General features: G+C 34.8%; 110 protein-coding genes and 1 pseudogene (1 of these 111 only partly in view). 96 read left to right on the forward strand and 15 right to left on the reverse strand.

Translation table 11 applies throughout. The features are described 5' to 3' along the window. Nucleotides 1-526: the 3' portion of a DsbA family oxidoreductase gene (locus tag HNQ94_RS04560; protein WP_174494863.1), read on the forward strand. The gene continues 197 nt to the left of window position 1, outside the view; the window shows 526 of its 723 coding nt (coding positions 198-723); its start codon lies beyond the left edge, outside the window; the stop codon is at nucleotides 524-526. Nucleotides 527-585: 59 nt separating this feature from the next. On the opposite strand, the gene HNQ94_RS04565 is transcribed toward HNQ94_RS04560, so the two are convergent. Continuing rightward, entirely contained in the window at nucleotides 586-1,494 is a 909-nt protein-coding gene (locus tag HNQ94_RS04565; protein ID WP_246199928.1) for a DMT family transporter, read from the reverse strand. 192 nt (nucleotides 1,495-1,686) lie between these two features. On the opposite strand from HNQ94_RS04565, the gene HNQ94_RS04570 reads away from it, so the two are divergent. From HNQ94_RS04570 to HNQ94_RS04580, 3 genes are all read left to right on the forward strand, one after another. Then, nucleotides 1,687-2,094 carry a VOC family protein gene (locus HNQ94_RS04570; protein WP_174494861.1) on the forward strand — a complete coding sequence of 136 codons (408 nt, stop codon included), beginning with the start codon at nucleotides 1,687-1,689 and terminating at the stop codon, nucleotides 2,092-2,094. Between the two features lie 166 nt (nucleotides 2,095-2,260). Beyond that, nucleotides 2,261-3,304, forward strand: coding sequence for an ArsR/SmtB family transcription factor (locus tag HNQ94_RS04575; RefSeq protein WP_174494860.1), 1,044 nt, complete (start codon nucleotides 2,261-2,263; stop codon nucleotides 3,302-3,304). A gap of 21 nt (nucleotides 3,305-3,325) precedes the next feature. Further along, nucleotides 3,326-4,549, forward strand: coding sequence for an MFS transporter (locus HNQ94_RS04580; RefSeq protein WP_174494859.1), 1,224 nt, complete (start codon nucleotides 3,326-3,328; stop codon nucleotides 4,547-4,549). 128 nt (nucleotides 4,550-4,677) lie between these two features. Here HNQ94_RS04580 and HNQ94_RS04585 read toward each other — a convergent pair whose 3' ends face one another. Beyond that, nucleotides 4,678-5,610, reverse strand: coding sequence for a GNAT family N-acetyltransferase (locus tag HNQ94_RS04585; protein WP_174494858.1), 933 nt, complete (start codon nucleotides 5,608-5,610; stop codon nucleotides 4,678-4,680). Between the two features lie 413 nt (nucleotides 5,611-6,023). On the opposite strand from HNQ94_RS04585, the gene HNQ94_RS04590 reads away from it, so the two are divergent. The 15 genes from HNQ94_RS04590 (at nucleotide 6,024) to HNQ94_RS04660 (ending at nucleotide 18,169) form a co-directional block, all read left to right on the forward strand. Continuing rightward, the gene (locus HNQ94_RS04590; RefSeq protein ID WP_174494857.1) at nucleotides 6,024-6,365 is read left to right on the forward strand and encodes a hypothetical protein; all 342 of its coding nucleotides are present in this window, start codon (nucleotides 6,024-6,026) and stop codon (nucleotides 6,363-6,365) included. 300 nt (nucleotides 6,366-6,665) lie between these two features. Beyond that, the gene (locus HNQ94_RS04595) at nucleotides 6,666-7,517 is read left to right on the forward strand and encodes an alpha/beta fold hydrolase (protein ID WP_174494856.1); all 852 of its coding nucleotides are present in this window, start codon (nucleotides 6,666-6,668) and stop codon (nucleotides 7,515-7,517) included. A gap of 116 nt (nucleotides 7,518-7,633) precedes the next feature. Then, nucleotides 7,634-8,206: a GNAT family N-acetyltransferase gene (locus HNQ94_RS04600; RefSeq protein ID WP_174494855.1), complete on the forward strand. Its 573-nt coding sequence runs from the start codon at nucleotides 7,634-7,636 to the stop codon at nucleotides 8,204-8,206. A 217-nt stretch (nucleotides 8,207-8,423) separates the two neighbouring features. Then, nucleotides 8,424-9,341 carry a vanadium-dependent haloperoxidase gene (locus tag HNQ94_RS04605; RefSeq protein ID WP_174494854.1) on the forward strand — a complete coding sequence of 306 codons (918 nt, stop codon included), beginning with the start codon at nucleotides 8,424-8,426 and terminating at the stop codon, nucleotides 9,339-9,341. Nucleotides 9,342-9,493: 152 nt separating this feature from the next. Next, the gene (locus HNQ94_RS04610) at nucleotides 9,494-10,282 is read left to right on the forward strand and encodes a PhzF family protein (protein WP_174494853.1); all 789 of its coding nucleotides are present in this window, start codon (nucleotides 9,494-9,496) and stop codon (nucleotides 10,280-10,282) included. A gap of 159 nt (nucleotides 10,283-10,441) precedes the next feature. Further along, the gene (locus HNQ94_RS04615; RefSeq protein ID WP_174494852.1) at nucleotides 10,442-11,950 is read left to right on the forward strand and encodes an HD domain-containing phosphohydrolase; all 1,509 of its coding nucleotides are present in this window, start codon (nucleotides 10,442-10,444) and stop codon (nucleotides 11,948-11,950) included. Nucleotides 11,951-12,209: 259 nt separating this feature from the next. Next, nucleotides 12,210-12,884, forward strand: coding sequence for a hypothetical protein (locus HNQ94_RS04620; protein ID WP_174494851.1), 675 nt, complete (start codon nucleotides 12,210-12,212; stop codon nucleotides 12,882-12,884). A gap of 101 nt (nucleotides 12,885-12,985) precedes the next feature. Further along, nucleotides 12,986-13,405, forward strand: coding sequence for a hypothetical protein (locus tag HNQ94_RS04625; RefSeq protein WP_174494850.1), 420 nt, complete (start codon nucleotides 12,986-12,988; stop codon nucleotides 13,403-13,405). Between the two features lie 255 nt (nucleotides 13,406-13,660). Beyond that, a complete protein-coding gene (locus HNQ94_RS04630) occupies nucleotides 13,661-13,822 on the forward strand; it encodes a hypothetical protein (RefSeq protein ID WP_174494849.1) in 162 nt (53 codons plus the stop codon). A gap of 151 nt (nucleotides 13,823-13,973) precedes the next feature. Beyond that, complete coding sequence (locus HNQ94_RS04635; protein ID WP_174494848.1) at nucleotides 13,974-14,390, forward strand: hypothetical protein; 417 nt, start codon at nucleotides 13,974-13,976, stop codon at nucleotides 14,388-14,390. A gap of 844 nt (nucleotides 14,391-15,234) precedes the next feature. Continuing rightward, nucleotides 15,235-15,582, forward strand: a complete 348-nt coding sequence (locus HNQ94_RS04640; RefSeq protein ID WP_174494847.1) for a hypothetical protein — start codon at nucleotides 15,235-15,237, stop codon at nucleotides 15,580-15,582. Between the two features lie 57 nt (nucleotides 15,583-15,639). After that, on the forward strand, nucleotides 15,640-16,332 hold the full coding sequence (locus HNQ94_RS04645; protein ID WP_221452485.1) for an HAD family hydrolase: 693 nt from the start codon (nucleotides 15,640-15,642) through the stop codon (nucleotides 16,330-16,332). Nucleotides 16,333-16,415: 83 nt separating this feature from the next. Next, the gene (locus HNQ94_RS04650) at nucleotides 16,416-16,814 is read left to right on the forward strand and encodes a VOC family protein (protein ID WP_174494846.1); all 399 of its coding nucleotides are present in this window, start codon (nucleotides 16,416-16,418) and stop codon (nucleotides 16,812-16,814) included. Between the two features lie 61 nt (nucleotides 16,815-16,875). Beyond that, on the forward strand, nucleotides 16,876-17,436 hold the full coding sequence (locus HNQ94_RS04655) for a hypothetical protein (protein WP_174494845.1): 561 nt from the start codon (nucleotides 16,876-16,878) through the stop codon (nucleotides 17,434-17,436). A 157-nt stretch (nucleotides 17,437-17,593) separates the two neighbouring features. Further along, entirely contained in the window at nucleotides 17,594-18,169 is a 576-nt protein-coding gene (locus HNQ94_RS04660; protein WP_174494844.1) for a hypothetical protein, read from the forward strand. A gap of 163 nt (nucleotides 18,170-18,332) precedes the next feature. Here HNQ94_RS04660 and HNQ94_RS04665 read toward each other — a convergent pair whose 3' ends face one another. Then, a complete protein-coding gene (locus HNQ94_RS04665) occupies nucleotides 18,333-18,491 on the reverse strand; it encodes a hypothetical protein (protein WP_174494843.1) in 159 nt (52 codons plus the stop codon). A 484-nt stretch (nucleotides 18,492-18,975) separates the two neighbouring features. Here HNQ94_RS04665 and HNQ94_RS04670 point away from each other — a divergent pair, with 484 nt between their 5' ends. The 4 genes from HNQ94_RS04670 to HNQ94_RS04685 all read left to right on the forward strand — a co-directional run bounded on the left by HNQ94_RS04670 (nucleotide 18,976) and on the right by HNQ94_RS04685 (nucleotide 20,967). Beyond that, nucleotides 18,976-19,146, forward strand: a complete 171-nt coding sequence (locus tag HNQ94_RS04670; RefSeq protein ID WP_174494842.1) for a hypothetical protein — start codon at nucleotides 18,976-18,978, stop codon at nucleotides 19,144-19,146. Nucleotides 19,147-19,548: 402 nt separating this feature from the next. Then, entirely contained in the window at nucleotides 19,549-20,019 is a 471-nt protein-coding gene (locus tag HNQ94_RS04675; RefSeq protein WP_174494840.1) for a hypothetical protein, read from the forward strand. Nucleotide 20,020: 1 nt separating this feature from the next. Further along, nucleotides 20,021-20,617 carry a DUF5044 domain-containing protein gene (locus HNQ94_RS04680; RefSeq protein ID WP_174494839.1) on the forward strand — a complete coding sequence of 199 codons (597 nt, stop codon included), beginning with the start codon at nucleotides 20,021-20,023 and terminating at the stop codon, nucleotides 20,615-20,617. A 38-nt stretch (nucleotides 20,618-20,655) separates the two neighbouring features. Further along, nucleotides 20,656-20,967 carry a DUF3784 domain-containing protein gene (locus HNQ94_RS04685; protein WP_174494838.1) on the forward strand — a complete coding sequence of 104 codons (312 nt, stop codon included), beginning with the start codon at nucleotides 20,656-20,658 and terminating at the stop codon, nucleotides 20,965-20,967. A gap of 138 nt (nucleotides 20,968-21,105) precedes the next feature. Here the strand turns inward: HNQ94_RS04685 and HNQ94_RS04690 are convergent, their stop codons facing one another. Beyond that, nucleotides 21,106-21,495, reverse strand: a complete 390-nt coding sequence (locus HNQ94_RS04690) for a VOC family protein (RefSeq protein ID WP_174494837.1) — start codon at nucleotides 21,493-21,495, stop codon at nucleotides 21,106-21,108. Between the two features lie 172 nt (nucleotides 21,496-21,667). Between HNQ94_RS04690 and HNQ94_RS04695 the strand changes: the two genes are divergently transcribed. From HNQ94_RS04695 to HNQ94_RS04715, 5 genes are all read left to right on the forward strand, one after another. Further along, a complete protein-coding gene (locus HNQ94_RS04695) occupies nucleotides 21,668-22,138 on the forward strand; it encodes a DinB family protein (protein WP_174494836.1) in 471 nt (156 codons plus the stop codon). 126 nt (nucleotides 22,139-22,264) lie between these two features. Beyond that, nucleotides 22,265-22,882 (forward strand): hypothetical protein, encoded by a 618-nt coding sequence (locus tag HNQ94_RS04700; protein ID WP_174494835.1) that lies wholly within the window; start codon nucleotides 22,265-22,267, stop codon nucleotides 22,880-22,882. 418 nt (nucleotides 22,883-23,300) lie between these two features. Next, nucleotides 23,301-23,738 (forward strand): hypothetical protein, encoded by a 438-nt coding sequence (locus tag HNQ94_RS04705; RefSeq protein WP_174494834.1) that lies wholly within the window; start codon nucleotides 23,301-23,303, stop codon nucleotides 23,736-23,738. Nucleotides 23,739-23,819: 81 nt separating this feature from the next. Next, nucleotides 23,820-24,137, forward strand: coding sequence for a hypothetical protein (locus HNQ94_RS04710; RefSeq protein ID WP_174494833.1), 318 nt, complete (start codon nucleotides 23,820-23,822; stop codon nucleotides 24,135-24,137). Nucleotides 24,138-24,257: 120 nt separating this feature from the next. Next, nucleotides 24,258-24,563, forward strand: a complete 306-nt coding sequence (locus HNQ94_RS04715) for a hypothetical protein (RefSeq protein WP_174494832.1) — start codon at nucleotides 24,258-24,260, stop codon at nucleotides 24,561-24,563. 107 nt (nucleotides 24,564-24,670) lie between these two features. On the opposite strand, the gene HNQ94_RS04720 is transcribed toward HNQ94_RS04715, so the two are convergent. Beyond that, nucleotides 24,671-24,895 carry a hypothetical protein gene (locus tag HNQ94_RS04720; protein WP_174494831.1) on the reverse strand — a complete coding sequence of 75 codons (225 nt, stop codon included), beginning with the start codon at nucleotides 24,893-24,895 and terminating at the stop codon, nucleotides 24,671-24,673. Nucleotides 24,896-25,056: 161 nt separating this feature from the next. Here HNQ94_RS04720 and HNQ94_RS19465 point away from each other — a divergent pair, with 161 nt between their 5' ends. Then, entirely contained in the window at nucleotides 25,057-25,530 is a 474-nt protein-coding gene (locus HNQ94_RS19465) for an isochorismatase (protein WP_221452486.1), read from the forward strand. A gap of 65 nt (nucleotides 25,531-25,595) precedes the next feature. Next, complete coding sequence (locus tag HNQ94_RS04730) at nucleotides 25,596-25,943, forward strand: DUF4260 domain-containing protein (RefSeq protein WP_174494830.1); 348 nt, start codon at nucleotides 25,596-25,598, stop codon at nucleotides 25,941-25,943. A gap of 56 nt (nucleotides 25,944-25,999) precedes the next feature. Here HNQ94_RS04730 and HNQ94_RS04735 read toward each other — a convergent pair whose 3' ends face one another. Beyond that, complete coding sequence (locus HNQ94_RS04735) at nucleotides 26,000-26,467, reverse strand: DinB family protein (RefSeq protein WP_174494829.1); 468 nt, start codon at nucleotides 26,465-26,467, stop codon at nucleotides 26,000-26,002. 93 nt (nucleotides 26,468-26,560) lie between these two features. Next, nucleotides 26,561-26,908, reverse strand: a complete 348-nt coding sequence (locus HNQ94_RS04740) for a winged helix-turn-helix transcriptional regulator (RefSeq protein ID WP_174494828.1) — start codon at nucleotides 26,906-26,908, stop codon at nucleotides 26,561-26,563. A gap of 132 nt (nucleotides 26,909-27,040) precedes the next feature. On the opposite strand from HNQ94_RS04740, the gene HNQ94_RS04745 reads away from it, so the two are divergent. From HNQ94_RS04745 to HNQ94_RS04760, 4 genes are all read left to right on the forward strand, one after another. Further along, entirely contained in the window at nucleotides 27,041-28,099 is a 1,059-nt protein-coding gene (locus HNQ94_RS04745) for an LLM class flavin-dependent oxidoreductase (protein ID WP_174494827.1), read from the forward strand. 12 nt (nucleotides 28,100-28,111) lie between these two features. Then, nucleotides 28,112-28,678 carry an NADPH-dependent FMN reductase gene (locus tag HNQ94_RS04750; RefSeq protein WP_174494826.1) on the forward strand — a complete coding sequence of 189 codons (567 nt, stop codon included), beginning with the start codon at nucleotides 28,112-28,114 and terminating at the stop codon, nucleotides 28,676-28,678. 157 nt (nucleotides 28,679-28,835) lie between these two features. Next, the gene (locus tag HNQ94_RS04755) at nucleotides 28,836-29,717 is read left to right on the forward strand and encodes a TetR/AcrR family transcriptional regulator (RefSeq protein ID WP_174494825.1); all 882 of its coding nucleotides are present in this window, start codon (nucleotides 28,836-28,838) and stop codon (nucleotides 29,715-29,717) included. Nucleotides 29,718-29,724: 7 nt separating this feature from the next. Continuing rightward, on the forward strand, nucleotides 29,725-31,146 hold the full coding sequence (locus tag HNQ94_RS04760; protein WP_174494824.1) for an MDR family MFS transporter: 1,422 nt from the start codon (nucleotides 29,725-29,727) through the stop codon (nucleotides 31,144-31,146). A 70-nt stretch (nucleotides 31,147-31,216) separates the two neighbouring features. Here HNQ94_RS04760 and HNQ94_RS04765 read toward each other — a convergent pair whose 3' ends face one another. Continuing rightward, a complete protein-coding gene (locus HNQ94_RS04765) occupies nucleotides 31,217-31,423 on the reverse strand; it encodes a thioredoxin domain-containing protein (RefSeq protein ID WP_260400904.1) in 207 nt (68 codons plus the stop codon). Between the two features lie 230 nt (nucleotides 31,424-31,653). Here HNQ94_RS04765 and HNQ94_RS04770 point away from each other — a divergent pair, with 230 nt between their 5' ends. Beyond that, entirely contained in the window at nucleotides 31,654-31,929 is a 276-nt protein-coding gene (locus HNQ94_RS04770; protein WP_174494822.1) for a DUF1292 domain-containing protein, read from the forward strand. Nucleotides 31,930-31,998: 69 nt separating this feature from the next. Here HNQ94_RS04770 and HNQ94_RS04775 read toward each other — a convergent pair whose 3' ends face one another. Further along, nucleotides 31,999-32,589: a cell wall hydrolase gene (locus HNQ94_RS04775; RefSeq protein ID WP_174494821.1), complete on the reverse strand. Its 591-nt coding sequence runs from the start codon at nucleotides 32,587-32,589 to the stop codon at nucleotides 31,999-32,001. A 334-nt stretch (nucleotides 32,590-32,923) separates the two neighbouring features. Here HNQ94_RS04775 and HNQ94_RS04780 point away from each other — a divergent pair, with 334 nt between their 5' ends. The 17 genes from HNQ94_RS04780 (at nucleotide 32,924) to HNQ94_RS04860 (ending at nucleotide 52,390) form a co-directional block, all read left to right on the forward strand. Continuing rightward, nucleotides 32,924-34,054 (forward strand): DUF5667 domain-containing protein, encoded by a 1,131-nt coding sequence (locus HNQ94_RS04780; RefSeq protein ID WP_174494820.1) that lies wholly within the window; start codon nucleotides 32,924-32,926, stop codon nucleotides 34,052-34,054. A 231-nt stretch (nucleotides 34,055-34,285) separates the two neighbouring features. Further along, nucleotides 34,286-35,155: an amidohydrolase family protein gene (locus tag HNQ94_RS04785; RefSeq protein WP_174494819.1), complete on the forward strand. Its 870-nt coding sequence runs from the start codon at nucleotides 34,286-34,288 to the stop codon at nucleotides 35,153-35,155. 44 nt (nucleotides 35,156-35,199) lie between these two features. Beyond that, on the forward strand, nucleotides 35,200-36,264 hold the full coding sequence (locus HNQ94_RS04790) for an NAD(P)H-dependent flavin oxidoreductase (protein WP_174495151.1): 1,065 nt from the start codon (nucleotides 35,200-35,202) through the stop codon (nucleotides 36,262-36,264). A 559-nt stretch (nucleotides 36,265-36,823) separates the two neighbouring features. Further along, a complete protein-coding gene (locus tag HNQ94_RS04795) occupies nucleotides 36,824-37,714 on the forward strand; it encodes a nitrilase-related carbon-nitrogen hydrolase (protein ID WP_174494818.1) in 891 nt (296 codons plus the stop codon). A 112-nt stretch (nucleotides 37,715-37,826) separates the two neighbouring features. Next, on the forward strand, nucleotides 37,827-39,200 hold the full coding sequence (locus tag HNQ94_RS04800; protein WP_246199919.1) for an NAD(P)-dependent oxidoreductase: 1,374 nt from the start codon (nucleotides 37,827-37,829) through the stop codon (nucleotides 39,198-39,200). 41 nt (nucleotides 39,201-39,241) lie between these two features. Next, the gene (gene preA, locus HNQ94_RS04805) at nucleotides 39,242-40,525 is read left to right on the forward strand and encodes an NAD-dependent dihydropyrimidine dehydrogenase subunit PreA (RefSeq protein WP_174494816.1); all 1,284 of its coding nucleotides are present in this window, start codon (nucleotides 39,242-39,244) and stop codon (nucleotides 40,523-40,525) included. A gap of 42 nt (nucleotides 40,526-40,567) precedes the next feature. Continuing rightward, the gene (gene hydA / locus HNQ94_RS04810) at nucleotides 40,568-41,980 is read left to right on the forward strand and encodes a dihydropyrimidinase (RefSeq protein WP_174494815.1); all 1,413 of its coding nucleotides are present in this window, start codon (nucleotides 40,568-40,570) and stop codon (nucleotides 41,978-41,980) included. Between the two features lie 189 nt (nucleotides 41,981-42,169). After that, complete coding sequence (locus HNQ94_RS04815; RefSeq protein ID WP_174494814.1) at nucleotides 42,170-43,645, forward strand: NCS1 family transporter; 1,476 nt, start codon at nucleotides 42,170-42,172, stop codon at nucleotides 43,643-43,645. A gap of 51 nt (nucleotides 43,646-43,696) precedes the next feature. Beyond that, nucleotides 43,697-43,927, forward strand: a complete 231-nt coding sequence (locus tag HNQ94_RS04820) for a hypothetical protein (protein WP_174494813.1) — start codon at nucleotides 43,697-43,699, stop codon at nucleotides 43,925-43,927. Between the two features lie 33 nt (nucleotides 43,928-43,960). After that, nucleotides 43,961-44,197 carry a hypothetical protein gene (locus HNQ94_RS04825; protein ID WP_174494812.1) on the forward strand — a complete coding sequence of 79 codons (237 nt, stop codon included), beginning with the start codon at nucleotides 43,961-43,963 and terminating at the stop codon, nucleotides 44,195-44,197. Nucleotides 44,198-44,321: 124 nt separating this feature from the next. Further along, nucleotides 44,322-45,956 carry a PucR family transcriptional regulator gene (locus HNQ94_RS04830; RefSeq protein ID WP_174494811.1) on the forward strand — a complete coding sequence of 545 codons (1,635 nt, stop codon included), beginning with the start codon at nucleotides 44,322-44,324 and terminating at the stop codon, nucleotides 45,954-45,956. A gap of 176 nt (nucleotides 45,957-46,132) precedes the next feature. Next, the gene (locus tag HNQ94_RS04835; protein ID WP_174494810.1) at nucleotides 46,133-47,593 is read left to right on the forward strand and encodes a CoA-acylating methylmalonate-semialdehyde dehydrogenase; all 1,461 of its coding nucleotides are present in this window, start codon (nucleotides 46,133-46,135) and stop codon (nucleotides 47,591-47,593) included. Nucleotides 47,594-47,621: 28 nt separating this feature from the next. Beyond that, nucleotides 47,622-48,974, forward strand: a complete 1,353-nt coding sequence (locus HNQ94_RS04840) for an aspartate aminotransferase family protein (RefSeq protein WP_174494809.1) — start codon at nucleotides 47,622-47,624, stop codon at nucleotides 48,972-48,974. 31 nt (nucleotides 48,975-49,005) lie between these two features. Then, the gene (ald, locus tag HNQ94_RS04845; protein WP_174494808.1) at nucleotides 49,006-50,109 is read left to right on the forward strand and encodes an alanine dehydrogenase; all 1,104 of its coding nucleotides are present in this window, start codon (nucleotides 49,006-49,008) and stop codon (nucleotides 50,107-50,109) included. A gap of 388 nt (nucleotides 50,110-50,497) precedes the next feature. Then, nucleotides 50,498-51,349 (forward strand): GNAT family N-acetyltransferase, encoded by an 852-nt coding sequence (locus HNQ94_RS04850; protein ID WP_174494807.1) that lies wholly within the window; start codon nucleotides 50,498-50,500, stop codon nucleotides 51,347-51,349. 347 nt (nucleotides 51,350-51,696) lie between these two features. Further along, complete coding sequence (locus tag HNQ94_RS04855; protein WP_174494806.1) at nucleotides 51,697-52,173, forward strand: DUF2975 domain-containing protein; 477 nt, start codon at nucleotides 51,697-51,699, stop codon at nucleotides 52,171-52,173. 10 nt (nucleotides 52,174-52,183) lie between these two features. Beyond that, complete coding sequence (locus HNQ94_RS04860; RefSeq protein ID WP_174494805.1) at nucleotides 52,184-52,390, forward strand: helix-turn-helix domain-containing protein; 207 nt, start codon at nucleotides 52,184-52,186, stop codon at nucleotides 52,388-52,390. An 87-nt stretch (nucleotides 52,391-52,477) separates the two neighbouring features. On the opposite strand, the gene HNQ94_RS04865 is transcribed toward HNQ94_RS04860, so the two are convergent. After that, the gene (locus HNQ94_RS04865) at nucleotides 52,478-52,918 is read right to left on the reverse strand and encodes a cell wall hydrolase (RefSeq protein ID WP_174494804.1); all 441 of its coding nucleotides are present in this window, start codon (nucleotides 52,916-52,918) and stop codon (nucleotides 52,478-52,480) included. 287 nt (nucleotides 52,919-53,205) lie between these two features. Here HNQ94_RS04865 and HNQ94_RS04870 point away from each other — a divergent pair, with 287 nt between their 5' ends. Both HNQ94_RS04870 and HNQ94_RS04875 read left to right on the forward strand, forming a co-directional pair. Continuing rightward, nucleotides 53,206-53,985, forward strand: a complete 780-nt coding sequence (locus tag HNQ94_RS04870) for a nitroreductase family protein (protein WP_174494803.1) — start codon at nucleotides 53,206-53,208, stop codon at nucleotides 53,983-53,985. A gap of 159 nt (nucleotides 53,986-54,144) precedes the next feature. After that, a complete protein-coding gene (locus HNQ94_RS04875) occupies nucleotides 54,145-54,615 on the forward strand; it encodes a hypothetical protein (RefSeq protein WP_174494802.1) in 471 nt (156 codons plus the stop codon). A 97-nt stretch (nucleotides 54,616-54,712) separates the two neighbouring features. Here the strand turns inward: HNQ94_RS04875 and HNQ94_RS04880 are convergent, their stop codons facing one another. Further along, the gene (locus tag HNQ94_RS04880; RefSeq protein WP_174494801.1) at nucleotides 54,713-55,267 is read right to left on the reverse strand and encodes a CBO0543 family protein; all 555 of its coding nucleotides are present in this window, start codon (nucleotides 55,265-55,267) and stop codon (nucleotides 54,713-54,715) included. Nucleotides 55,268-55,571: 304 nt separating this feature from the next. Here HNQ94_RS04880 and HNQ94_RS04885 point away from each other — a divergent pair, with 304 nt between their 5' ends. The 14 genes from HNQ94_RS04885 (at nucleotide 55,572) to HNQ94_RS04950 (ending at nucleotide 71,311) form a co-directional block, all read left to right on the forward strand. After that, nucleotides 55,572-56,576 (forward strand): LLM class flavin-dependent oxidoreductase, encoded by a 1,005-nt coding sequence (locus HNQ94_RS04885; RefSeq protein ID WP_174494800.1) that lies wholly within the window; start codon nucleotides 55,572-55,574, stop codon nucleotides 56,574-56,576. A gap of 168 nt (nucleotides 56,577-56,744) precedes the next feature. Next, the gene (locus HNQ94_RS04890) at nucleotides 56,745-57,230 is read left to right on the forward strand and encodes a nitroreductase family protein (RefSeq protein WP_174494799.1); all 486 of its coding nucleotides are present in this window, start codon (nucleotides 56,745-56,747) and stop codon (nucleotides 57,228-57,230) included. Between the two features lie 23 nt (nucleotides 57,231-57,253). After that, entirely contained in the window at nucleotides 57,254-57,886 is a 633-nt protein-coding gene (locus tag HNQ94_RS04895) for an O-methyltransferase (RefSeq protein ID WP_174494798.1), read from the forward strand. Between the two features lie 178 nt (nucleotides 57,887-58,064). Continuing rightward, complete coding sequence (locus HNQ94_RS04900) at nucleotides 58,065-58,553, forward strand: hypothetical protein (RefSeq protein ID WP_174494797.1); 489 nt, start codon at nucleotides 58,065-58,067, stop codon at nucleotides 58,551-58,553. 101 nt (nucleotides 58,554-58,654) lie between these two features. Continuing rightward, nucleotides 58,655-59,230 (forward strand): DUF7010 family protein, encoded by a 576-nt coding sequence (locus HNQ94_RS04905; RefSeq protein WP_174494796.1) that lies wholly within the window; start codon nucleotides 58,655-58,657, stop codon nucleotides 59,228-59,230. A gap of 425 nt (nucleotides 59,231-59,655) precedes the next feature. Next, entirely contained in the window at nucleotides 59,656-60,570 is a 915-nt protein-coding gene (locus tag HNQ94_RS04910) for a hypothetical protein (protein WP_174494795.1), read from the forward strand. Nucleotides 60,571-60,733: 163 nt separating this feature from the next. Further along, a complete protein-coding gene (locus HNQ94_RS04915; RefSeq protein ID WP_174494794.1) occupies nucleotides 60,734-61,249 on the forward strand; it encodes a cysteine hydrolase family protein in 516 nt (171 codons plus the stop codon). A gap of 63 nt (nucleotides 61,250-61,312) precedes the next feature. Further along, entirely contained in the window at nucleotides 61,313-62,182 is an 870-nt protein-coding gene (locus HNQ94_RS04920; RefSeq protein ID WP_174494793.1) for a GNAT family N-acetyltransferase, read from the forward strand. Between the two features lie 152 nt (nucleotides 62,183-62,334). After that, on the forward strand, nucleotides 62,335-63,273 hold the full coding sequence (locus tag HNQ94_RS04925) for a DMT family transporter (protein WP_174494792.1): 939 nt from the start codon (nucleotides 62,335-62,337) through the stop codon (nucleotides 63,271-63,273). Between the two features lie 149 nt (nucleotides 63,274-63,422). Then, nucleotides 63,423-64,166, forward strand: a complete 744-nt coding sequence (locus HNQ94_RS04930) for a glycerophosphodiester phosphodiesterase (protein ID WP_174494791.1) — start codon at nucleotides 63,423-63,425, stop codon at nucleotides 64,164-64,166. Between the two features lie 20 nt (nucleotides 64,167-64,186). Next, nucleotides 64,187-65,446 carry an MFS transporter gene (locus HNQ94_RS04935; protein ID WP_174494790.1) on the forward strand — a complete coding sequence of 420 codons (1,260 nt, stop codon included), beginning with the start codon at nucleotides 64,187-64,189 and terminating at the stop codon, nucleotides 65,444-65,446. Nucleotides 65,447-65,541: 95 nt separating this feature from the next. Next, nucleotides 65,542-65,826 carry a DUF1292 domain-containing protein gene (locus tag HNQ94_RS04940; protein WP_174494789.1) on the forward strand — a complete coding sequence of 95 codons (285 nt, stop codon included), beginning with the start codon at nucleotides 65,542-65,544 and terminating at the stop codon, nucleotides 65,824-65,826. Between the two features lie 215 nt (nucleotides 65,827-66,041). Beyond that, nucleotides 66,042-68,216: an ATP-dependent helicase gene (locus tag HNQ94_RS04945; protein ID WP_174494788.1), complete on the forward strand. Its 2,175-nt coding sequence runs from the start codon at nucleotides 66,042-66,044 to the stop codon at nucleotides 68,214-68,216. 203 nt (nucleotides 68,217-68,419) lie between these two features. Further along, on the forward strand, nucleotides 68,420-71,311 hold the full coding sequence (locus HNQ94_RS04950) for a DEAD/DEAH box helicase (RefSeq protein ID WP_174494787.1): 2,892 nt from the start codon (nucleotides 68,420-68,422) through the stop codon (nucleotides 71,309-71,311). 28 nt (nucleotides 71,312-71,339) lie between these two features. Here HNQ94_RS04950 and HNQ94_RS04955 read toward each other — a convergent pair whose 3' ends face one another. Further along, entirely contained in the window at nucleotides 71,340-71,735 is a 396-nt protein-coding gene (locus HNQ94_RS04955) for a (deoxy)nucleoside triphosphate pyrophosphohydrolase (protein ID WP_174494786.1), read from the reverse strand. A gap of 274 nt (nucleotides 71,736-72,009) precedes the next feature. On the opposite strand from HNQ94_RS04955, the gene HNQ94_RS04960 reads away from it, so the two are divergent. From HNQ94_RS04960 to HNQ94_RS04980, 5 genes are all read left to right on the forward strand, one after another. Beyond that, nucleotides 72,010-72,330, forward strand: coding sequence for a nucleoside triphosphate pyrophosphohydrolase (locus HNQ94_RS04960; RefSeq protein ID WP_174494785.1), 321 nt, complete (start codon nucleotides 72,010-72,012; stop codon nucleotides 72,328-72,330). A 20-nt stretch (nucleotides 72,331-72,350) separates the two neighbouring features. Continuing rightward, entirely contained in the window at nucleotides 72,351-73,337 is a 987-nt protein-coding gene (locus tag HNQ94_RS04965; RefSeq protein WP_174494784.1) for an HNH endonuclease domain-containing protein, read from the forward strand. A gap of 157 nt (nucleotides 73,338-73,494) precedes the next feature. Then, entirely contained in the window at nucleotides 73,495-74,253 is a 759-nt protein-coding gene (locus tag HNQ94_RS04970) for an NERD domain-containing protein (protein WP_174494783.1), read from the forward strand. Nucleotides 74,254-74,345: 92 nt separating this feature from the next. Beyond that, a complete protein-coding gene (locus HNQ94_RS04975; protein ID WP_174494782.1) occupies nucleotides 74,346-75,305 on the forward strand; it encodes a ParA family protein in 960 nt (319 codons plus the stop codon). Continuing rightward, complete coding sequence (locus tag HNQ94_RS04980) at nucleotides 75,298-75,876, forward strand: hypothetical protein (protein WP_174494781.1); 579 nt, start codon at nucleotides 75,298-75,300, stop codon at nucleotides 75,874-75,876. The genes HNQ94_RS04975 and HNQ94_RS04980 overlap by 8 nt, the downstream gene beginning before the upstream one ends. A 61-nt stretch (nucleotides 75,877-75,937) precedes the next feature. Here the strand turns inward: HNQ94_RS04980 and HNQ94_RS04985 are convergent, their stop codons facing one another. Then, a complete protein-coding gene (locus tag HNQ94_RS04985) occupies nucleotides 75,938-76,720 on the reverse strand; it encodes an SDR family oxidoreductase (RefSeq protein WP_174494780.1) in 783 nt (260 codons plus the stop codon). A 166-nt stretch (nucleotides 76,721-76,886) separates the two neighbouring features. Here HNQ94_RS04985 and HNQ94_RS04990 point away from each other — a divergent pair, with 166 nt between their 5' ends. From HNQ94_RS04990 to HNQ94_RS05080, 19 genes and pseudogenes are all read left to right on the forward strand, one after another. Further along, nucleotides 76,887-77,489, forward strand: a complete 603-nt coding sequence (locus HNQ94_RS04990; RefSeq protein ID WP_174494779.1) for a TetR/AcrR family transcriptional regulator — start codon at nucleotides 76,887-76,889, stop codon at nucleotides 77,487-77,489. A 256-nt stretch (nucleotides 77,490-77,745) separates the two neighbouring features. After that, nucleotides 77,746-78,702, forward strand: coding sequence for a tRNA dihydrouridine synthase (locus HNQ94_RS04995; RefSeq protein WP_174494778.1), 957 nt, complete (start codon nucleotides 77,746-77,748; stop codon nucleotides 78,700-78,702). 340 nt (nucleotides 78,703-79,042) lie between these two features. Beyond that, complete coding sequence (locus tag HNQ94_RS05000) at nucleotides 79,043-79,555, forward strand: DUF1643 domain-containing protein (RefSeq protein WP_174494777.1); 513 nt, start codon at nucleotides 79,043-79,045, stop codon at nucleotides 79,553-79,555. 309 nt (nucleotides 79,556-79,864) lie between these two features. Then, nucleotides 79,865-81,022 carry a hypothetical protein gene (locus HNQ94_RS05005; RefSeq protein ID WP_174494776.1) on the forward strand — a complete coding sequence of 386 codons (1,158 nt, stop codon included), beginning with the start codon at nucleotides 79,865-79,867 and terminating at the stop codon, nucleotides 81,020-81,022. Between the two features lie 175 nt (nucleotides 81,023-81,197). Next, nucleotides 81,198-81,518 carry a hypothetical protein gene (locus HNQ94_RS05010; protein WP_174494775.1) on the forward strand — a complete coding sequence of 107 codons (321 nt, stop codon included), beginning with the start codon at nucleotides 81,198-81,200 and terminating at the stop codon, nucleotides 81,516-81,518. A gap of 280 nt (nucleotides 81,519-81,798) precedes the next feature. Further along, nucleotides 81,799-82,299 carry a hypothetical protein gene (locus HNQ94_RS05015; RefSeq protein WP_184351834.1) on the forward strand — a complete coding sequence of 167 codons (501 nt, stop codon included), beginning with the start codon at nucleotides 81,799-81,801 and terminating at the stop codon, nucleotides 82,297-82,299. A gap of 121 nt (nucleotides 82,300-82,420) precedes the next feature. Continuing rightward, entirely contained in the window at nucleotides 82,421-82,786 is a 366-nt protein-coding gene (locus HNQ94_RS05020; RefSeq protein WP_174494773.1) for a DUF4181 domain-containing protein, read from the forward strand. Between the two features lie 337 nt (nucleotides 82,787-83,123). Then, on the forward strand, nucleotides 83,124-84,461 hold the full coding sequence (locus tag HNQ94_RS05025) for a spore germination protein (protein ID WP_174494772.1): 1,338 nt from the start codon (nucleotides 83,124-83,126) through the stop codon (nucleotides 84,459-84,461). A gap of 18 nt (nucleotides 84,462-84,479) precedes the next feature. Then, a complete protein-coding gene (locus tag HNQ94_RS05030; RefSeq protein WP_174494771.1) occupies nucleotides 84,480-85,574 on the forward strand; it encodes a GerAB/ArcD/ProY family transporter in 1,095 nt (364 codons plus the stop codon). Further along, on the forward strand, nucleotides 85,564-86,652 hold the full coding sequence (locus HNQ94_RS05035) for a Ger(x)C family spore germination protein (protein WP_174494770.1): 1,089 nt from the start codon (nucleotides 85,564-85,566) through the stop codon (nucleotides 86,650-86,652). The genes HNQ94_RS05030 and HNQ94_RS05035 overlap by 11 nt, the downstream gene beginning before the upstream one ends. A 137-nt stretch (nucleotides 86,653-86,789) precedes the next feature. Next, a complete protein-coding gene (locus HNQ94_RS05040) occupies nucleotides 86,790-87,800 on the forward strand; it encodes a peptidoglycan recognition protein family protein (RefSeq protein WP_246199918.1) in 1,011 nt (336 codons plus the stop codon). 130 nt (nucleotides 87,801-87,930) lie between these two features. After that, nucleotides 87,931-88,929 carry a DUF3231 family protein gene (locus HNQ94_RS05045; RefSeq protein WP_174494769.1) on the forward strand — a complete coding sequence of 333 codons (999 nt, stop codon included), beginning with the start codon at nucleotides 87,931-87,933 and terminating at the stop codon, nucleotides 88,927-88,929. A 479-nt stretch (nucleotides 88,930-89,408) separates the two neighbouring features. Beyond that, nucleotides 89,409-90,527, forward strand: coding sequence for a Fe(3+) ABC transporter substrate-binding protein (locus HNQ94_RS05050; RefSeq protein ID WP_174494768.1), 1,119 nt, complete (start codon nucleotides 89,409-89,411; stop codon nucleotides 90,525-90,527). A gap of 99 nt (nucleotides 90,528-90,626) precedes the next feature. Further along, nucleotides 90,627-92,270 (forward strand): ABC transporter permease, encoded by a 1,644-nt coding sequence (locus tag HNQ94_RS05055; protein WP_174494767.1) that lies wholly within the window; start codon nucleotides 90,627-90,629, stop codon nucleotides 92,268-92,270. Continuing rightward, nucleotides 92,270-92,989 (forward strand): ABC transporter ATP-binding protein, encoded by a 720-nt coding sequence (locus HNQ94_RS05060; protein ID WP_174494766.1) that lies wholly within the window; start codon nucleotides 92,270-92,272, stop codon nucleotides 92,987-92,989. The genes HNQ94_RS05055 and HNQ94_RS05060 overlap by 1 nt, the downstream gene beginning before the upstream one ends. A 202-nt stretch (nucleotides 92,990-93,191) precedes the next feature. Beyond that, complete coding sequence (locus HNQ94_RS05065) at nucleotides 93,192-93,434, forward strand: hypothetical protein (RefSeq protein ID WP_174494765.1); 243 nt, start codon at nucleotides 93,192-93,194, stop codon at nucleotides 93,432-93,434. A 51-nt stretch (nucleotides 93,435-93,485) separates the two neighbouring features. Further along, on the forward strand, nucleotides 93,486-94,238 hold the full coding sequence (locus tag HNQ94_RS05070; protein WP_174494764.1) for a prolyl oligopeptidase family serine peptidase: 753 nt from the start codon (nucleotides 93,486-93,488) through the stop codon (nucleotides 94,236-94,238). 84 nt (nucleotides 94,239-94,322) lie between these two features. Then, the gene (locus tag HNQ94_RS05075) at nucleotides 94,323-94,508 is read left to right on the forward strand and encodes a BshB3 potential contributor to bacillithiol synthesis (RefSeq protein WP_174494763.1); all 186 of its coding nucleotides are present in this window, start codon (nucleotides 94,323-94,325) and stop codon (nucleotides 94,506-94,508) included. Nucleotides 94,509-94,746: 238 nt separating this feature from the next. Then, a pseudogene (locus HNQ94_RS05080) lies at nucleotides 94,747-95,263 on the forward strand (GNAT family N-acetyltransferase). A gap of 92 nt (nucleotides 95,264-95,355) precedes the next feature. Here the strand turns inward: HNQ94_RS05080 and HNQ94_RS05085 are convergent. After that, complete coding sequence (locus HNQ94_RS05085; protein WP_174494762.1) at nucleotides 95,356-96,072, reverse strand: 3-ketoacyl-ACP reductase; 717 nt, start codon at nucleotides 96,070-96,072, stop codon at nucleotides 95,356-95,358. 170 nt (nucleotides 96,073-96,242) lie between these two features. Further along, a complete protein-coding gene (locus HNQ94_RS05090; protein WP_174494761.1) occupies nucleotides 96,243-96,656 on the reverse strand; it encodes a hypothetical protein in 414 nt (137 codons plus the stop codon). A gap of 164 nt (nucleotides 96,657-96,820) precedes the next feature. Here HNQ94_RS05090 and HNQ94_RS05095 point away from each other — a divergent pair, with 164 nt between their 5' ends. The 4 genes from HNQ94_RS05095 to HNQ94_RS05110 all read left to right on the forward strand — a co-directional run bounded on the left by HNQ94_RS05095 (nucleotide 96,821) and on the right by HNQ94_RS05110 (nucleotide 100,514). Next, nucleotides 96,821-97,579 (forward strand): MerR family transcriptional regulator, encoded by a 759-nt coding sequence (locus HNQ94_RS05095; RefSeq protein ID WP_174494760.1) that lies wholly within the window; start codon nucleotides 96,821-96,823, stop codon nucleotides 97,577-97,579. A gap of 1 nt (nucleotide 97,580) precedes the next feature. After that, nucleotides 97,581-98,663 (forward strand): serine hydrolase domain-containing protein, encoded by a 1,083-nt coding sequence (locus tag HNQ94_RS05100; protein ID WP_174494759.1) that lies wholly within the window; start codon nucleotides 97,581-97,583, stop codon nucleotides 98,661-98,663. A gap of 220 nt (nucleotides 98,664-98,883) precedes the next feature. Beyond that, nucleotides 98,884-99,717, forward strand: coding sequence for a dihydrodipicolinate synthase family protein (locus HNQ94_RS05105; RefSeq protein ID WP_174494758.1), 834 nt, complete (start codon nucleotides 98,884-98,886; stop codon nucleotides 99,715-99,717). A 227-nt stretch (nucleotides 99,718-99,944) separates the two neighbouring features. Then, nucleotides 99,945-100,514: a hypothetical protein gene (locus HNQ94_RS05110; RefSeq protein WP_174494757.1), complete on the forward strand. Its 570-nt coding sequence runs from the start codon at nucleotides 99,945-99,947 to the stop codon at nucleotides 100,512-100,514. Nucleotides 100,515-100,654 lie beyond the last annotated feature (140 nt).

The following is a 100,654-nucleotide window of genomic DNA, read 5'->3' on the forward strand; positions in this document are numbered from 1 at the left end:
TATTGAGGAAGCAAAACGTGCTAATGATAATGTCGGTCAATCTGCAGCAAATCTTGGTTTAACGTATAACTTTGATGAAATGAAACCAACAAATACATTTGACGCGCATCGTTTAACGAAATACGCAAAAACAGTTGGGAAAGACAAAGAACTAACAGAAAAATTACTACATGCCTATTTTACCGAATCTAAGTTAATTAGTGACCATCAAACACTAGTGGAACTTGCAGCATCTGTTGGAATGGATGAGGCAGAGTCCTTAAAAGTACTACAAGATGCTACACATTTTCAAGACGATGTCCGTCGTGATGAAGGAATGGCCCAACAAATTGGAGTAAATGGCGTACCATTCTTTGTCATTAATCAAAAATATGCTATCTCTGGTGCCCAACCAAAGGAAACATTTCTTAGCGCCCTTCAACAAGTATGGCAAGAGGAATCTGGCCCTAAAATAGTAGACCTATCAGGTGAAGGTGGAGCTGGGGCAGTTTGTACAGATGACAACTGTGACATTCCTGGCAAGTAAAAATATAGAAAACATAAAGTGCATGGTTTTTTCATATAAAACCATGCATTTTTATAGAGTTACTTTTCTTCCATAGCTTTTTTTTTCATGGATAGTATTAAAACCATCCCAATTATACAAGCCGTGCCGATCCACTGATACATTCCAAAAGGTTCTCTCAACCAAAACACGGTCGTTAAAACCGCAGAAAGAGGTTCTAAGCTTCCTAGCACACTCGTTTCTTTTGCGGACAAGTACTGTAAACTTTCTATGTAGAACCAGAAAGCAAGCATTGTCCCAAAAACAACAACAAAAAATAAGTACATAATAGCCTCCACCGATAAATACGCAATGTTCCAAGGTGGATGAATGAAACTTAATGCTAACCCACCAATGATCATAGCCCATCCGACTATGACGAGGGAATCATACTGTTTGAGCAAAGGAATCGCATATAACGTATAAAATGCTAATGCTACTCCTGACAAAACTCCCCAAACAATAGCCGGTGCTGGTACAGATAATTGAGAAAAAGAACCATTAGTTAATAAGAATAAACAACCAACTAACGCAAGTGAAGTTGTGATTACATCTTGTTTTGTTAAAATCGTCTGTTTACGTAAAAGTAAATAAATAATTATCATAACAGGAGCTAAATATTGTAGAAGTGTTGCTACGGCGGCATTGCCTAAGTTAATGGAGGCCATGTATGTATATTGAACCGCGAGCATACCAAATAACCCAAAGACAAGAAGCTGAATAACGACCTTTTTATTTTTTAGGATGTTTATAACTTGAGAGCTAGTTTTCTTCATAGATTGAATGATTAAAAGTAAAACACCTGCTAGCAGCAGACGTGTAGAAACTAACCAATCTACATCAATTCCGTAATCTTGAAAAAGTTTCTGTGCAACTGTGCCTCCAACACCCCATAATGTTGCCCCACATATAACCAAAAATATTCCAATGTTTCTAGTACGCTTATTTATCATATAATCACCAACGTATATTGTAATAGTATTATCATAAGGGAAAGAGTAGGAAGAGGACACTATTTACAATTTAAAAATGAAAAGAGCTTCTTACTTCTAAAATAATGTAGTATTTCTGTAGATAGGAATGTATTCTTAATTTGAACAATAACTAAAGTTCGAGGAAATGAAATAAAAGGAGGTCCTATTTTGAACTATGTTTTAGATCATGTTGGTATTGCCGTTAGAAGTATAGATGATATCCTTCCCTTTTATTTAAACGTATTAAAGGGTGAATTAATAGATCGTTACACTAGTGATGCCCCTGGTGTTGAGGTACATGTTGCTGTTGTTAGAACGGATGACAAAATAATGGAGTTATTGGAACCGACTAACAAGAACTCTCCGATTGCACGTTTCGTAAAACAAAAGGGAAAAGGGGTTCATCACATTGCTTATCGAGTCGATGACTTGGATAAGGCAATTTCTGAGGCGCGTCAAAATGGCGTTCGATTCTTAGACAACACGCTTCGAACAAATTCCCGAGGGAGAAGGCTAATTTATATGAATCCAGCTTCAACAGATGGAACCCTAATAGAGCTTTGTGATTATAAGTAAGATTTCAATTAGTAAGATTTATTCGTATTAGATTAAACCCATTTATGATGATGGGTTATTTTTTATTTTATCATTCAAAAATCATAGAATATAATATTCAATTTATATTGAATAAATACTTTTATAAGTATAAAATATATACAAAGTTTAGAAAGAGGTGTCTACATTGGATGTTTATCATATTACTAGTCGTAAAAGAGAAACCTATGAAATTAGGTTGGAATATTCTCTTTTATGGGAATGTGCATTGGGGATCGCTGCAGTTACAAATAAGAGATTAATTAACACGCTAGAGAAGCCTCAGAAATATTGGGAGAAATTAAGAGGATCTTTTTCTAAAGGACTGCAAAATGAATTGAAAATTGTGGAAGAGAAAAACACTTGGAAATCGTTATTACTGCTGTTGCATCAAAAAGACTTCTCTGACATTACAGAATTTTCATCCTTTATACATAAGCTTTCTGATGAAGAAATTAGATACATTTGTATACCTTATATTGGCTATAAACATAATGATGTAAGAAAAAATGCTGCACAAGGTGATATCTTGGCGATTAGCAAAATGAAAAACTTAACTAAAGATAATCCCTTTTTTCCGGACTACATCGAGTTTGTTAGTCATGTTGAAGTCAATTACTTGAAAGATCATCTCGTCGGTGTCTTAAAAAGCTGGTATGAAGAATTTCTAAAAAAAGACGAATCTACTATTAATTCCTACTTGAAAACTGATTATGATGCAAAGAATAAGATGGTAGTGGGTATGGAACCAGAAGAGTTTATTGAATGGGCGACTGGTGGAGTTGCTTATTTACCAGAACCTACTGTAAACACCGTTTTGCTAATTCCACAGTATGTTTACCGTCCGTGGAATATTGAAGCTGATATAGAGGGAACAAAGGTGTTTTATTATCCGATTGCTAATGAAAGTATTTATCCGAATGATCGATACAGCCCGAGTAACTCATTGATACTAAAATATAAAGCTTTAGGGGATGAAGTAAGACTCCGAATTATAAAGCTATTGGCCGAGAAAGAGCTCTCCTTACAGGAAATTACGAATGAACTGGGGTTAGGAAAAACAACAATCCATCATCACCTAAAAATCTTAAGGTCAGCTAACTTAGTAGAGGTGAAAAAATTGAAGTATCGATTAAAGATAAATGCAATTACTTCCTTGCCAAAGGAATTGGAACAATATTTAAATAATTGAATATATAAGGGGAACATATAGATGGGAGAAAGCGATGTAACATTAACCACTAGTGATATACCTGTGTTTAAAAAGAACTATCCTGTGTTTCGGTTTATTGGGGGAAACGTTATTTCATTTTTTGGTGATCAAATTCATCTTATTGCTATCCCATTAATGGTATTAGCTATTACTGGCTCACCCTTAAGTATGGGATTAGTTGCTGCATTTGAGCGTTTACCTATATTATTTCAGCCTTTTGTTGGTGTACTTGCGGATCGGTTTAATAGAAAATATTTATTATTAATCTGTGATTTAGCTAGATGCATAATAATAGGATTAATTGGGCTTCTGTTCTTATTCGATCGGTTAGATATAGGCTTATTATACAGTGGTGCCTTTCTGACTGGAGTGCTCAGTCAAATTTACAATACTTCTCAATTTGCATCTGTTCCTAAATTAGTTCGACAAAGTGATTTACACCTTGTCAATTCTATAAATACTGGTTTTTTTAATACGGCAGTATTAGTAGCACCTGGACTAGGAGGGTTAATTATTAGCTTTTACAATCCAGGATATGCTCTATTAATTAACAGCTTAAGCTTCTTAATAGCATTTTTTGCCATCCTAAGTCTTAATATGAAGGTTGAATCTCATTCGGGAATTAAACAGAAAACCGTATGGATAGATATAAAAGAAGGCTTTCAATTTGTGTTACAAACAAAACCTATATTGTATACGAATCTAGCAATGATTGCTTCCGTATTTGGTACCACTTTATTCCTTACCATGATGATTTTTCATTTAACGGAAACGATTAAATTATCCACAGAGCAAACAGGATTATTATTATCGATTGGCGGAGTTGGAGCAATATGCGGAGCACTAGTGACAAACGCATTAAAAAGGGTGTGGTCCTACCGGGGTATATTATTTTCGGCTTCGTTTATTGGTGGACTTTCTATTGTATTCTTTGGCATGGCTGATACATATTTTTGGTTGGTTATATGTAATGCGGTAGGTACTTTAGCTGCATCGATGTTGAACCCTTGTATTGTGACTATAAGGCAAACCTTAACTCCTAATAAGTTATTAGGACGTGTTCAGGCAACAAGTAGATTTTTGACATGGGCTCTTATGCCTTTGGCTGCACTCTTGGCTGGTATATTCGCAAGCAAATTTGGTACTGGCTACACAATAGTTTTAGGTGGTACCATTTCAACATTTGCAGCGTTTATCTATTTACACCATTCCCTTGATTTTTAGAAGAGCAGTTTTTACGTTCCATAATGCTAAAGTTTTGAATGTAAATGAAAGAGCCTGTATTTTTTAATTACTACTAAAAAATGCAGGCTCATACTAACTTGTAATTATATAATGCTCATTTTTTTATTTTAAATGTGTTTTTGAAACAATGCCACCTTAAATATGGATTTAAATCCCACTTTTTCGTATAGAAGATTTGCTTTCGTTAAACTATTAGAATCTACTGTAATCAGTACTGTTTGATTACCTCTATTAAAAGACTCCCTGAATACAGTGTTGAGAAGGCAAGAGGCTAACCCGCGTTTTCGCCAATTCTTCTTTGTACCTAGCAAATCAACATATATATCTTTACCATCAAAAATTTTACATATAATAAATCCAACTAGTTCATTTTCTGCATAGGCAACAAACCACAAACTTTGATCGTAATTTGTTGTACTCTTTTGTTGAATCCATTGTTCATAGGGTTGTGGAGAGAAATCCCTAACATCTTTAAAAGAATCTTGGTGAGCTTCGTGTAGTTTTACGGAATCTGTTTCGGCTCTGTATGGACGAATAGTTACACCGCTTGGTACAGAAATTGATTCCGGTATTTCCTCCATTTTCATTTCCATTCTTTGATAGAGCCTATTAAACTGATATCCTTTTGATTCCAAAAGATGAATAGCACTCTCATTATTAGCTGGCACAACATTATCTAGTTTTAGTGACAAGTTCTTAGAAGTTTTTATTTCTAATGCTCGGAAATCAATTAAATCTAATAAATGAGTGCCAATGCCTTCTCCTTTAAAATCAGGATGAACAAATGCACTAGCATATAGACTTTCAGAATCGGTTTCTTCAATAAAACCGTAGCCAATGATCTGATTATTTTTTAATGATTCTATAATCCAAACATTTTTATTAAGAGTTATTTCACTCCATAGGTCAATCACATCTTGAATTTCTATATCGGGGAAACCAAATTCTGAGATATCTACCATTGCAACAAAATCCGTAACAGCAGATGCGTCATCCAGCAATGGCGAACGTACCAAATAATCTTTACATAATGCTTTCACTAAAATGCTCCTCTCAAAATAAAAATGGTCATCCAGCACCACGTATGAAAGAGGAGGGATATTCTAGTAGTCTTATTAAGACGCTTTTTAAAGCGTTTTTTATGAAATACGATTCTGGCTGTTCTATAGGTCCCAAAAAGGCATAGTAATCCCGTTCTCCTCAAATCGTAGAAATGCTTTCTTGATTAAAATAACGAGCAATTTGGGTATTACTATTACTTTATCAATGGGAAACCTCCTAAACTAATGGAAATAGTATTATGATATTTCTTCAATAGATGTAAACTATATCCATTATAAACCAAAAAGTAATTTTTTTGTTTGAAAAATTAATAGTAGGGTTTCTAAGTTGAAAAAACGTTTAATACATAAGATTTAAAAATAGTAAAAATGAAAAAGAGGTGAATGGGAATATGTATTGGGAGACTTTGCCGAATTGGGTTTGGACCATTTATTATTTGGTACTGTTATCAACATTAGGGATTTCTATTTTACATATTTTTCGTAAACAGTTAAAAGGTTTTTCGATTATTTCAATAGTCATTACTATTACTGTTCCGATAGTTAGTTTTCTGAATAGTATTGGAAGAGGAAAGGGAATAAACGAGTTTGGATACTTTATAAATCAGTTGCAACAAGGATCTTTATGGTCAATTTATGTTTCAGTAGGTTTTCTATACTTACTTTTCTACTGGTTGCTTATTCTTGTAAAGAACATGAACAGGGACATTACTATTTTTAATAGAGGAAATTAATATGTGAAATGCCCTAATTTTATTCACGAGCATTTTTACTGCTAGGATGCAGTTATTATATTTTTAAGCTATTTTTATCAACGAGTTTAAATTTAAATCTATGAATTTGGAGAATTAAGTAGCAGCTGCTAAGTGGACAAGAATTAAAAATAGATCACCATAGTGTGATCTATTTTTTACGGAATAATATGTAATATTATGCTAGTATTAGCTTATAGGAACATGACCAACCAAATGATAGAGTTGAGAACGTCTATAAAATAGTAATAAGACATTTATATAATGAAAAGGGGACTTAACTTGGGTGAATTTAGAATCACAGAAAATAATCATACTTACCATGGATGTGAATTTGGAGATAAAAACCTTCCAACTCTAGTATGTTTTCATGGGATGACTTGTGATTTAAATAGTTTTTATTATCTAAAAGATTTTCTCTCCAAAGACTTCCACCTTATTCTTTTAGATGGCCCAGGCCATGGGGAAACGGATCCTTTTAAAAAAGAAGAAGATTATAGATTTACTTCAGTCGCAAAGAGGATGGATAAAGTAATTAGCCAAATGGTTAAAAGACCTTTTTACATATTGGGACATTCATGGGGAGCGGACCTTGCTCTAAACTATACAAAGATATTTCCTGATAAGATAAAAGGAGTCGTGTTAATTGATGGGGGTTATGTTTTTCCTGAACAAGCAGATGGATTAACGGAAGAAAAAGCCCTTCTAGATTGGGACGAGTATATTAATTCAAGTAAGTATAACTCTTGGGAAGAAATAGTGAAAACGTATCAAGAATATACTACGAAGGATTGGGGCGACAGTCTGGATATCCTCATACACTCTAATTTTAAACGGGTCAGTGGGAACTACGTGTTAAAGGCTGATCGTTTTAGCCTTTTAGCAACAATAAAAGCTTTTTATCAAGAGCCTTGTTCAACTACATATGACAGTATTAAATGCCCTGTATTATTATTTCATGCAACAGTTCCTGAGAGAGATCCAGCAAGGTCTAAAGGAATACTAAAAATTCAAAACAGTATAAAGGATATAACGACAATAGGCATAAAAAATACAAAGCACAACATTCACTGGGATACCCCTAATGAGGTTGCTAATGAAATATTATTGTGGAAACAACAAGAGGAGATATGATTTAATCATTTATACAATTATCAACCTGGCCTGAAAACAAATTCCTTAAACCTTAGTTAAAATCTAATAACGTAATCGTAGTTTAGTTGATTAACGTGAAGAGTGGAGAGAAACACATGAACAATTTGTTTACAATAGACTGTGGTGAAATACTATTGAGAGAATTTACCGTTGGTGATGTGGATGCTATATATGAACTTACTTCACAGCCAGAAGTTTATGAATTTTTGCCAGATTGGCGATCCACAAGAGAACAACGGTTGAACTGGGTTACGAACTATGAAATACCATCCAATAAAGAGTTCTTAGCTACATTGCCTAAAATTAATGGTCAGAATTATTTGAAGTTAGGTATTATATTAAAGGAAACTGGTAAGTTTATCGGTTTCTGTAATACTGGAAAGAAAGAAGAATTGCGTGAGCCCAACCAAGAAATTGCTTATGCCATCTCAAAACATTATAGAAATCGAGGATACACAACAACAGCAGCAAAAGGATTGATAAATTATTTATTTCAGAACACAGATGTTGAACAACTAAATACCATTGTATTACCTAACAACATAAGCTCAACGAAAGTGATTCAAAAATGTGGTTTCAGCCATTATGGAGATATAGAAATCGAAGGACAACTATATGATCATTACGTTTTTTACAAAGAAGACTGGAAAAACCTATATAACAAGTAACCTTTTACTGTGTAGTAAATAATTATTACAGGTGCGTTTCTTCAATATGGAAGAAACGTGTTTTCTACTAATTCAAAAAGAAGTTTTAGTAGAAGTAAAATAGGTTCATATAGATCAGACTATCACACATTTTTTCTTATTAGTGACCTATGTACACTCTCCAAAACTAGTTCATGAATATACTATTTTAACTAGTACCTTGGAGGTGATATTGTGTATGACTAATTATCCTCGCTGGTCGCGTCTTCCCTATGCAGGTGAAGAATATCCTCCTAAAAATCCAGAAGAACCTTTAGCTGGCACTTGGCCGCTTATTTTTTTGCAAAGAGATAATAACGGTTGGTTTAAGGGTCCGTTGGGTGATTCTATACCTAAAGTTATCCATCCCTATAAGGTTAATTGGAAAATGGAATTACAAGATGTTCAAGATACACTGGAAAATTTAACGTTAGAGCGAAAACTTCTTGCTGAATATTGGGGTACGGGGCATGTCACCAAACAGTGGACTCCTATTATCGACCGACTAATTGATACCTATACGGTTTTCACAACAAAAATTCCTCCCATGTCCTTAACAACGCCTGAGGCTGCACGTATACTAGCATTAACAGAAGCTGCAATTCAAGATGCAGGGGTTGTGGCTTGGGCTATTAAATACCGTTATGATGTTGCCAGACCTAATCAACAGGATCCGAATCTAGTAACGTATATATGTACTCCTAGACATCCCTCTTATATTTCTGGTCACGCTATTGTAGCTGGTGTGGCTTCAGAAGTGTTAAGTTACTTCTTTCCAGCTGAACGAGAACGTTTAACGATTTTAGCAGAGGAATGTGCTGTTGCACGGGTTTATGGCGGAGTTCATTATCCGATAGATGGAACGGAGGGTCTCCGTTTGGGGAGAGCAATTGCAAAAAGCCTGACAAGTTTTTTTGCCACACAAGTAGATGCATTAGGAAATCCAGTTGATGAACCATTTATAGAGGACAAAAATGCAATCATCCCCCCTGATGGTTATCCTTATCAACAAGCAATACCTTTTGACTTCATTTCTAAATGTCAATCAAGGGTTGTAGAAGAAACGTTATTCAGCAAAATAACGAAAAATTTTCTTGGACTGTTTGGAGCAAAATAAATCATTGCTAAATGGTCAAAAGGCTTACTTAGGTAGGCCTTTCAACTTTTTAGTGAAGGTAATTCAGTAAGTGATAGAGAACTCTATTATTAGCTTTTTAAGGAGCCGTTTTTTCTAATTAAGCCATTCTTCAAAATATAGGGGTGCTTATAATGAGTGAATATTATTTAATAAATGCTTTTACTAAGGAAGCCTTTAAGGGGAACCCTGCAGCAATTGTTTTATTAAAAGAGAAAAAGACAAATAAATGGCTGGAATTACTAGCTAAAGAGCTTAACCAACCAATTACAACATTTGTTTCAAAACAGATGGAAAATGAATATGAGCTTAGATGGTTCACACCTACAAAGGAAATTGATTTATGTGGGCACGGCACATTAGGAGCTGCTCATATTATATGGAGTCAAGGTCTTTCTTCAACATCAACGATTACTTTTCAGACTAAATCAGGTAATCTTGATGCTAAACAATCAAATCAACTAATCACACTTACATTTAATGTAAAACAGTCAAATCAAAGTGTAGTGACAGAGAATATAAAACGTGTTATTGATTTTCCTATCAAAAATGTTGCGTGGGCAGAAGATCGGTATATTATAGAGTTGGAAAATGAGAAGATGGTTCGAGGCTATATACCAAATTTAGACGCAATAAGTAAACTAGAGGGCCCAGGTGTCATTCTTACTAGTCGTGGTTTAGAAAAGTATGATTTTGTATCGAGGTATTTTGCGCCCAAAATAGGAATTAATGAAGACTACGTAACTGGTTCTGCACACTGCGCTTTGGCGTCCTATTGGAGTAAAATATTAAATAAAAGTGAATTTACAGCATATCAGGCTTCAGAACGCGGAGGTGAAATCCGATTAAAACTTAAAGGGGAGAAAGTGGAATTAATTGGATCTTGCGTAACTTTATTACACGGACAGTTAGTTGACCTATAACGATTCCTTATCTATGCTAAACGAAGAAGATTTAGAAAAAATACATACTAATGCAGATTAAAATCATGTCTAAGCCTAGCTTTTTGCAATGGAAAGAAAAATCTAGGTAATTAGTTGTTTTTAGAAATATAGATTTAAATATGCTAGGGAGCGACGAAAATGGATTTTTATGCGTTTCAACGAACGTTATTAAGGAATTATATTATTGGATCTGTCATAGCGGTGTGTATTGTTGGAAGTACATTTGTCTTTTATACATTAGACTTAAGTATCAAGGAAATCTATTATTTAATTGGTGTCCTCATTACATCTTTATGTGTGATGTTTACGTTAGAATATAGAGTATTTAAATCCCATATCCAACCTATAAAACTTGTTATGTTAAAAGACAATTCTACTTTAGAGGAACTAGAAAATGCTTTTATTCGGGCACATCATTTTCCTTCCTTAACTGTTTTTAGAATTATGATACCACATCTTTTAGGACTTTCCATTTCCGCTTCCTTGCTGACCAGCTTCCTAATTTATGTTGACATACTTTCCTTGCCTTATAGTTATGTCGGCTTAGCCTGGATTGGAGCAATACTAATTGCATCTATGCACGCAATGATTGAGTTCTTTTTAACAGCAAAAACTACGCCTTCGATTTTAAATACAATTGAAAGTAAGGCAGTAGATACATATCATTCTAGCTTATCGTTAAACGGTAAGGTGATCGTTTCTATCAGACGAAAATTTTCTGTTAGTGCATTATTTATTGGGATTTTTCCTGTATTACTTTTCGGCCTTGCTACACAAATTCGATTAGTGCAATTAGACGAAAATATCATAAAAGGTTACCTAAGTTGGGCAGGTATTATTATTTTGATTACGATTGTATTTGCGATATACGGTTCTTTCCTTCTAACAAAAGAGGTCCAGACTCCTATTGAAAAAGTATTAAAAGGGATGAATCATGTTCAGGATGGTCATTTAAAAGAACTGGATAACTATTATTCTGATGAATTCTCTGAACTTATATCAGGGTTCAATCATATGGTTCGCTCTATTAAAACTAGAGAAGAAATGAATACACAGTTAGTAGAAAGTTTTTTCACTGTATTTGCAGCAACCCTTGATGCAAGAGATCCTTATACAGCCGGACATTCAATCAGAGTGGCAGACTATGCCGTGGAAATTGGAAAAAGGGACGGGATGTCCTTGGATGAATTGACCAAATTAAAAAAATCAGCTTTATTACATGATATCGGTAAAATAGGAGTACGAGATGACGTTCTCTTGAAGGACGGAAAGTTAACTGCGGAAGAATTTGAGCAAATAAAACAGCACCCTGCTATTGGGGCTACCATTTTAGAAGAAATTAAGCCTTATGACGCCATGAAAGACCTAATACCAGGTGTGAAATATCATCACGAAAGATACGACGGAAAGGGTTATCCAGAAGGTTTATCTGCTACTAACATTCCATTATTCGGTCGTATTTTGGCAGTTGCTGATGCATTTGACGCAATGACTTCTAATAGACCATACCGGGCTGGGATGTCCTTTAATAAAGCAGTATCTATCTTATCGGATGGAAAAAGTACACAGTGGGATTCACATTATGTTGATCTATTTATCGGCTATTTAGAAGATGAAAAATTAATACCCAATAAGGTGACGATTTGAGATCAAGATATAACAGACTTTAATAAGATCCGTCTAATTTTTCGCATCAGTTCCTTTTTTTCTTGATATCTTATAAGGGATGTGAAAAATTCAAGTCAAAGCACAAGGGTAGTTACCTTGAATGTTTATTACTATTACAAATATCTTTCTAATTAAAGGATAGATATAATAAATAATTTGTGAGCTTCTAAAGAAATGAACTTAAGCTATCGAGCATGAATCTTGAATAAATAAGGGGAAAGGTGAGGTAGAAGGTTATATGATTTCTTTAAGAGTACTGGTACCAATAACAGTTAGTTTAATTCTAGTAGGCTGCCAAGAAGATGAAATGTTACTAGAAGAAAATCAAAAGTTAAAAACAGAATTAACGGAACTTGAGACTGAATTACAAAATAAGAAAGCTGAACTAGAAAAAATGTCTAGTAACCTAGATGACTATGCAGAAACAAATCGAAAACTCGAACAGGAACTTGTAGAGGTGGATAACCAACAAGAGAATATTCCATTATTTGATGTTTTTAACGAAAAGTTATTTGTTGCTTCAGACACACTTTCCCATGAGAACTTAACAATAGCTAAGGTCAAGGAATTATTAGGGGAGCCAAATGAGTACGATGAAAAACCAGCAGCACATGGTTCAGGAAAAGATATAACATTGACTTATGATGAAGCTACTTTCCATTTTCGGGGAGAAAATGAACAAGCAGGTATAAGGGCTTTAGTTATTAAAGAATCTTTTCTTACGACATCAGAGGGAATTACAATTGGTTCGACCCAAGAAAAAGTAAGAAGTACATATGGAGAGTATATCTATGAGGAATATTCCCACGATGAATATGATAATGTTATTTCCATAGGGGGTAAAACTGGTATGGCATTTAGGATTATTGATGACCATGTTTCTGAAATCTTTATTTGGTTTTCATATGAATAATTAAGACAAGATAAGCTTATTTTCTTCAACTAAAAGGTACGTTAATATAGTAAGGATTCTTGGAAAAAAATTTAATTAACTTTCCCAAAGGGGGGAGAAGGGTGAAAAAAATAAAAATAGTTTTAACATTGTTTTTAATATCCTTGCTTTTAATTGGTTGCTCTAAAGAGAGAGCAAACCAATTGGAACTAGATAACGTAATAAAGCAATTAACTACTAGTGGGGTAGAGCTTGAAGAAGCTACAATACATAATCCAAGTGTATTTGGTGCAACTTTAAATGGCGTTGTACCTGCTGAATATCGTACAAAAGATAATGGAGAATTATATGTTTATGTATTTGCCTCTAAAAAAGATTTAGATCAAGGAGTAGATGAATTTAAGGAAATGACTGAAACTATGGAATTAATAAGACATAGTAAATATGTTATTGACAATATTTTAATTTTCTATGTTAATTCTGAAGGCGTTTTTGATGAAGAGGTGAATCAAGAAATTATAGAAGGAATGGAAAGCCTGTAATTTGTCTTTATGGAATAAACGGGTGCTCATATAAAATAACCAGTTTGTGGGAATTCATCAAGTAACAGGGGAATTGAATTAACACAACAAGAGGAACGCCAAATTTAGATGGCGTTCCTCTGTTTTTTTGGAAAATAAAAGGAAAAGACGCAATTTTATGATAATATTACATTAAAACTAATCTTTATGAATTGTTCTTTAATGAGGAAAGATTGTGCAAGAAGATTGGTTTGAGGAAATACAAGGAGGAATGTAATGGGTGGTTTAGCATTTATTTGGTTTTTGTTTGTATATATTGGTTTGCCTATTGCAGTAGTTTTAGTGCTGCTATGGATTTACGAAATCAAATCAAACAGTGAAATTCAAGTTAGGCAGAATAAAGAGATAATTCAATTATTAGATAGATTTAATAAGTAGATAAAATTTTGCTTTTCAAGTAAAGTGGGCAAGTTTTGAATAAAAGTCTTCGATGTGCATAGCTCTATCAATTATTCAAGTAAAGAAGCAGGAATGTAAAAAAAAGAATTACGAACAGGTGTCTTAAACAATTAATTCAAGGTGGTGTTATATGAAGAGGAAAGTTATCTTAGTTTTGATTTCAATTTTGCTTGTAATGTTGTTGGGGATTAGGTGGGTTCACTTAGCTAACCTATCAGAGTCAAGCACTATTGCTATGAATCATTTAAAAGATGAAGGGTTATTTATTCTTTACCATGAAGGTGAATATGGACCGTATTCTTTAACTAGGAATGACATAAACGATAAACCATATAGTGACTACATATCAGTACAAAGTTTTAATGCACAGTTCTATATGGATAAAGAACTACATCATGAATTTTTCTATGTAAACAACCATCCATTAAGTAATGTATTTGGATTAGGCGGTATATTTGTCACAGTTATTATGAATAATGAAGAAGTTGTAGGGGCATTCTCTGTGAAAAATGGTATGACATACTCTTTGCTTGGAGAAGAGGAATAGTAGATTGTGAATCCTAATACTCTGAAGATTTTAGTTTGTTCACGAATTAGCCCATTAATGGTTTTGTAGGTGTGTTAAGTAACGACCCATATAATGATGCCTGATTGGATGAAGGTTTTGCCAATTTTCTGCTGATTTATATTGGCCAAGTGCAGATCAAAAGGATCGTCAAAGGGACAGCCTTTTAAATTTTTAAGTTTTTCAAGGATTACTGGGAAAATAGTAATGATACAAGATTTTACAAGGGAAATAAAAGAAGTTTTGAAACTTTTAAATTCCAAAGATGTAACTGAGATTGCAGTTGATAACACCCCATCCAAGAATATTTACTAGCCCCATATCATAATTAGTGTAGGTTAATTACCTACTTCATAGTTCCTTCTAGAGAATTAAAAGGTTTCTCATCTTCAACAAACGGGACTAAAATGAAACAAGGGATCGTCAGGGAGGCGGTCTTTTTATTTAGTTTTTTTACAAGAATAACTGGAATTATATGTTAAAATAAAGTCTGGAAACTTAGTAGTATGTAAGTAATGGTGGATGGTTAGGGTGAATGGAAAATTTTGTGACTTAAGGGAGGAATAGCTCTTATATTAACATCAAGTGGTACTGCAACAGTGTTTGGACTTGGTGTTTCATTTCTTGGATTAGTAATTTCACTTGCTGCTTGTTTTATTAGTGAGGCTAAAAAAGTAAAGGATAGTTCTTATTGAAGCAGTGGGGCTAGAGTGGAACGATGGATTTGGCAATGTTATTTCTCCTATTAAGGTAAAAGGGGCAGTATTATTCAACAGAATTAATGGAAAAATTCTGGCCAAAACAATATGGTGAGGGTGCTATTTATATGAGAAACGTATTTTTATTGTTTTTTCTCTCGTTACTACTAATTTTGACATCATGTTCTAGAACGGAAATACCTGATGAATTCCAAGATTTACGTCCTAGTAACAGTAGTGAGTTTTACATAATTGGATTCCAACAACATCAACATGAAGTGGAAAGAATAAATAGTGAATTAGAAAAATTTGTTGAAGACGACAGCGTAATCGGTGTAACTATGTATTATAAAGTAAGTGAAAAGCCAGATTCTATTTTAGAAAAATTTAATATAAATGATGGAAGCGGCTTTATTGTATTAATAAATGAAGGCATTCCATATTATATTTCAAGTTATAGTGAGTTTAAAAATTAAAAGGTGTATAGGTCTTTAAAGGGATTATACATATATTTGATATAGGATGTGAATTTGTTGAGGGGTTATAAAGCAATACTATTTGATTTAGATGATACCTTACTTAGTAGGGATCAAGCAGTAGAAAAAATGTTTTTAATTGTTTTGGAAAAGTGTTATGAGAATGTTAAACATTCAGCAAAAAGAGAAATGCTACTAAAATTCAAAGAATATGATAATAGATGCTATGGCAATAATGATAAAACAATAGTTTTGGAATCATTTTTTGATGAATTTGCCCCAAATGATAGATTGCCAAGGAATTACATTCAAGATTTTTGGAATACTAATTTCCCCCATTGTTTTTCCATAAACCAAAATACTATAAATATAGTAAATGCTATAAAGATGCATGTGAAAGTTGCCATTGTAACAAATGGCTCAACTCATAGACAAAAAGCTAAAATAATGAACACTAACTTAAACAGTTGTTTTGATGTAATCATTATTTCCGAAGAAGTAGGAATCAGTAAACCTGACAAACGAATCTTTAACTTAGCATTAAATAAACTTAAAGTGCAACCAGAAGACGCCTTATTCGTTGGAGACGACATAGAAAAAGATATTGGTGGTTGTCAAAATGCAAATATTAAGGGAATATGGTTCAATCCTCATAAGAATAAGAATGATACCAAAATTAAACCATATGCCGAAATCGATTCTCTTGATAGATTATTTAATTATTTTATGAATCAAACACAATCATATTAAAAAAGATGGCTAAATCTTGATGGAATAACGGGAGAATTGATTAGGAATAGGAGAACTTAAGGTTCAATGGAAGGGGTGTAAGGATGAAAAAGGGATTACTACATCACATAGAAATATATGTTTCAAATTTAAAGCAAACCGTTGAATTTTGGGAATGGTTTCTTGAAGAACTAGGCTATGCCTCATTTCAGCAATGGGAAAGTGGTCATAGTTGGAAACTTGATGATACTTACATTGTTTTTGTTCAAACGGAGGATAGGTTTTTAGACCCTCCATATCATAGAAGTCGAGTGGGGCTTAATCATTTAGCATTTCACGCAACATCACGACAACACGTAGACGAAATGACGAACAAATTGAAAGAAAGAGAAATTAATATTCTATACTCAGATAAACACCCCTTTGCTGGTGGAACTAACTATTATGCTGTTTTTTTTGAAGACCCAGATAGAATAAAAGTAGAACTTGTAGCACCTGAGTAAACATCGTATCAGTAGTCGTTACTCTTTTGCAATGAAACAGGAAATTTAATTGGAGGTTAGTATGAAGAGACTGTTTAGTTATATCATTCTAATTTGTATATTTTTCATAGTTGGATGCAGTGATAGTAACCTAACAGATTATGATGACACTGATGTTGCAGCAATTGTTAGAGGTGAACAAATAACGGTTGGATATTTACGATTTTTATATCCTGATGACAGAATCCTTGACTATATTGATGGTACTGTAAAAGCAAAACTAGCAGAACAGGAAGTAAAGAGTCTAAATCTTGATGTGTCGAAAAAACTACAAGAAATCGAAGTTGCTAAAAGTGAAAGAGTAAGTAGTGTTTATCCTCCTGAGGAAGATGATACAGAAGTCGCAATTGAAATTCGTGAGTTTGCTGATGCTCAAGCTTCCAAACTTGGAATGGCCCCAGAAGAATATTATGAGAAATATTTCGAAAAAACACAGAAAATGGTTGTTTATGTCACAGCATATACCAAAGAATTATTAGGTGAGCCAAAGGATAATGGAGAAGACTATACCAAAAAAGCAAATAAGTTATTGAATAAATTAGTGGAAGAAAACAAAGATGAAATTCAGATACTGATCAAGTAAACTAAGGAACCTAAATCAACATAAGGCCTGTAAACACATTAAAAATGTTATCTTTTTCCTTTAGAAGTTCATAAAAATAATGGGAATTACATGACAACAAGGTATATAGAATAAACATGAAACGATATCTGTTTTTCATTCGTACATAGATAAAGGAGTGATTAACGTTAAAAAAATTATTATATTGCTATTAATTCCTAGTTTTTTAGTGGCTTGTAAAAATGACACGTTAGATACTAGTAAACTTGTAGTAGAGGAGCAAAAATTGACAGGTGATGCTCCTGAAGGTTTCGAATTCCCTTATATATCGTATATTGCCCCGTCTTTAGAGGCTGCTTTAGAAGCCATTCCATTTGAAGTTACTTTACCGAACAAACTCCCTTTTGATGCTAAACCTTTTAAACCTATGATACTTCGTGATTGGAGTAAGGATGGGAAACAAATTGAAATTGAGCTGTGGACTGTTTCTGACAGTGAAGAAGAGATAGGAAACAATACAGGAACGGGAAAGGGATTCATCATTAATGCCCGTAACTTTGAAATGAATGGACCTGTTCAGCAGGGAAAAGAAGCCGTCACTATAACCAAAAATATAAAAGGTATGTATGACAATTCTTCCGTTCCTTCACTATCCTTTGAAGTTGATGGTATATATTATTTGATATCATTTTCAATGGGTAAAATGGAAAACTCGAAAAAAGAACTCCTGAAAATAGCAAAACAAATGTTTTAATTTATGAGCTATTTTTTTCTTCCTCTATCGGAAAGAGTGCTAAAGTTTTTAATATTCACTTAAACAAATTTAAAAGAAAGGGTTTAAGTTTGAAAGATTAATTACCTTATTGTTCCATATAAGCGCCACTTTCTATTTGTTTACCACCTTAACTCATTACATCTTACATCACAGTAACACCATCTATTTGGCATTCCATTTCGTTCCGAAAATCGATCGAAGGCTGTGATCGTTTTCCCTTTCCTGATTCAAATAGTGGACCAATACTGTTACTTGAACCATCGTAAATACTTTCCGTAAACGTGATGGTTTGTCCCTCCATGCTAACTTTCTTCTCACCAACATCTCCAATTTCTTTTAAATTGGTGCTTAGAAGCAGATATAAAGGAAGAACTTAAAAATTATAGTATTTGATATTAATCAGAATTACAGAGTTTTATACCTTTTGATTTGGTCTGCATAGTAAATTAAGTTTTATAAAATACGTAACTTTTTCACCCCATAATGATCTTTATATAGAAATTAATTTAGGTCTAGTATGAGTAGAATTTACATAATATTTTTTTGTAATAATAATTATCCAAAATTGCACGAACAAATACTGGAAAATTTATGGTAAAGTAATAACGGAGGGAAAAATTGTCATTTTAAATTTTTCTCCAAAAGGTAAATATGCAATATAAATCCTCATTTTCATGGACCGATAAGTCATCTTTTACTGTAAGGAAAAGAGGGGGTATAAAATGATTGAAGTTATAGCCAGCATCCTCGCCACTCTCTCGATAGGAGCTGGAGGATATGCAATCATGCTAAAAGAACGTGTTACTGGATCTATGGCGATATATATAGGGTTATGTATCGGCTTTCTACCATGGGCAGACGAGGCCAAAAAAGCAATGAAAGATGATGTTTTGATGTCACTCGTACTCGTTATAGCTCTTAGTTTTTATCTCGTTCCATTGTGGAAGATAAAGTAATTTTCCATTTACATAGAGGTTGAACTGATAAACGTTTTAAATGAGTTAATCGGCTGGCAAGGAATGATTTACCCTATTATTGTAATCATGATGCCAGCTATTCTTTTATGGATTGGTTTGGAATCTAAGGTAATCATGAAGAGTAAAGGGGACTCAGTTTTCTTATGATTATATTTGTATTTGTCCTTATTCATATAATGACGGGATTGGTATTTCTTTATTTCCGTGGAAAATTACCGAAGCCTTTAACAACCTTTGGAATTATTGTTTTAGTAATGAATTTTCTCTATTTTGGTTCCTTATTTATATCTTTATCTTAATGTAACAAGATTAATATACAAAACGTAAAGGGAATTCATTAAAATAATGTGTTTTTACCATACTGGGTAGGAGTGAATTATAATGGGAAAAATAATACGCCGGACTCTTATAATTGTTTGTCTATTTATTCTTATTCCAGATATCATTTATATGGTCACGGAAGCATTCTCGCGGGACCTTCCAAGAGAAATTAGGGAAAAAATGAATTCAGGAGAAACTTTCATCATTGATGTAGATGAAGAGGTGAAGTTAGACCAGGACATTATAGAATTTGAACAAATCCTAATGTTAGAGGATGAAACGTTGTTACTGTTTGAAGTACATAATAATGAACCTGGTTGGTCTTTTCCCGCAACAGCGCTTTCCATAAAAGATGATAAAGGTAATAACTATACATACAGAAGTGGATCCAGCTCAGGGAAAAAGTGGGGTTCTATTCATTTTAGTAACTATGATGCACTACCGAATGATGTCCAAAATCTAGTGATAGATTTTAGTTGGTTTGATAGGTCATTTCGAATAGAAGTACCGGTAGACCAGGAGGACCGATAGAATGAATACACAAAAAATAAAGACACTGACGGAATGGGGAGCGGCTATCCTATTAATTGTTTGGATTTATTTTCAATCCCCTTATTTTAATTACTATCATCTTTCACCATTAGAAGCTCATCAACAGTCAGAACGTACTTTTTATTACGGACCTTCTGAAGTAGTGGAAGAAGTTGAAATTGGTGATGCCCGAATATACCTTGGTACATATAAAAATTGGTTCTCAGCAAATATGGTTCTAAAACATAAAGGGATTTTTTGGGCTCCTGGGAGTGGTGTAGGTGGGCATGAAATTAATAAAAGTAAAGATCTTTCTTACTCATGGTCAGGTTCAAGTATCGATAAAGATACAATGCTGATGAGATTTTATGGGATTGTAACAAATCCAGAAATTGTTGATGTGGAGCTAGATTTAGTGGAAGCTACTCTAAACAGTGACTCCTATCAAAAAGATCAAATAAACACGTTATCCTTCCATCTAAAAAATCATCGTATGTTTTTGTTTCACTGGAATATGCAAGAGAACAACTATCGACAAGTTGCTATTAGAGGTTTAGATGAAAATGGTGAAGTTGTATATGAAGAAGAGTGGCCATAAGATGTGTAGATAAACAGTTAGCATTTAGGAGGGGGAAAATGATAGGAACAATAATCGTCATTGTGTTATTTATTGTATTTGGTATTTTTCTATCTGTTGGTAAAGGTGCTTTCTTAATTGCAGGATATAACACGATGCCAAAAGAGGAAAAAGAAAAGTATGATACTGTTGCTCTTTGCAAGTTCATGGGTAAAATGATGTTTGTTTTATCTTTTTCCATGGTGTTCTGGGTCCTTAGTGATCTCCTAGAAAAAGTATGGCTGTTTGTACTAGGGATTGTATTATTCATCACCACGGTTATTTTTATTCTTTTTTACACGAATACAGGAAACCGATTCAGAAAAAAATAGATTGAAAAAATCATAATCATTCATATCATTCACATCTTGTCGAATGTAACCACCTAATTAGTACTTTTAATATATAAATACATGTAAAAACTGGTATTACATTTTGCCTAATACCAGTCATATATAGATAATTATTAGTTAATCTCCATACACTTTAGCTCCATGTACCATAATGATGTTTCCGTCCAAATCTTTCAAATGAAAAAGTCCTGTATTACCAAATAGTTGAATGTTATCCACCTCAACATTATTTTCTAGTAAAAACTGGTGAGCTAATTCTATGTTTGTAGTCTCAAATGTAAAAAGAGGATGTGAACTAGGATTTACCTCACCATTCCTAATCACATCATTAAAATTATCACAGTCCAGTGCAACCCTTGTTGGTCCTACTATATTCAAATTATATACCGGACCTCGTACTTTCCCTAAAGGTTGTCCTAATATCTTCGTGTAAAATACTGCTGAACGTTGCAAATTCTTTACTGGTATTAAAACTGTTCCTACTTGGTTTGAAATAGGGCTGCTCATCTGTACCTCCTTAATATTCCTTTATATATTTATTAAGAATATAAGTAAATATTGTTTTTTTGTAAATAAGTTATTTAAAATGGCTTATAAAAAAGAAACTAAGTTAACACCATTGTGAAAGAACGTATGTTCCATTATAATATTAGCTAGATTTAAAATTGGAGGATACGAGATGAACGCGATAGAAATGGCACGATTAAACTTAGAAGAGGTTAGAAGAAGAAGTATAAAGGTGTGGAAGGCTATACCTGAGGAATATCTAGGTTGGAAACCAGATAGTAAAGCATTGACGTGTATAGAAATGGTTCGCCATGTGTTAGATGGGGAACATTATTATCATCTAGCTTTAAAGAAAAAAGGTAGTTTAAGTCATTATCAATCACCATTTGATTCTTTACCTTTAATATCTGTAGAGAAAGAATTAGCTGTAGCGGCTCCACTTAGAAAAGAATTTTTAGAAACAGTAAGTTCGTTTAATGAAGACGTTTTATTCAACATAATGATAGACCGTTCAGATGTGGGGTATGTAAGAAGTTTAGGAGATATGTTGATGAGAATTGCGTATCATGAATCAGTACATACTGGACAATTACTAGATTACTTAAGAACAGCCAAAATTCCAAGACCCGATATTTGGGATTGATGTTATACATAACCTCAACTGGTCGCTTGCATAGGCGACCATTACTCTTATAGTAATGGATTAATTTGAATACTTTGGTAGAATAATAGAATAGAAATCTTACCATTATTTTTCGGAGGGGTTCATTTGAAAAAGAACAAACAAATTAAGTTGAATGTCCTTTTAGCAGCTGCATTTTTAATTTTTTTTACGTTGTGGATTTTATCTGAGAAGGATAAAAAACTGTATGAATCCTATCTTTCAAATGAATTAGTGAAAAAGATCGTTCTCATTTCAGACACGCCCTCCTACAACTTAAGTATTTTACAGAATGTTTTAAAGACAGGGACACTGGAGAAAGTTCAAGCAGAAGAGTTAGAAATGGGATTTCGTGTAATTGCGTTCGAGACCCAGGCCGTGACGGAAATAGGACGTAATGTAGAGAGATTAAAGGACTTTAAAAACGACCAGGTTGTGAGTATAAACGCAGATTATGCTTATTTTTTTATGCGATCAGATACTGATGAAGATGGAAAAAAGTTGACGGAGGAACAAATTAGCGAAATTAGAAAAATGGAGGAATTGATGATAGCGTATAGTAAAGTTGTAAATGATACATTGAAATACACGGGAGAAGCGGAAACGAAAGGGCATTCAGCAAAATTCAGTGAGTTTTATTTAGAGAAAGGAATTACGGATGATTACTGGGTTGATTTGCTAAAAGCATACGAACAGGTTACAACATTAAATCATCGTTTGCGTTAATGAATTTACTGAAATAACATTTTTGGAGAGTCTTATATATTTTTATAAAAAATAACTTTCTACCTAGTGAGAATTTGGTAAATAGTCAACACTGGAGGGAACAATTTGAAGTCGATTATTAATAAAAACAAGAAAATAATTTTAGTTTTTTTCTTGATATTTTTTTTCATTGCCGTTTTTCTTGATCTCAAATATGAGGGATTATTCTTTCAGCTTTTACCTGAATCCTTACAGTCTTATATAGCTAGTTTTTTATCAATAAGTTCTAGCTAAAAATCAACAAGGTAGAATACAAACACTACTCAAAAAGCATAAGAAATAGATGTAGATCATCCAAATCGGGTGATCCTTTTTTTTATACAAATACAATGGAATATTATGTTAATATTAAAGTGAAGGTGTATTGGAGGCAACGCGTATGACATTTGAGGAGTTAGTGAAAGAAAAAGGGTATAGTATTTCGTTTGAAAGTATTATAGAACCAAGAACAAATGATGTAAAACTGAGGATAATAGTAAATAAGAGTGAAAATCCAACTGATTTGCTTATTTTTCCTCATCCTGATAGTAAAGTACAAACTTTACAAATAGACTTTAAAAATTACGTTACCTATTCCGTAATTTATATGGTTTATACGGTTGAAAATAGTACGGAAATAGCTGATGGAGACGCCTTTCAAATTTATGGTAAATCTAATTACTATGACTTTATTCAACGTGAAACGGTCTTAAATACTTTTTTTCCAAACGATAAATTAATACATTACTCATTAGCCTGTATGGAACATAAGGTAGATATAATTTCAAAACATGAACCGATAATTACAGAAATTGATCCTAAAACTATTAAAAAATAAAGTAGTTATAACATACAAGACTTTTTAGTAATTAATTGATTTAGAGAAAAAAAGAAGCGTGTTAGAAAGGAAGGTGAAATATTGGCAGATTGGAAAATGTACACTATTACAACTGTTCAAGTATTAGCACTTTTAATTATTGGTTTATTCATAACTGATAATGTATTACGGGGAATTTATGAAGGTTTCGGTATAAAATTTGAAGGAAATGTATGGGTCAATTGGTTTGGAGTGTCTTATTTATTGTACTTTACTTATACAATAATACGGGGTCTTTTGATAAACAAAAAAAGCAACTATCTTAAAACACGAATGACATCTATTCTTTTCTGGTTACTATTTATTAGCTCAATCTATGCTGTTTTTGTTCCATTTGTTAAAGGTGAGAATCCATTCTAAATTATTTAAATAGTACAAGAAATAAATTATATAAATAATTTCTGAATTGATTCCTTTAATCTTACAATCAACTAAGTCTAAGATATAAAGTTTTGTTTTTTCAAAGAAAGGAGATGGAAGATGTTACTTATATTACTTTTTGTTGTGTTAGCTATTGGTCTTGTTAGTCAGATAAAAGAAATAAAAATAATCCGGGATAATCGGCCGTTTTATCAACATTACAAAAGACTAATTTTTGGTAACTATTTATGTACTATTTCCTATACAGGACTTCTATTTTCTTTTGGCTTAAACATATTGGTTTACTATCAGTTTCTTCATGAAAGTGGCATGGCAAACCTTTTTATCAATTTTGGATTTTTTATTTTTTTTGCCATACTCATTACATCCAAGATCTGGGTTATCCCTAAAGAAATTACTATTTAAAGTCTGAAAATAGGTTTTGGTATGACAAGGCCCTAATCAAAAAAAATACAAAATGAAAGAACGCTTGGGTCATTTCCTAACAAGTCCAAGCGCTTCTCAGTAGTTTCCTACAAATTTTCTGTATTAATTCTTGGAAGCTCTGATTCAAGAGCAGCTGTTGCACGTGCATTTTCATTGTGGCGATCGGTATTGGGATCTTTATCTAGATTATTGTCGTTTTCTATGTCTTCAGAAATGTTAAAGCCAGCCATCTCTGGGTTCGGCGGTAAGCCTTCTTCTTGCTTCATGTAGGATGATTGGTTTTTCATGTTTTTTTCTTCCTTGTCAGCCATCTTTTCACCTCCTACCGATAATATGTCCAACTTAGCTTTATTAATTTATTTTGGGGTAAGTTTTAAGTTGAGCGTGGATGAAATAGGTGATGTAACTTTTCTATAAAAACAATCGTCAAAAATTTATATATATATGATTTCAATTTAAAGGGGGAACTTAGATGATTACATTACAAGAAAAATATAAAAAGCGTCCGATTCGTTTTCTTGAACTTTGGGAAAAGGAAGGCTGGACCATGAAGTTGTATGGCATTTCGTATAAGAGTGAATATCCAAGGAAAGAGTTGATTTCTAAAGCAAAAGAACTTGCGTCAAAGACACTTCCTTCGCCTGCAGTTACTGACAATAGATATGGAGTAGGGTTTATAGGAATACATGATGGTTTAGGGGCTAGTTTTATTTTTATAGATTGGTGGTCGGATGAAAATGAACTTAACCATCACGTGTATGTTGCATCACATGAACATCCGGATGAATACGAATATTTTACCCCAAAGGGATTAATTGCCTGTTGTTGGGATTTAAAGGTTCTCAGCTTTGAAAGAGATAGCTGGGTTAAAACGGTGTTAGATCATCCAAGTGGTATTCCAAACGTAAAGGAATATTTAGAGCTGCAACTAAATGAAAATGTATAGTGTTGAACTAGTGTTTGCTGTTCTTCACGATGCTTTTAGGAAATATCCATAATGGGGGTATATTAGTGAATCGTTTATTTTTACATTTGGAAGGGGCGTTTTTCTTCCTTTTAAGTATTGTTTGGTATGCTTCTTATGACTTTAGCTGGTTAGTCTTTTTTATTTTGTTATTTGTTCCAGATATTTCGATGATAGGTTATGCCATTAATCAGAAAACTGGTGCCTTACTTTATAACGTCTTTCATACATATACCATACCTATAATCATAATCTTGCTATGGTTCCTTTTCTCCAATGATGTTCTCTTAACTGTAAGCTTAATTTGGCTTTCTCATATTGGGATGGATAGAATGCTAGGTTACGGATTAAAATACCCAACACATTTTAAAGACACACATCTAAATCGCGTTTAGGTTGCGGAATAAATATATAAAGGACAAAGATAGCTCAATCTTTGTCCTTTTGTACGTTAATTATTTAAACACTTCTTTAAATCAAGTATGGCTTGCAAATGCATACCCTCATGGAAAATGGTTCGAACTAACACTTGTTCAATGGTAGCCATTCCCATTTCTGTTGGCGGAAATTCTTCTTCTAATCGGTGACCATACTGCTCTTTAATTTGTTCAGGTTGTTTAGCTAATAATGTTTTCAACACTTCTATGGATGGTGTTTCTGAAGTGAAATCAGTAGGAGATGTCCCGTACCCAAACCAAGAACGAAAAGAATCTGGTACATTTCCACTCTTTTCCTTCGTGACAGCTTGAATCCAATCATATTGATCTAAATAAATATGACCTAAATTCCATCGAATATTGTTGTTAAATCCAGGTGGAATAACCTCGGCTTCTGCTTCTGATACACCTTCTAGAACACCTAACATATAGCTTCGATAACTTTCTAATTGATTAAATAAAACTTGATGGCGTTGTTTCATGTTTCTTTCTCCTTTTCCATTACTAAAAAAAGGTATTCTACATCTGTTTTAGAACTCCTGCTTAGAATCAGATTCTTTGAAACATGTTATATTTTACAATAATTTACTTTTTTGTTTCTGTTGTTTATGAAGGGTATGTTTCATTCCCCATTCATGCATTGCTTCCAAAATAGGCTCCAAGCTGCGACCGTATTCCGTGATCGAATATTCAACTTTTGGAGGGACTTGTGGATACACAACTCGTTCGACAATGTCTTCATCTTCTAATTCACGCAATTGTTTCGTCAACATTTTTTGTGTAATTCCGGGTAAACTACGTTTTAGTTCACTAAACCGTTTTGTACCTTCTTGTAGCAGATGCAATAAAATAATTGGCTTCCACTTTCCGACTAAAATACTTAGAGCGTCCTCAACCCGGCAATGTTCCGGTGTTTTTCCCATCATTTATCCCTCCATAGTATCCTTTTGTATACTATACCACTTCTAAGTGTGTACTTATCATTATTATCATTATAACCTATAATGACTTAGGATGAATTGTAAAATGAAAAAGGCATGAAAGGCGTGAAACACATGGAAAAATACCGAATTGATAAAAACAAGGGACTTGAGTTTGGGATCTATACATTAGGGGACCATTTACCAAATCCGTTAACTGGTGAGAGGATATCTGCGGAAGAACGAATTCATGAAATTATCGAATATGCAAAGCTGGCAGAACAAGCTGGTATTGATTTCTTTAGTGTAGGAGAAAGTCATCAAGATTATTTTGCCACTCAGGCACATTCAGTCGTACTATCAGCTATTGCTCAAGCTACTGAAAAAATTAAAATCGCAAGTTCTTCTACGATTATTAGTACATCAGATCCGGTTCGAGTGTATGAGGATTTTGCGACGATTGATTTGATTTCCAAAGGACGTACTGAAATCGTTGCTGGCCGTGCATCTAGAATTGGACTATTTGATTTACTAGGCTACGATGTACGGAATTATGAAGAGTTATTCGAGGAAAAGTTTGATTTGTTGTTAAAACTAAACGAAGAAGAAATAGTTAATTGGAGCGGAGAATTCCGTAAACCATTACGAAATGCAAAAGTACTGCCTCGTCCACAAAGTGGCTCCATGCCGATATGGCGTGCAGTAGGTGGGTCACCTGGAAGTGCGATCAAAGCAGGTTATGCAGGAGTTCCGATGTTTATGGCTCATTTAGGGGGACCAGCATCTGTATTCAAGCGTACTGTTGATTCTTATCGTGAAGCCGCAAGAAGCAAAGGCTTCGACCCAGCAGAACTACCTATTGCAACAGCTGGCTTTTTCTATGCAGCTGAAACATCTCAGCAGGCCCTTAAGGATCTATATCCTCACATTAATGAAGGAATGAAGAGAACAAATGGCCAAGGTTTTCCGAAACAGCACTTTGCTCAAGGGGTAGACAAGCATAATATTATGAATATCGGTAGCCCGCAGCAAATTATTGAGAAGATTCTTTACCAGCATGAAACATTTGGTCATCAACGTTATATTGCCCAAATTGATTTTGGTGGAATGCCGTTTGATAATATTAAGCGAAATGTTGAACTTATTGGGACGGAAATTTTACCAGCTATTAAAAAATATACTGCAAAAAACTAGGAGGGATCAGACATGAAGATTGTTGGAATAGCCGGCTCCATCGTTGGATCCAAAACGAAAACAGCAATGGAGTATACTGTCAAAGCAATGAATGAAAAGTACCCTAATGTTGATGTGACATTAATTGACTTAGCCGAGTATAACGTACAGTTTAGTGATGGACGAAATTATTTGGAATATGAAGGTGATACAGGTTACATTACTAAAACCATTATGGAAGCTGACGCAGTAATTATGGGGACACCAGTATTCCAAGCGTCTATACCAGCAACACTAAAGAACATTTTCGATCTTCTTCCTCAAAATGCTTTTCGGGATAAAGTTGTCAGTTTGCTCGTAACAGCTGGTTCCGCCAAGCATTACTTAATTCCAGAGCAGCAAATAAAACCAATTTTAGCTTACATGAAAGCACAAATCGTTCAAACGTATGTTTTTATAGAGGAAAAGGATTTCAACCGAAAAGAAATTACGAATGAGGATGTCAAATTTCGAATCGAACGCTTAGTTGAGGATACCGTAGTATTAACGGAGACTTACAAGAAAATTCAAGAGGAAAAAGATGCGGAATACGATTTTTAATCGTTACAAAAGTATATGGAGGTGTCAAAGGATAGACTTTGACACCTCTTTTTCATGCATGTCAATTAGTTGACTTTATTTTACATACCCCTTACCATACAATTTGTGACTAATTGGTTACCTTTTATGACCGATGGGTTTATGAAGGAGGTGTTGTATGAGTAAAAGAAAAGAATTAATGACTCAATCTATTCAGTTGTTTTCAAAAAAAGGATTTCATCAAACCTCCGTACAGGAAATTGCCCAACGTGTTGAAATTTCAAAAGGAGCTTTCTATAAGCATTTTGAATCGAAAGAAATGCTATTTATTGAAATTTTAAAACAATATTATGAAGAAATGATGGAGCAAGCACATTCCTTTAGTCATGCAGGTAATTTAACAAGAAAGGAAATTTTCGTTGAAAAACTAAAAATAGAACTAGAACAGTGGATAGCTAATCGGGACTTCTTTACAGTTCTCTTTAAAGATTTTCCGCCAAATGAAAATCAACAAGTTTTTCACACTATGAGGAAGTTGAAATCTTCCATGGCAGGCATACATAGGGATACATTACTGGAGACATATGGAACAAAAATCCAACCTTTTATTTCAGACCTTGTGATTATGATGGAAGGAATGTTAAAGGAATACATGATAACCATCATCGTGAGACAGAGGATCGATATAGCTGTTGACAAATTAGCGAATCTCATTGTCTCTAGTATGGATGGAATCGTTCAAGCTCTTCCTAAAATGGAGCCCGTGGTGACAGATCATATTCCCGCCTTTTCCCTTGCTAATTTAGAAGAAGAGCTACAGAAGAGGTTGCGTTTATTAACAGATAAAATTAGTAATTTGTCTTTACAAGTGTTGGAACAAGAAAAGCTAATGAATGCTGTTCATTTACTTAAAGAAGAATTCTTGAAGAAAAATCCAAAGCAATTTTTAGTTGAGGCAATGCTCACTTATATAAAAGAAGAGAAATTAGTAAAAGAAGATGTCATTTTGATTGAACGTATACATGAAAAAATCCTTTCACAACCGAAAGAAAGAAGGTAAATGTTTTATGGTTGATAATCAAGAGCCAGAACAATCGGGATCAGCCCCTTATAACAAATGGGCAATCATGATTGTTTTAATTTCAGGTGCTTTTGTAGCTATTTTAAACCAGACACTTTTAGCTACAGCTTTACCCCATATAATGGAGGATTTAAATTTACAATATAATGTTGCGCAGTGGGTCCAATCCATTTTTATGCTCGTTAATGGGATTATGATTCCCATTACAGCTTTTTTAATTGGCCGTTTTTCTACAAGGGGATTATTCCTTACCGCCTTAGGTCTTTTTGGATTTGGTACGATAATTTGTGCTTTATCTTTACATTTTCCTATGTTAATGATTGGGAGAATATTTCAAGCCAGTGGTGCAGGTATTATTATGCCACTCATGCAGACTATTCTATTTTTGATATTTCCTAAGGAAGAACGCGGTACAGCAATGGGTATGTTTGGTTTAGTTATTGCCTTTGCTCCTGCTATTGGTCCAACTTTATCAGGTTATATGGTAGATCATTTCCCGTGGAGAAGTTTATTTTATATTATTTTACCAATTATAATCATTGATATGATTGTAGCTTACTTTATCTTGAAAAATGTTACAAAACAAACCTTTCCAAAGCTTGATATCTTATCGATTATCTTATCAACGTTAGGTTTTGGCGGCTTGTTATATGGCTTTAGTATGGCAGGTGGACAGCAAGGATGGTCGAATACACAAGTTATTGTAGCAATGGTAATTGGTACAATTACGTTAACTTGGTTTATATTTAGACAGATGAAGCTAGAGCAACCTATTCTTGAATTCAAAGTATTTAAATATAAAGTTTTCACCTTAACGACCATTCTTGGCATGATTGTCTTTCTCGCCATGATTGGTTCCATGGTAATATTGCCATTATTAATGCAGGATATGTTAGGTTTCACAGCTTTTCAATCTGGTTTAGCGTTACTACCGGGAGCTGTTACAATGGGATTAATGAACCCAATAACCGGGAGATTGTTTGACAAATTTGGTGCGAGATGGCTGTCTATTATTGGGCTATCCATTTTAGTCGTATCCACATTTATGTTTACCATTTTAACGACGGAGACTACATTTACTTATATTGCAGTATTAAATGCGGTTAGAATGTTAGGAATTGCGTTTGTCATGATGCCAGTAACTACAGCTGGATTAAATGAACTGCCGTTGAGCATTATTCCTCATGGAACAGCTATGAATAATACGATGCGTCAAATAGCAGGTGCTGTCGGAACAGCCTTAATGGTTACCGTTATGTCAAATAGCGCCATTCCCTCTGAGGGAATTCAGGGTCTCATTCATGGCGTAAATGTATCCTTTATCTTTGCTGGAATCTTTTCTATATTTGCACTAGCTTTGTCTTTCTTTATAAAAAATGAGGGATCCAATGAAGGAGAGGCAAGTTGAAAATTTGAAAGTCTAACCAAAATAAAAAACCAGGGTTTTCCTTTCCTTTTAAGAAAACCCTGTTTTTTTCCTATTGATTTGCAAAAATTTTTATTTCTTCTTCCTTAGCTAATCCTACGAGTCGATCTATTTCTTTTCCGTTTTTTAGTAATACTAACGTTGGCAAGCCTTGGACTTCAAATTTCTGTGCCATTTCTTCTTGTATTTTAACATCAACATTATAAAAATCAACTTGGCTGCTTAATTCCTCAGACACAGCTTGAACAACTGGAGCCAGTTGTTGACAGGCTGTTCATAAATCTGCTTTAAACTTTAATACGACTGTCTTGTCTTTCACTAAACGATCAAATTCTTCCGCAACTAAATTCTTCAATACAAAACACCCTCCATCGTCAAAGTTCCTTTATATTATAGGAAAGATTGTTATACATAATACAATAAATCTAAGAGACAATAAAGTTACAGAATACAAACAATAACTACATTTCTAAAAGAGGAGGATTTAAAATGAATATTATTGAAGCTGGAGAAATTTTTACAATTAGTGATAAAGGGGAAGAAGAGCAACAGGTTGAAGTACTAGCAAAGATGACGGTAGAAGGAATAGACTATGTAGCGGTTAGCTTTTTGGATGATATAGAAGATGATACAGATGATGACATGGATATCTTTTTTCTGAAAGTTGACGAGGATGGAGATATAGCACCGATTGCAACGGACCAGGAATTTCAAAAGGTCTCTGCTGCTTTTGACGAGGTGATGGAAGCAGAAGAAATGGAATAATATCATGGTTCACTTTTCAATAATCTTATAAAAAAATAGCCATGTCCCTTTAGGGAACATGGCTTATCATTATTTTGCAAACACGTGGTTCCCAATTCTAGTCGTCACTTCACGTGTTTTAATCCAATCACTTTTGGCTGTATTTGGATTATAGAAATAAATAGATCCACTACCTAATCCTCTAAAAGCAAGTGCTTCGTTAACTGCTTTACGAGCTTCTGCGTCAGCAGCTTGGTTAATTGCCCCATTTTTTACAGGGGAGAATGCATAATGTCCGTTTACATTTTCATAGATTACTCCTTTGACAGAGTTCGGAAATTCCTTATGGTCTACACGGTTTAAAATAACAGTCGCAACTGCAACCTTACCAGCGTAAGATTCACCTTTTGCTTCAGCATGAACTAAACGTGCCATTAATTCTTTTTCCTCATTTGATATAGAGGAGGGAATAGCCAATACTTGGTTAGGGTAAATAACACTACCAGAAAAATTATTTACTTGTTGCAAGCTTAATAGAGAAATACCAAAGTTATTTGAAATCTTCCATAATGAATCTCCAGGTTTAACTTTATATGTGGAAGCAGCATCAGTTATTGTTGGGATGGCTGAAATACCAATAGATAATGCAGCTGCTAAAAGAATAGTTTTGAATTTTTTCATTGTCTTTTCCTCCTCTGTTTTGTTTTCTTGCAATCTCTCTAGTAAAAATGGTATCAGTTGTAACATATCTATTCATTGGGAAATTTAACCTTTTTCTACTTTTATCTCACTATCCCATACGTCAGAAGAACTAGAAATGGTAATGGGAAATTATGTATTCCATTAAAATATGGAAAGGTTTAGATAGACTGGTAGAGTAAGGAGGTAAAATAACAAATGTTGCAGTACTGTAACAAAGTAAATCTTTTAAATTAAAACCAAAACAACCGACATAATATAGATTTTATTGACGAAATATGTAGCAACGAAGAAAAAAAGAGGAGGCAATAACGATATGAAAAATAAAAAATTTATCCCATTTTTAGCAAGTACCGTATTAACATCTACGCTTGTATTCACATCAGGCCCGGTATCTGTTTTTGCAAACGAGGATCAATCTGAAACGGTTGAGTTAAATATGGGAGAATTATCGACAGAACAAGAAGAAAATATAGTGACACTTGAAGGTACCTCTGAATCAACAGTGGAAGAAGAAGCGGAAGAAGTTACTGATGATACAATTGAAGAAGTGGAGTTAGATAACGAAGAAGACCCTTCTTTAATACCAGGTGACTTTTTCTATTTTGTAAAAATGATTTCTGAGAACATTCGTCTTGCAATAACAATTGATGATTATAAAGAAGCGCAATTATTAGCAAACTTTGCTGCTGAACGTATTGCAGAAGCAAATGCTTTATTAAAAGCTGGAGAAACAGAAAAAGCAGAAGAGTTATTGAATGATGCAATTGCATTACAAGAAAAAGCTGGAGAACAATTACCAGAACAAGAAGCAGATACATCTGAAGAAGGAACAGAAGGTGAGCCTGCAGAAAATCCTATCGAAGAAACTACGGAAGATTTAGAGGTTGTAGTAGAAGAAATAACAGAAGAGGATGTCGTTGAAGGAAAACTGTTGCACAATGTTGATACGCTTTTAATCGTATTGCAAAAAATAGAAAATCCAACAGCTCAACAAGCAATCATGAAGAATATTCAAAAGTCATTTGAAAAATTAGATAAAAAACTTACAAAACTAGAAGAAAGGAATGCTAAATTTGCTGAAAAAACAGCAAAGGTAGAAGCCAAATTAGCTAGTGGCCAAATTTCAGATGAAGAGGCAGAACTTGAACTAACAACATTAGAAACAGAGCTTCAAAATGAAACAGACAAAATGGAAGCAGAAGAAGAAAGAGACGTTGAAGAAATAAATAATGAAGTAGTAAAAGAAACTTCAAAAGCACTAAAAGAAGAAGAGAAGAAAGAAAAAGAAGCTTTAAAGAAAGAACAAGAGAAAGAACGTGAAGCTGCTAAAAAGGCTGCAGAAAAAGAACGTGAAGAAGCGAAAAAAGCTGCAGAAAAAGAGCGCGAAGAAGCAAAGAAAGCAGCTGAAAAGCAACGTGAGGATGAAAAGCAAGATAACGAATAAACATGTCCAATTACCCGACACTGCTGATTTTGACTAGTGTCGGGTATTTGTCATTTTACAGCCACTTACTAGAGGTCTGTTTTGGCATACAGAATTCCTCAAAATTCAATTTGTTTTATTGAAGCCTGCTTGGAAGATATATTTGTTTAACTAGCCATAATCCATAATAAAGGGATTTTACTTCTGTATGTCGTAGAAAATAAAAGAGTAAAATTAAGGGAGGTTATGTAAATGATTGTTGATTGTCATTTTCATGTTGATGAGACGATGTTGACTTTAGACAAAATGATGGAGAGCATGGAACACCATCATATAGCAAAAACAGTGCTTATTTCTCCTATGAATGAAACAATGTTCGAAGTGGAGAGTACCTTCCAACACAATCTTCAACGGCTTTTCCGCATTCTTATTCTCCATGTGCCAACAGTTGGATTAAAAATCTATGATGGCCTCGTTACAGATGGGAAGTTGAACCTTTATGGGAATGCATACAAAGTCTTAACCGAGCCAAACAATAAAGTAGTGGAAGAAGCTATTACTAGATTTCCAGATAGGTTTCTTGGCTGGGCTACAGTTAACCCCTTACTACATGAATCAATAGAGGAAGTAAAAAGGTATCTGGAAAAGCCAGGTTTTGTCGGTGTAAAAGCTCATCCATTTATGCATCAATATAGTATTCAAACTTTAGATCCTGTTGCAGAAATGTGTGAGAAACTTGGAAAACCAATGATTATTCATTTATCTGCTGAAAAAGATTCCTATAAATACTTACCGGAAAATTACCCCGACCTTAAATTAATATATGCCCATGCGGGACTTCCTTTTTGGAAAAACCTCTGGAAATACATTAGTAATAAACCAAATGTATATGTCGATACATCTAGCGACTATCTTAATCCTTCTATTGTCAAACAAACAGTGAAAGCTCTCGGGTACGAAAAAGTGCTATATGGGTGTGACGGGCCATACGGAATGACCAAGTTTAACGAATATGATTATGCAGAAAAGAAGTCCTGGATTAAACAACTACCAATCACAGATAGCGAAAAAGAATGCATACTAGGAAAAAATTTTTTACAACTAATTGGGGGCACTGAATGAAGCTTTCTTCCTATTTAAAGCTAAAAAATCGAAAGGTGAGTATGATGTTTCCTAACAAACTGACGAAACTCCTGCAAATTAAATACCCGATTATTCAAGCACCAATGGCTGGTGGAGTAACCACAACAGAATTAGTTGCTTCCGTATCCAATAACGGCTGTCTCGGTATGATAGGTGCGGGGTATATGAGCCCTGTTGAATTAAGGAAGCAAATTAAAGAAGTACGGCAGTTAACCTCAAATAACTTTGGGGTAAACATGTTTATTCCGAACAATTTTCTTGTTTCAGGTAGAGAAATTGAAAATGCAAATCTACTGCTAGAGCCTTTTCGTCATTTGTTAGAAATAGAGGGAAACGGGGTAGATCTTCCTACTTTTGAAAACTTACAAGCAACATATACGGAGCAATGGAAAATTGTGTTAGAAGAAAAAGTACCTGTTTGTTCCTTTACTTTTGGTGTACCCTCTGAGCATGTTCTAAAGGAATTGAAACAGCATAATATTGTTTTAGTTGGAACTGCAACAACGGTAAGAGAAGCTATTGAAATCGAAAAAATCGGTATGGATATAGTCGTCGTGCAGGGAAGTGAAGCAGGAGGTCACCGGGGAAATTTCATCAGTGTTCACACAGACAGTTTAATTGGTTTAATGTCACTTATTCCACAAGTCGCTGACAATGTGAAGATTCCTGTTGTCGCCGCAGGAGGAATAATGGATGGAAGAGGATTAATGGCATCCATCTGCTTAGGTGCACAAGGTGTTCAAATGGGAACGGCTTTTTTAACTTGTGAAGAAAGTGGGGCGCATCCAATTCACAAACAAGCTATCCTTCAGTCTAGTGAAGACCAAACAGTACTGACACGTGCCTTTTCCGGAAAATGGGCGAGGGGGATTAGGAATAAATTTGTGGATGAAATGAGGGGACAGGAAAAACTTCTACCAGATTTTCCTATACAGAACAGCTTAACGAAATGGATAAGAAAAGCTTCTTCTACTCAAAATAATCAAGCGTATATGTCGCTTTGGTCTGGCCAGAGTCCTAGACTAGCTAAAAACCAAACCGTTGCAAGTCTCATTACTAGTGTGATAGATGAGTGCAAAAGATTTTAACTCATGTCTGCTCCTTGTTGTATACAAATCGACAAAGAGCAGACATTTTTGTATTAATTACTATCAATCCGCGAAGATACCAGAAAAAAATAACGCTTATAAAGGTGTATCATTTGTTTTTTAAAAAATTTGTACGACCTTACACCTTTCTACAAATTTTTGAAATCTATTATGCTATTGTAGTTTGTACAATATATTAACATAATGTACCACTTCATTTTTTTACCTACTACATCTACATGTTTACTTCTTGAGGAATCCTTTCTTCATATGAAATGAGTATTTTTCGTATCTTACAGTGTGAAACATAATAAAAGCACATCATTTCACAGGGTGTATAATGCAAACGAGCCTGGAAAAAAGTAAAATAAATGTAAACTTCTAACTATTCAGTAAATTCTGCAAAAAATCCTCCATGGAAACTCTACACCCTACCTTAGTCATTCTTTCGTAAAAAAAAATAATGTAAGCGTTTTCTTAAACTGGTTGTTCAAGTAGCTAATATACTCATATTAGTTATTGTACTCAATAAAAATAAATATTTTAGGAGGTCTTTCAGATGTCTGATAACGTGAAAATTGGACTTATTCAAGCTACTAATGATGTGCATGGTGATGAACCAGTACAGGTGCACAAAGAAAAGGCAATTGAGAAGCACATTAAGCTTGTAAGGGAAGCTAAAACGAAGGGTGCTCAGATTATTTGTTTGCAAGAAATCTTTTATGGACCTTATTTTTGCTCCGAACAAAATACGAAGTGGTACGATGCAGCAGAAGAAATTCCAAACGGACCAACGACAAAGCTTTTTCAGGATCTTGCAAAAGAATTGGAAGTCGTCATTGTATTACCTATCTATGAAGTAGAAGGAATTTCTACTTACTATAATACAGCTGCAGTTATTGATGCAGACGGTTCCTATTTAGGAAAGTATCGGAAACAACATATTCCCCACGTAGGAGTAGGCAATGAAGGATGTGGTTTCTGGGAGAAATTCTATTTTAAGCCTGGAAATCTAGGATATCCAGTATTTGATACAGCCTTTGCAAAAATTGGCGTATACATTTGCTATGATCGCCATTTCCCTGAAGGTGCAAGAATACTAGGTTTAAAAGGAGCAGAAATTGTCTTCAATCCTTCCGCAACAGTAGCTGGCCTTTCTGAATACTTATGGAAACTTGAGCAGCCTGCACATGCGGTGGCGAATGGATACTATCTCGGTGCTATTAATCGTGTTGGCGTGGAAGCCCCTTGGAATATGGGTGAGTTTTATGGGCAGTCATACCTTGTTGATCCACGTGGAAACTTTGTTGCAACAGCAAGTAGGGATAAGGATGAAGTGATTATCGGGGAAATGAATAAGAAAATGATTCGTGAAGTACGAGATACATGGCAATTTTATCGCGACCGTAGACCAGAAACCTATGAGGATATGACGGCTTTATTGCCTTAAGGTAGGTCAATATCAATCAGGGCTTTACCTTTCAACACAACAAGTAAAGCCCTTTATATATATGCTCCCTAATAAAAGGAGCTTCTACGTTTGCGAAAAGGAGGTTATTCGTTTGAGTAATACTAGCTACTCAAAAATTTCATTAACTGATTTAAGTAGCAATTTTCAAGAGGTTCATCCTGGTTTAACAGATCAGGAAGCTATGGAAGAATCGAATCGATGTTTATATTGCTACGATGCCCCTTGTATTACTGCCTGTCCAACTGGAATTGATATCCCAACATTCATCAAAAAAATCGCCTCAGGAAATGTAAAAGGTTCAGCAAAAACAATTATGACGGAAAACCCTGTTGGAGCAAGCTGTGCACGTGTTTGCCCAACGGAAGAGTTGTGTGAAGGTGCCTGTGTTTTAAACCATTCGACAAAACCAATTATGATCGGTGATCTCCAACGCTATGCGACAGATTGGGCAATTAAAAATGAACAGGTGCTGTTTAAGGCTGGTAACAAAAATGGAAAATCTGTCGCCATTGTTGGTGGTGGTCCCGCTGGTTTATCAGCTGCCCGAGAGCTTGCCTTATTAGGATACGACGTGACCATTTTTGAAGCGGAGGATAAAGCAGGAGGACTAGATACATATGGAATTGTATCCTTCAGACTGCCGAAAGAAATTTCCTTCTGGGAAGTAAAACAAGTAGAAAGTCTGGATGTAAAAATTCGAACAAATACTCGTGTAGGAGAAGACATTTCTGTAAAGGAAATCATGAACACTTATGATGTTGTTGTTTTGGCAATTGGTATGTCAAGCGTTCCAAACTTAGGCATAGACGGGGAAGATTTAAATGGTGTGTACGATGCGATTGATTTTGTAAAAGAAACGAAGACAAAACCAATTACAAATCAATTTCTTGGAAAACGAGTGGTCGTCATCGGTGCAGGTAACACAGCTATTGATGGGGCAACTTGTTCTGTTAGGCTCGGTGCGGAAAATGTAAAAATTCTCTACCGCCGTACAGTTGAAGAAATGACTGCCTATGATTTTGAATACGAGTTTGCCAAGCAAGATGGAGTTGAATTTAGATGGCTGACGACACCGAAACGAATTATTGGCGATGAAAATGGCAATGTAAAGGCCATTGAATGTATCAAAATGGAGTTAGGTGAACCCGATAGTGATGGACGCCGTAGACCGATTCCAATCGAAGGGTCGGAATTCATACTAGAAGTGGATGCTGTTATTAAAGCAATTGGTCAATCTAGGTATGTAGACATGATTGAGCAATTTGGTTTAGAGCATAATGGTGGGGTAGTCAAAATTGACCGAAATACCAATCAAACATCGAACAAGAAAGTTTATGCATGTGGAGACGTAACGTTTGGTAAAGGATTAGGTGAAGCGATGGTCGTCTCTGCTGCTCAGCAAGGTAAAGAAACGGCTTATGCCATTCACCAGTCATTGTTTGGGTCTGTTACTGAAACAGCATAAAGGACAACGAGTGTAAGTAGAAAACCAAGGGAGGTTAGTTCATGGCGGATTTACGCATTAATTTAGCAGGGATTGAATCACCCAATCCATTTTGGTTAGCTTCTGCTCCTCCAACGAATTCGGGGTACCAGGTGCAACGTGCTTTTGAAGCAGGGTGGGGAGGAGCTGTTTGGAAAACGTTAGGGGATCCAATCCTAAATGTTTCATCTCGATTTGCGGCGGTAAATTTTAATGGCCAGCGAGTAGCAGGTTTTAACAATATTGAGTTGATTACAGACCGTCCATTAGAAGTGAACTTAAAAGAAATTTATGAAACAAAAAAACGGTTTCCAGACCATGCGATCATTGCATCACTTATGGTTGAACCAAATCAAGCGGCTTGGCACGAAATTGTTAAACGGGTAGAAGATGTTGGAGTTGACGGTCTTGAACTCAATTTTGGCTGTCCGCATGGAATGGCAGAAAGAGGAATGGGCTCTGCATCTGGTCAAGTGCCTGAGTTAGTAGAGAAACAAACCTATTGGGTTAAGGAAGTAGCCAAGACACCTGTCATTGTTAAGCTTACGCCTAACATAACGGATATTACCGTAACAGCGGAATCTGCAGTGCAAGGGGGAGCAGACGCTGTTAGTATGATCAATACGATAAATAGTCTTGCTGGTGTTGATTTAGATACGTGGAATACAATTCCACATGTTGCCGGAAAAGGTGCCCATGGTGGCTACTGTGGACCAGCCGTCAAACCAATCGCACTTAATATGGTTGGGGAATGTGCCAGAAATGCCAATATTAATGTTCCGATTTCGGGAATTGGGGGAATTTCGAACTGGAAAGATGCTGTGGAGTATATGTTAATGGGAGCAACAGGTGTCCAAGTATGTACAGCAGCAATGCACCATGGATTTAGAATCGTGGAGGATATGATAGAAGGACTAGACACTTATTTAGATGAAAAAGGATTAGCTTCTGCGATGGACTTAGTCGGAAAATCGGTACCGAGGTATTCTGATTGGGGTGATCTAGATTTAAACTACAATATTGTAGCTAGAATTAATAACGATATTTGCATTAACTGTAACAAGTGTCATATCGCATGTGAGGATACAGCTCACCAATGTATCGATATGTTGAAGGACGGAAACGGGAAGGACATCTTGCAAGTGAGGGAGGAAGACTGTGTAGGATGTAACTTGTGTTCTATCGTATGCCCAGTAGACGGAGCAATTGAAATGGTAGAGGTTCCAAATGAGTTACCTTCCATGACATGGAACGAACGCCAAGCTGTTTTAAGTTCTACTTTAACTAGTCAAGCAATGAAAAAGTAGATTCATAGTTTTTAATAGATAAGTATGTAAAGGAGGAAAAGCATGAAAAAAGTGATCAAAAATGGAATGATTGTAACGGCTACAGATACGTATGAAGCTGACGTTTGTATTGAAAATGGAGTTATTAGTCTAATTGGGGAAAATCTGTCCACACAAGATGCAGAAGTAATCGATGCATCTGGATGTTATGTCTTTCCGGGTGGTGTTGATCCTCATACGCATTTAGAAATGCCTTTTGGTGGAACTGTTTCGAAAGATGATTTTGAAACAGGTACGATTGCAGCCGCTTACGGTGGCACGACGTCGATTATTGACTTCTGTATTACTAAAAAAGGTGAACCATTGCAAAATTCTATTGATGTGTGGCATGCCAAATCAAAGGATAAAGCGGTTATTGATTATGGATTCCACTTAATGATTGGGGAAATGAATGATCGTGTTTTAAATGAACTTCCTTCCGTTATTGAGGAAGAGGGAATTACTTCTTTTAAAGTATTTATGGCTTATAAAAATGTACTGCAGGCGGATGATGAAACGCTTTTCGAAACGTTAATTGCAGCAAAAGAGCTTGGAGCACTTGTAATGGTTCATGCAGAAAATGGAGATGTGATTGACTATTTAGTTAAAAAGGCATTAGCTGATGGAAATACAGACCCCATTTATCATGCCTTAACTAGACCGCAAGAAATAGAAGGGGAAGCAACAGGGAGAGCAGCCACTTTTACAGGTTTAGCAGATTCTCAACTTTATGTTGTGCACGTATCTTGTGCCGATGCAGCTAAGCAAATAGCCGATGCGAGAGACAAAGGAATCGACGTATGGGGTGAAACGTGTCCCCAGTACTTAGTATTAGATCAATCTTATTTAGAAAGACCTAATTTTGAAGGTGCAAAATATGTTTGGTCACCACCATTACGTGAAAAGTGGAATCAAGATTTCTTATGGAATGCCTTAAGAACAGGTCAACTTCAAACAATCGGGTCAGACCAATGTTCCTTTGACTTTAAAGGGCAGAAAGATTTAGGAAAAGGGGATTTCTCCAAAATTCCAAATGGAGGTCCAATGATTGAAGATAGATTTAGTATCTTATTTTCTGAAGGTGTTAAAAAAGGAAGAATTACGTTAAATCAGTTTGTAGATATTATTTCTACTAGAGCTGCGAAATTATTTGGTTTATACCCTAAAAAAGGAACCATAGCTGCTGGTGTTGACGCTGATATCGTCATTTTTGATCCAACAGTGGAACGAACAATTTCTAAAGAAGCACATCACATGGCAGTAGATTATAACGCGTTTGAAGGCATGAAAGTTACAGGAGAACCAGTTTCCGTATTGTCACGCGGGGAGTTTGTCATTCGTGATAAACAATTCGTTGGTAAAGTTGGATCTGGTGAATATTTAAAACGAGCAAAATATGGCTCCACATTTAAACGAGAGAGCCCGTTAACGACTTAAAGTAAGCACCTACACAGATACAATTTACATCGATTGTCTATCAGTTTTAATACATTTACTAAAAAGTGCCTTTTTAAAAGGGAGAGAGTAAAATATGCATTTCTCTCTCCTGTAACAAAATCATGTGTACACGTATTTCTTTAGATTTCAGAATATTTTGAAAATAAACAAGAAAAAGAGGTGTTCGGGATGGAGAAAGGCGGAAATTATTTAAAGTCACCAGATTTATTACCTATTAATCATGGTGATCGGAAAATAAGTGCGTTTGGATTTGCTGTTATATGGGTTGGGATGGCCGTTGTATTAGCGGCGTTTGCTATTGGTGGTGATGGAATACAAAGCTTATCCCTTGGCTGGGTAATTGTTGCGACCATTATCGGATCGGTTCTTATTGGAATTTTTATGACTATTATAGGAGATATAGGCGTGGAGCACGGACTGTCATTTCCGGTTTACATGCGGGCACCATTCGGAACCGTCGGGACACATTTCCCTTCCTTAGTCCGTGGTATTACAGCATCCTGTTGGTTTGGTATTAATACGTATTTCGGTTCTACTGCAATGAATGGAATTTTAAATGCACTTTTTGGCTTTGATAATTGGTTTGTCTGTTTCTTAATCTTTGCTGCAGTTCAATTAATTAATACAGCATTAGGGATTAAGGCTGTAGAGAGATTTGCTGATTTAGCAGCACCGACCATTATCCTTATTTCTTCTTGGATGTACATTTCTCTATCAGACAAAGCATTGGCACAAGGGAGAGATGTTTGGACTTGGATTGAAAACCCTGTTACGGGTGGAGCAGCCTTTACTGCTTTCATGGTAGTAGTAATGGCAAACATGGGATTCTGGGCAACACTTGCTGCAGATATGCCTTCTTTATCACGATTTTTTAAAGCACCAAAAAACGAGCGCAACTGGTTTAAGCGTAACAAGGCACAATTAATGGGGAGTATTGTGGCTATGCCGATTGTAAATACGTTTATGGTCGTGATTGGAGCTGTGTCTTATGTTGCAGTAATGAATTACGACCCTGTTGTTGGGCTTCAAGAGGCAGCGAGTGGATTTATTCTTGGGATTCTACTATTAATGATTGTCCTTGCGCAATGGTCTACGAATACATCAGCTAACGTTATTCCTGCTGCTGTTATTTTCTCCAATGTCGGTGGACCTAAAGTACCGTTTTGGGTTGGGGTTATCATGGCTGGTGTAGTTGGTATGCTTGTTCAGCCTTGGAGTTTATTCGGTATTATCATTCCTGCGTTACTCGTTATTGGTGGAATTTTATCCGCTATTGTAGGGATATTGTTTGTAGATTATTACATCCTTCGAAAGAGACGTGTAAATGTTCATGATCTTTACGAAACACATGGGCAATTTAGATATATGAATGGTGTAAATATGGCTGGGTTACTGGCGTGGGTAGTAGGCGGTTTGGCTTCTTATTTCGTTTCCACCTATTCCTTCTTTGTTGGATTCGGTATAGGCGGACTCGTTTATTACTTCTTGGCAAAGCATTGGTATTTTAAGAAATATAAACAAGCAGAAATCGAAGACCCTAGTGATGAAAAATATCTAGGAATTACAGTAGGACGTGACTGGATAATAGATGTACCACAAGAAGAAACCGTAATTGTCGCTGATCCTGTAGATACAAAAGCATAATTTTAAAGAAATTTCTATTTACAAACAAAAAGTAATCAAGGAGAGAGTAGCATGTCTGAATATCAAGATTTCCTTCATGAAAGGGATCGAATAGATTTTCTATTGCAGAAGGGATATAAAATTACGAATGTAACAGAGAATTTAAGTGGTGCATTTGTAGATTTTGAGAAAAGTGGGGAAAGTAATGGAGAAGCGCCACGAGAAACCCTTCACATCTTAAATGCAGATGCCCGAAAATATTTTTCTGCTATGTTAATGAAACAACAAAAAGAAGAAGTATAAAGGTTTCAAATAAGTGAGGAAATGAGGGATAATTTGGAATTCATATTACAGTCTAAAGATGGGGCATTTCCTTGTGAGATTACCATGGATGAAGATAACGGACGGTACATGATACGAAAAGCAGATACGAGTGGTGAAGTATTCAATACCCCATCTGAATTAGTTGAATGGGTTCAACAAAACTGGGTTTCCTATGATTTTGTGGACCAGGAGCAGTATAAAGATATGCTAAAGGCTTTTCATTCTTACTTATCAGAATCAAGCTATTAAGAAAAGAATATAAACTGGTGGATTCAATTTAGGTCTGCCAGTTTCTGTTCTTCCTTTTGGAAGTGTCAACCTGTAATTACTTTTACGTAATCGTTATAAAATTCAATTTTAAGGAGTTACAAAATTGAAATCTTATCTTACGGTAGAGGACATTTTACAAAGAAAACATTTTGAAGAAAGTGAAGTTGTGGCAGGATATGAGGGATTAAGCCGTTTAGTGAAATGGGTTCATGTTGTAGAAGTAACTAATATTCGAAACTTACTAAATGGAAACGAACTTATCTTATCCACTGGTGTAGCCTGGCAAGGAAAAAAAGAGCATTTCATTTCACTAGTAAAGCAATTAATTGCCTTACAAGCATCTGGTCTTTGTATTGAAATGGGTACATACACGACGATAATACCAGAAGAAGTGATCGAAATCGCTAATCGAGCACAATTCCCAATTATTTTGATACATAAAGAAGTGCCTTTTGTTGATATCACCCAGGATATTCATGGTCTCCTTATCAATCACCAATACAAAATCCTATCCGATTTAGAAAGCTATTCCCTAGAGTTGAGTAAAAAATTATTAACGATCGACCACTACAACGAAGTATTAAAAATGATTCGGAATTATTTACAAGTACAAGTCATGATTGTCTTTCATAAAAAAGAAGAGGTGCAATGCTTCCCAGATGTTATGGAGCAAGAACAAAGGACATTATTACAGGGGGTAAAAAGGGAAGGTGATTCTTTATCACACAAAACTCCATATTCCATTGCTAGATTACCAATCAAATTATTAGGAGAAACATATGCAGAGCTCATCATAGCATCAGATGAAAGGGAATTAACGGAATTTGATCACCTTATTTTAGATCGCACAGCAACGGCTCTAGCGGAGCTATTATTACGTGACCTTTATGTGGAAGAAAAGCGTAGAGTAGAAGAAACGAAATGGGTGATGAGCTGGTTAAGTGGAAAGGAAACAGAAGAGGGCATCTACGAGCATTTAGCTTTTCATTCGAGTACGGTAAAACCAAAAGGTGCCTTCGTTTGTATCGTTAAACTAGATTCTATTCCACAGAATATGTCCGTTCAATTAACGTATTTTAAGTTGGCCTTTCGATCTATTTTTGATCAGCAAGGCTTTTCGATGTTTGCGATAGAAAAGGCGAACAACATCATTTTCATTCTAGTCAATGAGAGAAGTCCTCAAACATGGAAAAAAAGAATGAAAGAAGGACTGACACGATTGAAAGCATCCGACGTTGTACGAAAAGGAATGAACAACAAGAAACCCCTTTTTGGTGTGGGGAAATTTGTTAATAAACTTTCCGATATTCATAAAAGCTACCAAAGTGCAGAGGAGACATTGCGAATAAAGGACCGACTTTCTGAGCAATCAGATAGCTATTTTTACGAGGACCTTCATGTTTTCCGCTTCATATCCTTATTAAGTAGAACAGTAGATTTAAATGAGGTAGTTGATGAGTACTTAGCTCCAGTCATAGAATATGATCGAAAATATAATGGCAAGCTGATGGAAACATTAAAGACATACTTAGTATGTAACGGTTCGAAACAAGAAACAGCAAGACAATTATTCATCGTCAGACAAACACTTTATCATCGCCTACATAAACTAGAAAAATTAATTGGGAAAGATTTTATGAAACATGAAAAGAGATTAGCTCTTGAATTCATGCTTCTTTCCTATGAATTTTTAACGACTTCCAAACCGATAGAGGAAAAGGATCATGATGCACTCTAGCTTTGGCTTGATGTTTTGTAAACAGGCGAGTGAGAGGGGTTTTATAGGGATTCAACCTGTGGAAAAATCCTAAATAGTTATCTTACAGACTGTCTAATGAAAGCCCTTTCAAAATGAAAGATAATTTATGTACAAAGTTATTTGAATATTTTGATATTAATGAGAGGATGAATGGTATGACTATAGTATCAAAAGAAACAACCATTTTACAAAACTATATTAATGGAGCGTGGGTAGATTCTCGAAGCACGAAAACGGAAGAGGTTGTTAACCCAGCAACTGGTGAAACACTAGTTAACGTTCCAATATCCTCACAAGAAGATGTAGATCTGGCAGTAAAGGCTGCTAAGGTAGCGTTCCAATCGTGGAAAAATACGCCTGTTCCAAAACGGGCGCGCATTTTTTATAAGTATCACCATTTATTAACGGAAAATCATGAAGAATTAGCCAGATTGATCGTACAAGAAAATGGTAAAGCGTTCAAGGAAGCGTATGGAGAAGTCCAAAGAGGGATAGAATGCGTGGAATTTGCTGCAGGAGCGCCAACGTTAATGATGGGGGAGACGTTGTCTAATATAGCCGAAAATATTGATTCGGAAATGTTCCGCTATCCACTTGGTGTCGTTGGTGGCATTACACCGTTTAACTTTCCTATGATGGTCCCGTTGTGGATGTTTCCATTAGCGATTGCATGCGGAAATACGTTTGTATTAAAGCCTTCAGAACGAACACCAATTTTAGCGAATAGACTTGCAGAATTATTGACAGAGGCCGGCGCTCCAAAAGGAGTATTAAATATCGTTCACGGTGCCCATGATGTTGTGAACGGACTGCTAGATCATGAGGATGTGAGTGCGATATCATTCGTTGGTTCTCAGCCCGTTGCAAAATATGTGTATGAAAGGGCTGCTGGCCAAGGGAAACGTGTGCAAGCCTTATCTGGAGCCAAAAACCACCATATTGTGATGCCAGATGCAGATATGGAGAAGGCAGTAGCAAATATCATTAGCTCCACTTTCGGAAGTGCAGGCCAGCGCTGCATGGCTTGTAGTGCCGTTGTGGTGGTCGGTGATGGAGAACCATTTATTGCAGCCTTAAAACAGAAGGCGGACGAATTAATTATCGGAAATGGATTAGATGAAGAGGTATTACTCACACCTGTTATTCGAGAAAGCCATCGAGCTAAGGTGTTGGATTATATTACGAAAGGTTTAGAAGAAGGGGCCACATTAATTAGAGATGGGAGAAAAGAGATGGAGGAAATGGCCGTCGGGAATTTTCTAGGAGCTACTATTTTCGATCATGTAACCCCTGATATGACAATAGCAAAGGATGAAATTTTCGCCCCAGTTTTAAGCCTGTTACGAGCAAAGGATTTAGAGGAAGGTCTAGATTACATTCGTAAATCACGTTATGGGAATGGAGCTACGATTTATACCCAGGATGCAAAAGCTGTTCGCCAATTTAGAGAAGAAGCAGATGCAGGTATGCTTGGCATAAATGTAGGAGTTCCGGCAACAATGGCCTTCTTCCCATTCTCTGGCTGGAAGGATTCCTTTTATGGTGATCTTCACGTAAATGGAAAAGATGGTTTAAACTTTTACACGCGTAAAAAAATGATTACTTCAAGATTTTAAAAATGTATGTGGGGGGAGGAAGTGAAATATGAGTAAAGTAAAACAACCCGGAAATTTATTAACGAAGGATACAGATTATGTGTGGCACTCTATGAAACCTTATAATCCAGAAGGAACGATGATTGTGGAAAAATCATCAGGTTCTTGGGTGACGGATCACAACGGGGATCGCTTTTTAGATGGGATGGCAGGTTTATGGTGTGTGAATGTTGGCTACGGCAGAACGGAACTTGCAGAAGCAGCTTATGAACAGCTAAAGGAGCTCGCCTATTTTCCGTTAACACAAAGCCACAAACCAGCAATTCAACTGGCAGAAAAACTAAACGAAATGCTTGGTGATGAATATGTCATTTTCTTTTCCAATAGTGGGTCAGAAGCAAATGAAACTGCCTTTAAAATTGCAAGGCAATATCATCAACAAAATGGGGACAATTCTAGGTATAAATTTATTTCGAGATATCGTGCTTACCACGGGAATTCTATGGGGTCGCTTGCGGCGACCGGTCAAGCACAGCGCAAGTATAAATATGAGCCACTTGCACCTGGGTTCATCCATGTAGCACCACCCGATACGTATCGTTCTCCAGAAATAGAAGGTACGAAGGCTCAAGATTTGAAATCTGTTCAAGATGTAGATCGAGTAATGACTTGGGAGTTAAGTGAAACGATTGCAGGCTTTATTATGGAGCCAATCATTACCGGTGGTGGGGTACTCGTTCCACCAGAAGAATATATGGCTGGTGTACAAGAGGTGTGTAAAAAACATGGAGCTCTGCTTATTTCGGATGAGGTCATCTGTGGGTTTGGCAGAACAGGAAAACCATTTGGCTATATGAATTACGGCGTAAAACCAGATATTATTACGATGGCAAAAGGGATTACGAGCGCTTATTTGCCTTTATCAGCAACAGCTGTAAAGAAGGAAATTTATGAATCGTTTAAAGGGTCAGAGGAATACGACTTTTTCCGTCACGTCAATACGTTTGGTGGTAGCCCAGCAGCCTGTGCGCTTGCATTGAAAAATATTGAAATTATGGAAAAGGAAAAACTATTTGATCGATCCAAACAATTAGGAAATCAGTTAAAACAAGATTTAGCTTCTCTTCTTCTTAATCATCTATATGTCGGTGACGTTAGAGGTAAAGGCTTACTCATTGGAATTGAGTTAGTAAAAGATAAAGCAACAAAGGAACCTCTTGAAACAGAGCTAGTGAATAAAGTAATAGCAGGCTGTAAGAAGAAAGGTCTCATTATCGGAAAAAATGGAGCAACCGTTGCAGGCTTTAACAATGTGTTAACGATTGCCCCTCCTCTTAATATAGAAGAAGAGGACCTTGCCTTTTTAACGAGGACATTAACGGAGGAAATTAATGCTTTATAGTTTTATGAATTGGATAGAAAGGTAGATGGTTATGAGGGTAGGTGTGCCGAAAGAAATAAAAAACAATGAAAATAGAGTAGCCTTAACACCTTCTGGGACTATGCAGTTGGTAAAACAAAATCATCAAGTGTTTATTGAAAAAGGTGCAGGGCTAACATCGGGCTTTTTTGATGAACTTTATATCGAAGCGGGTGCAACCATTGTAGATACTGCTGCTGATGCTTGGGCATGTGACATGGTAATAAAAGTAAAGGAGCCCATATCGGAAGAATACCAATATTTTTTTGATGGGCTAATCTTATTCACGTTTTTACATTTGGCTGCAGACAGGGAATTAACCATCGCTTTAATGGAGAAAAACGTGATTGCGATTTCCTATGAAACGGTGCAGCTATCTGATGGTTCATTGCCGCTTTTAACACCAATGAGTGAAGTAGCAGGAAGAATGGCCACGCAAATAGGCGCATCCTTTTTAGAAAAAACAAGAGGTGGAAAAGGTGTTCTTTTAGGGGGAGTACCTGGTGTTGAACGTGGGAAAGTAACAATTATTGGTGGTGGGGTTGTAGGTACTAATGCGGCCAAAATTGCTGTTGGTCTAGGTGCAAAAGTATCGATTATAGATGTCAATGCAACTAGATTAAGAGAATTGGATGATATTTTCGGAAATGCCATTACTGGTTTAATGTCCAATCCTTATACCATTGCAAAAGCAATCGAAGATTCCGACTTAGTAATCGGTGCAGTCTTAATTCCTGGTGCAAAAGCTCCAAAATTGGTAACGGAAGAAATGGTCTGCTTAATGGAGGAAGGTTCGGTTATAGTTGATGTCGCCATTGATCAAGGGGGAATATTTGAAACGGCTACTCATGTTACGACTCATGCGAATCCAACATATACGAGACAGGGTGTTGTGCATTATGCAGTCGGAAACATGCCAGGCGCTGTACCACGAACATCTACCCTTGCTTTAACTAATGTAACACTTCCTTATGTTTTACAAATAGCGAGTCAAGGATATAAGGGAGCTTTTGAAGAAAATGTTGCCCTTCAAAAAGGACTGAATGTGATAGGCGGGAAAATTGTAGTTGAAGGAGTTGCGATTGCTCATCAATTGCCGTATTCAGCAATGGTATGAGGATGGCAAAGAAAAAAAACCAAATATTAAAATAAGTAGCTCCGTTTGAAGACTCACTTACTTATCCTTAGGGACCAAATCTATGATTTGGCCCCTATTTTTTGTGTAAAATTGCAACTAATTTCTTTCCATATAAGTCTAATGTATAAATAATTATTGATTTAGTAACAAGATAGGAATAAAAAGGAGGATAACGATATAGATAAAAGTCAGAGTCAACAGTTTGCAAGGATTTGAATTTTACAATTGCTCGTTTACTTCAAAAGGAAAAGTATCAAAATCCAAATAGGTAACTGATTGATGATAAATCTTTACAAAATGATGAAAGATATACATTATTAGAGTAGGATTTGCAGTACCTTATATAAACAGATATGGGGGTTTAAAATTGTATAAAATAAAAAATTTAAAACAATGCTCTTTATCCCAAATTACGAATGCATGGAATGAAGGATTCTCTGACTATACGATTAATTTTCAGTTGCCGGAAGAAAAATTATTATTAATGCTCTATCAGAACGAACTCCAACCGTCCAGTTCATTTGTTGTTTTTGACGATGAAAAACCAGTTGGATTTATCTTTAATTCTATAAAAAGAATTGATGGTGTAATAAAAGCATGGAACGGTGGAACAGGAATTGCACCTAGTCATAGAGGACGTGGGATTAGTAAAATTCTAATGGAAGCAGCTGTACAAATTTATAAAGAAAATTCAGTAAAACTTGCAACACTTGAAGTGTTAACAAACAATACTAGTGCAATAAAACTATATGAAAAATATGGTTATACTAGACATAAATTACTTAAAGCATATAAAGCTACTCTGCCTTTATCTACCGAGCAATATGTTTATAACAGTTCACTTACATCGAAATTAAATATTAATGTTGAAAATCTATCATTTTATAATAAAGAAGTTGCTTGGGAGTCGATGAATAGCAATATACATAATAAAGAATCAATGGTAGTTTATAGAAACGAGAATCCAGTAGGATATGCGTTATATAAACGAGTTCAGAGTAAAGAACATACCCAAATTATATTATTGCAATTCGATGTGTGCCAAAAAGAAAGGAATATAGAAGAGATAGTTAATTTTGGTTTGTCTCAAATAACAAAGGGCGCACATTCTATACGAACTGGGGATTTTATATCTTCAAATGAATACATATATGGTGAGTTGGAAAAATTAGGACTTAACATTGTCGCGGAACGATTTTTAATGGAGTTACACTTGTAAACAAGGTAAATTAAACAATAGAATTTAGTAAATCACCGTAGTTTTCATACATAGAAGTATTGATGTTTTCCGCACAAAAAAATATACTTACTATCAAATCTTCAAACGCATTGTGTTTTCGAACGCAGTGCGTTTTTCTATGCTAATTACCTTACCTTTTGATTATTGTTTTCATTTTACTTTCTATATAAGGTAATGTCTTTCTTAAATATAAAAATATTTCATTATCCAAAACTTAAGAGTAATAAAAAACGATAATAACATAACGTTAAATAATATTTATTTATTGACAAACGATAAATAAATTTTTATAATCAAATTGAAATTAAATAAAAGAGGTGTTTTCTATGAAACTTGGATCCACACTGTTTTTAAAAATGACTGTTTTTCTTATGGGACTTCCAGTTATTGCACTATGTGTATATGGTCTATTCTTTTTAGTGAAAAATCCAATAAATCCGGACTTCGCTCATATCCTATATCCTATTTTAATTGGTATGTATGTATCTGTAATTCCGTTTTTCATCGCTTTGTATCAATCTTTTAACCTTTTAAGGTATATTGACAGGAACCAGGCATTCTCTGAGCTATCTGTTAAAGCACTTAAGAATATTAAGATCTGTGCAATATCAATCAGTGGAATTTATTTAGTCATTTTGCCATTTGTTTATATAGTGGCAGAGCTAGATGATGCACCGGGTCTCATTATAATTGGAATGGTTCCTGTTTTTGCATCATTGGTAATTGCAGTATTCGCTGCTGTTCTTCAGAAACTTCTACAAGAAGCGATAAATATAAAATCAGAAAACGATTTAACAGTCTGAGGTGAAATCAATGGCGATTATTATTAATATTGATGTGATGTTAGCGAAACGGAAAATGAGCGTAACAGAACTTTCAGAAAAGGTTGGTATTACAATGGCAAACCTTTCTGTTTTGAAAAATGGAAAAGCTAAAGCAATACGATTTTCCACATTAGAGGGGATTTGTAAGGCATTAGATTGTCAACCTGGTGATATTTTAGAGTACAAAAGTGAATAGGTCACTTCAGAATAATCCATAGTTTTTTAAAAGAGTGTTTCTCCTAAAACGATCAAAAAAAATCCCCACATTTTGTGGGAATTTTTTTTACCATTTATAAGCACCTTCGCATGTATTAGCCACTGGTTCATAATAACAATGTAGTTTGTATTTTCCGGTAAATGGCTGATTGTACCAAGTAGGTGGACATTCACCATATGGATTAAAATACCAAAGAGCATACTGGGAAGGGTGTTGTCTCCAATATTTTAACACTTGTTCAGCTAATCTTTTTTCTATTCCTCTTGCTGGGTTATAAAATAAGTTTCCTTTTTGTACTGCTTCAAAAGAATAATTTCCACCTTGCACCTGGTAAATTACATCGCGTATAGACCGTAAATCTTTAAAGTCTAGACAATCAGCTTTTAGTCGATTTACAATTACATTTCCAACCATTAGCATTCCAAGCCGTCCTTCACCCTCGGCTTCTGCCCTCATCATCCTTGCAATTAAATCAACATCACTTTCGGTATATGCTACTCTTGTCACTTTTCATCACCTCTAAAAGCATTGTATTAAAAGAAGCTTGCCCAAATGTAAGCTTTTTTGAATAGAACATGTACTAATTTCACAAGTAATATTTCTTTATTACATTTATTTTCAATGGATCATTTATGTGCAAAGGATAGGCAAATTCTTTTCTTGTTTAACAGACGAAAAGCTGTAAAAGGATGGAGGGTCTTTTGCTTATTGTTGCTTACATATACTTAATTCTATGGTATAGTTCTCATTAATAATATATTAATATAAGAAGCAATACATAGGAGAGTGATTCTTTGGAATTCAACGATGTTATACACGGGCACCGATCCATACGAGAATATGAAAACAGGGAAATAAGTCAAGAATTGCTTGAGCAAATATTAGACGCAGGTATTCGTGCTTCTTCAAGTGGCAATATGCAATCTTATTCCATTGTCGTGACAAGAGACAAAGAGTTGAGAGAAAAATTATACGGCCCACATATGGAACAATCGATGGTAGTTGATGCTCCTGTACTATTAACCTTTTGTGCTGATTTTAATAGAATGAGAAAATGGCTTGAGCTCAATGAAGCACCGGTACATTTTGATAATTTCATGAGTTTTATGATAGGTGCCATTGATGCGACCTTGGTATCACAAAATTGTGCTTTAGCTGCAGAAAATGCTGGACTAGGTATTTGCTATATGGGTTCCACACTTGCAAACTGTGATCAAATTGGTGAGCTACTAAACTTACCTCCAAATGTCGTACCAGTTGTGGGCTATTCATTAGGTTATCCAGCGGAAAACCCTGCAAAACGCGACCGACTTCCGAAACATGGGCTTGTTCACTATGAACAGTATCGTGATTATTCGGATGAAGAAATACTGGAAATTTATAAGGATAGAAATGAAAAGGGATGGAAACGCTACATGGACAACCCTAAGCTAAAGGAAATGACAGAACGATTAGGGTTAAAGAACCTTGCAGAAATCTATACCATTGCAAAGTACACGAAAGAATCTCATCATGAGTTTTCACAGACTGTTTTGAATTACTTAGAGAAGCAGAATTTTATGAATAACGAGTGAGAAGTGATGTTAATTCATAAGGGGAATATAATAAATTAGGAGATCATCTGTAATGATGATCTTTTTTATTTTGGGTTAATAATTGGTATTATATGTTAATGTTAAATGAGAAGGCAAAAACGAAGTGAGAAAGTGAGTATATAAGGGGAGGGAAATTACTTGAAGCAGATTTTAACCATTTTTATGTCTTTATTTTTTATTTCATTCATAATAAGTGGATGTTCAGAAGAATTTCAGAGTGTAGAAGGTCAGAAAGAAATAGCGTATCAATTTACTCAAAACGGGTCTAATGAAAATTGGGAAATTATTGATGTTGTTTCAGGTACCTATTGGAATATAGAGAAGGTTTATGACACGACACATTCGCTAAAATTAGTGCCCATGAAAACGATCGAAGTGGAGGAAATACCCGTTTCCGTAATGGTAGATGGTGAATTACAATATGATACAAACGAAGGTTCAGAAGAAAAGATTACTGTATTAAAAGCAACAAAAACAGAGGAAGGTTATTACGTAGTTACTAAAAATTTAAACGGTTTTTTTACAGATGACGATGATGAGTTTTGGAATGAAAAAATAACAATTATCATCGGACAAGGTGACGAAAAAGAGGAAATCCAACTTAAGTAGGTGTAATGATAGGGATGTAAATTGGATATTTTCTTAATAACATCTTGGACCCTGCCCCGTCATTTTCAAAATCAGGTAAAATGCTGTAGAAGCTTTTTTAGGTTTTCTTTAATTTTAAGAATAGAAGCGTAAACCAATAAGCAAGTATCGCCATGCCTACATCAAGAAGGAAAATATGAAAGATATTCATTCCTCTATAAAGTTCAAGTAATTCTAATTTAATCCAAATGAATGCAATTAATGATACAACAGTTGCTGTAAAAATGGCTATAAGATAAAAATTTTTATTTTGCTTTACTGCATATTGATAGGCAAACATAAAAGCAACCGGAACAAACGCACCATCGATAGGAATACTAACAGGTACATAAGGAATTAAATGATATGGATGAGACCAAAAGTTGTTACGGGTAAAAAAAACATCTAAGTAAACGACCATTATATGAAAAGAATAACCGTAAAACGCGATTTGGAATATCCTTTTTCTGTCAATAAAAATCACCGTAATAATTAAAGGTACTAGAAGAAATCCAAAGGTAAACCAAAACTGCCAAGTACCTAAATGCCCGAATCGATTCCAATGTTCTAAAACTAAGTCCGTTAATGAAGAGTCTAATACTTCTATTTCTTTTAAAAGTTGGTCACGTGACATTTACAGCATCTCACCTCTGAATATATTTTTACATTACCCAAAGGGTTTTGTTACCCATTTCCATTGGTTAAGCAAAATATTCATTTTACTTTTATAATAATAGTATTACCTACAAAGAATGTTGTATGAAAAATAATTAAAATAAAAGGTCATGTATAGGAAGTAGAAACCCATTCAAGTCTTTTGTATTATTTATGTTGTGCAGTGAAAAATAAACGTAGATTTTCATAAGCTAATCAGTTTGTTTTTCTCGCTTCGATTGTTACTATTAGTAAGTAAGATGTAGCAAGAAAGGATAATGTAAATGACTAAACATATACCGGTTTCCGTTTTGAACTTAGCACCTATTCGCCAAGGTCAAGGACCAAAAGATGCGATTGATGCCATGGTTGACTTGGCTCAAGCTACGGAAAAAATGGGCTATACACGATATTGGATCGCTGAACATCATAATACACCGACACTTGTAAGTTCAGCGACATCCATTTTAATAAAACATACATTGGAAAACACTGACCATATCCGAGTGGGTTCTGGTGGAATTATGCTTCCTAATCACTCCCCATTAGTGATAGCGGAGCAATTCGGTACGATGGCAACTATCTATCCGGGTCGACTAGATTTGGGATTAGGGAGAGCACCAGGTACAGATATGGTGACAGCTGGGGCACTAAGACGTTCCAAAAATGATTCTGTTTATGCATTCCCAAGCGATGTTCAAGATTTATTGAAGTACTTTGGCCCAGAAGAATCACAAACCTATGTAAAATCATACCCGGGAGTAGGGACTAACATTCCAATATATATTCTTGGGTCATCAACAGATTCGGCACATTTAGCAGCTAAATTAGGATTACCTTACGTATTCGCTTCTCATTTCGCACCGAAACACATGGAAGAAGCTATTTCGATTTATCGAAACAAATTCGAACCATCCGAATACTTAGATAAACCATATATGATGGTATGTCTAAATGTTATTGCAGCAGAAACGGACAAAGAAGCCCTAATCGAACAAACTACTATGCAGCAGTTTTTCTTAAATGTCGTACGTGGAACTAGCAAACCGTTAAGTCCTCCAGTAGAAAGTATGGAAGGCATTTGGACTGAGCAAGAAAAAGCAGTTGCACAGTCCATGTCTAGTGTGACGCTATTAGGAAATAAAGACACTGTAAGAAAGAAATTCATGAGTTTTCAAGAGAAGTATGAAGTAGATGAGCTAATGGCCGTTTCATATATTTATGATCCAGATAAGCAGAAGCGGTCTTATGAAATATTTAAGGAAATAGTAGATGAATGCAAAGAATAATGAAAGAACTAGCCCCAGTTTTAAGCTGGGGTTATATTTACTCCTAATTATATTGCCTACCCCAGATAAATGGTACATACATTAGACTAGAACTAACCGAAAGAATGAAAGACACGAGCTTGCTTAAATGAAAATGAAAAATACATACAACTATCGGAGGAAAAAGTCGTGGATATTTTAGAAGTAATTAACGCAAGAAGAAATATAAAGAAGTTTAAATCTGATGAAGTAAGCTTAGGTCGAATTGAGCATTGGCTACAAGCAGGAACGATGGCTCCGAACCATCGAATGACGGAACCGTGGGAAGTTTACTTTATTGGAGAAGAGACAAGAGCACAGTTGAACCACAAATCCAATTTTTGCAATGCCCCTGTTGTACTTGCTGTTTTATCTAAACACGGTGCTACTGATTTTGAAACATTCGAAAATGCATTAGCTTCTGCGTGTTTTGTGCAGAACTTTAATTTGGCTGCTTGGGCAGAAGGTGTAGGGACATTTTGGTCTTCAATCGGAAGTTCTCCAAGAAGCCGTGCCATTTTAGGTGTCCCTGAAGGATATGATGTGATCGGGATTTTTGGTGTCGGTTACCCAGAAGAAATAAAGGAACCGAAAGAGAGAACCTCAATCACAGAAAAAATAAAACATCTTTCCTAATAACATGTTGAGGAGGAACGAAAATGAATGTAGAGGAATATATTCATTCTTTGTTTGTAAAAGAAGATGAAGTGTTAAAAGAAGTGATAGAAAGTATTCGAAATAATGGGATGAGAAATATATCTGTATCGCCTGAAATTGGTAAAATTCTTACTATGTTGGTGAAGATTTCTGGAGCAAAAGAAATACTTGAAATAGGGGCTCTTGGAGGATATAGTGGGATCTGTTTAGCACGTGGTTTTTCAGATGATGGCCATTTAACATCGCTAGAATTAAAAGAAGAATTTGCTCAACTAGCATATAATAATTTAAAAAAAGCAGGTTTTGAAGACCGAGTAACTTATTATACAGGAGAAGCACTAGAAAGTTTAAAACAATTGGAAAAGGAACAAAAAAAGTTCGATTTCATTTTCATTGATGCAGACAAAGAAAACTACCCTAATTATTTGGAATACGCTATTCAATTGTCCAATCCAGGTGCGTTGATTGTCGGTGATAATGTGTTACAGCGCGGACGGGTATATAACACATCAATTGACGATGAGAGGACGGAATCGATTCGATCCTTCAACGAACAGATTGCAAATAATCCCCAACTGGAATCCATTATACTTCCAATTAGAGACGGTATATCTGTTTCACGTGTAATCCAATAATGTATTAGAAAATGCTAAAATGGGCTCATTTTAGCATTTTTTTATTGCTTGTTTACTTATGGCGATTGGATCTCTTTTTCCTTAACTTCAATATAAATTGCTCCGATTTTTATACTTAAGTATAATTTATCAGTTCCAATCTAAATGTTACGTTAGGGGAAAAGAAAGAGGTGGAGTTATGAGAAAGTCTTTCGTGGTTTTTATCTTGTTTTTTGTTTTAAGTATTATGTTAGTGGCATGTGGGGGAGAAACGAATACAAATTCTATGAGCAATGCTAGCAATGAAGAAAATGATGTGAATACCAATGATAATACTGGTAAGGAAGAAAAAGAGGATGCCGAAGAAAGTGAAGGAGAGAGTATGGCGTCGTTACCAGATGGAATTCCTTCCGATTTCCCATTTCCCGACGGAGTCACCTTATCATTTGAAGAATCTGTGATATCTGGAGCTGATATGACGATTGTAAGCTTTTCTTATACAGGAGAAGCGAAGGCGCTTTATAATGATTTGAAAGAGTATATAACAAATAATGGATACACTATCTCTATTGAAAATCCAGATAATTTAACCTTTTCAACTTTAAATGATAAGACAGCGAGTATCGAAGTGAACATTACTGAGGCTTCCGTTAATATTGTGACTATTACCTTTTTGACCCCTAAATAAGTTATTTTAGGAGCAAACATAGAGTAATAAATGGTAAAAATTACTTTTTGTGCTATTATTTATTAGATGTAATTTATATATGGATAAAAGGGAGAATGAAAGTGGATTATCAAAATATGACTTTAAAAGATTTGCAAAAAGATCTTATTGTCGAAGCACGAAAAGGATTTCCGTTCTTTTTAGCTGGAACCGTATATTGGTTAGTAATGGGTATTTTATACTTTTTCATAGGTGATCAACAGGTATTGGCTTTATGCTATTTACTTGGAACAGGAAGCATTTTTCCATTAGCTTTGTTACTAGGAAATCTGTTTAAATTGAATCTTCTTAGTAAAAACCCATTAGGAGTTCTTGGTGGTATTGTTGGCGGTATACAAGCTTTTTATTTGCCTATTTGGATTGTGATTTATTTAGAGAATTATGAATTGCTTCCGATGGTGATTGGCGTACTAGGAGCTTCCCACTTTTTACCTTATCTTTGGATTTATCGGAGTAAAACATATGGAATATTTACAGTAGGAATGGCAGTTGTTTCATTCTTTTTAGGATATGTCATAGAAGGTCATGCATTTTTAACATTACCTTTCATACTTTCCGCTCTTTATCTAGTAACTGCTTGTGCACTAATCAAAGAATCAAAGGCTTTCATAACAGAAAAAGAGAATGTTACAATGTGATAATAATGCTCTACTTTATTTGATAAAGTAGCATTTCTGTTCATATTTTGTATGACTAAGAACGATAGATAAATATTTTAGAATCAAACAAAAGTAAAACATCAAAATGAGAGACCAAAACAGTAATAATTTCGATTAAACCTTCAATTAATATGTTCAAAACGCTAATTACTAACCTTGAACCTTCAATTTTCTCCATTGAATCGATAATTCTTTGGATTAACTAAGCAATTCTAGCAAACTGCCTCCAACAAGTTATGGGTGGGGGCAGTTTATTTTATTTATAATGAAGGGCCGTCCCTCACTTAACAAACACCCCAATATTTTAAATGTGCTAAAATAAACTATATATCCGATACCAAGTGATTCAGGGCATGTTTTCTATTGCAGCCCGACATTCGAATAAGTTCGGGGAGGGGGATTTCATGAATAATGATCAGGCCATAAAAATATTTCGAATATTTGTATCTGTAACCATCGTGATTAGTTTAATTGTGAACTTCACCTTATTAGTCAAAGTAAATCAGCTTGAGGATGAAGTGAATCATGTTTCTTACTATCAACATGACTTGATGAATAACGTGAACAATCAAACAGGTCATATGCAAACTGTTTTGAGTGAATTTAAAGAGGAACAGAGCTGGATAAGTAGGATAAATATGGATGTTAATACAAATAAAATAGAAGATGGGGAAGTGCAAGCAACCTTTAAGTGGCAAGTAAAGGAACTGCAAACTGATTCGGAAGTTGTTTTCCATTACACCTATGGTAATAGTGACGATTACATAGAGGTTCCAGCAAAGAAAATACAGCAGGGACTCTTTGAAGTGAATGTTCCGTTTGAAGTAGGGCTAGAACCCCAATGGGAAATCATGAATATGACGAATTCTAATGCTGAGCAAGAAATGAGCAAGCAAGCAATGGAAGAGAAAATGATAGCCGAAGAGCGTCAGCATACACTAAAATATTTCGTGACGGTATCTCATGGTGACTCTATTAAGAGTGGGGAAATATACACCGATCACTTGGGCCATTTGGGAACTAGTTTTTATGGGATCATCCAAACAGATATTCATATAGATAAAAATCACTTAAGTGTTAATCTAGTAAACCGTGACGTGAATCAATCACCGAAATTGATTGTAGAGGCTTACCTTCTTAAATATGAGAATGAGAAATTCTTAGAGGAAGAAGTAATTAAATTACAAAAAGAGGACAGTCCATCTAATACGGATATTCGTTTCTTTAATTTGGATTCAGTAGAAGTATACGACGACATGCGTTTAATTGTTAAAGTTGTCTATAGTAATGGAGAAGTTTTTGAGAAGGAAGTTTATTAAAATATGAAAACTTCATAAGAAATATTTTAAGACTTCATTGGTTTTGAAGTCTTTTTTTGTTCCTCAACTGTCTAATATATTTACGACAAATGACTTTTTTATTTGATTAATATAAGATATATTAAGAATAAGAACATATGTTTTGCGGAGGGAACCATGATTAATGAAAGCACTAGTTATAATTGACGTTCAAAATGGCATGTTTCAAGAAAGTAATGTCGTTTTTAAAGGACTTGAATTACTTCAACATCTTAACGTCTTCATAAAAAAAGCACGTACATCGAATACATCTATTTTTTATGTGCAACACAATGGTCCGTCCGGAAAACCATTGGAATTTGGTACAGAGGGATGGGAAATCCATTCTAAGGTAATGCCAAAAAAAGAAGATACTATTATTCAAAAAACAACCCCAGATTCATTTTTACATACAACATTAAATGAGGAATTAAAAAAACAAGGCATAGATCATTTAATCTTGACAGGAATACAGACTGAAGCTTGTGTTGATACAACATGTAGAAGGGCTTTTAGTTTGGGATATGAGGTAACGCTAGTATCAGATTTACACAGTACCTGGAGCTCAGAGGACATAACGGCACAACAAATTATTAACCATCATAATCGCGTGTTGAGATGGTTTGCTAACGTTCAGGGTAGTGATGAAATTAGGTTTTAATGCCTCATGGTAGGTGAGGACACAAAGTTGAAATTGGACGTAATATGCTAAGGGAGATTCTGAATGGTTACCAAACATAAAACAGTATTAGATATGGAACAATTTAATAAAAGTGATATAGCAGGATTAATAGAGTTATCTGAATCAGTTGGTTGGGATTACGATGAACAGGAAATCGGAACTGTGTTGTCTTCTGGTAAAGTATTTGGGCATAAAAACACGGAAGGAAAAATTGTCTCAAGTGCCGCGATTGTTCCCTATGACACTAGACTAGCTTCCATTGGAATGGTCATTGTTAATGAAGAATACAGGGGATTAAGTCTAGGTAAGAAGGTCACACAAAAATGTATAGATAGTGTTTCAAAAGACACCACAGTAATGTTAATTGCAACAGAAATAGGAAAACCTCTTTATGAGAATATGGGTTTTATTTCTGTTGACTATGTTCATAAGTTTCTTTGTGATAACTATGTCCCTAGTGACTGTTTAAATATTAAAGATGTAGTTATAGAAGAATACAATGAAAATGATTTATCTGAAATAATAAAGTTAGATAAGGACGCTTTTGGGGATAGTAGAAGTCATTTTCTTCATAATAGGATCAAGCAATCAGAACAATGTCTAGTTGTTAAATGTACACAAGGAAATATTATTGGTTATGGAATGTCTATTTTAGGACCAAGCAATTTAATACTAGGACCTATAGTAGCGAATGACTCTGAAAAAGCAGGTATGATACTGGATAGATTAGCTAAGAAACATAGCGGAAAATTAAGGATTGATACGCCATCTGGTAGGGAAGATTTCATATTATTCTTAGAGTGTGCTGGGTTTATAAAAGTGAATACCCCTCCAATAATGATCTTAAATTCTGATCAAATGCCAAAAAGAAACCACACATTATTCGGAATTGCTGCTCAAATATTTGGATAAGTGATGGTAAATTTCTTTTTAAACTAAAAAAATGTATGGAATCTGAAAGCTATTTTGACATTGGACTAAAATGTCCCCAATCACATTCTTTGCTAATAAATCCCCAATAGATTACTATATATATTTAGTTAAAAGTTCAGGAGATGACATCGGTGAAGGGTATATTTCAAAATAAATGGTCCGTGATTGGGATAGCGGTATTTTGTGCTATATTATGGGGAAGTGCATTTCCGGTATTGAAGGTAAGCTATGAAGAGATGCAAATGATGCCAGACGATATAATAGCGAAAATTGTTTTTGCTGGAATGCGATTTTTACTGGCTGGAATCATTGTACTTGGAATGTTATTAATAATAAGTCCTAACAGATTAAAGGTCACAAAAAAACAGCTATTCGTCTTAATTATTCTAGGCATTGTGCAAACATCCTTACAATACTATTTTTTCTATAATGGGTTAGCAAAAGTGTCGGGTATGCAAGGGGCTATTTTGTCTTCGGCTGGAACTTTTTTTACCGTCATATTGGCGCATTTCTATTATAAAAATGATCGGTTAAGTTGGAAAAAGGTAGTCGGAATCATTGCAGGATTTACCGGTATTGCCGTTGCGAACTGGGGACAGGAATTTCAACTTAGTTTCCAGTGGGACGGAGAAGGATTTATGATTTTTGCAGGAATAACGAATGCAATCGCCATGATTATGGCAAAAGAACTCGCAACAGGCATTCACCCATTTGCGGTGACAGGTTGGCAATTAACATTAGGTGCATTCCTGCTTCTTCTCATTGGTGTACCACAAATGACTGCTGATTCGATTGTGTTTACACCTTTAGGATGGGGACTACTAATTTATTCGGCAATCCTTTCCGCTCTTGCATTTGGGCTTTGGTATTCTCTATTAAAATTTAATCATGCTGGGGAACTAAGCATGTACAAGTTTATCATTCCAGGTGCAGGTGCGATCTTATCCGCCATGTTTATACCTGGTGAAAACTTAAATTTCTTTATTGTTGTCTCCATAGCACTTGTTGCGGCAGGTATTATCGTGGTCAATTATAAGGGAAGAAAAATAAAGGAAACAAGTCAAACTTAAGGTACACCATCTGTGAAAATGACGGAGCTTGGAATTAACAATCCAGCTCCGTTTTCTTTTGTTCACTTATAAGGAAAAAGGAGAATAGTCCATCGTAAGCGAATAAAGTACATTGAAGAAAATAGTTTTTTGTAAGGTGGGGGCATATATTGTCAAACAAAACGTTGATTTTTGCACATAGGGGTTCAGCTGGAACGTATCCAGAAAATACGATGGCAGCATTTTCTGCAGCTTTTAATGAAGGTGTTGATGGGATAGAGTTAGATGTTCAGTTAACGAAAGATGACATACCTGTCATTATTCATGATGAAATGGTGGACCGTACAACAAATGGAAGCGGTTGGGTAAAAGATTTCACCTATCAAGAACTCGAGTCCTTAGATGCGGGGAGTTGGTTTGATCCTTCCTTTGAAGGTGCTTCTATCCCAACGTTAGAACAATTTTTTGATTTCTACTCGCAAACATCTTTAGTCATTAATGTTGAACTGAAAAGTGGAGTCGTTAGATATCCCGGAATTGAAAAAATCGTGCTAGAGCTAATCAATAAATATAAGATAAGGGACAGGGTCATTGTTTCCTCCTTTAACCACTACAGCCTAGTCGAAATGAAGCAGCTCGATCCAGAAATTGAAACGGCCATTTTATTTATGGAAGGTCTATACGAACCATGGAATTACGCAAAAGGCATTGGTGCAGAAGGACTACATTGCTATTTGCCAGTTGCTGTACCAGAGCTTTTAGTAGGAGCGGCAAAAGCAGGTATGCCAGTAAGACCGTTTGTTGTTAATGAAGAGCAGCACATCACCAACTTAATCAAAGCTGGCTGTGATGCGATTATGACGGACTGGCCTGAAAGAGCGATACAAATTCGAGAGTCCTTGTTGATAGAATAAGAAAATATGAGGTGATTCAATTGAGTAATAATAAACCCTTTTCGTACAGTAAAATTTTTGTCATAGGTGGAGGCTTTTTTGCGTTAATGCTCGTATGGACATTCTATAATGCCTATATGCCACTTATTCTAGGGGATTACATTGAAAGTAAGGCGATTCGTGGCTCCATCATGGGACTTGATAACTTACTTGCGGTTTTACTGATTCCTATTATTGGTGCTTGGTCCGATAAAATTGAAACAAGAATCGGTAATCGACTTCCGTTCCTTGTTGTCGGAATGCCAATCGCAGCTATTTTCTTTATCCTTATTCCTTATGGAGCTACCATTTCTTTATGGGCCCTTATCATTGTTGATATTATCTTTTTGTTTGCTATGACCATTTACCGTGCACCAGTTATTTCATTAATGCCAGATCACACGCCAATAAAAAAACGTTCCACTGCTAATGGAATTATAAATTTCATGGGTGGTGTAGGGGCTATCGCAGCCTTGTTCGGTTTATCGAAGTTGTATGGCGTAGACAAGACGTATCCATTTATTGTTGCAGGACTAATTCTTGTGCTAACGTTTATCATTCTTTATTTCACGATCGACCGTAACCCGCCATATTCCAGTAAAACAGGCGATGAATTAGATGAAGCACTTGCTTCCAAGTCCTTTTTTCACAGTCTTGGTAAGTTAAAAGCACCTGATTTTAGAGGGCACTTATTTATTTTAATCGCTATTTTTATTTACTTTATCGGTTATACGGGAATAGAAGCACAATTTACTACGTACGCTGTTGAATATTTAAAAATGGATGAAAGTGCAGCCGGAACAACATTAGGATTCTTTAGTTTAGCCTTCGTTCTCTTTGCTATACCAGCTGGACTACTAGGGAGTAAGCTAAGCAAAGGTGGAGTCATGCTCATTGGACTTATCCTTTTACCGCTCATTTTTATTAGTATTCCATTTTTACCACTTATTCCATTTGAAAATCAGACCTTATTGCTACAAGGTGTGCTATTTTTAGGTGGGATTGCCTGGTCGTTTATTAACGTGCAAGCCTATCCGTTAGTAGCTGACTTAGGTGGTAAAAGTAGAATAGGTTTCTTCACCGGATTATATTATTTGTTTTCCATGGCATCGGCCATTATCGCACCAGGGTTACTAGGACTAGTGATGGATTGGTTCACACACCCTGCACTCTTCTTTGGGGCAGCAGTTAGCTTTTTCATCGCCTTTTATTTTTTAAGAAAAGGAACGATCATGGTGAAGAAAAGTGATTTACCGGCGTAAGAGGTAAGGATCATTCCTTGCTTTTTAACGTACATAATACAGCTTATATAGGGAACAATAAAGATAATCGAATGTAGATAGAGGAGGAGTACATAATGACTGATGAAATTAAAGTAGGCGAAGTTTTCACCATTAGTGATGAAACAGACGTAGAACATGAAGTAGAAGTTTTAGCGACGATTACTTTGCAGGACACCGACTATGTAGCAGTAACCTTTGTCGACAACCTGGAAGAGGATGATGCGGAAGATGCGATTGATATCTTTTTCTTAAAAGTTGACGAAGAAGGGGATTTTGAAGCAATAGAATCCGATGAGGAATTTGATAAAGTATCTGCTGCTTTTGATGAGGTTTTAGACGAAGAAGAAGTAGAGGAATAAATTAGTTAAGTGACACAAAGCACCAAATAACTATAAGAAATTATAGTTGTTTGGTGTTTTTTCTATATGTTTATCTATGACATGTGTTATATAATCTGCACTAATTGATCATCATGAGTTCATCATCCTTTTTTTGTTCAATGATAGAGGGTTGTTTCCTATGATACTATGGAATAAGAAAGAAAATGGTTCGAGTTAAGGAAGGAATTTATAACATGCATCCAAAAGAAGCATTTTTAAATAGAAAAAAACAAGAAATAGGGGTTTCTCTTAATGATGTGCAACAGGAAGCGGTTCTTCATACAGAAGGTCCGTTACTGTTGCTCGCGGCACCAGGTTCAGGGAAAACGACGACGATTATTATGCGAATTGGCTATTTAATAGAAGTGATAGGTGTAGACCCAACAAGAATAAAAGCTGTTACGTTTAGTAATGCATCAGCCATTGATATGAAGGAGCGATTTGCGCGTTTTTTTCCAACATTGCCCGAAGTTGACTTTTCAACGATTCATAGTCTGGCATTTCAAGTGGTGAGAGAGTATTTTTACGGGAAACAAATTACTTACGACATCATAGAAGGTAATAAGAGTCAATGGAATAAGAAAATGATGCTCCGAAATCTTTTTGAAAATGCAAATGGAGAACGCATCACAGAAGATCAATTAGATGAGTTAACGACATATATTAGTTTCATTAAAAACAAACTGATGCCTAAGGATAAATGGTCAAAAGTAAAATGTGATGTGCCAAAAGCTGAAGCGATAGTAAAAGAATATGAAGATTTCAAGCGTAACGGTACTAACACACTTTTAGTAGACTATGATGATATGTTAACCATTGCTAATCACGTCTTAGAAAATAATCCACAAATGCTACGAAAATACCAACAAAAGTATGATTATGTGCTAACAGATGAAAGCCAGGATACTTCACTCGTCCAACATGCCATCATAGAAAAAATTGTACAAAGACATAAAAACTTATGTGTAGTAGCGGACGACGACCAATCTATATATGCATGGAGAGCTGCCGAACCCCAGTATTTACTAGATTTTAAACAGGTATATCCAGATGCAAAAATCTTGATGATGGAACAAAACTATCGTTCATCAAAAGATATCGTAACGGTTGCTAATCAATTTATTAAGCGAAACAAAAACCGCTATAACAAAAACATGTTTACGGAAAACCCGACAGATAAACCGATTAATTTAATCGAACTACCAGATTATAAGTACCAAGCAAATTATATTGTGGAGAAAATACAAAATGTACAGGATTTACGTGAGGTTGCTGTTTTATATCGAAACAACACATCATCCATCCTGCTCATGCATGCATTGGAGAAGGCGGGAATTCCTTTCTATATGAAAGATACGGACAATCGTTTTTTCTCCCATTGGGTAGTAGAGGACATGTTAAACTTCATGCGCTTAGCCTATAACGATACACGGGCAGATATTTTAGAGCGAATCTATACAAAATTTAATGGTTATATTTCCAAAAACCAGATGTACAAGCTCTTGCTCAATCATAACAACGAATCTGTATTCGATAATCTTTTGAAACTAAATGATAGGAAGGAGTATCAAGTAACAAAAATCAGAAGTTGTAAAAGTATTTTTAGGCAGATGAAAAGTAGTACACCTCTCGATATCATCCGTACGATCCGATTGGACTTAGGCTATGAAAAAACGATAGAAAAAATGAGCAAAAACTTAGGGTTCAATAAGGATAATTTACTAACAATCTTAAACACATTAGAAGACATTGCAGACTCCATGAATACGATGGAGGAATTTGCGAAACGACTCAAAGAGCTAGAAGCCTTAATGAAATCTTCAAAATTCAACAAAAACAAAAATGCCGTCACTTTTTCAACTCTTCATAGCGCCAAGGGATTAGAATTCGAAAGTGTGTACATGGTGGATTTAATTGAAGGGATGATTCCATCTAGTTCGGATATTGAGAGTTATAAGGATGGAAAAACAGAGGAGATGGAGGAAGCAGTTCGACTGTTTTATGTAGGCATGACACGGGCCAAATTAAATCTCGAACTCCTGACGTATAAGTGGAAATACGGGAAGCCAGTAAAGGAATCGCAGTTTGTAACGAATGTAAGAGATATCATGTACCCACCAAGTGAGCGACCAAAAAAAGAAACAACTTTAAAAAGAAAAACATTCACAAAACCAATAGTCCCACACAACCCAAATGCCATACAGAACAAAGAGGAAATGGAAGTAGGGATGACAGTAAAACACCGGGTGTTTGGGACAGGGGAAATAATACAGTGTACGGATGAAAGTGTGGAAATTCGGTTTGCTAAAACTACTAAAATGTTGTTGATTGATACTTGTTTGGAGAAGGGGTTATTAGAGCCAGTATAAATTATGGAAATCAAGAAAAGCCATGATTCCACCTTTGGATTGGATCATGGCTTTGACTAAATAGACAATTAAAAGGGGAAAGGTTCAACAGATTACACTTGTTAAATAAAATGTTAAAATATACTTACATAATTATACAAATGCATCTGAAAAATAATTAAATTACCTTTAATTAATAAATTTAACGTGAATAGAGGATCAAAATGGAGAACATTGTAGATAGTTTAAAAGAATCTCTATACAAAGGGTTTATCGATCATTCTCACAACAAGTCAGACGTGTTTAAACCTAAACTGTTAGTAAATAACTTGTTACAAAGCGAAGACGTACTGTCTTCATTATTAGAGGAATTAAATTATTGTCAGGAGTTTTTCTTTTCTGTTGCATTTATTACGGAAAGTGGATTAGCTACCTTAAAATCCTATCTGTGGGATTTAAAGCAGCGAGGGATAAAGGGGAGAATACTAACTTCTACGTTTCTTCAGTTCAATAAGCCTAAAGTATTTCGAGAGTTGCTGAAGATGAGCAATGTAGAGGTAAGGTTAACCGATTTAAAGGGTTTTCATTCAAAAGGATATATCTTCCGTCATAATACACATTATTCTCTAATTGTTGGGAGCTCTAATTTAACTGCACATGCCTTGAAGGTAAATTATGAGTGGAATGTGAAATTGACGTCACATGAAAATGGGGAGATTATCCATCATTTTCTTGAACAATTTGAAGATGTCTGGAATGAATCTTATATGTTAAATCCTTTGTGGATTGATCAATATGAAAAAACATTTGTAGAGAGAGAATATTTACCTGATTTAGAGAAAGTTGTAGAAATTCCGGACGAATACCGAGCCAACCCTTTGAAAGAAGCAATTGAAATCAGCCCAAATAAAATGCAGAAAGCTGCCTTGCAAAATATCCAAATGGTTCGAGAGAATAATAACAATAAAGGGTTAGTGATCTCTGCAACTGGAACAGGTAAAACATATTTATCTGCTTTCGATGTTCGTAATTATGCTCCTAAACGTATGTTATTTATTGTTCATAGAGAGCAAATCCTTCAGAAAGCAAAATCTGATTATCAAAAGATTTTAGGTGGATTAAGCAAGGATTTTGGTATTTTATCTGGCTCATCTAAGCAATCTGACGTTCGGTATCTTTTTGCGACGATCCAAACGATTTCAAAAGAGAATGTGCTGCGTCAATTTGATTCTAAAGAATTTGATTACATTCTTATAGATGAGGTCCATAGAGCTGGTGCTGAATCTTATCTAAGGGTGCTAAATTATTTTGAGCCAAAATTTTTATTAGGTATGACAGCAACTCCAGAGCGTACTGATAATTTCAATATTTATGAGTTATTTGACTACAATATTGCTTATGAAATCCGGCTTCAGGAAGCACTTGAAGAGAATATGCTTTGTCCTTTCCACTACTTTGGTGTAACAGATTTTGAATTAAATGGCGAACTAATCGACGAAACGGCAACATTGTCCAAGCTTGTTACAGAAGAAAGGGTAAATCATATCATTGAAAAGGTTCATTACTATGGACATTCAGGAGATAGTGTAAAAGGCTTAATGTTCTGTAGTGGCAAGGATGAAGCACAAAGACTTTCAGTGGCATTGAACGAAAAAGGACTTCGAACTGTCGCATTAACAGGTGATGATTCACAAGAGGAACGAATCCTGCAGGTAAATAGATTAGAGAATGGACAACTAGATTACGTCATTACTGTTGATATTTTTAATGAAGGTATTGATATCCCGAGTGTAAATCAGGTTGTGATGCTCAGACAAACCCAATCAGCCATCATCTTTATTCAACAATTAGGCCGTGGGTTAAGAAAGCATGGTTCTAAGGATTTTGTTACGATCATTGATTTTATAGGAAACTACCGTAATAACTATCTAATTCCAGTTGCGCTATCTGGAGACAAATCACAAAATAAAGATAATGTTCGTCGTAACATGAAAGACAAAAGTTATATTAAAGGAGTTTCGACTATTAACTTTGAAGAAATAGCTGCGAAACAAGTTTTTAAAGCAATTAATGATAGTAAACTGACATCATTAAAAATATTAAGAGAAGCATACATGGAGTTGAAAAATAGAATAGGTAGAATTCCATATTTGATGGATTTTATAAAACAAAACTCCATTGATCCCGAGGTAATAGTAGGAGAGCATACGAATTATTATCAGTTTTTAATAAAAATGAAAGAGGAGGTTCCAGATCTATCATTATATGAACAACAGGTCCTAACATTTCTATCACTTGAAGTTTTAAATGGAAAACGAAAACATGAAGTATTATTGGTGGAACTATTACTTAACAGAGATGAAGTAGTTAACACTGAATATATTCAACAATTAGCAGCTAATAATTGTTATATAGATGAGGATACATTATATTCTATTGAACGAATCTTTAATCAAGAGTTTTTTACACAAATATCAAGAAAGAAATATGGGGAGATCCCAATTATTACTCGTTTGGATAATACTTATAAATTCAACGATGCTATTAAACAAAGCATTACTTCTAATGCTTATTTTAGGGGTCTAATCAATGACCTTGTAGAAACAGCTAAGATGAAAACGGAAAAATATGATTCTACCCAACCACTTACGCTTTATAAGAAATATTCAAGAAAAGATGCTTGTAAACTATTGAATTGGCATAATGATGAAAGTTCTACCATGTACGGATATAAACCAAAACATGATACATGTCCAATTTTTATTACTTACCATAAAGATGAAGACATTGATGCAAGTGTAAAATATGGAGATGAATTTTTAAATCCAAAATTGATCAAATATTTTACAAAAAGTAACCGAACCTTGCAATCAGAAGAAGTCAAAAAAATTATTTATGCAGACGAAAGAAACTTTGACATTCATATCTTCGTTAAAAAAGATGATGATGAAGGTACTGATTTTTATTATTTAGGGACTGCACATCCGGTTAAGGATACAGCCGAACAAACAGTTATGTTAGACAAGAATGATAAAGAGATCCCAGTCGTTACCCTTGAACTAATGCTAGAGCATTCTATTGAACCGAAGCTTTATCATTACATTACAAACAAATAAACCAAGAAAGCCTTCTCGATTGAGAAGGCTATTTTTCTTTTATTAACTGTTCAACAGCTGGAATGTCCGCAGGAGCCCATTTAAGAGAATCCAGGTTATCACGTTTTAGCCAAATCAGTTTAGAATGTTCTGTTGGGGAAGGGGTACCTCTAATAATTCTACACTTAATCGCAATTAAATTGATGATAAATGTTTCGTATTCATGGAGATTCTCATTAAAAAATTCTTTGGTTTCAATTTGACAGTGTAGTTCCTCTTCAATTTCTCTTTGTAAAGCAGTATAAATATCTTCACCAACTTCTACTTTACCTCCAGGAAACTCCCACATATTTGGTATAGCCATTAGCGGAGAACGTAACGCACATAGAATTTCTTTCTGTTCGTTTTCAATGATTGCTGCTACAACTTTTACTGTTTTTTTCATATTTGCCTCCCGATTTTGAACTAAATATACTATAACATTTTTGCTTCTTATATTAGTAGATTTTAAATTGCACAATAACCCTTAACATTCTTTTTCATACGTTAACCTTACTTACTGCGACTTTTATATAAAAATATCCAATAAAAAAATTGCATGATTATTTAAATTAGTAGTTTTTTAATATTATGTTGAGTACATACTGAAAAGGAGTTTAAATCTAAAATGTTGAAATTGGAAAGAGAACAATAATTTAACTGGTTAGGAGTTTCAATTAATGCCAACGTACAATAAACTAGTTCGTGATAAAATCCCAGATATTATTAAAGATACAGGGAAAAAATTAAATACTAGAATACTGTCCGACCAAGAGTACATATTAGAATTAAAAAATAAAACACAAGAAGAGCTTCAAGAATATCTAAATGCCAATAATAATGAAGATGCTTTAGAAGAACTTGCTGATTTATTAGAGTTGATCCATGCTTTAGCTAAAGTACATGGAAGTTCAATTGAAGAAGTTGATAAGCTCCGGAGAACAAAAACAGAAAAACGTGGTGCATTTGATGATAAAGTTTTTTTGATAGATGTAGAATAAAAATTATTGGAGTGTAAGAAATGAGTCACAAATTAAGAGTAGGAGAATTAAAAGAACAGTATATGACAGACGAAGAGATATGGAGAATTTTTACTATTGTCCTATCTACGAAATCGGTAAAGTCTTCTACTTACAAATTTGTCTTGATTAAATCTCTAATCGAAAACCTATATCAAGTAAGTGATAATAATGAGCTTACTTATGACCAAATTGCATATGCATTTGCAAAAGTGTATTGGAATCTTGTTGTTCATCATAATTTAGTTAATCAAAATAGAGGTCCCAAGCATGCTAAGGTAGTTTCTATCATAAAAGATTTTCAGCAGAAGCATGGCATACCTTCCGAGTTTAGCTTTGATAAGATAAGTGATTCTCTTCAGTTAAAAATGGTTGCTATGGTGAAAACTGTTATGAAAGAGAATGTTTATGGTGCTCTGTATGGTGATACTAGGGGTACATTTTATGAATTTGATCATAAAAGAGAATATTTTAGGTTACATCCGAATGTATTACGATTTATGAGGCAATACCAAAGGCTTATCATCAATCTAACAAATTACCATATGGCCGCCATGATAGAAGAGCTTAATGAGGTACCAAGTATAAACTATTTACTAAGTAAGGTGGAAAGTATTGCTAGAAGAAAAACGCTAAAACCATTTGAACAAATATTACTACACCACTTCGAAAATACGTGCTTTTATTGTAATAAAAAGTTATCAGATAAAAAGGGGAGTACACATGTGGACCATTTTATCCCATGGTCTTTTGTCCAATCTGATCAAATATGGAACTTAGTATTAGCTTGCAGTAAATGTAATAGTTCCAAAAGTGATAAACTTCCAAAGCGAGAGTATCTCCATATTATTATTGAGAGAAATGACAAGTTAAATAAACAAGTAAAGCCAACTTTCAATCTAATGGAAAATTATAGGGACAAGAAGATTATTCTTTTATACGATTATTCTATTAGAAACGGGTTTGATATTATTTGGAGCCCTAAATAACAAATTAGTAGTAAATCTTACTCTATCCCTCATGATGGCACTCTTTAAGAGTGTCATTTTTTGTTGTAAATAGGAAAAATATCCCTTATAAAGTTTTAGAAATATAGTATTATTAATGAGTGTGTAAAAATTTTACAAAAGTAGGGGGTGATTAAAAGTGTTTGAATATTATTTGTTTTTGTCTATCGTTATAGTTATAGGGATCATATTTGGGCTACCGACCGTTAAAGGGAGAATTGGAGAGGCAAAAGTATCTTTTTTACTTAAGAGGCTAGACCCAGAAGAGTATACTGTAGTGAACGACCTTCTAATAAAGACTGCAGATAATAAAACAGCGCAAATAGATCATGTTGTTATTTCCCGGTACGGCATCTTTGTAATAGAAACAAAGAACTATAAAGGATGGATTTTTGGGAGTGAGAGGTCTAAATATTGGACACAAACGATTTATAAAAGTAAAGAGAAATTCTTTAATCCAATTTGGCAAAATTACGGTCATATTAAGGCGATTGAAAATGCACTATCAAATACATATACTGGTCCATATTATTCCTTTATTGTTTTCAGTTCAAAATCTACTCTTAAAAAACTTGATATCCAATCAGATAATGTAGAGGTAATGTACACTTTACATCTGTTAAAAACAATTAAAAAATATAATCAGCCCATAATGAATACTCAGCAAGTAAAATCCATCTTGGCAAAACTTATAAATCTAAATATTGATGATAAAAAAGAGATGAAAAACCATGTAAAAGAAATTAGAGAAACTGGAAAAAGAGTTAAAGATTCAGTGAAGGCAAATGTTTGTCCAAAATGCGGGGGTTCTTTAGTGAAAAGAAAAGGTAAATATGGTTTTTTTACTGGATGTACCAATTTTCCAAAATGTAGATTCATTGTAAAGAAAGCTAACTAAATGATTTAAATATCTACTGTAGAGAAATTTCACAAATAATTAAGTATCTCTCCCATACATATATATATAAACAACTCTAGGGAGAGGATAGGATGAATGTTATTTCCGTAATCAATTATAAAGGTGGAGTAGGAAAGACTACACTTTCTGCAAATATTGCTGCAGAGTATGCCAAACAAGGTAAGAAGGTTTTACTGATTGATTTGGATCCACAGACGAATTTAACATTGTCCCTTATTAAAATGGAAGAATGGCAGAATTATGATAACCAGGGTAGGACGATTAAGCATTGGTATGATGAGTTTTTAGATTCTGATCGAGATTCTGATATTGGAGATTTAATTATTACACCTAGCAAAGTGAATAATCATTTAGGGATGCTTGAAGGGCAAATTGATTTAGTTTGTTCTCATTTAGAGTTGATTAATGTGGATATGGAACTCTCCAGCAGACTTGGTGGCAATAGTGAACGAACGATTAGGCGTAATTATTTGAAAGTGTTATCGAGGTTAAAGAAGAATCTAGATACCATTAAAGATAATTATGATATGGTTATTATCGACTGCCCACCGAATTTTAATGTTGTTACACAAAATGCTTTAGTAGCTAGTGACTATTACATTATTCCTGCTAAGGCAGATTATTTATCGACGCTCGGTATTAATACATTACTTGGGCATGTGAAGGAATTGGAGAACAAGTTTAACCGTTATTGTGCTAAGTCTAGAAATGTGAAAATGGCACCGATTTCGCCAAAAATGTTAGGTGTTGTTTTTACAATGGTTACGATTCGAAATGGAGAACCAATCGCGATACAAAAAGAGTACATAGATCAGGTTATAAGAAATCAAGAACAACATTGTTTCAAAACGACGCTACGTGAAAATAAAACGCTATATTCAAAGGCACCAGAGACAGGTATTCCTGTAGTTTTGAGTCCAAAGAACTTACAACAGGAGAAAGCTAGTGACGAGATTCAGGGTATCGTGAAGGAATTAACATCGTTTTTAACCGAATTAACACCGGTGGATGGTGGAGGTACTTATGTCTAAAAAAAATACAGCAAGATTAATGAATTTAGTAGCGGATTTTATAGAGGGTTTAACAGAGAGAGAATTTCAGTCCTTGTTAAATAATCAGGCAAAATTGTGTGTGGAAGTATTGGATAATAATCCTGACCAAGACATTTTCATTCGTTTAAAGAGCCAAGCAAATAGTTTACTAGATATTGAAGAGGCACTCAAGAAGTTTAAGAAAAACGAATTAATCAGTCTTTGTAAAATTCACGGTATAGATGTAAAAACTAGAGACACTAAAAAAGTAATTTATGAGAAGGTTGCTGCTCACTTAAAGGTTCATGACTCAGAAGGCACTGATGTATCTAATCCTTATGAAGAAGTTAAAAAAATCCTAAATAATAGCAATGATAGAGAGGACGCTACAGAATATCTAGTCCATCATCCATTACTAAAGACGAAGAAGGATTTAATTAAACTAGCAAAATCTTATGCGATTTATGTAGACCAAAAGTATACAAAACGGGACTTACTAGACCGCATTGTTGAATCTGTTGTTGGAGCGCGTTTAAGAGGGAAGGCGATTAGGTCCGTTATCAATAAATAAGCACGTGTTGGGTATGATGCCCAACACGTGCTTTTGTATATATAGACGCTACAGACGCTATTTAATATTTATAAGACTGTCCACCATCAATCGGCACAACTGCAGCATTAATAAAGTCTGCTTGATCAGATAATAGAAATGCTACTAGATAGCCGATTTCCTCTGGTTTACCAAAGCGTTTCATTGGGTTCACGCTAACAAATTCTTTTCCGACTTCTTCCCAATTTTCGCCACCAATTTGTCTGAGAGAGCCTTCTACCATTGGTGTCATAATAGCACCTGGGGCAATGGCTTTAATACTAACACCATATTGTCCGTATTCAACACCTGAGTTACGAGTCAATCCTACTACACCATGCTTACTTGCAGCATAACCAGATTGGTTACCAACACCACGGATACCACCTACGGATGCTGTGTTTACAATGGAGCCGGAACCTTGTTCTTTCATTACTTTTAGAACATATTTCATTCCGTAGAAAACACCGTTTAAGTTTATGTTTACAACACGGTTGAATTCGTCAATTCCGTAGTTTTCTGTTTCGTTTTGTTTTCCTTCAACACCTGCATTGTTAAAGAATCCATCGATTTTTCCAAATTTTTCAACTGTAAACTGAACAAATTTTTCTACTTCTTTTTCTTCTGCAACGTTTGCTTCTACTAATTCTACTGCTGCCTCTGGAGCAACGGCTAGAACTTCTTGTTTACTTTCTTCTAATCCGTCTTTGTTCAGGTCCACTAGTACTAGTTTTGCTCCTTCTTTTGCTACTTGTAAAGCAGCTGCTCTTCCTAGTCCAGAACCTCCACCTGTTATTAAAACTACTTTGTTTTCAAAACGTGTCATATTATTCTCTCCTTCTTTGCTGTATGTGATAAGATATTTTTAAACGTTAATTTAATTGTAAAAGATATAAACGAGGGCTCTCAATCAGTAATAATAGTGATTTTGTTGAGTGAATCGACACTTTTGCATAATGTGTTGATTTTTTAGTGTCAGGAGGAAGTTTAGGATGAAAACAGATACAGGATCTACTTCTAAACAAAATATAAGAACAAAAGCTCACTTAAAAAGTGCATTTATTTCTTTAGTTAACGAAAAGGGATATAGTCATGTAACTGTTAAAGATATTGTAGATAGGGCAATGTATAACAGAACTACTTTTTACCTACATTATTTGGATAAACTAGACTTAACAGAAGATCTTCAAGAAGAAATGTTTGAAGCCATTAAACGTACTAGTATGGATCGTTACAAAAGGGGAGAGAACATTTCTATCACCAAAATGGGTCCTGAATCGTTTGAGTTAATCTATTTCATTCATAAAAATAAGGACTACTTTAACTTATTTTTAAAGAAGGATACGATTCCAGGACTACACCAAGATTTACCTCGTGCTATTTACGAAATACTAGAAGAATCCTTTGTTTTTGCAGCTAAAAATTCAAACATGATTAATAATTCAGCACATAAACTTTACATGGCTCACGGTACTGCGGGTCTTATATTAGAATGGATAAAAGGTGGATATGAGACTTCCCCGAGTGAATTATCGCTACAGCTAATTAAGATCCTTGATACTTTTGCGGATGGATTTACGATAGTGACTAAATAGATTACATTTTGTGTGTAGCATTTTCGCCGAAATGTGTGGATTATATTAGTATTCATTGGTTCCTAATTATTTAGTATTGCTTTTTTCTTTGAATTTTTTATTTGTTACTATGAAGATTATCATTTACTTTAGTTTGATAAATAGTGCTTAAGCATGGTATAAGTGTAAATGAAGCAGAGCTTTCTTTGCTTTTTATTTTTGGGGTAAAATCAGCTTACTTACTGATACCTCGATAGTGAAAGGATTTGAATAAAAGATGACGGATAATTTTTGGCGTGATTTACCACGACCGTTTTTTATACTAGCACCAATGGAAGATGTGACGGATGTTGTTTTTCGTCATGTTGTAAGTGCTGCAGCTAGACCTGATGTGTTTTTTACAGAGTTTACGAACTCTGATAGTTATTGCCACCCAGAAGGACACCATAGTGTTCGTGGCCGTTTGACTTTTACAGAAGATGAACAACCAATAGTGGCTCATATATGGGGGGATAAACCCGATTTTTTTCGACAAATGAGTATTGGAATGGCGAAAGAAGGTTTTCGTGGTGTCGATATCAATATGGGTTGTCCTGTAGCTAATGTAACATCGAATGGTAAGGGGTCTGGCCTTATTTGTCGTCCAGAACTTGCAGCCGAGCTTATACAAGCAGCGAAAGCAGGAGGATTGCCTGTTAGTGTGAAAACAAGGCTTGGTTATAATGAAGTAGATGAATGGCGGGACTGGCTTACACACATATTGCAACAAGACATCGCTAACCTTTCTATTCATTTGCGTACGAAAAAGGAAATGAGTGATGTGGATGCTCATTGGGAACTGATTCCGGAAATTAAAAAGCTTCGCGATGATGTAGCACCAGATACACTCTTGACCATTAATGGAGATATTCCAGATCGTCAAACTGGCATGGAGCTCGTTCGTCAACACGGAGTTGATGGGGTGATGATTGCACGTGGTATATTTAAAAATCCATTTGCCTTTGAAAAGGAGCCGAAAGACCATAGTAGTGGGGAATTGCTTGATCTTTTAAGGTTACACCTTGATCTCTATGATCAATATTCAAAGGAATATGAAACCCGTTCATTCAAATCTCTTCAACGATTTTTTAAGATATATGTACGTGGATTCCGAGGAGCGGGTGAATTAAGAAATCAATTGATAAACACAGAGTCAACCGATGAAGTGCGTACATTACTTGATAACTTTGAGTAAAAGAATGTTGATGTATAAAAAAAAATCAGCCGACGGGTGTGTTGACACAATCTATCCATGTAGTAATGGTTGGGGACTGACAATTAGTATCTTTATATGAAAAGAGTTAAATTTTAAATATTAACGCACTTACAGATGTTGATATATCAATATTTGTAAGTGTTTTTATTTTTTAAGAAAAATGCCGAAACAAGGTAGGATCATGAAAAGGAAAATTAAGCATGAATTCGAGAAAAGTGAGTTAGAGGTAATAAAGACAATAAAATAAAGAGTTATAAAGAAGCATATTTTATGAAATTACTAGTATATATTTACAAATTATATACTAGGAGGTCAGAAGTTGCTAAAACCAGGTCATCGCTATTGGAGAAGTAATGAGAAAGTGCAGGTCGTATTTGATAATGATAAAAATCCTACTTATAGGTATGTATTAGAATGCGTTTGGAATAAGCAAAAGCGAAAGGTTGCATTTATTATGTTAAACCCGAGTGTTGCCGATTATAAGATTTGTGATCCAACACTTAATCGCTGTGTCAATTTTGCAAAGGCCTGGGGTTATGGGAGCATGAAAATTGTAAATCTTTTTGCCTATATCACTCCAAATCCCGCACAATTACTAGAAGTTGCTGAACCAGTTGGGAAGGAAAATGATAGATTCATTGAAGAAGTGATTTCGACCTCAGATGAAATAGTATATGCATGGGGAACAAAGAACTTTGATTTATTAGGAAGAGGTACTTACATACAAAACCTCTTGAAGGAAAATAACCCAAAATGCATTTTAAAGTCTAGGGATGGTTACCCAAGACACCCTCTTTACTTGCAGAAGGATTTGAGGTTAATTAATTATTAATTGTTATTTAATAGTCTTACTTTGGTAAAAAAGGTAAATATAAGTTAAGGATATTTAAGATACTCTTTTCTAAAAAGGTTATAGAAGAGAGTATCTTTTTATTTTTATTCGATAATGCAAAGGTAAATAAATCAAAATATTTTGAAAAAAATGAAGCATTTTACACACCCACTTACTATTTTAAAGTAAAATAAAAAATGTAATCTTTTCATGAGGGGGGCTATTAAAGAAACGATAATCGTTATGGATAAAGGATTCCATTGATGTCGTAAGGGAAAATAAATAAATATTATTCGAGGTGAAAGCTATATGAAAAAAGTTAATTGGTTCATTGCTATTTTTATGTTTCTACTCATTTTAACTGCTTGTTCAAGCAAGGACGAAACATCTACTCAGGAAATAACAAATAATGATCAAACGGAAACAGAGGATGAGGAATTGGAAGATCCAGCAGATAATGGGAGTGAGGATGATAGTACAGAAGAGGAATCATCTTTACCGGAAGAGTTACGCGTTTCAACTGACCCATACTATTTTTATCCAGAAGAGGGCTATACTGTATCTTTTGATTACAATATTGTAGATAATGAAGGAAAAGTAATTGATGCATACCATAATTGTTATTGCCAAGCGGTAGATGGCTATTATCAAAGTCAAGCTGGTTTTGGTGACATTGAAGATATGAACATGTTTGTGACTATTTATCGAGAAGATGAGAATGGCTTATATAGATTTATACCTGAGGATAACAATATAATTAAGAATTGGATACCTGAAGCAAAAAACAATGGTTCCTTTGTTCCGGTGATTAAATATCCCATAACGGTGGGGGAGACATTTTCTGATCAAGATAAATTTGGTGATTATGAAATGGAAGTTCTATCTACTTCAGAGACGGTAGAAACAGCTTTAGGTACTTTTCAAAATGCCATAAAGATAAAAGAAACTATTCCGAGTACAACAACTACTTACTATTATGTAAAAGGAATTGGTGTAGTAAAAATAGATGCCTTTAGAGAAGTTGATAATGAAAATGGGTTTGAAATGAAGGCCGTAAGCTATGTATTAACAAATATTAACAAAAGTGAGTTAGAGGTAATAGAAGAAGTAGAAACTGTGGGTCCAATAACATCAGAAATGCGTCAAGATTCTATCAAGGTTTATGAAACATTGTTCGAAGCTTTTACGGATATGAGACCTTTATCCCAAGAGGAACAACAATTACTTACTAAATATGAAGAAAAATATGATGAAAAAATTTCGATGAGGGTTGGAATAGTTGGTGAAGAAGATAAATCAGATGTTCATATGTATACTGCAGTCTCCAATATGGAAAAAGCATATAATAGAGCAACAGATTCTGGTAACTTTGAATCTGAAGTAGAGAAGTTTAACCGAGAAAGCAAAGAAGCATCTGAATATTTGGATATAAATTTTATAGAAGTAGTTGTGACAAACAAAGACTAAATGAGGATCTAGATTAGTATAAACAATAGAAAGTGATTTCCTAGGCAATGAGGGGAATCACCTTACCATTCTTGCACTATTTCTAGTCAAAGTTTCTAATGAAAGTTAAATTAAGAAGGAATCGCAGATAGCAGCGTAAAATTTTGATAAAAGACAACTTAGGGAGGGCAATAGGGTGAGAAAACTGATTATGCTAATGGTACTGCTAGTATTACTTGTTGGATGTGGCATCTCTAAGGGAGATATGTATGTTCTGACAGATATGATGATTGGTGCTGATACACCGGAAGACTTTATTGCTGCATTAGAAGATGCACAACAAGACGGTACACTGGAAACTGGTGGACCAATTCATACTATTTTTGATGAAGATATTGTAAAAATAATAGATACAAAGGACGAATGGGTTTTAATTGAAATCATTGAAGGATATGACGAAGGGGAACAATGGTGGGTCTCTAAGGGTGATTTGGAGCAATACGCAGAGAAGCAATAACTTATTACTATGGGTGATTTCTACGTAAAATAGAAATCATCTTTTTTCTTTTCTTACAATATACCTACTAGAAGCTTTAGTGTGTAGCCAAGAGGGGCAAGTGGAATCCATTGATAGCCATGAAAGTAGAGAGTGTTAGAAGGTTACTTGAAGGAAGCGACTTTTCACGCTTTCATTTGGTTTGCTTATCGTTTTAAATAAACTCATAGCAGTAGAATGTTATGTTAAAATAGTGGATAACAGTATTTTAACTCAACATTGTTAGTAGGGGGTGCATATGATGAAATGGATAATCTATCAAATACTAACACTCTCTATTATTGTTTTCTTCATGTGGATTTTAGATTACATAAATGAGAATAGAACAATTCAGCATTCATCCAGTGAATGGACGGCTGTAAATTCTACTTTCATTACTTTTTACATTATTGCTTTCATTGTGAGTTGTTTTTATTTGCTTTTTTTATTTGAAGCCAAAAAAGATAATGGTCTCTTTGATCGCTCGTTTTGGGCTGTTATGCCAAAAATGTGTGTTATTATAGGCGTATTATCTATTATTCTCTTTTTAACTGGTGGAACTATTGGGCCCATTATGGTTTGGATAGAACAATGGCCTTCTCTTATTTATGTATTTTTTATTTACTTTCTTTTTTTAATTTTCCTTTTTATTTTTTCTATTGAGCATAAGAAACATAGATACAAGCAACGAAAAGAAAAAACTGTACATATTTCTTTTACATGGACAATATTATTGTTCTTTGTTCTGTTCTTTCTAATTTAAGTGAAAATGTAGTAGCTCATTGAAGTATTGCAGTTGCATAAATGTTACGTAGATTCTGAAAATATTTCATTGGCAAAATATATAGTCTTAATCCTATTTAGAATCTGAATGGAGGATTTATATGGGAGTTATCGTTTTCCTTTTAGTCTTTATCGTTCTATTCGTTATATTAGAAAAACTATTGATTAATTTATTTGGCATTGAAAAGAAGAAGCTTTCGGAATCACCCGGAAAAACTATTAATCGTCGGGGCAGAAACATTATTTTGGTGATTTTTTTAGTGGCTCTTCCGTTTGTTAATTTCGAGGAATATAGTTTTATTAAATGGTACTTTATTCTATTTAATGTGCTATTGTTTGGTTTTCAATCATTTATGGAATGGATATACGTAAGAGAGTCCAAGCAATATGTTACTTCACTTTTCTTTCTAATCATAATAGTTGCTTTTATCTATAACGCGGAGTTTATTGTCAAGGTGTTGAACTAGAAATAACTTTTAGGTGGAAAAATTTTTAGATGCTATAGAAAAGATTTATTATTTATTGGAATTGTGGTTATTTCGAGTCTGAAATTTGTTTGGAATTTTTAGTGGTAGTTTTATTGGTATCGATAATTTTTGGAGTCTTTCGTTTACTTTGGAAATTAGGGTGTTCATTATATAGTATTGTTTATTGACTAATAAGTGGATGAAAACAGTAAGGATTATACTTACTGTTTTTTCTTTTTGTTATAAATACCTCCTATGTTGACAGAATAATACATAGTGGATAATTACATTCGTTTATTCTCTCTTTTTGGAAAATAAAGGGAGTAGGGGGATTTGAGTGCTTAAGTCAAAAAAGTCAAAAACAATAGAATGGCTACAAAATAAATTAGGTTCCTCGCAGGATATTGTTTTTCGTGAGTTTCAATCTGGAATGAGACAAGCGCAAATTCTTTTTATTAAAACATTATGTGATGAAAAAAAGCTTCAAGAAACTTTCTATAAACCTTTTTATGAAACGAACGAAAAAGAATTTGATAAATACCTTAATTCTCTACCTAATATTTCAGAACATAAAAAAAATGAAGAAACTTTGACAAAAATGCTTTTGGGTTCCGCTGTAATTTTGCTAGGAAGCAAGGTGCTTATATTAGATGTAGAAAAGGTTGAAAACAACTCCATAACAGAAGCAACCGTTGAAAAAGTTATTCAAGGTCCACTAAATGCTTTAACGGAAGATGTATCTACAAATATACATTTGATAAGAAATCGTTATCCGCAAGCCACCTTAAGGATTGAAGAAGCAAAATTAGGGAAATTAACCGAAACAAAAATCGCCATTGTTTATGACAAAAATAAAGCACAATCTAATATTGTACAAGCAGTTAAAGATAATTTGGATCGCATTGAGACGGATGTCATTATGGCAGCAGGTCAATTACATAATAAAATGACGAAACAGAAACGAACGTTGTTTCCAACCATGATGATTACAGAAAGACCTGATCGGATTACGTATAATTTGGCAGAAGGAAAAGTGGTTTTGTTAATTGATGGCACGCTTTTTGCACTTATTGCCCCATCTGTCTTTTATGATTTCATGTCTTCCATGGAGGATGTTTATCAGTCCCATTGGATTGGTCGTTTTATTTTATCCTTAAGGTATATTGGATTATTTATTAGTTTATTAGCTCCATCCTTATATGTAGGGATAACGGCTTATTCGACCGACCTGTTCCGTGTACAGTTAGCACTTACGATAGCTGGAAGTCGCTCTACTGTTCCATATCCAGCCTTTATAGAGGTATTGTTTATGTTATTAATGATGGAGTTATTGACAGAAGCAAGCGTTCGTTTACCACAGTCTATTGGGTCAACTGCCACAACTGTAGGAGGGCTAATATTAGGTACAGCGGCAGTAGAAGCTGGATTAGTATCAAATGTCATGATTATTATTGTAGCTTCTGTTGCAATAGCTAACTTCGTCATACCGATTAATGCCATGTCCTTCGCCATGCGTGTGACAAAATACATATTATTAGCTCTCACTATTTTTTTTGGCTTAGTAGGACTAATGATTGGAATCATTGCATTGGTTGGGTACTTAGCTAAGTTGGAAAGCTATGGTCAGCCTTATTTAAAATTATTTATAGACCCTAGTAAAAGGAAGGGGCAGTAGTTAGGAGGTAGGCTTAATTTGAATCGTTACTTTTATTATTTAATTCTACTCAATATGTTAGTGAATGTTTTTATGTATGTTCCAAGTATTTTAATAAGAGAACGATTCGATGGAGCCGTATTAGCTCTTCCACTAGGGGTTTTAATTGGGACGATATTTTTATTTTTATTTGTATTTTCCATTAACAAATTTCCGAAATTAGGGTTACCAGAAATTATAGAGCATACTCCAAAAGTATTTCGCAACATCTTTCTGTTCTTTTTTGCTCTTATTTGGTTTTTTGCAGGTTCCATTACCTTGCTTGCTTTTAACAATGTAATTATCCGATTTATTAACCCAGATATTACAGGATTCAATATGATTTCAGCATTTTTAGTCCTAATCATAATGCTATTATCTTTATTACGATCCGATAAAATTTTGTACACTTTAGAGATTATTTTCATCCTAAACTTACCCCTAATACTAATTATCATGCTCCAAGCATATACGAATAACTATTTGACTATTGATTCCGTTTTAGAAGTGGGTACTCATTTGTTTGAGGTACCCTCTTTAAGTGCTATTGCCGCAGCATCCTTTGTATTTTCTGGCTATGCTAATTTAGTTATTTTTAATCGAGTGTTTAAAGAAAAAATCAACTGGAAGCTGTTATGGATAATACCTATTGTAGGTTTTATAAATCTGATTACTTCTGTCTTAATTCCTATTGGCTTTTGGGGTGCTGATGGCGTTGGGGATTTAACTTATCCCTGGATAGCGACCTCAGACGCACTACGTATTGAATTCGGACCTATTGAACGACTAACTACTATTTTTATTTTGTTATATGTAAGTGTTGCAACGATAAGCACCGTTGTCCATTGGCATGTAGCGCTCGAAATTTTAAAAAGTATCTTTCATGTAAAAAAGTTTAAACAAAAAAAGAAGACAATTTTCACATGGGTAATATTAGTGATTTTTGGAGTGGGGGTCATCCTATTAGAAATGAATATAAAAGAAAATACAATTTTTCGCTTTGGAGAAGCTTGGTTAAATATTCGCTTATTTAGTGAAGCATTTCTCATTATATTGATGGTCCTGTTATCGAGGAGGAAAAAGAATGGGACTTAGATACGTGAAAATATTCTTAGTCATGTTATTAATATTGCTATCCACTACAGCTTGTGGGTATAAGGATATTGATAAAAGATCCTTTGTCTTAACAATTGCTGTTGATAAAGGACAGGAAAAAAAGTATAAAGTAATGTTAAAAATAGCCATACCAAGTTCGGACGTAAGAGGACAGAAACCTGAATTTATTATTTCAGAACAAGAAAGTGATACGATTACTGACGCCATTCGTATGATAAAAACAAAAGTAGACAAAGAATTAGATTTCAGTCATGCCAAGTCAATTATTTTTGGTGAAGAAATAGTGGCGAAGGATGTAAGTCCACTTTTAGATTGGTTTATACGACGTCGTGACATTCAAAAAATTGCATGGGTAGGTATTGGTAGTCCAACAGCAGAGAGTATTATTACGATAAAGCGTAAGATAGAACGCTTACCATCCAATGCCTTGTTTATGAGCTTTGGTCAAACTGGTACAGAGTCTGTTTATATTGTTAGCGAATTTCTATTTGATTTTAGAAAGCGTATAACAGAAAAGGGACTGGACCCCATATTACCAATCCTTGAACCAAAAAGTACATTTTTTCAAATTAACAAGGCAGCTGTTTTTGGTGACAAAAAACTAAAGATTACCTTATCAGAAGATGAAACAAAAATTTTGAATATGTTGCTTCAGCGTGTTAATAAAGCAGATATTGAAGTGAAAAAAGAAGATACTGAAGAACCGTTTTTCTTTGTATCAGCTGAGGGTATAAATTCAGGTATTGAAATTCACTCTTCTGATAAAGTGGAAGTGAAAATAAAAATGCAAGGTGTTATAGAAGAGGCTGTTGTGGAAGTTTCTGAGGAGAATCTAAAAAAGTATAAAAAGCTTGCCGAAGAACAGTTTAAAGAAAAAGTGCTTTCTTTATTATGGAAGTTTCAAGAAGAGGAGGTTGATCCTGTTGGTTTTGGCCTCTTATACCGAGCAAAAAGTTTTGACAAGGATGACTGGGAACAGTGGCAAAAGCTTTACCCTAATGTGAAGTTTGACGTGCAGGTAGAGTTGCAATTGCATGGTACTGGATTATTGAAGTAAAAATTAATTATCTTTATTTTCTTTATTCAAATTGAATCGGTTTCTTAAGACATTCTTTATCGATTATTTCTTGCATAATTTAGAAGCTGATTCCAAATATAAACAGTGTATCGATTCGAAATGAAAGGGAGTTTTACATGAATAAAAGAGTTTTTATTTTAATTAGTTTGTGCTTATTAGTGTTCATGAATATATCTCCTATATATGCTGCAAATAACCCGAGAAATATGTATGAAGTAAAGATCGGCGATGATTTATGGCATATTGCAAAAACGTATAGAACTACGGTTGAGGAATTGAAGGAAATTAATGGTTTGCAATCAGAAGAAGTGTTAGTAGGTCAAAAAATAAGAGTTCCTATCATGTATGAAGTGAAACCTGGCGATTCCATTTGGGATTTAGCGCAATCTTTTAGCTCAAGTGTTGCATCCATTAAAGCGGAAAATGGACTTTCATCTGATAACTTAATGGTGGGACAAATAATAAGAATCCCTCCGAAAAAGTTAGCGATGGAAGATAAGTTTGTATTAATGACACGGGAAGAATTTAAAGATTGGTTATTTAATCATGAATTCAAAAGAAATATCACGACTATCCAGCAACATCACACATTTCAACCATCCTATAAGCAGTTTAATGGGAAGAATCATTTTACCCTTTTAAAAGGGATGAGGAATTACCATATGAATGGAATGGGGTGGAGAGATATTAGTCAACAACTAACCACTTTTCCTGATGGAAAAATAGCGGTTGGCAGACCACTTGATACTCCTCCAGAAGGTTCATTTGGATTACAAAACGAAGAAGTCATGCACAATATTGAAGCAACTGCTTTAGCTATTGAAAATCTCGGTGATTTTGATAAAGGACATAATCGAATGACAGCAGAGCAAAGAGAAACGATTGTGACAGTAACAGCTTTACTCATGTTAAGATTCGGCTTATCTCCATCAATCGATACCGTCACTTATCATCATTGGTGGGATATTAATACCGGGGAAAGAATTTTAGATCATGGGGAAGGTCATGCAGTCAAAACCTGTCCAGGTACTGGGTTCTTTGGAGGTAATTCAACACAAGCTGCCAGGAGCAATTTTTTTCCTCTAGTACAGAAAAAGATGAAGGAAATTCGAGCTACTTTACAATAGAATAAATTGGGTTGCTATGAAAGAACAGTATTTCCTTGAAGGTTGATATTTTCAATTCAACTTTAGGAATAATATGGTGTTGTAAGGAGAAGGTATAAACAAATAAGTAATTTTATAGAGGTGGTAAAGCATGAGTACTCCTGAAAGTGTTAATCTTACATCATCAGAGATGGCTTCCTTGTGGAAAGAGTATATTAGCCTGTCTCATAGTAGCTGTATGTTGACATATTTCATTGCAAAAGCCGAGGATAATGAAGTATTCAATATTTTAGAAAGTACATTACAGTTGGTGGAAAATAATAAGTCTGCAACTAAACACCTATTACAATCCGAGAATGTTCCAATTCCAATTGGATTTGATAACCAAGATGTAGATGTGAATGCTCCACGTTTATTTTCTGATTCATTTAGTTTATTGTATATAAAAAATTTGTCTAGAGTAATGATTACAACTTGTGCACTCATGTATACTATGTCTAGCCGCAAAGATATAAGAAACCATTTTAATACATGTTTAAAAAGAGCGACTGATATTTTTGATACTGTCAGTGATTTATTATTAGATAAAGGATTATATACAAGGCCACCTTTTATTCAACCACCAAAAAAATCGGACTTTATAGAAAGTAAAGATTATTTAAGTGGAAACAATTTATTGGAGGACCAAAGATATTTGAATGCAGTAGAGATATCTCATATATTTGGAAATATAGAAGCAAATGTAGTGGGAAATACACTTACACAAGCATTTGGTCAAACGGCTGATTTGAAAGAAATACGTAGTATTATGGTAGATGCAGGAAAACTTGCGGAAAAAATAATAAACTCACTCACAAAATTTTTAACAAGTAGTAAGTTACCAGCACCGATGCCTTCAGAAACCCAGGTTTTTAGTTCTGCACAGTCACCATTCTCTGATAGATTTGTAATGTATCAATTGACCTTTTTAAATGCAGCCGGTATATCAGATTACGCTACATCTTTAGCTGTATCGATGAGAAGTGATTTAAAAAGACAATACATGGATGTATTAAACAATACGGTAAAATTAGCAAAAAAAGCAGAAAGTCTAATGATTGAAAATAATTGGATTGAACAACCCCCTCAGCAGGACAAAATACTGAAATGAGTAAATAGTGTTAGGGCTGTTTTTAAACAGTCCTTTTGTAGTTGATTAAAAGTAGAATATTTCTAAAAAACATAAATAATTTTAAACTGCCATTTTTGGGTATGGGGAAACACAAAGATGAATAAGGGTTGGGGTTTGAGACTGCGTTGGTAAGTGGGGTTATGATCAGTTAGGTTAATGCAAACTAATCAGTATTATTTTTCCAAGCAATTTTTCTTCTGCACCGTTGTCAGAGTAGATAGGGTTTGGTTATGGAAAAAGAGTTAGGCATTATAGATAATAACTAAATTAATCTATTTACGATAAAACAAGCGTTAAACCAATGTAGGTGCTCAATTGAATAAAAAGGAGCACCTTGTGAATTAGAGGTGTTTGTCTCAAAAACATTTTAAATATGTAATTGACATTGATAATCATTATCACTTATAATTATAATTGAAAACGATTATCATTATCAATACATAATTAGGAGGGCAAGCATGAGTAGAAGAATTTTTTCTTTAAGTTTTATTTTAGCAATAATTATTCTAGGTATTGTTGGGTGCAGCAATTCAGCATCTGAAGAGGAGACGTCTAATGAGAAGTCTTCAGAAACGAATACACAAACTTCGTCTTCAGCTACAAACAAAACAGAGGAAAAAGATAGTGGTGTAGTTAATTTGTATACAAGTAGACACTACGATACAGATACAGAGCTTTATAAAAAATTTACAGAACAAACTGGTATTGAAGTAAATGTTGTTCAAGGGGATGGCGATGAATTAATGGAGCGTCTTGACCTTGAAGGAGAAGCAACAGAAGCAGACTTATTTATTACAGCTGATGCTGGTAATCTAGCTCGCTTAAAAGAAAGAGGTTTAACACAGGCTGTTGAAAGTGACATCATTTTTAACAACATTCCTGAAAAATTACGTGATGTTGATAACGAGTGGTTTGGTGTAACGAAAAGAGCTCGTGTTATCGTTTATTCTCTCGATCGTGTTGACCCAAGTGAATTATCCACGTATGAAGCATTAACAAAGTCGCAATGGAAAGATAGAGTGTTAATTCGCTCATCGGAAAATATTTATAATCAGTCACTATTAGGTTCTTTAATTGAGTTGAATGGCGAGGAAGCTGCTAAGGAATGGGCAGAGGGAATTGTGAATAACATGGCAAGAGACCCACAAGGTGGCGATACTGATCAAGTGAAAGCTGTTGTAGCAGGTGAAGGTGATGTGGCAATATCCAATACTTATTATGTTGGAAGACTAGCAAACTCTGAAGATCCTGAAGATGTAAAAATTGCTGAGCAAGTTGGAGTATTTTTCCCTAACCAAGAAACTACTGGAGCGCACGTTAATATTAGTGGAGTCGCGGTAACGAAGCATGCTAAAAATGTGGATAATGCCATTAAATTTATAGAGTTTTTATCTAGTGTGGAGGCACAAGAAGTATTTGCAGAAGGGAATAACGAATTTCCTGTCAACCCTGAAGCAAAAGCATCTGAACTATTACAAGCATGGGGAGAATTTAAAGAGCAAAATATTGATTTAACAATCCTTGGCACAAACAATGCAAGAGCTATTCAGATTTTTAACGAGGTTGGTTGGAAATAATACATTACTCATTACCGTACCACTTTATGGTGGTACGGTTACATTCGTTTTAAGACGGCAAACCGAATAACTATTTTCATAGATTAAGGGTGTTTGGCTATGAGATTGATACAGCAAGCAAAACAGAAACTAAATATATGGGTTTTACTTAGTAGCGTGTTTATTTTAATTATTTTATTGCCGACTATGCTCGTTGCTAAACATTTTTTTGCAGAACCTAACGAAAATTGGTTACATATAAAAGAGTACTTGTTACTCGATATTTTAAGTAATACATTGGTATTAATTATTTTGACAGGTGTTTTGACTACTATAATTGGTGTTAGTTTAGCCTGGGTCGTTACTGCTTACCAATTCCCTTTACGAAATTTTCTAAAATGGGCTTTGATTTTACCACTAGCAATTCCACCTTTCATTGGGGCTTATACTTACCAAGGAATACTAGATTACACGGGAATTATTCAGTCAACACTTCGAAATGCATTTGATATTCACGTGGATCAGAAATACTTTGATATTATGAATATTGGTGGAGCCGTTTTTATCTTTACGATGTTTCTCTTTCCATATATGTATGTGATTACAAGGAGTTTTTTGGCAAACCAGTCCGCTTCCATTATAGAAAATGCTCGAATTTTGGGAGGTGGTTCGGTGGGTACATTTTTCCGAATTGTACTTCCTATTTCTAGGACAGCTATTATTGGAGGAGTCAGTATCATTGCCCTAGAGGTGATAAATGACTATGGTGTGGTTAAATATTTTGGGATCCAAACCTTTATCACTGCCATTTTTCAAACGTGGTCTGGTATGAGTGACTTGGAATCAGCTTTTAAACTAGCTGGAACATTGATGGTTGTTGTGATTCTTCTGTTGCTATTTGAAAAATTTGCTAGGGGGAGAAAAAGGTATAGTTATTCTTCCACCAAAATCAAACCAATTACTCCTAAACGATTAACAGGCTACAAAGCAACCATGGCAACAACCTATTGTTTAGCTGTTTTTTCTTTTGCATTCATGATTCCGTTTATCCAATTAGTTTTATGGACATTTATGACCTATGAGAAAATTGTTACTGTTGAGTTTTTTGCACTTATAAAAAATTCTTTTTTTGTTGCAGCTATTTCATCTATATTAATCGTAATAGTTGCTGTGATTATATCGAATTATACAAGAATTTATCAAGGAATCTACACAAAAGTGATAGCAAAGATTACTGTTTTAGGTTACTCCATACCCGGAGCCGTAATTGCTATTTCCGTCATTACGATTTTTGTTGGACTTGATAAATATTTAATGTCCATTTTTAGCTACTTTCAAATGGACCCAATAATTGTTTTCCGGACAAGTATTGTGATGCTCATTACAGCCTATGTTATTCGCTTTTTAACAGTTGGATATAACAGTATTGAGGCAGGATTCGAAAAAATTGGTAATTCTTTTACGGAAGCTTCTCGGTCACTGGGTGTCTCCACTGTTAAAACTTTTTTTAAAGTGGACATTCCGATGTTAAAAGGGGCAATATTTGGAGGATTTATCCTCGTATTTATTGATATTTTGAAAGAGTTGCCATTAACGATGTTACTACAGCCATTTAATTTCTTTACTTTAGCCACCAAGGCCTTTCGTTATGCGAACGATGAGATGGTTAATGAAGCGGCATCCGCATCTTTAATCATTATTCTTATTAGCGGCATTTGTATCTTTTTCTTTCATAAAATATCCGAAAAGGGAAGTGGTCAGTAATGTTTGTGCAGATTAAAAATTTGAAATATCAATACAGTAAATCAGCAAAAGCTGTTATCGATAACTTCTCTTTATCGATTAAAAAGGGTGAAATTGTTTCCATACTTGGAGAGAGTGGAAGTGGCAAAAGTACACTATTGAGATTGCTTGTTGGATTGGAAATGCCTAGCTCGGGCTCCATTTCCATTAATGAGAACATCATTGTGGACCGCCATCACTTTGTTCAACCGGAAAAAAGAGGGATAGGCATCGTTTTTCAAGATTATGCACTCTTCCCTCATATGACAGTAACAAAAAATATAAAATATGGCCTTAAGAAAATGTCAAAAATGGAAAAGCAAAAACGTGTAGATGAAATGCTCTCTTTGATAAGTTTAACAGAATATCAAAATCGTTATCCCTATGAGTTGAGTGGAGGACAACAACAGCGAGTAGCGTTAGCTAGAGCACTTGCTCCTGCACCTTCTTTACTATTATTTGATGAACCATTCAGTAATTTAGACGCCCATTTACAAATAAAGATTAGGAGCGAATTGAGGGAGATTTTGAAACATACGAATACGACATCGATTTTCGTAACACATGACCAAACAGATGCAGTTGCGTTAGCAGATCGAATTATTTTATTAGAAAATGGAATAGTCGGAAATGAATTACTGCCTTCCGAATTAGAAAGTTCAAACTATATGTTAAAGTACCGTACTGGTTTACGTATTTAGAAAATAAGTAGTTTAAAATACCCCATTCGCTCAACTAGAGCATCGTATAAAGAGAATGTATGAGAATGGAGTAAATTCCATGGACTATTATTCTTGCATTACAGATATTTAAAACAACTCATATTGCAAATAAATGCCTGCCACTGATTTAGTGTCAGGCATTTATTTGTTTATAATCTACTGATTTATTGGGAATACACGAATGGATTATTTTGATAAAATAGATTATGCTGCAAGGTTACGGAGAAAAGAAATGGTGCTAGCTATAATACCAGCAAGATTAAAAACTGGCGATACAATTGGGATTATGGAACCATCAAGCCCTGCACCTTCTTTATTTTCAGAACGAGGTGAAAGAGGAACACATTTTTGTGGAAGAAAGGTTCCTTTGTCGTTGAATGTAATTGTACATACAAAAATCAAGCTTACAGGTCTGCTTCGATAAAGGAGCGTGAAGATTTAATTGGGATGATGCTGTAAAAGAAGGAGTAAGCCCATGTATACTAAAGACAATATAAGAGAAATAGAATTGCATCATATTAGATGTTTACTATCAGAACCAGTTAAAGCAAACGGATTTACGCTTTTTATTTATCATGGCTGGGGATCTGCACCAGAAAACCAAGTATTTTTAGCGAAAATTTTATCGTCGTATGGTTTTATTGTTGTATTACCTGAAATGATTCATCACAGCACGAGAAATCCTCTTGCTAATCCATTCGATCAAAACGTGATGCAAACCTATTTTTGGGAAACAGTGATTCATACAGTTGAAGAGTCCAATCAGTTATTTCAATCAGCTATCAAAGCGGGTATAGCTCAAAAAGAGAATATAGGATTAATTGGAAGTTCGACAGGTGGCATCATTTCATCTGGTATTTTTGCACAAAATCCAGCTATTCGTTTTTTCGTCTCGATTAATGGATCTCCAGCATGGGTTGAGTCAGAAAGATTATGGAGAGAAAAGGATGGACGTGGCCCGATTACAGAGGAAGAACGTCAAGTGCTTGCTAAGTTTGATCTACATAATCACGTGGACATAATTCAAGACCGTCCTATTTTACTGTTACACGGAAGTAACGATAGTGTGTTATCACCTATAGCGCCAAAGTATTTTTATGAAAAAATGAGGAAAAAAGTAAGAGACAGTGATATAACGTATAGTGAATATCGAAATGTTGACCATACGATTAGTTTGAACATGATTGAAGAAATGGTGAATTGGCTGATAGATAAAGCCACCACATAACGTTCCTATAATAAATTCTTTTTCTAGCCAAAAATCACCGAACATAACCACAAAGCACCTTCCGGTTGTAAAAGGAGGATTTAGATGAAATACATTGTTTTTATAGCTATTTTTATTTGCACTATTGCCTTAATCTTAACTTTAGTAGCCGCAAATGCTACGAATAAAGATTATAGTAGTAAAAAGAGTTTCTCCAGTCTTTCTATCATCTATCTTTTATTAGTCCCAGTTATTTTCATAGGCTGCATTGTAGCCTTGTTCCTATTTTAGATAGTTGCTGACGTATGTGTTATTCTTTTTCATTGTAGAACGTAATATTAACTGAAAAAGCTGATGAAACCATTCATAGAGAACCTGGTTTGGGAGGATGAGCAGTATTATCCCAAAAATAACCTTTTACGAAGTTGCTGGAAAACCAGCATCGGTTTTAGGTTAATGAAGAGCAATGATTTCGCTTTTAGATGTTTTTGTGTGTTACCGGAAAGTGAATAAGAATGGAGATTATGCGATGAATGTAATCGAGACGGAGAGATTGTTATTGAGGGGTTTTAAAGAAGAAGACATACCTACACTACATTCCGTTTTTTCTGATGCAGAAACGATGGAGTTTTACCCAGCACCTTTTCGATATGATCAAACAAAAAGTTGGGTGAAAAGAAACCAAATAAGATATAAAGAAGATGGTTTTGGATTATGGGCAGTGTGCTTGAAGGAATCCGGAGAGTTAAATAGGTGATTGTGGGCTAGTTAAACAACAAGTTGACGGTGTCATGGAAGTCGAAATAGGTTACCACATTCATAGGAAGTTTTGGTCTAAAGGCTACAGCTCAGAAGCTGCAGTAGCCTGCAAAGAATATGGCTTACATGTGTTAGGTTTAAATAAATTAATCAGTATCATTGACCCGAAAAATATACCGTCAAGACGTGTTGCGGAGAAAATTGGTTTTAATGTGGAAAAAGAAGTTTATATTTTTAATAAAGATCATGTTACCTATTCCTGTTACAAGAAGGATTATCGTCGTTAAGGATTCAGTACTTATTGATCATATAAATAGGTGTTCTATTCATATGAATGGAACACCTATTAGAATTTCACTATCAAAAAATCATTTACATATTAAGGATTGGTAGACCATAGTCCGGCTGTTTTGATAAACACTCTTGGATTTAGCTTTAAGCCAGCTACGATTAATTCTGCTAAATCATCTGGTTGCATAATCTTTTCCTCATTCCCATTAATTAGGTTGGCACTATAGGCTAAGTCTGTAACTACTGTACTAGGCGTATATGCCGTTACACGAATATTGTCCTTTCTTACTTCCATTAATAACGATTCCGTTAATCCCATCACAGCGAATTTTGATGCACTATAAGCACTTGTGACAGGTGCTCCTTTTTGACCGGCTGTTGAAGCGATATTAATGATATCACCTGATTTTCTTTCCATCATTTCAGGTAGTATTGCTCTCGTGACGTTGTATACACCCATTACATTAACGCGAATAATGTTTTCCCATTCCTCTGGAGTTAACTCTAAAAATCCTCCAAATTTAGCTGTCCCCGCATTGTTGATGAGTATATCGGTGGACCCAAGATCTGCACGAATATGTTCAACAGCATGCTGAACTGCTTCTAAATCAGCTACATCAGCTGTAGCTGCAGAAACGTTTACATCATAATCAGCCAACTCCTTTGACACATTTTCCAGATTAGACATGTTTAAACCGATTAGTCCTACATTTACCCCTTCTTTTGCTAGGGCTATTGCTGTTGCTCGTCCAATTCCTCTTCCTGCTCCTGTAATAATTGCACTCTTTCCTTCAAGTGAAATCATCGTATCACTCCTATGTAGTATTTACCCTTCCTAGTTTATCCTTTAATTACTACTTCATAAGTAAATTGCTATCGTATCTTTTTGAAACCTAACTTGTAACTTGTTATATCTACTCTAAAAGAAAACAAAGAGGAGTCCTAAAAGTTTGAACACTTTCAGGACCCCTTCTGTTATATGCTCATTTCTTTAACTGTAATGGCTTGCATGAGTTTATTCGTCTTACAGTCAAGGAAGTCTTCTTCTTTTACTAAATCTATCTTCATCGCTGCCTCTAGTTTTTCTGTATCCGGTAGCCTCACTTCCATAATAAAGTCTGTTAGCTTCAAGTTTTCTAGTTTTCGTACGGTCTTCTCTTCGTCGTAATTTGTGGAAGATTTGATTACTCGCTGCGCCTTGTATTTTCCGCGTTTGACCTCACCTTTTTGTTCTTTTCCAACAGTTTTATCTAAATAATGATGTATTTCTTTTTTTATTTGATTCATTTCTTTCTCTATTTCTTTCTTTTGCATGTTTAGGTCGTAAAATTTTTTTAACGTTTCTTCTGATAACTCAAAAGACTCTTCCACCTTAAAAGCATTCGTCATATATTTTTCCCCCAGTCTATTATTCTTAGTACATTTATATGAAAGGAGGTCGAAAATATGCCGCGTCATTAGCGTCTATGAATATATTTTCTTGTAAAAAGCTTGACGTTGACGTTACGTCATGATGTACATTTGAGATAAGAAGTAGGAAAGAGGAGAGAATCATGACAGAGAAGCTGTATGCTGTAAAGGCTTTTGCCACTTTAACCGGTGTAACGGAACGAACGCTTCGTTACTATGATCGAATTGGCATATTAACACCGTCCCATTATAACGAAAAGGGACACCGTCTTTATGGATTAGACGACATTAACCAAATACAAAAAATTTTAACCTTAAAATACCTTGGTTATTCCCTTACAGATATTAAGAAAAATTTATTGGAAACAAATGATAATCGTTTGCAAGATACGTTTAAGCAACAAAAAGAAATGCTAGAAAAGAAGAAAGAGGAAATCGACTTTGTTATTCAGACGATAACTAGAGTAGAAAAGCTAGTAAAAGATAGTGAATACGATAGTAATATGCTACTAGGGATCATCCACTCTATTCAACATGAAAAGGAGCAGCGTGCATTTTTAGCCCAGCACTTCTCCAAGGAGTTAGTCGATAAAGCATTTCTAAAGGATAAGGAAGCGGAAGAAAGAGAAGTAATAGAAAGGGAATTTATCGGCTATTTACAAGGATTACAGGAATTACATAATAAAGGTTTAGACCCATCTGATAAAGAGGTACAAGATTTAGCTAGACAAATATATAACAGTTTAAACAATATTTTAACGCCTGATGCACAAGAGGAACTAGTAAAATTGGAAGAAATTGATGAGGGTAAGTTCCTATGTTCTTATTTTCCAAAGGAAGTAGAAACCTTTATAGAAAAAGTCTTTCAACTATTCAAAGAGAGAGAAGTGGAGGGAAATTAGGATGATAAACATTCCTTATGATTTAATCAAGAAAGATATGAATGCCGCCAAAAATGCTAGTTATGCTTTAGGTGTCGTTACTGGAGAAGAAAGAATTGTTGCTGGTGAGTTTTATGATAATAAACCGGGAATACCCACTGAAAAACGTATATTTGAAATTGGATCAACTACCAAAACCTTTACGAGTCTGTTGCTTGCTAAGCTCGTTCTAGAAGGAAGGGTTGCTTTAGACGAACCAATTGTTACGTATAAGCCAGCTTACAAAAAGGCACTTACTTATGATGGCAAAGAAGTAACGTTTCGGCATTTGGCTACGCACACATCACGTCTACCGAGGGAAGACATTAAGACACTTCGAAAAATAATAAAAGAAGATAAGCAAAATAGGGATAATATTTATAAGCACTATTCGTTAGATTATTTCCATGATTTTTATATGCAACATGATTTAAAAAAGGAAATTGGGAAAAAGTGGGGTTACTCAAACATTGGTGTAGCATTATTAGGAAATGTATTGAGTGAAATTGTAGGTATGGATTATGAAGAGGCCATTAAAATACACATTTTAAACCCACTTGGAATGCACGACACGTTTATACGGCCAACAGAAGAGCAATTGAGCCGATACGTACATGCTTACAACAAAAAAGGAGAGATGATTCCACCTTTAGAGTTTGGGTCTCTTCATGGGGCTGGAGCATTTCGAAGTACGATTGATGATATGATGATCTATTTGCAGCACCAATTGGAAATGACTGATAATCCTCTAAAAGAGGCAATAGCTTTTACCCATCAAGATCAAGGAGTTAAAGCTTTCAAAGGAGTAAACATGGGGCTTAGTTGGTTCATTGAGGAAAAGAAATGGAGCGATTATCCGCTAATTCATCATGGCGGAACGACAATCGGTTTCCATACGTATTTTGGATTTATTAAAGAATTACAAATAGGAATTGTGATGTACTCGACCGTTCAAATGAGTTTACTAAAAATACTAAAAATTCTGTTACGTCTATCAGATGGGATTAACGAGAATGTTGCGAATGATATATGTAAAGACTACATTCGTGCACAAAAAGGACTATAGATTTATTCTAATTGATAAAGTATGTATTTTTCTAATAAAAATAAGGAACTCTGTATTATATTTTAAGGTATAGTGAGTTGAAGACCAAATTGACATATGCATGTTTTCATTTTATAAAAAAGGGCATGAACTCTAGAAGGGTTTATGCTCTTATTTAGAGAACTTACTGTACTCACTAAGCTATTTAGCTTAAGTAGTAAAAAGGATATGGGGGATAATAATGCTAACAGAAAAAGTACATATTGCCGTACCAACAGCTTTTTTTGAAGATGAATCTTTAAATGTTCAAGGGACAATAAGTCATATAAGAGACCTGTATAAACAAGGAGTAAAATCTATTCTTGTCTCTGGAACTACTGGAGAACAGCATAGTCTGAACCTCCAAGAGAAAATGGCAATAATAAACGGTTTAGAACTGGAAGAAGAACTCATTCGTAATATGGAAATTATATTTGGTGTGGCCTCAATTAGACAGAAAGAGGCAGAGGAATTAGCGGAGAAGATTCGTCACACAAAAATATCAGGTATCATGCTTGGATTTTCACCGTATGTAATCCCGACACAAGAAGAAGCACTCGTTTATACAAAGAGAATTATACACCTTAGTAACAAGCCTACCATTTTATATAACAACCCAAAAAGAACTGGATTTGATTTGTCAGAAAAAAGTATTATTCATTTAAGTAAGATAGACTTAGTAATTGGAATAAAAGATGCTGGCAATAAAGAAAAGGTTGAAAGAATAAAAAAAGGTTTACATAGAAATGATTTTTATTTTTATGCTGGTGGAGAAGTGGATTTAGAAGAAAAAGTATTACATGGATATAATCGTCTGTCTTCCATTGCTGGGAATGTTTTCCCTGCGGAAATAAGTCAATGGTTCCAAAAATTGCTTATGCAACAAAAAGTAAGTAAGCAAGAAAGTGAAAAAATAGCAAATATTATGGAACAAGTTTATCAAGGAAATGCTATTGTCAATGTAAAAAAAACCATTAACCGTAAAGGTATTCCAATTGGGATTTGCAGAAGTCCAATTGGAAATAGTTCAACTTAGATAGTATATATAGAAATGAGATGTTTATCTCAACTAGTAATTTGAATTTCGATTATTGTTACTTAATTAATTTTACTTACACAATGTTTTTAGAACTAAGGCGTCACGAGTGGAACAAGCAGATCGTCAGCGAGACGATCTTTTTTTTTATAGTTTTCAAAGGGTCAACTGGAATTTTATGTTAAAATATATAAACGTAAGGATGGAACAAAGGAGGCGAAAATTGAGTGAATAAATTTCTGAAAATAATTTTTATGATATTCCTCGTTTTCCTTTCAGGTTGTACTTTTAATAGTAAATTAGAAAAATATGAAGTTTCAAAATCAAATGATGAAGTAAAATATAATGACGTTATTTTTCGACTTGTGAGTGAAAAGGAAGAATATAAACACGGAGAAGAAGTTAAGTTATTTGGAGAAATAGAGTATGTAGGTGAAAAGGAAGAAGTAGAAATTCCTCTTTCAGCAATAATTTTTTCTATAAAAGAAATCGTTAGAGATTACGATATTAAATATAGAAGAATGGATAAGAATGAGGAACAAGCTGTTTTAATATCAACCACTTTAAAACAAGGGGAACCCTATCGCTTTATGTACGATAGAAAGGCATCTTACAGTCCAAAAGATGACAACGATTCTTATGTTCGCTTTATTCAAAGTTTCGTAGATTTTGGATTTCCTAAAGGTTATTATGTCGTGAATGGTCATATAGAACTCCTAAGCGGAACTGAAGAAAAGGATGAAAATCGAGAGAAGGTTAAATTGGAGTCTAAAATTGAGTTTAAAGTGTTTGAATAGACTTGGAGTATTTTCAACAAACAGGGAAAGACGCAGCAAGAGATCTGAACTGTAACCCGGAAAGCGGACACTGATAAAAAGTGCCCTTTCCGGGTTTTTGTGTTTCAATATAATTAATAAAAATGGGCGGAGGACTATCA

Origin of the sequence: Salirhabdus euzebyi, assembly GCF_014207435.1 — a bacterium.
Lineage (GTDB): Bacteria > Bacillota > Bacilli > Bacillales > Alkalibacillaceae > Salirhabdus > Salirhabdus euzebyi.

Coding starts and splice junctions, on each gene's coding strand:
- HNQ94_RS04580 (WP_174494859.1), top strand. CDS start 3,326: ATGGGAGAAAGCGATGTAACATTAACCACTAGTGATATACCTGTGTTT.
- HNQ94_RS04590 (WP_174494857.1), top strand. CDS start 6,024: ATGTATTGGGAGACTTTGCCGAATTGGGTTTGGACCATTTATTATTTG.
- HNQ94_RS04600 (WP_174494855.1), top strand. CDS start 7,634: ATGAACAATTTGTTTACAATAGACTGTGGTGAAATACTATTGAGAGAA.
- HNQ94_RS04605 (WP_174494854.1), top strand. CDS start 8,424: ATGACTAATTATCCTCGCTGGTCGCGTCTTCCCTATGCAGGTGAAGAA.
- HNQ94_RS04610 (WP_174494853.1), top strand. CDS start 9,494: ATGAGTGAATATTATTTAATAAATGCTTTTACTAAGGAAGCCTTTAAG.
- HNQ94_RS04615 (WP_174494852.1), top strand. CDS start 10,442: ATGGATTTTTATGCGTTTCAACGAACGTTATTAAGGAATTATATTATT.
- HNQ94_RS04620 (WP_174494851.1), top strand. CDS start 12,210: ATGATTTCTTTAAGAGTACTGGTACCAATAACAGTTAGTTTAATTCTA.
- HNQ94_RS04630 (WP_174494849.1), top strand. CDS start 13,661: ATGGGTGGTTTAGCATTTATTTGGTTTTTGTTTGTATATATTGGTTTG.
- HNQ94_RS04635 (WP_174494848.1), top strand. CDS start 13,974: ATGAAGAGGAAAGTTATCTTAGTTTTGATTTCAATTTTGCTTGTAATG.
- HNQ94_RS04640 (WP_174494847.1), top strand. CDS start 15,235: ATGAGAAACGTATTTTTATTGTTTTTTCTCTCGTTACTACTAATTTTG.
- HNQ94_RS04650 (WP_174494846.1), top strand. CDS start 16,416: ATGAAAAAGGGATTACTACATCACATAGAAATATATGTTTCAAATTTA.
- HNQ94_RS04655 (WP_174494845.1), top strand. CDS start 16,876: ATGAAGAGACTGTTTAGTTATATCATTCTAATTTGTATATTTTTCATA.
- HNQ94_RS04665 (WP_174494843.1), bottom strand. CDS start 18,491: ATGGAGGGACAAACCATCACGTTTACGGAAAGTATTTACGATGGTTCA.
- HNQ94_RS04670 (WP_174494842.1), top strand. CDS start 18,976: ATGCTAAAAGAACGTGTTACTGGATCTATGGCGATATATATAGGGTTA.
- HNQ94_RS04675 (WP_174494840.1), top strand. CDS start 19,549: ATGGGAAAAATAATACGCCGGACTCTTATAATTGTTTGTCTATTTATT.
- HNQ94_RS04680 (WP_174494839.1), top strand. CDS start 20,021: ATGAATACACAAAAAATAAAGACACTGACGGAATGGGGAGCGGCTATC.
- HNQ94_RS04685 (WP_174494838.1), top strand. CDS start 20,656: ATGATAGGAACAATAATCGTCATTGTGTTATTTATTGTATTTGGTATT.
- HNQ94_RS04690 (WP_174494837.1), bottom strand. CDS start 21,495: ATGAGCAGCCCTATTTCAAACCAAGTAGGAACAGTTTTAATACCAGTA.
- HNQ94_RS04695 (WP_174494836.1), top strand. CDS start 21,668: ATGAACGCGATAGAAATGGCACGATTAAACTTAGAAGAGGTTAGAAGA.
- HNQ94_RS04705 (WP_174494834.1), top strand. CDS start 23,301: ATGACATTTGAGGAGTTAGTGAAAGAAAAAGGGTATAGTATTTCGTTT.
- HNQ94_RS04715 (WP_174494832.1), top strand. CDS start 24,258: ATGTTACTTATATTACTTTTTGTTGTGTTAGCTATTGGTCTTGTTAGT.
- HNQ94_RS04720 (WP_174494831.1), bottom strand. CDS start 24,895: ATGGCTGACAAGGAAGAAAAAAACATGAAAAACCAATCATCCTACATG.
- HNQ94_RS19465 (WP_221452486.1), top strand. CDS start 25,057: ATGATTACATTACAAGAAAAATATAAAAAGCGTCCGATTCGTTTTCTT.
- HNQ94_RS04735 (WP_174494829.1), bottom strand. CDS start 26,467: ATGAAACAACGCCATCAAGTTTTATTTAATCAATTAGAAAGTTATCGA.
- HNQ94_RS04740 (WP_174494828.1), bottom strand. CDS start 26,908: ATGGGAAAAACACCGGAACATTGCCGGGTTGAGGACGCTCTAAGTATT.
- HNQ94_RS04745 (WP_174494827.1), top strand. CDS start 27,041: ATGGAAAAATACCGAATTGATAAAAACAAGGGACTTGAGTTTGGGATC.
- HNQ94_RS04750 (WP_174494826.1), top strand. CDS start 28,112: ATGAAGATTGTTGGAATAGCCGGCTCCATCGTTGGATCCAAAACGAAA.
- HNQ94_RS04755 (WP_174494825.1), top strand. CDS start 28,836: ATGAGTAAAAGAAAAGAATTAATGACTCAATCTATTCAGTTGTTTTCA.
- HNQ94_RS04760 (WP_174494824.1), top strand. CDS start 29,725: ATGGTTGATAATCAAGAGCCAGAACAATCGGGATCAGCCCCTTATAAC.
- HNQ94_RS04770 (WP_174494822.1), top strand. CDS start 31,654: ATGAATATTATTGAAGCTGGAGAAATTTTTACAATTAGTGATAAAGGG.
- HNQ94_RS04775 (WP_174494821.1), bottom strand. CDS start 32,589: ATGAAAAAATTCAAAACTATTCTTTTAGCAGCTGCATTATCTATTGGT.
- HNQ94_RS04780 (WP_174494820.1), top strand. CDS start 32,924: ATGAAAAATAAAAAATTTATCCCATTTTTAGCAAGTACCGTATTAACA.
- HNQ94_RS04785 (WP_174494819.1), top strand. CDS start 34,286: ATGATTGTTGATTGTCATTTTCATGTTGATGAGACGATGTTGACTTTA.
- HNQ94_RS04790 (WP_174495151.1), top strand. CDS start 35,200: ATGTTTCCTAACAAACTGACGAAACTCCTGCAAATTAAATACCCGATT.
- HNQ94_RS04795 (WP_174494818.1), top strand. CDS start 36,824: ATGTCTGATAACGTGAAAATTGGACTTATTCAAGCTACTAATGATGTG.
- preA (WP_174494816.1), top strand. CDS start 39,242: ATGGCGGATTTACGCATTAATTTAGCAGGGATTGAATCACCCAATCCA.
- hydA (WP_174494815.1), top strand. CDS start 40,568: ATGAAAAAAGTGATCAAAAATGGAATGATTGTAACGGCTACAGATACG.
- HNQ94_RS04815 (WP_174494814.1), top strand. CDS start 42,170: ATGGAGAAAGGCGGAAATTATTTAAAGTCACCAGATTTATTACCTATT.
- HNQ94_RS04820 (WP_174494813.1), top strand. CDS start 43,697: ATGTCTGAATATCAAGATTTCCTTCATGAAAGGGATCGAATAGATTTT.
- HNQ94_RS04835 (WP_174494810.1), top strand. CDS start 46,133: ATGACTATAGTATCAAAAGAAACAACCATTTTACAAAACTATATTAAT.
- HNQ94_RS04840 (WP_174494809.1), top strand. CDS start 47,622: ATGAGTAAAGTAAAACAACCCGGAAATTTATTAACGAAGGATACAGAT.
- ald (WP_174494808.1), top strand. CDS start 49,006: ATGAGGGTAGGTGTGCCGAAAGAAATAAAAAACAATGAAAATAGAGTA.
- HNQ94_RS04855 (WP_174494806.1), top strand. CDS start 51,697: ATGAAACTTGGATCCACACTGTTTTTAAAAATGACTGTTTTTCTTATG.
- HNQ94_RS04860 (WP_174494805.1), top strand. CDS start 52,184: ATGGCGATTATTATTAATATTGATGTGATGTTAGCGAAACGGAAAATG.
- HNQ94_RS04880 (WP_174494801.1), bottom strand. CDS start 55,267: ATGTCACGTGACCAACTTTTAAAAGAAATAGAAGTATTAGACTCTTCA.
- HNQ94_RS04885 (WP_174494800.1), top strand. CDS start 55,572: ATGACTAAACATATACCGGTTTCCGTTTTGAACTTAGCACCTATTCGC.
- HNQ94_RS04895 (WP_174494798.1), top strand. CDS start 57,254: ATGAATGTAGAGGAATATATTCATTCTTTGTTTGTAAAAGAAGATGAA.
- HNQ94_RS04900 (WP_174494797.1), top strand. CDS start 58,065: ATGAGAAAGTCTTTCGTGGTTTTTATCTTGTTTTTTGTTTTAAGTATT.
- HNQ94_RS04910 (WP_174494795.1), top strand. CDS start 59,656: ATGAATAATGATCAGGCCATAAAAATATTTCGAATATTTGTATCTGTA.
- HNQ94_RS04915 (WP_174494794.1), top strand. CDS start 60,734: ATGAAAGCACTAGTTATAATTGACGTTCAAAATGGCATGTTTCAAGAA.
- HNQ94_RS04920 (WP_174494793.1), top strand. CDS start 61,313: ATGGTTACCAAACATAAAACAGTATTAGATATGGAACAATTTAATAAA.
- HNQ94_RS04940 (WP_174494789.1), top strand. CDS start 65,542: ATGACTGATGAAATTAAAGTAGGCGAAGTTTTCACCATTAGTGATGAA.
- HNQ94_RS04945 (WP_174494788.1), top strand. CDS start 66,042: ATGCATCCAAAAGAAGCATTTTTAAATAGAAAAAAACAAGAAATAGGG.
- HNQ94_RS04950 (WP_174494787.1), top strand. CDS start 68,420: ATGGAGAACATTGTAGATAGTTTAAAAGAATCTCTATACAAAGGGTTT.
- HNQ94_RS04955 (WP_174494786.1), bottom strand. CDS start 71,735: ATGAAAAAAACAGTAAAAGTTGTAGCAGCAATCATTGAAAACGAACAG.
- HNQ94_RS04960 (WP_174494785.1), top strand. CDS start 72,010: ATGCCAACGTACAATAAACTAGTTCGTGATAAAATCCCAGATATTATT.
- HNQ94_RS04965 (WP_174494784.1), top strand. CDS start 72,351: ATGAGTCACAAATTAAGAGTAGGAGAATTAAAAGAACAGTATATGACA.
- HNQ94_RS04975 (WP_174494782.1), top strand. CDS start 74,346: ATGAATGTTATTTCCGTAATCAATTATAAAGGTGGAGTAGGAAAGACT.
- HNQ94_RS04980 (WP_174494781.1), top strand. CDS start 75,298: ATGTCTAAAAAAAATACAGCAAGATTAATGAATTTAGTAGCGGATTTT.
- HNQ94_RS04985 (WP_174494780.1), bottom strand. CDS start 76,720: ATGACACGTTTTGAAAACAAAGTAGTTTTAATAACAGGTGGAGGTTCT.
- HNQ94_RS04990 (WP_174494779.1), top strand. CDS start 76,887: ATGAAAACAGATACAGGATCTACTTCTAAACAAAATATAAGAACAAAA.
- HNQ94_RS04995 (WP_174494778.1), top strand. CDS start 77,746: ATGACGGATAATTTTTGGCGTGATTTACCACGACCGTTTTTTATACTA.
- HNQ94_RS05005 (WP_174494776.1), top strand. CDS start 79,865: ATGAAAAAAGTTAATTGGTTCATTGCTATTTTTATGTTTCTACTCATT.
- HNQ94_RS05015 (WP_184351834.1), top strand. CDS start 81,799: ATGAAATGGATAATCTATCAAATACTAACACTCTCTATTATTGTTTTC.
- HNQ94_RS05020 (WP_174494773.1), top strand. CDS start 82,421: ATGGGAGTTATCGTTTTCCTTTTAGTCTTTATCGTTCTATTCGTTATA.
- HNQ94_RS05035 (WP_174494770.1), top strand. CDS start 85,564: ATGGGACTTAGATACGTGAAAATATTCTTAGTCATGTTATTAATATTG.
- HNQ94_RS05040 (WP_246199918.1), top strand. CDS start 86,790: ATGAATAAAAGAGTTTTTATTTTAATTAGTTTGTGCTTATTAGTGTTC.
- HNQ94_RS05045 (WP_174494769.1), top strand. CDS start 87,931: ATGAGTACTCCTGAAAGTGTTAATCTTACATCATCAGAGATGGCTTCC.
- HNQ94_RS05050 (WP_174494768.1), top strand. CDS start 89,409: ATGAGTAGAAGAATTTTTTCTTTAAGTTTTATTTTAGCAATAATTATT.
- HNQ94_RS05055 (WP_174494767.1), top strand. CDS start 90,627: ATGAGATTGATACAGCAAGCAAAACAGAAACTAAATATATGGGTTTTA.
- HNQ94_RS05060 (WP_174494766.1), top strand. CDS start 92,270: ATGTTTGTGCAGATTAAAAATTTGAAATATCAATACAGTAAATCAGCA.
- HNQ94_RS05065 (WP_174494765.1), top strand. CDS start 93,192: ATGGATTATTTTGATAAAATAGATTATGCTGCAAGGTTACGGAGAAAA.
- HNQ94_RS05070 (WP_174494764.1), top strand. CDS start 93,486: ATGTATACTAAAGACAATATAAGAGAAATAGAATTGCATCATATTAGA.
- HNQ94_RS05075 (WP_174494763.1), top strand. CDS start 94,323: ATGAAATACATTGTTTTTATAGCTATTTTTATTTGCACTATTGCCTTA.
- HNQ94_RS05085 (WP_174494762.1), bottom strand. CDS start 96,072: ATGATTTCACTTGAAGGAAAGAGTGCAATTATTACAGGAGCAGGAAGA.
- HNQ94_RS05090 (WP_174494761.1), bottom strand. CDS start 96,656: ATGACGAATGCTTTTAAGGTGGAAGAGTCTTTTGAGTTATCAGAAGAA.
- HNQ94_RS05095 (WP_174494760.1), top strand. CDS start 96,821: ATGACAGAGAAGCTGTATGCTGTAAAGGCTTTTGCCACTTTAACCGGT.
- HNQ94_RS05100 (WP_174494759.1), top strand. CDS start 97,581: ATGATAAACATTCCTTATGATTTAATCAAGAAAGATATGAATGCCGCC.
- HNQ94_RS05105 (WP_174494758.1), top strand. CDS start 98,884: ATGCTAACAGAAAAAGTACATATTGCCGTACCAACAGCTTTTTTTGAA.